At 52.6% G+C, this 108,225-nt stretch carries 129 protein-coding genes, 4 tRNA genes and 1 other RNA gene (2 of these 134 only partly in view); 64 read left to right on the forward strand and 70 right to left on the reverse strand.

What is annotated here, in order from left to right:
- The 4 genes in view from SIB64_RS07245 to SIB64_RS07260 are tightly spaced (each overlapping or abutting the next) and all read left to right on the forward strand, a layout consistent with a single transcriptional unit that may run on beyond the window.
- A protein-coding gene (locus SIB64_RS07245; RefSeq protein WP_413442572.1) for a hypothetical protein crosses the window boundary here: on the forward strand, positions 1 to 370 show its 3' portion. It extends 116 nt beyond the left edge of the window; 370 of the gene's 486 nt are visible here — the last part of the coding sequence; its start codon lies off the left edge, out of view; its stop codon occupies positions 368 to 370.
- On the forward strand, positions 367 to 822 hold the full coding sequence (locus SIB64_RS07250) for a hypothetical protein (RefSeq protein WP_413442574.1): 456 nt from the start codon (positions 367 to 369) through the stop codon (positions 820 to 822). Before SIB64_RS07245 ends, SIB64_RS07250 begins: the two co-directional genes overlap by 4 nt.
- The gene (locus SIB64_RS07255; RefSeq protein ID WP_413442575.1) at positions 819 to 1,337 is read left to right on the forward strand and encodes a Tfp pilus assembly protein FimT/FimU; all 519 of its coding nucleotides are present in this window, start codon (positions 819 to 821) and stop codon (positions 1,335 to 1,337) included. Before SIB64_RS07250 ends, SIB64_RS07255 begins: the two co-directional genes overlap by 4 nt.
- Positions 1,327 to 1,875, forward strand: a complete 549-nt coding sequence (locus SIB64_RS07260) for a prepilin-type cleavage/methylation domain-containing protein (RefSeq protein ID WP_413442576.1) — start codon at positions 1,327 to 1,329, stop codon at positions 1,873 to 1,875. The genes SIB64_RS07255 and SIB64_RS07260 overlap by 11 nt, the downstream gene beginning before the upstream one ends.
- On the opposite strand, the gene SIB64_RS07265 is transcribed toward SIB64_RS07260, so the two are convergent.
- Both SIB64_RS07265 and SIB64_RS07270 read right to left on the reverse strand, forming a co-directional pair.
- Entirely contained in the window at positions 1,845 to 2,201 is a 357-nt protein-coding gene (locus SIB64_RS07265) for a hypothetical protein (protein ID WP_413442577.1), read from the reverse strand. The two genes, SIB64_RS07260 and SIB64_RS07265, sit on opposite strands and share 31 nt — an antisense overlap.
- 259 nt (positions 2,202 to 2,460) lie before the next feature.
- The gene (locus tag SIB64_RS07270) at positions 2,461 to 3,873 is read right to left on the reverse strand and encodes an ATP-binding protein (protein WP_413442578.1); all 1,413 of its coding nucleotides are present in this window, start codon (positions 3,871 to 3,873) and stop codon (positions 2,461 to 2,463) included.
- A gap of 83 nt (positions 3,874 to 3,956) precedes the next feature.
- On the opposite strand from SIB64_RS07270, the gene SIB64_RS07275 reads away from it, so the two are divergent.
- Together SIB64_RS07275 and SIB64_RS07280 are read left to right on the forward strand one after the other, a co-directional pair.
- Positions 3,957 to 4,778: an ABC transporter permease gene (locus SIB64_RS07275; protein WP_413442929.1), complete on the forward strand. Its 822-nt coding sequence runs from the start codon at positions 3,957 to 3,959 to the stop codon at positions 4,776 to 4,778.
- A gap of 23 nt (positions 4,779 to 4,801) precedes the next feature.
- Positions 4,802 to 5,029 (forward strand): hypothetical protein, encoded by a 228-nt coding sequence (locus SIB64_RS07280; protein ID WP_413442579.1) that lies wholly within the window; start codon positions 4,802 to 4,804, stop codon positions 5,027 to 5,029.
- 52 nt (positions 5,030 to 5,081) lie between these two features.
- Here SIB64_RS07280 and SIB64_RS07285 read toward each other — a convergent pair whose 3' ends face one another.
- The 3 genes from SIB64_RS07285 to SIB64_RS07295 all read right to left on the reverse strand — a co-directional run bounded on the left by SIB64_RS07285 (position 5,082) and on the right by SIB64_RS07295 (position 6,960).
- Complete coding sequence (locus SIB64_RS07285) at positions 5,082 to 5,258, reverse strand: hypothetical protein (protein ID WP_413443095.1); 177 nt, start codon at positions 5,256 to 5,258, stop codon at positions 5,082 to 5,084.
- Between the two features lie 61 nt (positions 5,259 to 5,319).
- Positions 5,320 to 6,009, reverse strand: coding sequence for a tRNA (guanosine(18)-2'-O)-methyltransferase TrmH (trmH, locus tag SIB64_RS07290; protein ID WP_413442580.1), 690 nt, complete (start codon positions 6,007 to 6,009; stop codon positions 5,320 to 5,322).
- Positions 6,010 to 6,042: 33 nt separating this feature from the next.
- Positions 6,043 to 6,960: an FKBP-type peptidyl-prolyl cis-trans isomerase gene (locus SIB64_RS07295; RefSeq protein ID WP_413442581.1), complete on the reverse strand. Its 918-nt coding sequence runs from the start codon at positions 6,958 to 6,960 to the stop codon at positions 6,043 to 6,045.
- A 115-nt stretch (positions 6,961 to 7,075) separates the two neighbouring features.
- Here SIB64_RS07295 and SIB64_RS07300 point away from each other — a divergent pair, with 115 nt between their 5' ends.
- The gene (locus SIB64_RS07300) at positions 7,076 to 7,411 is read left to right on the forward strand and encodes an MGMT family protein (protein ID WP_413442930.1); all 336 of its coding nucleotides are present in this window, start codon (positions 7,076 to 7,078) and stop codon (positions 7,409 to 7,411) included.
- Positions 7,412 to 7,424: 13 nt separating this feature from the next.
- On the forward strand, positions 7,425 to 8,753 hold the full coding sequence (locus SIB64_RS07305; protein ID WP_413442582.1) for a 16S rRNA (cytosine(967)-C(5))-methyltransferase: 1,329 nt from the start codon (positions 7,425 to 7,427) through the stop codon (positions 8,751 to 8,753).
- Here SIB64_RS07305 and SIB64_RS07310 read toward each other — a convergent pair whose 3' ends face one another.
- The 3 genes from SIB64_RS07310 to SIB64_RS07320 are packed head-to-tail and all read right to left on the reverse strand — an operon-like array spanning position 8,754 to position 12,024.
- A complete protein-coding gene (locus SIB64_RS07310) occupies positions 8,754 to 10,847 on the reverse strand; it encodes a transglycosylase domain-containing protein (RefSeq protein WP_413442583.1) in 2,094 nt (697 codons plus the stop codon). It abuts the gene before it with no gap.
- Positions 10,844 to 11,797, reverse strand: coding sequence for a chlorophyll synthase ChlG (gene chlG / locus SIB64_RS07315; protein WP_413442584.1), 954 nt, complete (start codon positions 11,795 to 11,797; stop codon positions 10,844 to 10,846). The genes SIB64_RS07310 and chlG overlap by 4 nt, the downstream gene beginning before the upstream one ends.
- 11 nt (positions 11,798 to 11,808) lie before the next feature.
- Positions 11,809 to 12,024 (reverse strand): DUF2862 domain-containing protein, encoded by a 216-nt coding sequence (locus SIB64_RS07320; RefSeq protein ID WP_413442585.1) that lies wholly within the window; start codon positions 12,022 to 12,024, stop codon positions 11,809 to 11,811.
- A gap of 56 nt (positions 12,025 to 12,080) precedes the next feature.
- On the opposite strand from SIB64_RS07320, the gene hisF reads away from it, so the two are divergent.
- From hisF to SIB64_RS07340, 4 genes are all read left to right on the forward strand, one after another.
- On the forward strand, positions 12,081 to 12,851 hold the full coding sequence (gene hisF, locus SIB64_RS07325) for an imidazole glycerol phosphate synthase subunit HisF (RefSeq protein WP_413442586.1): 771 nt from the start codon (positions 12,081 to 12,083) through the stop codon (positions 12,849 to 12,851).
- Between the two features lies 1 nt (position 12,852).
- Positions 12,853 to 13,104: a hypothetical protein gene (locus SIB64_RS07330; protein WP_413442587.1), complete on the forward strand. Its 252-nt coding sequence runs from the start codon at positions 12,853 to 12,855 to the stop codon at positions 13,102 to 13,104.
- Positions 13,101 to 13,802 (forward strand): bifunctional demethylmenaquinone methyltransferase/2-methoxy-6-polyprenyl-1,4-benzoquinol methylase UbiE, encoded by a 702-nt coding sequence (gene ubiE, locus SIB64_RS07335; protein ID WP_413442588.1) that lies wholly within the window; start codon positions 13,101 to 13,103, stop codon positions 13,800 to 13,802. Before SIB64_RS07330 ends, ubiE begins: the two co-directional genes overlap by 4 nt.
- A gap of 86 nt (positions 13,803 to 13,888) precedes the next feature.
- Entirely contained in the window at positions 13,889 to 14,239 is a 351-nt protein-coding gene (locus SIB64_RS07340; protein ID WP_413442589.1) for a hypothetical protein, read from the forward strand.
- A 909-nt stretch (positions 14,240 to 15,148) separates the two neighbouring features.
- Here the strand turns inward: SIB64_RS07340 and SIB64_RS07345 are convergent.
- Entirely contained in the window at positions 15,149 to 15,349 is a 201-nt protein-coding gene (locus tag SIB64_RS07345) for a hypothetical protein (RefSeq protein WP_413442590.1), read from the reverse strand.
- A 40-nt stretch (positions 15,350 to 15,389) separates the two neighbouring features.
- On the opposite strand from SIB64_RS07345, the gene SIB64_RS07350 reads away from it, so the two are divergent.
- The 6 genes from SIB64_RS07350 (at position 15,390) to SIB64_RS07375 (ending at position 20,757) form a co-directional block, all read left to right on the forward strand.
- Complete coding sequence (locus SIB64_RS07350; protein ID WP_413442591.1) at positions 15,390 to 15,581, forward strand: hypothetical protein; 192 nt, start codon at positions 15,390 to 15,392, stop codon at positions 15,579 to 15,581.
- Positions 15,582 to 16,773: 1,192 nt separating this feature from the next.
- Complete coding sequence (locus SIB64_RS07355; RefSeq protein WP_413442592.1) at positions 16,774 to 17,205, forward strand: DUF2237 family protein; 432 nt, start codon at positions 16,774 to 16,776, stop codon at positions 17,203 to 17,205.
- A gap of 511 nt (positions 17,206 to 17,716) precedes the next feature.
- Positions 17,717 to 18,745, forward strand: a complete 1,029-nt coding sequence (locus tag SIB64_RS07360) for an AraC family transcriptional regulator (protein WP_413442593.1) — start codon at positions 17,717 to 17,719, stop codon at positions 18,743 to 18,745.
- A gap of 1 nt (position 18,746) precedes the next feature.
- On the forward strand, positions 18,747 to 19,400 hold the full coding sequence (locus tag SIB64_RS07365; RefSeq protein ID WP_413442594.1) for a hypothetical protein: 654 nt from the start codon (positions 18,747 to 18,749) through the stop codon (positions 19,398 to 19,400).
- A complete protein-coding gene (locus SIB64_RS07370; RefSeq protein ID WP_413442595.1) occupies positions 19,397 to 19,729 on the forward strand; it encodes a helix-turn-helix domain-containing protein in 333 nt (110 codons plus the stop codon). The genes SIB64_RS07365 and SIB64_RS07370 overlap by 4 nt, the downstream gene beginning before the upstream one ends.
- 839 nt (positions 19,730 to 20,568) lie before the next feature.
- Entirely contained in the window at positions 20,569 to 20,757 is a 189-nt protein-coding gene (locus SIB64_RS07375) for a hypothetical protein (protein WP_413442596.1), read from the forward strand.
- Between the two features lie 160 nt (positions 20,758 to 20,917).
- Here the strand turns inward: SIB64_RS07375 and SIB64_RS07380 are convergent, their stop codons facing one another.
- The 4 genes from SIB64_RS07380 to SIB64_RS07395 all read right to left on the reverse strand — a co-directional run bounded on the left by SIB64_RS07380 (position 20,918) and on the right by SIB64_RS07395 (position 23,017).
- Entirely contained in the window at positions 20,918 to 21,217 is a 300-nt protein-coding gene (locus SIB64_RS07380) for a hypothetical protein (protein WP_413442597.1), read from the reverse strand.
- Between the two features lie 385 nt (positions 21,218 to 21,602).
- The gene (locus SIB64_RS07385; RefSeq protein WP_413442598.1) at positions 21,603 to 21,755 is read right to left on the reverse strand and encodes a hypothetical protein; all 153 of its coding nucleotides are present in this window, start codon (positions 21,753 to 21,755) and stop codon (positions 21,603 to 21,605) included.
- Between the two features lie 416 nt (positions 21,756 to 22,171).
- Positions 22,172 to 22,381, reverse strand: coding sequence for a hypothetical protein (locus SIB64_RS07390; protein ID WP_413442599.1), 210 nt, complete (start codon positions 22,379 to 22,381; stop codon positions 22,172 to 22,174).
- A gap of 549 nt (positions 22,382 to 22,930) precedes the next feature.
- A tRNA-Ser gene (locus tag SIB64_RS07395) sits at positions 22,931 to 23,017 on the reverse strand.
- Positions 23,018 to 23,167: 150 nt separating this feature from the next.
- Here SIB64_RS07395 and SIB64_RS07400 point away from each other — a divergent pair.
- Positions 23,168 to 23,323 (forward strand): hypothetical protein, encoded by a 156-nt coding sequence (locus SIB64_RS07400; protein WP_413442600.1) that lies wholly within the window; start codon positions 23,168 to 23,170, stop codon positions 23,321 to 23,323.
- Positions 23,324 to 23,509: 186 nt separating this feature from the next.
- Here the strand turns inward: SIB64_RS07400 and SIB64_RS07405 are convergent, their stop codons facing one another.
- The 3 genes from SIB64_RS07405 to glyQ form a co-directional block, all read right to left on the reverse strand.
- Positions 23,510 to 24,259 carry a hypothetical protein gene (locus SIB64_RS07405; protein WP_413442601.1) on the reverse strand — a complete coding sequence of 250 codons (750 nt, stop codon included), beginning with the start codon at positions 24,257 to 24,259 and terminating at the stop codon, positions 23,510 to 23,512.
- Between the two features lie 970 nt (positions 24,260 to 25,229).
- Entirely contained in the window at positions 25,230 to 27,116 is a 1,887-nt protein-coding gene (locus tag SIB64_RS07410) for a ComEC/Rec2 family competence protein (RefSeq protein ID WP_413442931.1), read from the reverse strand.
- 975 nt (positions 27,117 to 28,091) lie between these two features.
- Positions 28,092 to 28,982 (reverse strand): glycine--tRNA ligase subunit alpha, encoded by an 891-nt coding sequence (gene glyQ, locus SIB64_RS07415; RefSeq protein ID WP_413442602.1) that lies wholly within the window; start codon positions 28,980 to 28,982, stop codon positions 28,092 to 28,094.
- 395 nt (positions 28,983 to 29,377) lie between these two features.
- Between glyQ and SIB64_RS07420 the strand changes: the two genes are divergently transcribed.
- Positions 29,378 to 29,566 (forward strand): hypothetical protein, encoded by a 189-nt coding sequence (locus SIB64_RS07420; RefSeq protein ID WP_413442603.1) that lies wholly within the window; start codon positions 29,378 to 29,380, stop codon positions 29,564 to 29,566.
- A 2,225-nt stretch (positions 29,567 to 31,791) separates the two neighbouring features.
- Here the strand turns inward: SIB64_RS07420 and SIB64_RS07425 are convergent.
- The 3 genes from SIB64_RS07425 to SIB64_RS07435 form a co-directional block, all read right to left on the reverse strand.
- On the reverse strand, positions 31,792 to 32,271 hold the full coding sequence (locus tag SIB64_RS07425; protein ID WP_413442604.1) for a hypothetical protein: 480 nt from the start codon (positions 32,269 to 32,271) through the stop codon (positions 31,792 to 31,794).
- Positions 32,272 to 33,636: 1,365 nt separating this feature from the next.
- Positions 33,637 to 33,825, reverse strand: coding sequence for a hypothetical protein (locus SIB64_RS07430; protein WP_413442606.1), 189 nt, complete (start codon positions 33,823 to 33,825; stop codon positions 33,637 to 33,639).
- Between the two features lie 130 nt (positions 33,826 to 33,955).
- Complete coding sequence (locus tag SIB64_RS07435; protein ID WP_413442607.1) at positions 33,956 to 34,174, reverse strand: hypothetical protein; 219 nt, start codon at positions 34,172 to 34,174, stop codon at positions 33,956 to 33,958.
- A 42-nt stretch (positions 34,175 to 34,216) separates the two neighbouring features.
- Between SIB64_RS07435 and SIB64_RS07440 the strand changes: the two genes are divergently transcribed.
- A complete protein-coding gene (locus SIB64_RS07440; RefSeq protein ID WP_413442608.1) occupies positions 34,217 to 34,372 on the forward strand; it encodes a PCP reductase family protein in 156 nt (51 codons plus the stop codon).
- Positions 34,373 to 34,421: 49 nt separating this feature from the next.
- On the opposite strand, the gene SIB64_RS07445 is transcribed toward SIB64_RS07440, so the two are convergent.
- The 5 genes from SIB64_RS07445 to SIB64_RS07465 form a co-directional block, all read right to left on the reverse strand.
- Positions 34,422 to 35,252, reverse strand: a complete 831-nt coding sequence (locus tag SIB64_RS07445; protein WP_413442609.1) for a PfkB family carbohydrate kinase — start codon at positions 35,250 to 35,252, stop codon at positions 34,422 to 34,424.
- A 112-nt stretch (positions 35,253 to 35,364) separates the two neighbouring features.
- Positions 35,365 to 35,547 (reverse strand): hypothetical protein, encoded by a 183-nt coding sequence (locus SIB64_RS07450; protein WP_413442610.1) that lies wholly within the window; start codon positions 35,545 to 35,547, stop codon positions 35,365 to 35,367.
- A gap of 736 nt (positions 35,548 to 36,283) precedes the next feature.
- Positions 36,284 to 36,886, reverse strand: coding sequence for an ATP-dependent Clp protease proteolytic subunit (locus tag SIB64_RS07455; RefSeq protein WP_413442611.1), 603 nt, complete (start codon positions 36,884 to 36,886; stop codon positions 36,284 to 36,286).
- A 51-nt stretch (positions 36,887 to 36,937) separates the two neighbouring features.
- Positions 36,938 to 37,606: an ATP-dependent Clp protease proteolytic subunit gene (locus tag SIB64_RS07460; protein ID WP_413442612.1), complete on the reverse strand. Its 669-nt coding sequence runs from the start codon at positions 37,604 to 37,606 to the stop codon at positions 36,938 to 36,940.
- 27 nt (positions 37,607 to 37,633) lie between these two features.
- The gene (locus tag SIB64_RS07465) at positions 37,634 to 38,767 is read right to left on the reverse strand and encodes a PIN/TRAM domain-containing protein (RefSeq protein ID WP_413442933.1); all 1,134 of its coding nucleotides are present in this window, start codon (positions 38,765 to 38,767) and stop codon (positions 37,634 to 37,636) included.
- 39 nt (positions 38,768 to 38,806) lie between these two features.
- Between SIB64_RS07465 and hemW the strand changes: the two genes are divergently transcribed.
- Complete coding sequence (gene hemW / locus SIB64_RS07470; protein ID WP_413442613.1) at positions 38,807 to 40,057, forward strand: radical SAM family heme chaperone HemW; 1,251 nt, start codon at positions 38,807 to 38,809, stop codon at positions 40,055 to 40,057.
- Here the strand turns inward: hemW and panB are convergent.
- Complete coding sequence (panB, locus tag SIB64_RS07475; protein ID WP_413442614.1) at positions 39,939 to 40,751, reverse strand: 3-methyl-2-oxobutanoate hydroxymethyltransferase; 813 nt, start codon at positions 40,749 to 40,751, stop codon at positions 39,939 to 39,941. The genes hemW and panB overlap by 119 nt on opposite strands.
- 43 nt (positions 40,752 to 40,794) lie before the next feature.
- Here panB and ffs point away from each other — a divergent pair.
- Positions 40,795 to 40,891: signal recognition particle sRNA small type (ffs, locus tag SIB64_RS07480), an RNA gene on the forward strand.
- Between the two features lie 17 nt (positions 40,892 to 40,908).
- Here ffs and ftsZ read toward each other — a convergent pair.
- The 5 genes from ftsZ to miaB are packed head-to-tail and all read right to left on the reverse strand — an operon-like array spanning position 40,909 to position 45,923.
- Complete coding sequence (gene ftsZ, locus SIB64_RS07485; RefSeq protein WP_413442615.1) at positions 40,909 to 42,060, reverse strand: cell division protein FtsZ; 1,152 nt, start codon at positions 42,058 to 42,060, stop codon at positions 40,909 to 40,911.
- 47 nt (positions 42,061 to 42,107) lie between these two features.
- Positions 42,108 to 42,989 carry an FtsQ-type POTRA domain-containing protein gene (locus SIB64_RS07490; protein ID WP_413442616.1) on the reverse strand — a complete coding sequence of 294 codons (882 nt, stop codon included), beginning with the start codon at positions 42,987 to 42,989 and terminating at the stop codon, positions 42,108 to 42,110.
- Positions 42,977 to 43,387 (reverse strand): hypothetical protein, encoded by a 411-nt coding sequence (locus SIB64_RS07495; protein WP_413442617.1) that lies wholly within the window; start codon positions 43,385 to 43,387, stop codon positions 42,977 to 42,979. The genes SIB64_RS07490 and SIB64_RS07495 overlap by 13 nt, the downstream gene beginning before the upstream one ends.
- A gap of 31 nt (positions 43,388 to 43,418) precedes the next feature.
- Positions 43,419 to 44,480: a D-alanine--D-alanine ligase family protein gene (locus SIB64_RS07500; RefSeq protein ID WP_413442618.1), complete on the reverse strand. Its 1,062-nt coding sequence runs from the start codon at positions 44,478 to 44,480 to the stop codon at positions 43,419 to 43,421.
- 45 nt (positions 44,481 to 44,525) lie between these two features.
- Positions 44,526 to 45,923, reverse strand: a complete 1,398-nt coding sequence (gene miaB / locus SIB64_RS07505; RefSeq protein ID WP_413442934.1) for a tRNA (N6-isopentenyl adenosine(37)-C2)-methylthiotransferase MiaB — start codon at positions 45,921 to 45,923, stop codon at positions 44,526 to 44,528.
- Between the two features lie 93 nt (positions 45,924 to 46,016).
- On the opposite strand from miaB, the gene SIB64_RS07510 reads away from it, so the two are divergent.
- Both SIB64_RS07510 and SIB64_RS07515 read left to right on the forward strand, forming a co-directional pair.
- The gene (locus tag SIB64_RS07510; RefSeq protein ID WP_413442619.1) at positions 46,017 to 47,120 is read left to right on the forward strand and encodes a dipeptide epimerase; all 1,104 of its coding nucleotides are present in this window, start codon (positions 46,017 to 46,019) and stop codon (positions 47,118 to 47,120) included.
- Positions 47,121 to 47,354: 234 nt separating this feature from the next.
- Positions 47,355 to 48,440, forward strand: coding sequence for a DUF1611 domain-containing protein (locus SIB64_RS07515; RefSeq protein WP_413442620.1), 1,086 nt, complete (start codon positions 47,355 to 47,357; stop codon positions 48,438 to 48,440).
- Positions 48,441 to 48,444: 4 nt separating this feature from the next.
- On the opposite strand, the gene SIB64_RS07520 is transcribed toward SIB64_RS07515, so the two are convergent.
- A tRNA-His gene (locus SIB64_RS07520) sits at positions 48,445 to 48,517 on the reverse strand.
- Positions 48,518 to 48,559: 42 nt separating this feature from the next.
- Here SIB64_RS07520 and SIB64_RS07525 point away from each other — a divergent pair.
- Genes SIB64_RS07525 through SIB64_RS07535 form a run of 3 tightly spaced genes read left to right on the forward strand, consistent with a single transcriptional unit; the run spans position 48,560 to position 51,623 of the window.
- The gene (locus SIB64_RS07525; protein ID WP_413442621.1) at positions 48,560 to 48,991 is read left to right on the forward strand and encodes a DUF4359 domain-containing protein; all 432 of its coding nucleotides are present in this window, start codon (positions 48,560 to 48,562) and stop codon (positions 48,989 to 48,991) included.
- Positions 48,988 to 50,238, forward strand: a complete 1,251-nt coding sequence (locus SIB64_RS07530) for an amidohydrolase family protein (protein WP_413442622.1) — start codon at positions 48,988 to 48,990, stop codon at positions 50,236 to 50,238. Before SIB64_RS07525 ends, SIB64_RS07530 begins: the two co-directional genes overlap by 4 nt.
- A 29-nt stretch (positions 50,239 to 50,267) precedes the next feature.
- Positions 50,268 to 51,623 (forward strand): FAD-binding oxidoreductase, encoded by a 1,356-nt coding sequence (locus tag SIB64_RS07535; RefSeq protein ID WP_413442623.1) that lies wholly within the window; start codon positions 50,268 to 50,270, stop codon positions 51,621 to 51,623.
- Here the strand turns inward: SIB64_RS07535 and SIB64_RS07540 are convergent.
- The 5 genes from SIB64_RS07540 to murA all read right to left on the reverse strand — a co-directional run bounded on the left by SIB64_RS07540 (position 51,620) and on the right by murA (position 55,971).
- Positions 51,620 to 52,135: a pentapeptide repeat-containing protein gene (locus SIB64_RS07540; RefSeq protein ID WP_413442935.1), complete on the reverse strand. Its 516-nt coding sequence runs from the start codon at positions 52,133 to 52,135 to the stop codon at positions 51,620 to 51,622. The two genes, SIB64_RS07535 and SIB64_RS07540, sit on opposite strands and share 4 nt — an antisense overlap.
- Positions 52,136 to 52,161: 26 nt before the next feature.
- Positions 52,162 to 53,382, reverse strand: a complete 1,221-nt coding sequence (locus SIB64_RS07545) for a bifunctional folylpolyglutamate synthase/dihydrofolate synthase (protein ID WP_413442624.1) — start codon at positions 53,380 to 53,382, stop codon at positions 52,162 to 52,164.
- Positions 53,358 to 54,545: an aspartate aminotransferase family protein gene (locus tag SIB64_RS07550; protein ID WP_413442625.1), complete on the reverse strand. Its 1,188-nt coding sequence runs from the start codon at positions 54,543 to 54,545 to the stop codon at positions 53,358 to 53,360. The genes SIB64_RS07545 and SIB64_RS07550 overlap by 25 nt, the downstream gene beginning before the upstream one ends.
- Positions 54,546 to 54,553: 8 nt before the next feature.
- Positions 54,554 to 54,635, reverse strand: a tRNA-Leu gene (locus tag SIB64_RS07555).
- 34 nt (positions 54,636 to 54,669) lie between these two features.
- Positions 54,670 to 55,971, reverse strand: coding sequence for a UDP-N-acetylglucosamine 1-carboxyvinyltransferase (gene murA / locus SIB64_RS07560; protein WP_413442626.1), 1,302 nt, complete (start codon positions 55,969 to 55,971; stop codon positions 54,670 to 54,672).
- A gap of 151 nt (positions 55,972 to 56,122) precedes the next feature.
- Between murA and SIB64_RS07565 the strand changes: the two genes are divergently transcribed.
- Positions 56,123 to 56,206 (forward strand) — tRNA-Leu (locus tag SIB64_RS07565).
- A gap of 245 nt (positions 56,207 to 56,451) precedes the next feature.
- Here SIB64_RS07565 and SIB64_RS07570 read toward each other — a convergent pair.
- The 3 genes from SIB64_RS07570 to SIB64_RS07580 form a co-directional block, all read right to left on the reverse strand.
- On the reverse strand, positions 56,452 to 56,757 hold the full coding sequence (locus SIB64_RS07570; RefSeq protein ID WP_413442627.1) for a hypothetical protein: 306 nt from the start codon (positions 56,755 to 56,757) through the stop codon (positions 56,452 to 56,454).
- A gap of 503 nt (positions 56,758 to 57,260) precedes the next feature.
- Positions 57,261 to 57,500, reverse strand: coding sequence for a hypothetical protein (locus tag SIB64_RS07575; RefSeq protein WP_413442628.1), 240 nt, complete (start codon positions 57,498 to 57,500; stop codon positions 57,261 to 57,263).
- 704 nt (positions 57,501 to 58,204) lie between these two features.
- Complete coding sequence (locus SIB64_RS07580; protein ID WP_413442629.1) at positions 58,205 to 58,606, reverse strand: hypothetical protein; 402 nt, start codon at positions 58,604 to 58,606, stop codon at positions 58,205 to 58,207.
- 1,033 nt (positions 58,607 to 59,639) lie between these two features.
- Here SIB64_RS07580 and SIB64_RS07585 point away from each other — a divergent pair.
- From SIB64_RS07585 to SIB64_RS07620, 8 genes are all read left to right on the forward strand, one after another.
- Positions 59,640 to 59,870: a hypothetical protein gene (locus SIB64_RS07585; protein ID WP_413442630.1), complete on the forward strand. Its 231-nt coding sequence runs from the start codon at positions 59,640 to 59,642 to the stop codon at positions 59,868 to 59,870.
- 572 nt (positions 59,871 to 60,442) lie between these two features.
- Positions 60,443 to 60,616: a hypothetical protein gene (locus tag SIB64_RS07590; protein WP_413442631.1), complete on the forward strand. Its 174-nt coding sequence runs from the start codon at positions 60,443 to 60,445 to the stop codon at positions 60,614 to 60,616.
- A 45-nt stretch (positions 60,617 to 60,661) separates the two neighbouring features.
- A complete protein-coding gene (locus SIB64_RS07595; RefSeq protein ID WP_413442632.1) occupies positions 60,662 to 60,871 on the forward strand; it encodes a hypothetical protein in 210 nt (69 codons plus the stop codon).
- Between the two features lie 249 nt (positions 60,872 to 61,120).
- Positions 61,121 to 61,369 carry a hypothetical protein gene (locus SIB64_RS07600; RefSeq protein ID WP_413442633.1) on the forward strand — a complete coding sequence of 83 codons (249 nt, stop codon included), beginning with the start codon at positions 61,121 to 61,123 and terminating at the stop codon, positions 61,367 to 61,369.
- Between the two features lie 33 nt (positions 61,370 to 61,402).
- On the forward strand, positions 61,403 to 62,251 hold the full coding sequence (locus SIB64_RS07605) for a TrmH family RNA methyltransferase (RefSeq protein WP_413442634.1): 849 nt from the start codon (positions 61,403 to 61,405) through the stop codon (positions 62,249 to 62,251).
- The gene (gene lpdA / locus SIB64_RS07610; RefSeq protein WP_413442635.1) at positions 62,248 to 63,690 is read left to right on the forward strand and encodes a dihydrolipoyl dehydrogenase; all 1,443 of its coding nucleotides are present in this window, start codon (positions 62,248 to 62,250) and stop codon (positions 63,688 to 63,690) included. The genes SIB64_RS07605 and lpdA overlap by 4 nt, the downstream gene beginning before the upstream one ends.
- A 49-nt stretch (positions 63,691 to 63,739) precedes the next feature.
- Positions 63,740 to 64,630, forward strand: coding sequence for an indole-3-glycerol phosphate synthase TrpC (trpC, locus tag SIB64_RS07615; protein ID WP_413442636.1), 891 nt, complete (start codon positions 63,740 to 63,742; stop codon positions 64,628 to 64,630).
- A 119-nt stretch (positions 64,631 to 64,749) separates the two neighbouring features.
- Positions 64,750 to 65,418 (forward strand): hydantoin utilization protein A, encoded by a 669-nt coding sequence (locus tag SIB64_RS07620; RefSeq protein ID WP_413442637.1) that lies wholly within the window; start codon positions 64,750 to 64,752, stop codon positions 65,416 to 65,418.
- Here SIB64_RS07620 and sodX read toward each other — a convergent pair.
- From sodX to SIB64_RS07640, 4 genes are read right to left on the reverse strand one after another with little or no spacing between them, the layout of a single operon-like run.
- Positions 65,401 to 65,784, reverse strand: coding sequence for a nickel-type superoxide dismutase maturation protease (gene sodX / locus SIB64_RS07625; protein WP_413442638.1), 384 nt, complete (start codon positions 65,782 to 65,784; stop codon positions 65,401 to 65,403). The genes SIB64_RS07620 and sodX overlap by 18 nt on opposite strands.
- Before the next feature lie 46 nt (positions 65,785 to 65,830).
- On the reverse strand, positions 65,831 to 66,304 hold the full coding sequence (sodN, locus tag SIB64_RS07630; RefSeq protein WP_413442639.1) for a superoxide dismutase, Ni: 474 nt from the start codon (positions 66,302 to 66,304) through the stop codon (positions 65,831 to 65,833).
- Positions 66,305 to 66,346: 42 nt separating this feature from the next.
- On the reverse strand, positions 66,347 to 66,958 hold the full coding sequence (locus tag SIB64_RS07635) for an FKBP-type peptidyl-prolyl cis-trans isomerase (RefSeq protein ID WP_413442640.1): 612 nt from the start codon (positions 66,956 to 66,958) through the stop codon (positions 66,347 to 66,349).
- 8 nt (positions 66,959 to 66,966) lie between these two features.
- Positions 66,967 to 67,299 carry a phasin family protein gene (locus SIB64_RS07640; RefSeq protein ID WP_413442936.1) on the reverse strand — a complete coding sequence of 111 codons (333 nt, stop codon included), beginning with the start codon at positions 67,297 to 67,299 and terminating at the stop codon, positions 66,967 to 66,969.
- A gap of 55 nt (positions 67,300 to 67,354) precedes the next feature.
- Between SIB64_RS07640 and SIB64_RS07645 the strand changes: the two genes are divergently transcribed.
- Positions 67,355 to 68,884, forward strand: a complete 1,530-nt coding sequence (locus tag SIB64_RS07645) for an apolipoprotein N-acyltransferase (RefSeq protein ID WP_413442641.1) — start codon at positions 67,355 to 67,357, stop codon at positions 68,882 to 68,884.
- A gap of 77 nt (positions 68,885 to 68,961) precedes the next feature.
- Here the strand turns inward: SIB64_RS07645 and mnmA are convergent, their stop codons facing one another.
- Positions 68,962 to 70,122, reverse strand: coding sequence for a tRNA 2-thiouridine(34) synthase MnmA (mnmA, locus tag SIB64_RS07650; RefSeq protein ID WP_413442642.1), 1,161 nt, complete (start codon positions 70,120 to 70,122; stop codon positions 68,962 to 68,964).
- Between the two features lie 49 nt (positions 70,123 to 70,171).
- On the opposite strand from mnmA, the gene SIB64_RS07655 reads away from it, so the two are divergent.
- Both SIB64_RS07655 and SIB64_RS07660 read left to right on the forward strand, forming a co-directional pair.
- Entirely contained in the window at positions 70,172 to 71,683 is a 1,512-nt protein-coding gene (locus tag SIB64_RS07655) for an NAD(P)H-hydrate dehydratase (protein ID WP_413442643.1), read from the forward strand.
- Between the two features lie 202 nt (positions 71,684 to 71,885).
- Entirely contained in the window at positions 71,886 to 72,827 is a 942-nt protein-coding gene (locus SIB64_RS07660) for an RNA polymerase sigma factor, RpoD/SigA family (protein WP_413442644.1), read from the forward strand.
- Between the two features lie 6 nt (positions 72,828 to 72,833).
- On the opposite strand, the gene pdhA is transcribed toward SIB64_RS07660, so the two are convergent.
- Entirely contained in the window at positions 72,834 to 73,922 is a 1,089-nt protein-coding gene (gene pdhA, locus SIB64_RS07665) for a pyruvate dehydrogenase (acetyl-transferring) E1 component subunit alpha (protein ID WP_413442645.1), read from the reverse strand.
- A 100-nt stretch (positions 73,923 to 74,022) separates the two neighbouring features.
- On the opposite strand from pdhA, the gene SIB64_RS07670 reads away from it, so the two are divergent.
- The 4 genes from SIB64_RS07670 to SIB64_RS07685 all read left to right on the forward strand — a co-directional run bounded on the left by SIB64_RS07670 (position 74,023) and on the right by SIB64_RS07685 (position 78,982).
- Positions 74,023 to 75,981 carry an IMS domain-containing protein gene (locus tag SIB64_RS07670; RefSeq protein WP_413442646.1) on the forward strand — a complete coding sequence of 653 codons (1,959 nt, stop codon included), beginning with the start codon at positions 74,023 to 74,025 and terminating at the stop codon, positions 75,979 to 75,981.
- Between the two features lie 71 nt (positions 75,982 to 76,052).
- Positions 76,053 to 77,519: a signal recognition particle protein gene (gene ffh / locus SIB64_RS07675; protein ID WP_413442647.1), complete on the forward strand. Its 1,467-nt coding sequence runs from the start codon at positions 76,053 to 76,055 to the stop codon at positions 77,517 to 77,519.
- A gap of 78 nt (positions 77,520 to 77,597) precedes the next feature.
- Positions 77,598 to 77,984, forward strand: a complete 387-nt coding sequence (gene rpsP, locus SIB64_RS07680; protein WP_413442937.1) for a 30S ribosomal protein S16 — start codon at positions 77,598 to 77,600, stop codon at positions 77,982 to 77,984.
- 8 nt (positions 77,985 to 77,992) lie between these two features.
- Positions 77,993 to 78,982 (forward strand): PhoH family protein, encoded by a 990-nt coding sequence (locus SIB64_RS07685; protein WP_413442648.1) that lies wholly within the window; start codon positions 77,993 to 77,995, stop codon positions 78,980 to 78,982.
- An 821-nt stretch (positions 78,983 to 79,803) separates the two neighbouring features.
- On the opposite strand, the gene SIB64_RS07690 is transcribed toward SIB64_RS07685, so the two are convergent.
- On the reverse strand, positions 79,804 to 79,968 hold the full coding sequence (locus tag SIB64_RS07690) for a DUF1651 domain-containing protein (RefSeq protein ID WP_413442649.1): 165 nt from the start codon (positions 79,966 to 79,968) through the stop codon (positions 79,804 to 79,806).
- 607 nt (positions 79,969 to 80,575) lie between these two features.
- On the opposite strand from SIB64_RS07690, the gene SIB64_RS07695 reads away from it, so the two are divergent.
- On the forward strand, positions 80,576 to 81,052 hold the full coding sequence (locus tag SIB64_RS07695; RefSeq protein WP_413442650.1) for a hypothetical protein: 477 nt from the start codon (positions 80,576 to 80,578) through the stop codon (positions 81,050 to 81,052).
- Positions 81,053 to 81,857: 805 nt separating this feature from the next.
- Positions 81,858 to 82,589 (forward strand): Bax inhibitor-1 family protein, encoded by a 732-nt coding sequence (locus tag SIB64_RS07700; protein WP_413442651.1) that lies wholly within the window; start codon positions 81,858 to 81,860, stop codon positions 82,587 to 82,589.
- Between the two features lie 59 nt (positions 82,590 to 82,648).
- Here the strand turns inward: SIB64_RS07700 and SIB64_RS07705 are convergent, their stop codons facing one another.
- Positions 82,649 to 83,167: a hypothetical protein gene (locus tag SIB64_RS07705; RefSeq protein ID WP_413442652.1), complete on the reverse strand. Its 519-nt coding sequence runs from the start codon at positions 83,165 to 83,167 to the stop codon at positions 82,649 to 82,651.
- 143 nt (positions 83,168 to 83,310) lie between these two features.
- Between SIB64_RS07705 and era the strand changes: the two genes are divergently transcribed.
- Entirely contained in the window at positions 83,311 to 84,249 is a 939-nt protein-coding gene (gene era, locus SIB64_RS07710) for a GTPase Era (protein WP_413442653.1), read from the forward strand.
- 596 nt (positions 84,250 to 84,845) lie between these two features.
- Here the strand turns inward: era and SIB64_RS07715 are convergent.
- On the reverse strand, positions 84,846 to 85,013 hold the full coding sequence (locus SIB64_RS07715; protein WP_413442654.1) for a hypothetical protein: 168 nt from the start codon (positions 85,011 to 85,013) through the stop codon (positions 84,846 to 84,848).
- Between the two features lie 452 nt (positions 85,014 to 85,465).
- Between SIB64_RS07715 and SIB64_RS07720 the strand changes: the two genes are divergently transcribed.
- Positions 85,466 to 85,648 (forward strand): hypothetical protein, encoded by a 183-nt coding sequence (locus SIB64_RS07720; protein ID WP_413442655.1) that lies wholly within the window; start codon positions 85,466 to 85,468, stop codon positions 85,646 to 85,648.
- 362 nt (positions 85,649 to 86,010) lie between these two features.
- On the forward strand, positions 86,011 to 86,325 hold the full coding sequence (locus tag SIB64_RS07725; protein ID WP_413442656.1) for a hypothetical protein: 315 nt from the start codon (positions 86,011 to 86,013) through the stop codon (positions 86,323 to 86,325).
- Between the two features lie 186 nt (positions 86,326 to 86,511).
- Here SIB64_RS07725 and SIB64_RS07730 read toward each other — a convergent pair whose 3' ends face one another.
- On the reverse strand, positions 86,512 to 86,796 hold the full coding sequence (locus SIB64_RS07730; RefSeq protein WP_413442657.1) for a 2Fe-2S iron-sulfur cluster-binding protein: 285 nt from the start codon (positions 86,794 to 86,796) through the stop codon (positions 86,512 to 86,514).
- 25 nt (positions 86,797 to 86,821) lie between these two features.
- The gene (locus SIB64_RS07735; RefSeq protein ID WP_413442658.1) at positions 86,822 to 87,436 is read right to left on the reverse strand and encodes a nucleoside kinase; all 615 of its coding nucleotides are present in this window, start codon (positions 87,434 to 87,436) and stop codon (positions 86,822 to 86,824) included.
- 169 nt (positions 87,437 to 87,605) lie between these two features.
- Between SIB64_RS07735 and SIB64_RS07740 the strand changes: the two genes are divergently transcribed.
- Positions 87,606 to 87,851 carry a hypothetical protein gene (locus SIB64_RS07740; RefSeq protein WP_413442659.1) on the forward strand — a complete coding sequence of 82 codons (246 nt, stop codon included), beginning with the start codon at positions 87,606 to 87,608 and terminating at the stop codon, positions 87,849 to 87,851.
- A 360-nt stretch (positions 87,852 to 88,211) separates the two neighbouring features.
- On the forward strand, positions 88,212 to 88,355 hold the full coding sequence (locus tag SIB64_RS07745) for a hypothetical protein (RefSeq protein ID WP_413442660.1): 144 nt from the start codon (positions 88,212 to 88,214) through the stop codon (positions 88,353 to 88,355).
- Between the two features lie 101 nt (positions 88,356 to 88,456).
- Here the strand turns inward: SIB64_RS07745 and SIB64_RS07750 are convergent, their stop codons facing one another.
- The 5 genes from SIB64_RS07750 to SIB64_RS07770 all read right to left on the reverse strand — a co-directional run bounded on the left by SIB64_RS07750 (position 88,457) and on the right by SIB64_RS07770 (position 90,771).
- Positions 88,457 to 88,582: a hypothetical protein gene (locus SIB64_RS07750; protein WP_413442661.1), complete on the reverse strand. Its 126-nt coding sequence runs from the start codon at positions 88,580 to 88,582 to the stop codon at positions 88,457 to 88,459.
- 567 nt (positions 88,583 to 89,149) lie between these two features.
- Entirely contained in the window at positions 89,150 to 89,335 is a 186-nt protein-coding gene (locus SIB64_RS07755) for a hypothetical protein (RefSeq protein ID WP_413442662.1), read from the reverse strand.
- Positions 89,336 to 89,391: 56 nt separating this feature from the next.
- Entirely contained in the window at positions 89,392 to 89,574 is a 183-nt protein-coding gene (locus SIB64_RS07760; RefSeq protein WP_413442663.1) for a hypothetical protein, read from the reverse strand.
- Positions 89,575 to 89,945: 371 nt separating this feature from the next.
- The gene (locus SIB64_RS07765) at positions 89,946 to 90,125 is read right to left on the reverse strand and encodes a hypothetical protein (protein WP_413442664.1); all 180 of its coding nucleotides are present in this window, start codon (positions 90,123 to 90,125) and stop codon (positions 89,946 to 89,948) included.
- A 244-nt stretch (positions 90,126 to 90,369) separates the two neighbouring features.
- Complete coding sequence (locus SIB64_RS07770; protein ID WP_413442665.1) at positions 90,370 to 90,771, reverse strand: hypothetical protein; 402 nt, start codon at positions 90,769 to 90,771, stop codon at positions 90,370 to 90,372.
- A gap of 42 nt (positions 90,772 to 90,813) precedes the next feature.
- Between SIB64_RS07770 and SIB64_RS07775 the strand changes: the two genes are divergently transcribed.
- Positions 90,814 to 92,994 carry a cadherin-like domain-containing protein gene (locus SIB64_RS07775; protein WP_413442666.1) on the forward strand — a complete coding sequence of 727 codons (2,181 nt, stop codon included), beginning with the start codon at positions 90,814 to 90,816 and terminating at the stop codon, positions 92,992 to 92,994.
- Here the strand turns inward: SIB64_RS07775 and SIB64_RS07780 are convergent, their stop codons facing one another.
- Positions 92,995 to 93,315: a hypothetical protein gene (locus SIB64_RS07780; protein WP_413442667.1), complete on the reverse strand. Its 321-nt coding sequence runs from the start codon at positions 93,313 to 93,315 to the stop codon at positions 92,995 to 92,997.
- Between the two features lie 50 nt (positions 93,316 to 93,365).
- On the opposite strand from SIB64_RS07780, the gene SIB64_RS07785 reads away from it, so the two are divergent.
- Positions 93,366 to 93,782 carry a DCC1-like thiol-disulfide oxidoreductase family protein gene (locus tag SIB64_RS07785; RefSeq protein WP_413442668.1) on the forward strand — a complete coding sequence of 139 codons (417 nt, stop codon included), beginning with the start codon at positions 93,366 to 93,368 and terminating at the stop codon, positions 93,780 to 93,782.
- Between the two features lie 9 nt (positions 93,783 to 93,791).
- Positions 93,792 to 94,121, forward strand: coding sequence for a hypothetical protein (locus SIB64_RS07790; RefSeq protein ID WP_413442669.1), 330 nt, complete (start codon positions 93,792 to 93,794; stop codon positions 94,119 to 94,121).
- A 458-nt stretch (positions 94,122 to 94,579) separates the two neighbouring features.
- Here SIB64_RS07790 and SIB64_RS07795 read toward each other — a convergent pair whose 3' ends face one another.
- Complete coding sequence (locus SIB64_RS07795; protein ID WP_413442670.1) at positions 94,580 to 94,801, reverse strand: hypothetical protein; 222 nt, start codon at positions 94,799 to 94,801, stop codon at positions 94,580 to 94,582.
- A gap of 206 nt (positions 94,802 to 95,007) precedes the next feature.
- Between SIB64_RS07795 and SIB64_RS07800 the strand changes: the two genes are divergently transcribed.
- Positions 95,008 to 95,175, forward strand: coding sequence for a hypothetical protein (locus tag SIB64_RS07800; RefSeq protein ID WP_413442671.1), 168 nt, complete (start codon positions 95,008 to 95,010; stop codon positions 95,173 to 95,175).
- Positions 95,176 to 95,410: 235 nt separating this feature from the next.
- On the opposite strand, the gene SIB64_RS07805 is transcribed toward SIB64_RS07800, so the two are convergent.
- From SIB64_RS07805 to SIB64_RS07815, 3 genes are all read right to left on the reverse strand, one after another.
- Positions 95,411 to 95,575: a DUF4278 domain-containing protein gene (locus tag SIB64_RS07805; RefSeq protein WP_413442672.1), complete on the reverse strand. Its 165-nt coding sequence runs from the start codon at positions 95,573 to 95,575 to the stop codon at positions 95,411 to 95,413.
- Positions 95,576 to 96,207: 632 nt separating this feature from the next.
- On the reverse strand, positions 96,208 to 97,089 hold the full coding sequence (locus SIB64_RS07810) for an NAD-dependent epimerase/dehydratase family protein (RefSeq protein ID WP_413442673.1): 882 nt from the start codon (positions 97,087 to 97,089) through the stop codon (positions 96,208 to 96,210).
- A gap of 119 nt (positions 97,090 to 97,208) precedes the next feature.
- Complete coding sequence (locus SIB64_RS07815) at positions 97,209 to 97,562, reverse strand: hypothetical protein (RefSeq protein ID WP_413442674.1); 354 nt, start codon at positions 97,560 to 97,562, stop codon at positions 97,209 to 97,211.
- A 554-nt stretch (positions 97,563 to 98,116) separates the two neighbouring features.
- Here SIB64_RS07815 and SIB64_RS07820 point away from each other — a divergent pair.
- The gene (locus tag SIB64_RS07820; RefSeq protein WP_413442675.1) at positions 98,117 to 98,611 is read left to right on the forward strand and encodes a hypothetical protein; all 495 of its coding nucleotides are present in this window, start codon (positions 98,117 to 98,119) and stop codon (positions 98,609 to 98,611) included.
- The gene (locus tag SIB64_RS07825) at positions 98,611 to 99,186 is read left to right on the forward strand and encodes a DUF924 family protein (RefSeq protein WP_413442676.1); all 576 of its coding nucleotides are present in this window, start codon (positions 98,611 to 98,613) and stop codon (positions 99,184 to 99,186) included. The genes SIB64_RS07820 and SIB64_RS07825 overlap by 1 nt, the downstream gene beginning before the upstream one ends.
- 454 nt (positions 99,187 to 99,640) lie before the next feature.
- On the opposite strand, the gene SIB64_RS07830 is transcribed toward SIB64_RS07825, so the two are convergent.
- The 5 genes from SIB64_RS07830 to SIB64_RS07850 all read right to left on the reverse strand — a co-directional run bounded on the left by SIB64_RS07830 (position 99,641) and on the right by SIB64_RS07850 (position 103,769).
- Positions 99,641 to 99,961 carry a hypothetical protein gene (locus SIB64_RS07830; protein WP_413442677.1) on the reverse strand — a complete coding sequence of 107 codons (321 nt, stop codon included), beginning with the start codon at positions 99,959 to 99,961 and terminating at the stop codon, positions 99,641 to 99,643.
- A gap of 1,421 nt (positions 99,962 to 101,382) precedes the next feature.
- Positions 101,383 to 101,901, reverse strand: a complete 519-nt coding sequence (locus tag SIB64_RS07835; protein WP_413442678.1) for a hypothetical protein — start codon at positions 101,899 to 101,901, stop codon at positions 101,383 to 101,385.
- A 538-nt stretch (positions 101,902 to 102,439) separates the two neighbouring features.
- Positions 102,440 to 103,153: a LuxR C-terminal-related transcriptional regulator gene (locus tag SIB64_RS07840; protein ID WP_413442679.1), complete on the reverse strand. Its 714-nt coding sequence runs from the start codon at positions 103,151 to 103,153 to the stop codon at positions 102,440 to 102,442.
- 24 nt (positions 103,154 to 103,177) lie between these two features.
- Positions 103,178 to 103,384, reverse strand: a complete 207-nt coding sequence (locus tag SIB64_RS07845; RefSeq protein WP_413442680.1) for a hypothetical protein — start codon at positions 103,382 to 103,384, stop codon at positions 103,178 to 103,180.
- Positions 103,385 to 103,520: 136 nt separating this feature from the next.
- Positions 103,521 to 103,769, reverse strand: a complete 249-nt coding sequence (locus tag SIB64_RS07850; protein ID WP_413442681.1) for a hypothetical protein — start codon at positions 103,767 to 103,769, stop codon at positions 103,521 to 103,523.
- 346 nt (positions 103,770 to 104,115) lie between these two features.
- Here SIB64_RS07850 and SIB64_RS07855 point away from each other — a divergent pair, with 346 nt between their 5' ends.
- Complete coding sequence (locus SIB64_RS07855; protein ID WP_413442682.1) at positions 104,116 to 104,349, forward strand: hypothetical protein; 234 nt, start codon at positions 104,116 to 104,118, stop codon at positions 104,347 to 104,349.
- Here the strand turns inward: SIB64_RS07855 and SIB64_RS07860 are convergent.
- Complete coding sequence (locus SIB64_RS07860) at positions 104,346 to 104,564, reverse strand: hypothetical protein (protein ID WP_413442683.1); 219 nt, start codon at positions 104,562 to 104,564, stop codon at positions 104,346 to 104,348. The genes SIB64_RS07855 and SIB64_RS07860 overlap by 4 nt on opposite strands.
- Between SIB64_RS07860 and SIB64_RS07865 the strand changes: the two genes are divergently transcribed.
- The 4 genes from SIB64_RS07865 (at position 104,563) to SIB64_RS07880 (ending at position 106,050) form a co-directional block, all read left to right on the forward strand.
- Positions 104,563 to 104,829: a hypothetical protein gene (locus tag SIB64_RS07865; RefSeq protein ID WP_413442684.1), complete on the forward strand. Its 267-nt coding sequence runs from the start codon at positions 104,563 to 104,565 to the stop codon at positions 104,827 to 104,829. The genes SIB64_RS07860 and SIB64_RS07865 overlap by 2 nt on opposite strands.
- Before the next feature lie 133 nt (positions 104,830 to 104,962).
- Entirely contained in the window at positions 104,963 to 105,268 is a 306-nt protein-coding gene (locus tag SIB64_RS07870; RefSeq protein WP_413442685.1) for a hypothetical protein, read from the forward strand.
- Positions 105,269 to 105,540: 272 nt separating this feature from the next.
- Complete coding sequence (locus tag SIB64_RS07875; protein ID WP_413442686.1) at positions 105,541 to 105,741, forward strand: hypothetical protein; 201 nt, start codon at positions 105,541 to 105,543, stop codon at positions 105,739 to 105,741.
- Positions 105,742 to 105,858: 117 nt separating this feature from the next.
- Entirely contained in the window at positions 105,859 to 106,050 is a 192-nt protein-coding gene (locus SIB64_RS07880) for a hypothetical protein (protein ID WP_413442687.1), read from the forward strand.
- Between the two features lie 152 nt (positions 106,051 to 106,202).
- On the opposite strand, the gene SIB64_RS07885 is transcribed toward SIB64_RS07880, so the two are convergent.
- The 3 genes from SIB64_RS07885 to SIB64_RS07895 all read right to left on the reverse strand — a co-directional run bounded on the left by SIB64_RS07885 (position 106,203) and on the right by SIB64_RS07895 (position 107,481).
- Positions 106,203 to 106,889: a LuxR C-terminal-related transcriptional regulator gene (locus SIB64_RS07885; RefSeq protein WP_413442938.1), complete on the reverse strand. Its 687-nt coding sequence runs from the start codon at positions 106,887 to 106,889 to the stop codon at positions 106,203 to 106,205.
- Positions 106,890 to 106,950: 61 nt separating this feature from the next.
- The gene (locus SIB64_RS07890; protein WP_413442688.1) at positions 106,951 to 107,169 is read right to left on the reverse strand and encodes a CP12 domain-containing protein; all 219 of its coding nucleotides are present in this window, start codon (positions 107,167 to 107,169) and stop codon (positions 106,951 to 106,953) included.
- 189 nt (positions 107,170 to 107,358) lie between these two features.
- Positions 107,359 to 107,481, reverse strand: a complete 123-nt coding sequence (locus SIB64_RS07895) for a hypothetical protein (RefSeq protein ID WP_413442689.1) — start codon at positions 107,479 to 107,481, stop codon at positions 107,359 to 107,361.
- A gap of 183 nt (positions 107,482 to 107,664) precedes the next feature.
- On the opposite strand from SIB64_RS07895, the gene SIB64_RS07900 reads away from it, so the two are divergent.
- Complete coding sequence (locus SIB64_RS07900; RefSeq protein WP_413442690.1) at positions 107,665 to 107,808, forward strand: hypothetical protein; 144 nt, start codon at positions 107,665 to 107,667, stop codon at positions 107,806 to 107,808.
- Here SIB64_RS07900 and SIB64_RS07905 read toward each other — a convergent pair.
- On the reverse strand, positions 107,802 to 108,068 hold the full coding sequence (locus tag SIB64_RS07905) for a hypothetical protein (RefSeq protein ID WP_413442692.1): 267 nt from the start codon (positions 108,066 to 108,068) through the stop codon (positions 107,802 to 107,804). The genes SIB64_RS07900 and SIB64_RS07905 overlap by 7 nt on opposite strands.
- Positions 108,069 to 108,136: 68 nt before the next feature.
- On the opposite strand from SIB64_RS07905, the gene SIB64_RS07910 reads away from it, so the two are divergent.
- Positions 108,137 to 108,225, forward strand: partial view of a hypothetical protein gene (locus SIB64_RS07910; protein ID WP_413442693.1) — the 5' portion only. The gene runs 73 nt beyond the window's last position; 89 of the gene's 162 nt are visible here — the first part of the coding sequence; its start codon is at positions 108,137 to 108,139; its stop codon lies off the right edge, out of view.

A 108,225-nucleotide genomic window follows, 5' to 3' on the forward strand; every position in this document is an offset into this window, starting at 1 on the left:
GTCTCTGCACACCCTGGCCTTGCAGACGCGGCAGCGGGCGCAGCAGCAATGGCATGTCGCCCAGCGCCGTGATGCTCTTCATTCAGCGGTGATGCATTTCGCCCAGCGCAGTCGGGGCCAAGAGGCCTGTCTGCTGGCCTGGCCGTTGGAGCAGTGGTCTGCACAGGCAAAGAGGGTCTGCCCTGAGGCCAATCCCACGCTGTTGCGCTCCGGTGCCGTGGAGGGTGTGCGTTGGCGCCTTAAGCAGTGGACGCCGCAGACGCCATTGGCGCAGCTGCGTCTTGACTTGCCAGACCTGGAGATGGAAGGCAGCGTCGCGCTGCGGTTTTCCGCCGCCGGTGTTGTGCAAGTCGAGCGGTTCCCGTCATGAACCTCGCTGAAGTGCTCGTGTCGGTTCTGATCCTGGGATGGAGCAGTCAGTTGGCCCTGCAGGGCTGGCTGCGGGTGCTGGATCTCCAGCGGGATGCTCGGACCACAGAGCAGGCCCTGCAGTCTTCGGATCGGGTTCTGTTGGCGGCCCGCCGCCTGCTGAGCAGCACGGCGTCCAGAGTTGATCAATCTGTTGATGTCAGCTGCCGACTTGCCTTGCGGGAGGCCCCGGATCTGGTGGGAGCAGAGTTGGTGGAGGCGGAGCGTGCTGAAGGCGTTGCCGGCCATCCCATCGCTCCCGAGCTGTGGCCGAGCTGGCATGCAGCAACGGAGCTTGATGGCCTTTGGTTGCACCTCTCGGTGCGCCCTAGCAGCGGTGGCGATCCGTCCTGGCAACGCAGGGTGTTGTTCACGGCTGCAGGCCTGGGGCGCTGCTCGGAGGCATCGGGATGAGCCGTGGCTTCAGTTTGGTGGAGTTGATGGTCACGATTGCGGTGGCCGCCGTTCTGGCCAGCACGGCGCTGGTGCGGCCGGGGTTGCAGCAGCAACGCCTGGAGTTGGAAACGGCGATGCGACGCCTGCGGGTGGGGCTTGATCGGGCCAGGCTCGCCGCGGAACGGAACCAGCAGCCCTGTGGTCTGAGTCTTGGCGCGCAGGGTTGGCAGAAGCCGCATTCGAGCGCCTTGCCCGTTTGCCCTGGTGCCCTGCTGCCCCTGCGTGAATCCGCGGCTGGTGGATCCCCAGACACGTTGATCAGCCTGCGCACCAACCTGCCCCAGCTGCTGCGGTTCACCGCCAATGGCCTGGTGCTCGATGGCGGTGTAGTGGTGCTGCGCCACGTGCAACTGCCGTTAGAGCGCTGTTTGGTGCTGGGCCTGCCGCTCGGCATCACGCGCACCGGCCGCTACGACGCGGATGCCGACCAACCCCTGTCCAGTGCCCATTGCCGCCCCAGCGATGACGGTTGAACCGGGAATCCGAGGGTTCAGCCTGCTGGAGCTGCTCCTGGCCGCTGCGCTTGGAACGGTTGTTTTCGCTTTGGCGCTGCAGCTGTTGATCGGGGAGTCCGTGCAGAGCGGTTCCCTGGCCCAACGCCTCCAACTGCGGCGTGTGCAACGACGCACCCTTCGCTTGCTTCAGGGTGATTTGTCAGGGGCCATCTCCTGGCAGCTGGCTCCTGATCCAAGCCCCACATGGCCCTGTCCGATGCGTGGCCGCCAGCCCTTGCTGGCCATCACCCCGGATCAGAGCTCCGTCCCTGTGGTGTACAGCCTTGGGCCGGCACCGTCAGCGATCTGGCGTGGATCGGTGCTGATGCGCTGCGGCCCCTCCTTTGACCTGGACGGCCAACCACGCTTGGAAAGCCCCTATCAAAACCGGGTTGTTCTCGATGCGATCGATGCTGTGCGGCTGGAGCAGGATCCAGCCCTGCCGCTGGTGAGGTTGCAGCTGGAGCAGAGCATCCCCGGCAGTGATCAACCGGTGATTTCCTCTGCGGTTGGTTGAGGTTTGAGCAGGAAAAAGGCCACCACGCTCATCTCGGACATGGCCAGCATCACGTGATCGAGCCAGCCGAACTCAACACCCATGCCCATCGCTGTGATCCAACTGTTCACCACCACCAGCATCAGTGCAAAAACCCCCAGCACCAGGCTGGGCAGAGCCTGCAACTGTTGGCGGTCTGTCCAAAGCGTGATCAGCAACGGCAGTAGCAGCAGCGTTGATGCCCCATGCAGGATCCGCATCGACACATCGCTGTGCAGGTGAGGGGTGATCGCGGCCCAAAGGTTCACTGGGATTAGCAGTGAGCAGAACACCAGAAAGCTGATCATTGGGATCGCATTGCATTGTTCCAGCCGTTGGGATGGCGGCTTCTGGATGGGATCTGATCCATCGGTGTTGCTTTGTGCGTCAACGTCTTAATCACCCTTAGATAGGTCGGGTAGCTCATCGAGCAGTCCTTCCATACGGTTATTGACGAAAACGATCACCCCGCTCAGTTAAGCCACCGCAACCGCAACCGCAACCGCAACCGCAACCGCCACCGGCAGCATGACGTGATCCAGCCAGCCTTAGCGGACCCCTAAACAATCATCGGGGCAGCCGCACCGTGAAACAGCTGCCTTCACCCAGGCGGCTGCGCAGTGCGATCGTGCCGCCCATCCCCTCCACCAGCAGCTTCACCACCGACAACCCCAGGCCGGAGCCACTATGTTCCGTTGCGTTGCTGGCCCGGTGGAAACGCTCGAACACCGCCTCCTGTTCCGCCTCCGGAATTCCGATGCCTTGATCGATCACGTCGACGGCGAAGTCATTTGGCTCATCGCGAAGCACCAGTTCGATCGGCCTGTCAGCGGGGGAGTACTTCTCGGCGTTTTCGATCAAATCGAGCAACACCTGCCGCAGCCGGGCCGGATCGGCCTGGGCGATGCCATCCCGTGCCTGGGGATCCAGCGGCAGCGTCAGCAGAAGTGGACGGTTCAAGGTGCTGCGGGCCATGTCGACCACCTGCTCCAGCTGATCGGCCAGTTGCACTGGTTCATTGGCGATCGCTAGGCGGCCTGAATCGCCACGGGAGAGATCCAGCAGATCGTCCATCAGGCGACGCATCCGGATGCTTTCCTCTTCGGCGGTGCGCAGGCCGCGCACCTGTGATTCGGTGAGGTTGTCGCCCCGCTTCACCGTCCGGTTCAGGTAGCCCTGCACAATCGTGAGCGGTGTGCGCAGCTCGTGGCTCACAGCGCTCACGAACTGGCGTTGCTGGCTCCAAGACAAAGACAGCCGTTCCAGCAGGGCGTTGTAGGTACGGCCCAGCTGCTGCACTTCAATCGGGCCGCGGTCCAGGTGCAGCCTGGCCGAGGCCAGGGTTTCGGCCGTGACCTGATCGGTAGCGGTATTCAGCTGCTCAAGCGGTTGGACGATGCGGCGCACCAGCCAGCTCACCGCCAGCAGGGTGACCACCAGGCAGCCACTCCAGATCAGGATCATCAGAGCGAGGTAATCACTGAGGGCCCTCTGGTTCGTGCTCACCTCCTGGCTGATCCAGAGGCTTGCGCCGGACGGGAACCGCTGCACCAGCTCACTGAGGTACAGCCGTTCGCCAAGGCGAATCAGCTCCTGCTGACCCTCCTTTCGGGCCGGGTTCGCCTGCATCGATGCGCGGATCGCGGAATCTGAGATCTCCAGATGATCGCTCTGGGGCAGAACAAGGCTCCGATCCGGGTTTTCGACCCACAGGCTCGTACGCATGCTGGAGTGCAGCAGCAGTTCCTGCTGCACGAAGGCTGGATCAGTGGTGCCTCCCTTGCTCAGGCAGGCCTGGATCGCGGTGGCACTGCGTCGCAGCTCCGTTGCGTTGTTCTGAATCAGATTGCGCTGCCCAATCCAGGGCCCCACCGATGAGGCGCCGGTGAAACCCACGAAGACCGCCAAATAGGTGGCCAGCTGAAGCTGCCCCTGGAGGCTGCCCAGCAGTTCTGTTCTCCAGCTTGGTGGGGCTGCCATGGCGCCCATTCTTGGCGGGGCCAAGGGACAATGCATGCAATTGGGACGGTCCCGCTGCTTTGACTGTCAGCCTTTCCACCCGGATGGCCCGTTGGGGGCTGCTGATTGTGGCGATTTACGGTCTGATCGCTCTGATCACCCCGGCGTTGATCGCTGCTGGGCTGTTGCCCGACGCCAACACCGGTTTGAGCAACCCGATCTACGACGCTCCCAGCTTGAGCCATTTCTGCGGCACCGACCGTCTGGGACGCGACGTCTGTGTGCGGACCATGGCTGGCAGTGGTGTGGCCTTGCAGGTGGTGCTGCTTGCGGTGGGTCTTGCTCTGCTGGTCGGCGTTCCGCTCGGCATGGTGAGCGGCTACTTGGGCGGGGCGGTGGATCGCCTGTTGGTGTTGCTGATGGACACGCTCTACACCCTGCCTGTCTTGCTGCTGTCTGTGGTGCTGGCTTTTCTTCTCGGGAAAGGAATTCCCAATGCCGCCGCAGCGCTCTGTGTGGTGTACGTGCCCCAATACTTCCGGGTGGTGCGCAACCAGACGGCTCAGGTGAAGAGTGAGCTGTTTGTGGAAGCGGCCCAGTCGCTCGGTGCCGGTCCGTTTTGGATTCTGCGTCGTTACTTATTCCGAAATGTGATCACTTCAGTGCCGGTGCTGCTGACGCTGAACGCCGCTGACGCTGTGCTTGTGCTTGGTGGGCTGGGTTTTCTGGGCCTGGGGCTCCCTGAAACCGTGCCGGAATGGGGAGGAGATCTCAACCTTGCTCTGGCGGCGGTGCCCACCGGCGTCTGGTGGACGGCCCTGTTCCCGGGGCTAGCCATGTTCATCCTGGTGCTGGGTCTCTCCTTCCTCGGTGAGGGAATCGAAGCCTGGGTGAGCGGCAGCGGTGCGCGACCGGCATCAGACTGAAACTGTCACAATCCGGTGCCGCCATGCCCTGGTGGACATCTTGCATCCTTCTTGGGGTCTCCCTTCTGCTCTGGTTCAAGGGACGCGGCAATGCCGATGATGTGATCGGATTGCTGGAAAAAATTCTGGGGACTGCAGCCTGCATGGTTGTTCTGCTGTTCGGGCACAACCTGCTGCTTGAGCTGCTGATCTTGATCGCTGCTCTGCGCTTGCCTTCAGCGCTCGAACGCCACGTGATCAAGCAACGTTGAACGCGCCCAAAGCTTTGCCTGCACTTCGGGCGCTTTGAATTTGTCTTGAGTTTCAGCCTGTTGGAGGTTGCTTCACCTCGCGGATCGAGATGCGGCAGGACGAGGGAAACAGGGCGTGGGCCGCTTCGACAGCGTTGCCGAGATCGCTCGACTGGAGCATCTCCTCACCCCATTCATCGCCGCAGTGATAAGTGACGGCGAACTGGTGCATCTGCTTCTGGTCCATCACGGATTCGTCGCTGATTCAAGTTATGGCTCAGCGTTCGCTTGGATACAAGACCTCTCTTCAATCAGCAGCGCAACCGCACGGTGCGCGGTAGCTCTTCCAACAATTCACCACGGTCATTCAGCGCTGGATAGGGCCGGTCTTCGTTGCGGCACCAGGCGGCCACCTCCGGGTAGGCCCACTCGAACAGCAAACGCTTGTAGTGATCGGGTGCTAGGCCCTCACCTGCAGTTGGCGCTACCCCCTTGGCCTCCCGCTGTCGCAGTGCTTCAAACATCAATGTCGCTGTTGCGACGGAAACGTTGAGGGACTGCACCATCCCACGCATCGGGATGTAAAGCGCTTCATCCATCAGGTCGCGCGCCTCGTCGGTCAGGCCCCATTTCTCGGCACCGAGCACAAAGGCTGTTGGCCCGGTGAAATCACACTCGCGGTAGTCGCGGGCATCCACACCGAGATGGGTTCCGAACAGGCGGAACCCCCGGGCTTTGAGATGGGAGATCGCAGTGCAAATCGTGGCGTGATCCTGCAAAGCGACCCATTTCTGGCTGCCCTGGGCCGTGCTGTTGAACGTCCGGGTTCGGCCTTCAAAATTCACGGCGTGCGCTTCAAGGGCACCCACCGCATCGCAACTGCGCAGGATCGCCGAAAGGTTGTGGGGTTTTTCAACATGCTCAAGCAACACGGTGAGATCTGCCATGCGGCGATCCAAAACCGACTTGAGCCGCTCAAACCGGCGAGGCAGCAGCGGCATCAGAACAGCTGACGTTCAGAGAACCAGAGCCGTTCAGAGAACCAGATTCGATCCCTTGAGCGAATCCGTGCCTGGCAACTGGATGGCGAAATCCGCGGATTTGTCTCCGTCGGCATCGACTTGCAACGTCCCTTTCGTGAACCGTACGTCCCCGGCAGTTGCCGTGAATTTGCTGGAACCGATGTACTGCAGATCCTTAGCGAGGCCCTGAAGATTGATCTTGTCTTTCTTGCCGAATTCCAGAATCTTGTCCTGTTCGCCTTTGGCAGCCGGCGAATCATCGACGTCGGTGTAGATGTAGCGGTTTTTGCCCTTGCCGCCAATCAGCACATCAGCTCCTCCTGCACCCATCAGGTGGTCATTGCCGCCCATGCCGATCAGCAGATCAGCAGAGTTGTCGCCATTCAGGCGGTCCTTGCTGCTCAGGCCGATCTTGACCTGATTCATCGCTTCAAGCGTCTCGTCATCAAGGCCGAGTTGTTTGGGCTTCAGACCGATGTCCTGAATGTCGGGGAAGACAGGTTGCTGTTCACCCTCCGGGATTGTGGCCAGCAGTTCCACCGTGAAGCGCAGAGGACTGTTGGGTGGTATCCGCTCTCCAGCGCCTTCTTCGCCATAGGCCAGATTGGCGGGGATGGTGAGCTCAAGAACCTCACCGATGCGGCGACCATTCAGGCCTCTATCCCATCCTTTGATCACCTGGCCCGCTCCGATTACGAAGTCGAAAGGCATTGACTGGGGCTGAAGCAGTGCTGCCCCGTTGGATCGGAAATAGGTGTTCGCCGGAATGGCGGGCGCGAACGTTTTGAAGTTGTAGTTGGCGTCGAAGGGCGTACCGTCCATCAAGGTTCCGGCGTAATTCACCAGAAGGCTGTCGCCATCAGAGACCTCAGCTCCCTTGGAAGACCGCAGCACCTTGGTCTTCAGCTTTTTGACGGCTTCGTCGGACATAGAGGTTCAACTCTTCAACATCACTTTGATCAGGATCTGATGTCTTGCAGCAGCGATGCGGGCGGTTTGCCGATCAGCCCCTGCAGTCGTCGCGTTGTCTTGTCAACGTCTTGTCATGGCAGCAAAGGGTTTTGACCAACGGGTGTGGAGGGCGGTGGCCCGCATTCCTCAGGGGCGGCTGGCCACCTACGGGCAGATTGCCGAATTGATTGGTGCCTGGGGGTGTGCCCGACAGGTGGGCTGGGCGTTGCGGCGCTTGCCGCTTCCCTCGGATGTCCCTTGGCATCGGGTTGTGAATGCCAGGGGGGAGATTTCGATGAGCATTAGTCGTGAGGGCAGCGACTGGATGCAGCGTGAGCTGCTCATCGCCGAGGGAATCCCCGTGGATGGAGAGGGGCGTTTGCCGCTGCAACGCTTTCTCTGGCGGCCGGACGCTAGCTCTGGAGGTTGATGCACCCTGGTTGTTGACCACCTCCCCGATCACCGGCCTCGCACCGCGGCGTCTGGCCTGGCAGGTGTTGCTGGCGGTTTCGGCAGGGGCCTATGCCGATGTGGCCCTGGAACGGACGCTTCGGGAGACACCGCTGCTGGGGCCGGATCGCGCCCTGGCAACCGAGCTTGCCTACGGTGCCATCCGCCGCCGCCGCTGGTTGGATGCCTGGTTGGATCGTCTCGGGCGCGTGCCGGCGCGCAAGCAGCCACCGAAACTGCGCTGGTTGCTGCACGTTGGGTTGTACCAGCTGTTCTGGATGGAGCGCATCCCCGCATCCGCTGCGGTGAACACCAGCGTGGAACTGGCCAAAACCGGCGGGCTGGCCCGACTCTCGTCGGTGGTGAACGGGGTGTTGCGGGCTGCATTGCGGGCCCGAGATGCCGGGGACGAGCTGGTTCTGCCCACTGGGGAGGTGGATCGTCTCGCCCTGCAGCATTCGTTGCCGGACTGGCTCGCTGCGTCGCTGGTTCAATGGCGCGGCCTTGAAGGGGCGGATGCGGTGGCCGCCGCGTGCAACCAGCTTCCGAAGCTGGATCTGCGGGTCAACCGCCTGCGCACCTCCCCGACGGCATTGGCGGCTGCGCTCCTGGCGGAGGGGATCAGCAGTGAGCCGATCCCCGGCTGCCCGGATGGCTTGCAGGTGCTGGAGCACCGCGGTGATCTGAGGGCCTGGCCTGGTTATGAGCAGGGGCACTGGTGTGTGCAGGACAGATCCGCGCAGTGGGTGTCGCCGTTGCTGAGCGTGCAGCCCGGTGATCGGATCCTCGATGCCTGTGCTGCACCCGGAGGAAAAGCCACCCATCTGGCGGAATTGGTCAAGGATCAGGCGGAGATCTGGGCTGTGGATCGTTCGCCTGGCCGGCTTCAGCGTGTGGCGGCCAATGCAGCGCGGCTGGGACTGACCTCTCTTCAGGCCCTAGCTGCCGATGCGACGAAACTCCTCGATGCGAAGCCGGAGTGGCGGGGCTTCTTCAAGAAAATTCTCCTCGATGCTCCCTGCTCCGGCCTTGGCACCCTGGCCCGCCACCCCGATGCCCGCTGGCGTGTGTCCACGGAGGCTGTGGAGGAGTTGAAGCAATTGCAACAGCGGTTGTTGAACGGTCTTCTGCCTTTGCTGGCTCCACAGGGTCGCCTGGTGTACGCCACTTGCACCATTCATCCTGCAGAAAACGGGGAGCAGATCACGGCCCTGCTCGCTTCCGTCCCCGAGCTGACCTTGATCTCGCAACACCAGCGGTGGCCGGATGAGCCGGAGGGTGGCGACGGTTTTTATGCCGCCGTCCTGGAGTACGGCAGCTGATCAGCGCCTCTGAATCTGTGGTTTCAACCAGTCGCGGGGTCCGTCCTGAGCCGGGGCAACCGGTGCAGGAGCAGGGGCCGGGTTTGGAACGGGTGCAGGAGCAGGGGTTGCCGGTGCCGGATCCTGAGGTTCCTCCTGCCAAGGGGGAGGGGCGTAAGGAGAGTCGTCGAAGGTCGGAGTCTCTCCGTCGTTGATCTCCTCCTGGTATTCGTAACCGCGGTAGGGAACGTCCTGGTTGGGGCGCTTGGTCTTCTTCTTCCCTGGCGGAGTGAACTTTCTGGTAAGCACCGGCTTGTTGGGGAAGGCGCGGACGGGAATGTCGTCCTTGATCTGAAGCATGAATTGCTTCCAAGCCCATGCGGCCTCGCCGCTCGTGCTTTTGGTGGGCCGGTCGTCGTCGTATCCGAACCAGACGCCAGTCGTGAGCTGGGGAATTGAGCCGATGAACCAGAGATCACGGGTGTTTTCTGACGTTCCCGTCTTCCCGGCGACCTGTCGATCATCGAGTTTCGCGGCGATGCCTGTGCCGCCTGTCACGACCCGCTGCAGCATCCAGTTCATGGTGTCCGCCACATCACTATCAACAGCCCGTCGTCCTCGCTCACCACTCAATCGCCGACTCCAGAGAATCTCATTGTTGGGTCCCCGGATTTCTTCAAAGGGGCTTGGTTTGAAGAACACACCGCGATTGGCCATGCCTGCATAGGCCGCAGTCATGTCCAGGATGGTTTGCTCGTAGGCCCCAATGGCCATGGGGTAATACTTCCCGAGAGGTCGCTCTGTTCCGATGTTGAGGCTGTTGGCAATCTCAATGACAGCTTCAAATCCAACGATGTCTTGCAGTTGAACAGCCACCGTGTTGAGTGAATTCTTCAGAGCATCCGCAAGGGAGATCTTCCCGTAGTACTTGTTTCCAAAATTTTTAGGGCAGTAGCCCTTCCAACAGCGCTTCGCATCAATGACTTTTGTGTCGGGCTTCAGTCCCCGATCAATCGCTGCTGTGTAGGGAAAGAGCTTGAAGGTTGAACCTGGAGAGCGCAGCGCCAGGATGGCGCGGTTGAACTGACTCTTGGAGAAATCCTTGCCCCCAACCATCACCCTCACCAGGCCGGTGCCGGGCTCGATCGACACAATCGCACCTTCAGTGTCGAATGGTGCATTGGCTCGAACAACCTTCTGAGCTTTCTTCTGCCAGTTGAGATTGAGGCTGGTGCGAATTTTGACACCACCAACTTCCAGTTGTTCGGGAGTTAAGAACTTGGGCAGCTCTTGGGCAATCCAAGTGGTGAAGTAGGGCGCTGCACTGTTGAAGTACTTCGGTGTTGCAGGCTTGAGCCCCAGGGGGCTGTTGCGACCGCTCTCCGCTTCGCTGGAGGAGATGAATCCGGCCTGGGCCATGCGATCGAGAACGATCGAACGCCGTTCCCGCGCCTGATCAGGGTTCACCAGGGGGGAGTAGATGGATGGCGCCGGGGGGAGCCCAGCAATCATCGCTGCTTCAGGAACCGTGAGCTGATCTGGGGCTTTGGAAAAATAGATCCAGGCCGCATCGGCAACGCCATAGGCGCCGGACCCCAGGTAGACATAGTTGAGGTACTGCTCAAGAATCTGCTTCTTGCTCAGCTGACGTTCCAGCTTCATCGCTAGAGCCGCCTCCTTGAGTTTGCGCGTGATCGTGCGGTCTTGGCTGAGGAAGACGGTTCGGGCCAGTTGTTGGGTGATGGTGCTCGCCCCTTCTCGGACAGCGCCCTGGCGGACATTGGTGACGATGGCGCGTGCGATGCCCCAGCCATCAACGCCGGCGTGGTCATAAAAGCGGCGATCTTCAGCGGCGATGAAGGCCCGTTCCACAAGCCTGGGCATCTGGCCCGCTTTCACCTTCTCGCGTGTGGCCGGACCAAGCTTCTGAATGATCTGGCCGTTGCTGGCCAACATGGTGATGGTGCCTGGACGATAGAAGTTGGCAATTCCCCTTGCATCCGGGAGGGATGCATCCATCATTTGGGTGACAGCACGATTCGCCAACGCTGCTCCCATCCCGATGGAAGCAGCTGTTGCTGCAATCAGGGCCCAGCGAAGGCGAGTGCGGTTCACATCACCTGCATGAGTGGGCTGTGGCCAACTGCGAGGGCTGTCACCAACATGCCGAGCACCAGGAAGGGTTGAGCACTGGCCTGATACTTCACGTCGTAGGCAACGGGATCACGCAGCAGCCAGATGTCCTGAAACGTGATTTGAGGCACGATCAGCAGCACCAGAAGCACAGCTGCGAAATGTTGGCCGATGGCAATCAGTACGGCAACCATGGCCAGTTGAAAGACATCGATCATCGCGGCGCTGATCCAGCTCGCCCTCTGGATCCCGAACACAACCGGCAGTGACTGAAGACCGAGGGCGCGATCCCCCTCCACACTCTTGAAATCGTTGACCACGGCAATCCCCAGCCCGGCAAGGCTGTAGGCAAGGGTCAGGAGAGCGGTGGTCCAGGTGAGATGCCCAAACAAAGCCTGGCCTGCCCACCAGGGCAGCGCGATGTAACTGGCACCTAGGGCGTAATTGCCAAGCCAACCGTTCTGTTTGAGCTTGAGAGGCGGTGCTGAATAGATGAAGCTCACAAAGGAGCCGCCCAGGGCCAACAGGAGAAGCACAGGCGTCGTGTGCCCTGCCCAGAGATCAAGCGCCCAGGCCACGCCTAATCCAGCGAGCAGAAGCAGCCAGATCTGAAGCTTCACCTGACCGAGCGGAATGGCACCTGAAGGGATTGGTCGGTAAGGCTCGTTGATCGCATCGATCTCGCGGTCGTAGTAGTCGTTGATGGTTTGGGTGTAACCCGCAAGGAGCGGGCCGCTCATCACCATGCAAGCGATTGCGGCCAGCACGTCAGTCCAGTGCCAGGTGAACTGTCCGCTGGCCGCGGCACCACACACCACACCCCAGATCAGTGGAATCCAGGTGACAGGCTTCATCAGCTGCAGGCGCAGCTTCCAGATGTTTGTGGTGCCTGAGGCACCTTTCATGCCAAGAAGCTGGCGGGCGTCGCTCACGTGGTGCAGCCTCAGGCGGGTTGAATCTCGTCTTCAAAGAACCAGTTGCTCGACCCATCGCTGAGTTCAACAACAACACCGATTCCTTTGCCATCCACTGTGCGGAAATCCGTCACGGTTCCACTCGAATCAGCCTTGAGCAGGTCAATCAGGTTTTGAGGAATGCGATCACGAACACGGCTGATGCGCACTTTTGAACCGATCGTGATCGATGCAGCCTGGGACATGGCCTGCGAGGCTTGGAAAGTGGCGCAACACTAACAGTCGAATTTGCACCGGAACGATGGTTGCGCTGCGTCTGATTCCTTGTCTTGATGTTGCTGATGGCCGGGTGGTCAAGGGCATCAATTTTGTTGGGCTACGCGATGCTGGTGACCCAGTTGAGCTCGCTTGTCGGTACAGCCAGGCCGGGGCAGATGAACTGGTGTTTCTTGATATTGCAGCCAGCCATGAAGGTCGCGCGACGCTCGTTGATCTGGTGCGACGCACGGCCGAATCGGTCACCATTCCCTTCACGGTGGGTGGCGGAATTGGATCGATTGATGGAATCACCGAACTACTTCGGGCAGGGGCTGACAAGGTCAGTCTCAATTCATCGGCGGTCCGCCGACCTGAGTTGGTCCGGGAAGGAGCTGAACGGTTTGGCTGTCAATGCATCGTTGTGGCGATCGATGCCCGTCGTCGTATGGCAGGGGGATGGGATGTGTTCGTCAAGGGCGGCAGGGAGAACACCGGTTTGGATGCCGTGGACTGGGCGAAGCACGTGACTGCTCTCGGTGCCGGGGAGATCCTGCTCACGTCGATGGATGGTGATGGCACCCAGGCTGGTTATGACCTGGAGTTGACGCGGGCCGTGGCGGACGCTGTCGACGTGCCGGTGATTGCCTCCGGTGGAGCGGGTTGCATTGATCATCTTGCGGACGCGCTTGATGCGGGGCCTGCGGGTGGTCATGCTTCAGCAGCGCTTCTGGCGTCCCTGCTTCATGACGGTGTTCTCACCGTGGAGGGAATCAAGCAGGACCTGCTTGAGCGGGGAGTGGCAATGAGGCCCTAGCTTGCGGGACCTCAGTCCACCCCAATCCTTGGAGCCTTTGGTGCATCCACTGCTCAATTCGGCTTGGACGCGTCCGGTGGGTTTGTTCGCACTGTTTGCGATTGTGGCCTTGATCACGTGGGCGATCCGGTTGTTGCAGTCAGCAGCTCGTCAGGACGATTTTTCGCTGACCCTTGCCGGTTGCATGGTTTGCTCTGCAGCGGTTGGCCTTGCAGCGGTGATCTTGGTGACTCTGACTGGCATTCCGTTGTGAAGCCAGGTGATCCCGAGGCAATCGAACAGATGTTCGATGATGTAGCCCCCCGTTATGACCAGCTCAACGATGTACTGAGCTTCGGACTTCACAGGCATTGGAAGCGACATCTGATTCGTTGGTTGCGTCCTGTTCCAGGCGAAACCTGGCTTGATCTGTGCTGCGGCACAGGGGATCTAGCCCTTCAACTCGCGCGCTATGTGCGTCCCTCGGGGAGGGTGATTGGTTTGGACATGGCGTTTGCACCACTTCAGCTTGCACGCTTGCGCCAACAGCGCGAGCCCTGGTTGCAAGTGGAATGGTTTCAGGGTGATGCCTTGGATACGGGGCTTGATGACAGTTGTGTCGACGGTGCACTGATGGCCTATGGATTGCGGAACTTAAAGGACCCAGCAGCCGGGCTGAAGGAACTGAGGCGCTTGGTCAGAGCGGGTGGAAGGGCTGGAATCCTTGATTTCAATCGCCTTCAACCAACCGATCCATTGGGTCAATTTCAGAGGTTTTACTTGCGTCGACTTGTTGTCCCCATTGCCGCCATTAATGGCTTGGCCGACCACTACGCCTATCTAGAGGAAAGCCTTCAGCGTTTTCCGGATGGAGCGATGCAAGAGCAGATGGCTGTGCGAGCTGGATTTGTTGAAGCCAGGCACCGCACGTTGATGGCCGGCCAGATGGGCATATTGCTGCTCGAGGGTTGAAGTACGTAACTCTTCTGATCAGCTGCTTGCGACAGGGCACCGGAATCGTCTAGAAATCTAAAGAGAAAATTAAGAGGTGTTTGCAGGTGGCTTTCCCTCTTCCAAAGCTGCTTTCGACGATTGAGGAGCTGCTTGTTGAGGTGCAGTGGCTTGATGGATTGATTTTGGTAACCGATTCTGAACGTGCCACGTTTGTCTCGTTCTCGCAGGTCGATCCGTTACTGCGGCGTTTGAGGCAACGCCCCAAGGGACCAGAAGTTGCTGAAAAACTCTGCATGTCATTGCTTGAATCTCATGGGAAAGGAACAACCAAACCTGTTCTTGTCTTCCAGGGAGATGGCAGTTTTTGGCTGGGGATGATGGGAACCTGTGGTTCCAATCGACATCGGCATCACGCGATTGCACATCTGCATCGGTGCTTTGAACTGAGCATTTGATCCATGGCAAGCATCAGGCTGTACCTGCTTTCGATTCACACTTTTTTGATGATTAGGCCTTTTTGATCTTGAAGGCTGGCGTAAAAATCATGGCAAATGGATTAATAAGTCCCAGACTTTTTATAGAAGAATTCAAGTTGTCTCATTTTTGAAGAAATATTTGACGATTAAGCTTCTTTTATGAGCTTTAATCAATGAATCAAGGATGCGGATTGAAATCACTGTGGAATGGTTCGTTAAAGGTTGTTGTGTTGATAGCGCGTGATCATCTCTCTTTCTGAACCTCGTCTTGACAGCGTGATCTTTGAATCAGCTGGGAAAGACATCCTTATTTTCTTGTTTTGGTGGATTGTTTCGATTCGCCGCATTGGTCAGTCTCAGATCCATTTGCTTCCCTGGTTTCACCGACCCATGCATGGCGGCCGGGCTTCAGGGCTCCATTGGCCTTGGCTGCCTCCATGTCTAGGGCTCCTTCATGGCGGTGGTAGGGATGAGTTTGGAGGATTGTTATCCAAGCTGAGCACCAAACAAGAACACAACAATCTGCAACTTTGTAAGGGGGTTGAATCAAGCTCAAATAGCACCAACTCCACCATCGGGGATCTCGCCAGATCCCGATGCGAGTCCGCGTGTGGATGGTTTTGGAGCGCCAGATTCAGTGCCTTGCACACTGAGCAAAGCGGCACAAAGCAGTTTTTCCACAGAAAAGTGGAAAAACTGCGGCACAGGGTGCGGCTTGTTCCAGAGGAGATCCATTGCGGTGCCTGCCTTTCTGGGTTAGGTTGTGGATATCCCCATCACCCGGCCGGCATTTTTGCCGGCTTTTTTGTGTCCTGAGATCGGTCCATACCTGTTAAAGCGCTAGATCTAGCGCCCGGATGCAGAGGTCGGTTTAGCGGGTTTGGCGGTTCAGTGGCGTCTCGGTGACTGAGATTGGCAATCGGCCTTGCGCTGCCAAGGAGCTTCCATCCGCTCCCGGTTGTCGAAGCAGAGAGATATCCGATGCTCTTGCGCTTCCAGAGCAGGATCGCTTCTCTTCAGGCGTGTGAGCTTTGCAAGGGAGTCTGAAAGCTCAGCTCTTGTCGCCTCTGGATGCTTTCTGATCGCCAACCTTCACTATGTTATTTTCGAGAAATAAGTTTTTTGAGAAATGGCAAAAGCTTCAGAAAAGCGTGATGAAGTGAAAGCACGTTTGCAGGAGCTTCGCAATATGTGCCGTGATCTGCATGCCACTGTGATGGAAGAAGGTTCGATGCCTGATGCTGCTGACGTCCGCGTGGCAAATGATAAATTGCAAGAACTCCTTGAATTTCTTGATCCAAAGGCTGCCAAGAAGTCATAGGTCTTTTTTTCGGAGAAAAAAGGACCCGGCAATCCAAATTTCCTTATAAGATTTAAATAATTTGGTCAATCTCAGGCCATACTAACTGCGTTTTGAATAAAACTCAGAACATTTTTTTGACATAGCTTGTCAACATAGATTTTTCCAAATGCGTATCCGTCAAGCGCAAAAAAAACCGGAGTCTTGCTCCGGCTCGACGCATTTGCTCTCCCCATCAAGTCATAGCTGACTGTATCGAAATGTACATCCGTATAAATGCCGATCAGTCCTGTTCGGTTTAGCGTTCGAGATGTCGATAATTTGGCATCAAATCAATTCCGGACTTTGTCTATTCAGAGTCATAGGTGGACTGACTAAATGGTTTGATCAATGAATTATCAATCTAAAACAGGAAAGTAGAGTAACTTCCACGCTGGCTGCCTTCAATAGCTTGAGGATTATGCCTAGGTTAGGCTACATGTTGCCATTTTCTTATGCGCTACCGTTCATTATCAAAAAGTAGGATGATCTTAACAGCGAATTCTCTATGATTGACCAATCATTGAAAGCTATGGACTTATCTCTATATCAAGATTCTAGAGCAACCTGATCCTTTTATGATCGCCAAAAAGATGGATGATATTTTGGTTAAGGCGATCATTGAAGATTAATTTGCATCCCAATCTCCATCGCCTTTAGTCCATAGGCTAGCTTTTTGAAGATCTCATTACACTTTTTAGGACGAAGCTTAGGAATGTTGGCTATCCTCCCATCAGGCGGCTACGTGTTGAATGTAATTGATTGAGTTTTGGCTGTTTCTCGACTAGAAACATTAGTGATAACAAAAACCTGGATCTATATTGCAAAAATCAATGGCTCTTATTCTTATGGGTTTGATGTCAATTTAAGATAATTCAGTGCCTTGCATTGGCAAACTTTCAAAGAAGATATTTGCTTACAAAGCAAGGATAAGCAGGTGCTCTTCTTGCCATTGAAACGACGTAGATGATGTACAAAAACGCCGGATGTGATCGCTTTTCAATATTGAGTAGAATAGGGTAAATGATCCAATGAATGTGATAAAAGACTTTTACTATGACAAGCAGTGTTTTGAAAGAGATCAGTAATTGAAGAGGAATTGTACTAAAAATACAATGACGTCATTGCATCAGTACAGCATACTGTAGTCAAAAGTTCTTATTGAAATAAGGGCTTGAAACGGTTTATTTTTGAGTATCGAGTCATTCAACAGGGCATGAGCCCTGTTTTTTCTTGCACAATGCTAACGAATGTCCTGGGAGAACCTCTTCAAGAATGTGGATGCAATCCTATGACGGGTTGGTTTGTTGATGGGTTTTGCAGATCTGATAAATCAGACTTTGGCCAACATATTATGTGTTGTGTGATGACTGAAACTTATTTAAAATACTCATTTGCACAAGGTAACAATCTGATAGATCCAATACCAGAACTTGATTTCCCCGGTTTGATTGCCGGTAATCACTGGTGTCTTTGCTTAACGAGATGGCAACAAGCCTGGCAAGATGGTGTAGCACCTCCAGTCATATTGGAATCGACTGATTGCTCCGCGCTTCAAATTATTTCAGCCGATATTTTGTATAGTTATCAAGATTCAGCCTCTTAGCTCTTAGTCCTTTTTTCCACAACGAAAATCACTTTCTTCTTTTTTTAGTGTGGAAGAACTGCAAGTCGATTGGACATTATGAATATGATCCTTGAGCCCTCAGGTTCTAGGGCAAGGGCAAATTTTTTCAAAACGGCTTATCGACACGTGCTCTGTTGGTAAAGGGATGTGTTTGCGATTCAGACATTGCTATTTAGAGAATAATTTATATCTATGTTGTCAATTGACTAAAGTGAAGAAATTACAATGCTAAATATCCTCGATTTATAATTTTTGAATAGCATTTTATCTGCTTTGCATAAAGCGGAAACCTCCACTCGCATCACCACTGGGCTAGAGCCGGTTTCGACGGCCTGTTACCTTAAGACTCTACCTGGGAGTCTTTGCAGAGCAGTTTATAAAATGTGATATATGTTAGCAAAAAAAATAAATTTACACGATGTAGGTTGTGAAAATCCGTACTAAAATAGTCCATAAATCCAATGATACATTTTATACACGCCAGTTTTAAATGAAGCCGAAAGATGCAAAAGAATATGTTTTTAACGATCTTCTTGGGATGCAATCGTATTGTAAAAATCATTATGAGCAATATTATTCAACTTCAGATTTTTCATGCAATATTACTCAGCTTAGTAAAGGTGAATTGCTGACTAGTTCTATCTGCGCACCAATTAAAAATGTTCATCTCGAAATTTTTAAGTCAAATCAAACCCTTTTGTATGAGGAAGAAGCTAACTGTAATTCAGTTGCTTTTTGTTGGATTGGCAGTCAAGATAAATTATCCGAATCTAAAACAATTATAAGTGGACATAGAATGCAGAATCGCAGCATTGCCGGTTTTAACCGGTTGAATAAGACAGGTGGCAACATTTGGGATGTGGTTGGGGCCAACACTCTTCTTTGTTGCATGAGTTTGAAGTGGGATAAAATGAAAAGCAAAATTAATAAAATGAATGCCTACAATGCCTATGCGAGATTAGAAGAATGTATCGGTATTGACTCGCAAAGTGAAGCATGTTTGCAGCTGAAACGTTTATTTGGACAGCATTTTTCAAAAGGATTAACTTGTAGCGATGAGTTTTACGATTTAGCAATTACAACTTTGGAGGAACCTTGCGTTCAGTCTGCTAAGGTGACTGAAAGATCTGATCAAACAGACCTTGTAGAAGATCTTGTTAAATTGTTGCATGAAGATAGGCAGGGTTTGCCACCTCTGACGATTGGTCAAATAGCTGAATGTTTAAATTCTGAAAAACAATCGTTAGGCGAAGCATGTCAAATGAGTTTTAATATGGGTATCCTTGATTTAATTAAAAGTATCAGGTTAGAGCAAGTTAAAAAGTCATATCTCAACCCCCATGTTCCATGCGGACTAAAACACTTTACTAAAAAGCAGAATGCGCATTATTATGGTTTTAACAATTGGAATTCTTTCAGGCGAATTTACTTCACAACATTCCAACAAAGCCCGGAAGAAACAATTGATAAGTCAAGCAAAATAAGTGTCTTTGTTTCTGATTTGATCAGGGGGAAATGAAATGAAATTATCCTTGTCATATACAGATCCAAATCAGCTTTCTGAAACGCTACAGGAACTTGATCAAGTTACACGGATTACCCAACTTGAATTGGGAGAAGGGACATATGTGATGTCACATCAAAAATCAACTAATATGGCAATTGCAGAAATAAGCGCAACAAAAACTCTTCTTTATGAAGGTTGGGGCACAGATTGGTCCGTAGATTTCAACTGGATTACGCCTCACCATAAGACTAATCATTTCGGTTTTTGTGAGGGATATGAAATGAGGGCTCACAGCATTGCAGGCTTCAATACCTTAAACGCTTCTCCTGGTAGTTCATGGGGTAAGTATTCAGAGGCGTGTTCTTCAACAGCCTGTATGCTCAATCAAAAAATGTTAATCCGATCCTTAGAAGATTGTAATGCACTTGATGCTTTAGAGAAGCTCACTCAACACAAGGGTATTGATACCAACAATCAGGCTTTTTCACAATTAAAGCGTTTAACGCGAAGGGAGTTGGCAACTGAAATAGCCAATCCAACAAAATATTATGATCTGATGATTGCCTGCTTAGAGACAGGCAATCACAGAAAGACAAAAAAAGCGATATCAAAAATCAAAGATTACTGGGAGAAATTGTTGATCTATCACATGATATTCAAAAAATGAGTTCGCCATTAACTCTCTCTGAAGTTTGTCAATATCTTGATGCAAGTCAGGCTTCCCTTTATAGGGTTTGCCAGGATCATTTCGGCATGGGCATTATTGAAATGATGACTCAAGTACGATTAGAAGAGGCAAGACGAGCTCTTCTCTACAAAAAATTCGAACCAACAAATTCTCATCACACCGTGAAGGAAATTGCCCTGAGTTATGGATTCAAGCACCAGGGACGGTTTTCACGGCGCTATTTTATAAACTTTGGTGAGTTACCAAGCCAGACATTAGAACGTGCCAAGATCATTTCTTTTGGAAGCAGCAACAGATTGAGCCAATAATACTTAAAGCGTAATCTCAAACGAACTTGCTTGGATTGCAATAGTTGACCATTTTCATTGGTATATCACGTAATGTTAATTTTCCGGTGAGGCTATCCATTTCTTATCGAATTGAGTAAAATATTAATACAACGCTAGATTCAGACTTTTCCTGAATGAAGAGAATTACATTCGAGCTAAGTGATGATCTCCATCGAAAGCTAAAGTTGCTTTGTTATACAGAATCAGTTTCGATTGGTCATATTTTAAGGCAATGTGTCAATGATTTCTGCATCAAGCATGATGCTCACTTGATTGAAATTATTGATAAGCGTACAAAGTAATTGTCACTTGTTTCTGGATTCATCCATGAAATTTCTGGATGAATAGAGCATATTATTTTTGTTCAATTTGGTGACATTTTTGGCTTTATTGATTATTGCTGTGATTGCGCAGCACTCTTTACGATATGAGCAGCTGTTCACTTGGCTTTGATTACTGCTTGCGTTTATTAGAAAATATTCATTTTATTTCCAATTTTTCTATTTTTTCATTCTCATAGGTCTTGCTTGTAGTTCTGTCTTTTATTTTCTAATTTCTAGATAGAGTTATTTATATCTGATGATTCAATGGCTGAACGTCTCGATATCGTTGTTTGGGGCTTATGTGAAGAGCAGTCTCTTTCCTTGATGTAAGCAGAAACCGGCACGGTTGGAAAGCCCGCTGATCGCTACTTTGCTGCGACCCCGCCAGTACAGAGCGATATGGAGTAACCTTTGCGCCAACCTTTAAAAGCTGTCAAGAATTTAAGTATATCTGAGCTCTCTAACAAGATTACAAGGCGAAGATGTTTTGAGGAATTGGGGCGAAGCAAGGATCAAGCTGCGATCCCTGTTTTCAAGGACGTTCTTCAGAGCACGGCTCAAGAAGCGATCATCAATGCAATTATTGTATTGGCGAAAACAGGTTGGAAGCCAGACATTAGTGAACAGGACTTACTTTTATCGCTTTTCGACCGTGATTTTGATGTTACAACGTGCGAGCCATAATTCATGCACACTCTCGTGTGACGCTTAAATGCACTCAGCTATATATAAAATGCAAAAGTTTTCTGAGCATGAGAGTGCTTTAATTTCTGGTTCCGCAAGGGAATACCTGTCTTTCTTGTTGACCTCACCAAGGGTGAAAGTTTTGTTTGCGCCATTCTGTTCAAAGTAGTTCAGTCATTTTGTCGACACTTGAGCCGATGGGTTCGACGACGAATGACTCCACACCGTTTTCATCATCGCCCCGTTTCAACCTGAAGAGAATCGCATTGACCCAACCTGTCTCCTTGTTGTTGGTTTCATGGCCTCGGTTTACAAATCCATCTTTCTGCATGAAAAGATGCAAAAGGATGCTCACGACATCCTGAGGAGATAGGTTTTCAGGGTCGATAGAAGGGAACAACTCCCTGACATCCATAATGGCGATGGAGGTTGAGTAATCGAAATCGTCTGGCATCACCATGAATTGTTATGCGCGGCTGGCTCCATGATCGTAAAGCTCCTAGGTGCTGCGTCACTTTTTTTGTGTATGAGAGTTGTTTTTCCGTGTATTGATGAAAATCAACTCTGTTCTTGGATTCAGAAATCGGTATTGGCGTTATCTAGGGTCCTTTTGTTTGTTCACGAAATTATAATCTTTGTATTGGTTTTATTTCGGTCTTGGCCTTTAGTATTATCGTCCCCAAGATAACAATGATGTTTTTCTAGGATAATGTGATCAAAGTTCGTACTGGCTTTTGAATTGATCAATCTCCTCCACTTTTTATTTTATTAATCGCTTTTTTCTCGTGTGACGAGGTCTATGTCTGGTTGTATGGTGTGTTGCCTGGGTTTGATTGCGAGTAAGTTCAATCATTTTTATTTTCACTGATCGCTTCATCAGTGCTTATTGCATCCTGTTTCCAATCTTTGGCCCATTCCCTTTGGAATGGGAAACACATGATATTGACAAGATCGCCAGATGGCTTCTTTTTCTTACGGGGGCACCAAAGAGTGTGCATCGAATTCTTGGCGGTGGTTGAATCAATTGTGGTTTAGGTAGGACGTTGTGCCGGTGTGTTGTAAACAATTCCATCGTGTATGATGATTCTGTTTTAAATAGGGCTTGTTCAATAACGGATGGAACTTACGTGTTAATGAATTGGCTGTTGTCATGTTATAAACGCAGTGTCAAGCTCTCTCCGTCCCCTCAGGATTGGGATTGAGGTATTCGTAAAGCCAATCGATAGAAGCTATTAAACTAGTGGTTGATTATTTTTTCCCAGATTCGTTCTCTGGCGGCTGTTTAGGATTCATCGAATGTTGGATTTTCTAAGTTCAGTTGTTCCAGGCCCAACTCTTGCCAGAACCAGCGCTCTAATTGTTGAGAATCTTACTTGACTGTAAAATCTGCTGCAGCTTTCGATTCCGCTCTTATCTAAAAGTTCAAAAAGCTGTATTCGTTATGTATCACGACGACATCAAGGCTCTTAAGGAAAATTTTAAGAAAGCGCTTTTGCGAGATGTTGATCCCTGGATGACCCATCGGGTCATAATGTTGTGGGATCAAGGCTTCCTCGATGAAGCAACTGCCCTTCACTCCGAATTTTTGCGTCGGCACAAACAAAGCTGAGTTGAAGGCATTCATTTCGTTGGCCTCATCTTTTGATTATGGTTATCCCATTGTGCTTTAACGGGGATAGTCCATTGTGTCGCCTCAGGCTTGCAAGTTGAATTGCTGCAGGTTTATGGTTGAAAACGATTTTGGAATCTCTGCAATTTAGGGTTTCAAGGATCTTCTCTGCCAACTTCTTTTAAATATGTTTTGAAATGGTCCAAAATTTAACTTTTTTCCTTCGATTATTGATTTTTTTGGGTTTGGCTTAAGGATTTTCCTCTTTTTGATCAGAATGCCACTCTCGCTAAATTCGAGTTTGACTTGTAATAATGGATCGATAATTAAGTCCTGTTGTAATTCATTTGTCAGGACGCGAATTGTTTGAAATAGTGTATAAATTTTTTTTCATATTGATTATCCTGTGCGAGCCGTTTGATATGAAACTGGATTGGTTGCCGCCTCGAAATGACGAGATCACAACTTTTCTTGCCCGCTTTCTATAGTAAAGGTTTTGTATGTGCTTCTGTTAAGTAAAAACATCACATTTTGCTTTTTTGCTGAAGGGCATTGATCTAAAAACGGAGAGGGTGGGATTCGAACCCACGAGGGTGTTACCCCTACACGATTTCGAGTCGTGCGCGATCAACCGGACTCTGCCACCTCTCCATGCGCCTGTTCGGCACCATTAGATTTTAGAGCCTCGCCCCGCAGTGATCTCGGATTTCTCTGGTTAAACCAGGAGCGCTGTGATCGTGTTGTCCAGAATCCAACCCAAAAGCCCATGGGTGCCTGAAGTCTCGGATTGAAGCCTGGCTTTTGGTCCTGAAGATTCCAGAGGGTCTGTATGGAGGTCAGCAACAGCAGTCGTTGGTTGCCGGCCCTTCATCCCATCGCCCCGTTTGCGTCGCTGGGCAACGCAAGAGACAGACCCGGGCTCAGAAGCGTTTGGCCAGCATGCCACCCATCCTCTAGTCGCACGGCAGAGGTGCTCACAGTTGAACTCCAACAAAAGACAGAACTGCACGTTGAACTGCCTGAATTAAGGAGTTTGCTTAAAACAGATCTGAATGGTGATTCCGCTGAAGCGCGAGCCAAAGCAGTAAGGGAAACACAGTTGGAGCATCATCCTTAAGCCAAACAGCTCAACAAAAACTCGAGCTAAACAATGCGGTGGTGGGCGTGGTCATGACCGGAATGATCGTGGCCAGAGTGGTCGTCACCAGAATGATCATGGTCGGAGTGATCCTCAGTTGGCATCACCATGTCGGCATGATTATTGCAAACCATCCATAAGTCACCCATTTTGTGAGCCCCTTTGCATTCAAAATTCTTGGCGGCTTTTTTGGCTGCTCGTTTGCTCTTGAACATTGTTTGCATGGGGTTCTCATCTCCGCCATCAAGGTCGCTTGCATCAGTTCCTGTTGTTAGTGATTCAAAAAAGTCACTATATTCATAGGCCCCATTCTCACCGCCGCCTGAGACACCTCGACCACCTACCACTTTTGTCGGGAAAGTCATTTCAACGCGATCAATATGTCCATCAATGACAAACACTTCATCGGAGACAAGACCATCCGGCACACGAAGTGGCTTAAACTTCATCTTTCCACGCGCCTTTGCGCTTGTGAACTTATCGGCCAATTTCTCTGCAGAAGACTTTGATTCGCTAAACGGATCAAGTTGAAGCGTGAAACGTGCAAAAGCCTCTTGATGCCCTTCAGCGATGAAGCCGTCTTGATCATGGTCAAAGCCCATGTAGATGGAGCTTTCGTCCTTATTGATAGCAACGTAACCTTCTGAAACTGAACGGTATTTCTTCCCGCTAAGTTTAAACATTGCAACCGTTGTAGCGTCATCATGCGACTTCAGATCGCCTGAAAATAACTTCGCCTTCAGAGCTTTTGCCATGACGCAACAGATGAAATTAATTTAATTGACTAAAAATAGCGCCACGATCTCGCAATTCCCTTCGTCAAAACATTCTCTTAAGAATCCTTCGAGAGAAGCCAATTGCAATGGCTAACAGTTTGCCTCGCAAATCTACGTCCAGTCAAGCCAGCATATTGAATGCAATTGATCATTGCATTCAGGGGCAATGCTAAAGAAAATCAATTTACCGACAACAATTGGCTTTGATCCTGCAAGCGAACAGTGTTGAGTCATCGAAGCTTCTCTTGTCAAACGTCTAAGGCGGGCTTCGTTTTCGACGTGATTGCTGATCGCTAATCACGTCGATCAGCTAAGACAACGTCCTGGATTGCGGTGGTCGCTGCCCGTTCCTCCCCAGTGTTCGTTGCAGCAATGGTCTGTCTGCTTCTGAAATCGTTCCGGCTAAGACATCCCCAGACAGGATAGGCTTGAAAACAACACACCCTGAACGATTGAACGAGAATGGAGTGTTTAATAACTGCCGAAGATCCATGGGCTGTGCGCTTCGGTGACCTTTCTTTCTACAAGGCAACTGGTGCTAACGCGTAGGATTGCCCGCGCTGGCACTGATGTACTGCTACTCGGCTTAATATGAGTTGCTTCTCTCTTGATTGCTTTTTGCTAACTCTGCAGCGAACACAATGAGAGAAGAATCAGAGTATGGAACACCCGAGAATGACAAGCAATTCTTCGCAGACAACGCATCGTTTGCAGGCTGTGGCAACCCTTCAAATGATGCGTAGGCTAAAATCAAATATTGGCTGCATTTAAGAAAGCTATCGAGGGTTGGATTGAGTGCCATCAAACAAGCCTTTCTTCATACTAAAAAAACTGCACAAGAAGTTGCTAAGCCAACACAACTCAAGGTCCAGTGTTTTCTCTTACAAGATTTCGAGTTGTGCGCGATTAACCAGGCTCTGCCCTCTGTCCTTGCACCTGTTCGGCACCACTACTTTTGAGAGCCTCGCCCCGCAGTGATCTCCGATTTCTCTGGTAGCCCGATCACGAAGACGCCTTGCTCCTGCAATGAACTCAACCAGGAGCGCTGTGATCGTGTCGTCCAGAAGCCAACCCAAAGGCCCATGGGTGCCTGAAGCCTCGAACTGAAGTCTCGCTTTTGGTCCTGAAGATTCCAGAGGGTCTGTATGGAGGGGAGCAACAGCAGTCGTTGGTTGCCGGCCCTTAATTCCATCGCTCCGTTCTTGTCGCTGGGCAACGCAAGAGACAGACCCGGGCTCAGAAGCGTTTGGCCAGGATGCACTCGGCGGATGCCAGATTGATTGCTGTGGAGTGATGGTGCCAGTTGTCGCCAACAATCTGATGCATTGTGGGGAATTCGGTTGAGCACGTAGACCCAATCCAGATGGCGATGGCCATGCACATGGGACAAGCGTCGCGCTACGAGGCAACTGCGTTCATCGCCATGACTGCTCACCATCGCTCCTCGTCCGTTGTGACGAGCTAAAAGCCAATGTCGGCCATAGCGATGACCCGCCACCAACTCGTCACTGAATTGATCCGATGTGTGGAATCCAACTGACACCATGGCGCATGGAAGGAGCAGGAATCGCCACCGCCTCGCCTGCGGCAACACCCATGGAAGCAACGCGATCAGGAACAGAAGTGCCACCAATGGATGGGGATGGCCAGTGAGGATCTGCGCAGCTGGAAGCGAGCTGATCAAGTTGGCAAGACCGATCAGCCACCCCGCCAAGTGCTGCACAGGCCATACCAACAACGTCAAAACTGGCAATGGGGCTACCAGGCTGAGTAGGGCGCTGACCATCGCCAACACCGTCAGAGGAGTGAGCAGCGGAGCCGCCAGCACATTCGCGGGCACGGCGTACAGAGGCGTTGACCCGAAATGCAGCAGTTGGAGAGGAAGCGTCCAGGTCAATGCAGCCAAGGGGATGCTGATCGCTGCGGCCAGGCCATTGAGTCTTTTCGGTAGAAGGTGACTGATTCGGTGTTCCAGTGCCGGTGCGCTCAGGATCAATCCTGCTGTTGCTGCGGCACTGAATTGGAACCCTATGGATCGAGCCCAGGCTGGATGGATGGCCAGCATCACGATCAATGTGAAAGTCAGAACACCCACTGCTCGGCTCCTCTCACCTGTTTGACGGATCAGCAGGGTTGTTGAGCCCATCAGCACCGCACGCACCACCGATGCCTGTGCTCCAGCGAGGCAGAGGAAGATGGCTAATGCCGAAACAGCTAACGGATTTTGGAGGTTTTTGGTGCGTCGCCCGACCGACCGCGCAACGCCAAGCAGAACGGATAGATGAAATCCTGAGGCGGCCAGGGTGTGGGACAGTCCTGCAACTCGAAAGGCATCCCGTACAGCAGCAGGAAGCTGAACCTGCGCGCTGCCCACTGTCAATGCCGCCAGCAAGCCTCCCCGTTCTTGTCCAGCCACAGCTTGAAGTCGTCGTGCAATGCGGCGGCGAAGATCCGCGAACGGAGTCCATGGTTGTTGCAACACGACCATCGATTCAGCTCGGATTTGACTCCAGCACTGCTCACGCTGGAGACGATCCCTCGATCCTTCAAGCGTTGGATGGGGAGATGGCGGTGGATGCCGTAGCAAGCCTGAAATTTCGACCTTCCACCCCTGTTCGGGAGCTCTTTCACAGGGACGAAGGAGGAGTTCGATACGCCCATCACTGTGGTGTTGATCGAGCTGATCGATGCTGATCAAGGCTGAACAGGCATCAGTCAATGTCCTGGCATCGGCGACAATGCGGCCTTGCACTCTCACTTCGCTTGGGGGTGAAGTGATTTGATGAACAGGGTCGGAGGGGCCTGGAGTTGGTGACCAGAACAATCCACGCAGCATCAGAAGCAAGAGGATGCTGAAGGCGATGCAGTGAACGGGTGGACGCCTGCTCAGGGTGTTTCAGATCGCTAGTGAAAGTGTTCCCCTGGCGATGACCTCGAAGTGTTCGTCGTTGAATTGGCTTGGACTAAGATATGAACTTCGTTGTTTGTACGGTTGATGGTTGTTGAGGTGACAAAGAACTGGATAAAGGTATGGGGCAATGTTTGGATAAATGATGCATGAGTGTGCGATGCTTAATGCAAATGGCCGTTTGGTGGCAAGCTGTCGGACGCCAATATTCACTCAACGAATGAATCTTGATGTGCATGAAATTTATAATATACAAAGCAATCAGCTTAAGAAAAACTGATATTAAAACACTTAGCTTGGTGAGCAAAGGTTTGACGGAAAAGTATTTACTAAAATGAAAGGTTCAGTATTTTCGCGGATATCTCTGATGCAACATTATAAATTGCTTCAGAAGAATGGGGATAGAACAAGATGGAAGACAAAGGAGAGTGCAATGCCCATGAGCAAGGCTGGAATAGAAAAGCTCAAATTAATTACCTCTATTTTTAGTAGTATAGGGGCGAAATTAAATTCCTGTGTATAGACAAATACATTTATTATTGGTCGAGAGTTATTACTCAGAGTATAAATACTTATCTATTCCTGTTGGTAAGTCGTGTATTTCGGCAGACTGTTAATACTTGGCCCTTGGCTTGTTGGGGTGAATCTAGATATTTTGACGATGATTGCAACCTCGTTTGTCCCTGCGAAGAGGGAGATTTCACCTCTCGAATGTAATTTTGAGGCCGGAATAATTAGAAGGGATACAATATTTAGATTTTAATAATTAATCTCGGCGATTGTTATTTTGTATCGGAAGGAAATCGTTAATAGACGATATTTGATTACGATTAAAGATTGCGTCCGTAAAGAATCCTTTTAGCTGGCTAGTGTTGAGATGCTTTCAATGACGATGCTTCTTGATTAGGCACCAACGTCTGCCATCTCTTTTGTGAGTAGGGGAAACCCTAAGGCTTCTCGTTCTGCAAGCCAGCTTTCAGCCACTTGACGTGCAAGATTTCGAATTCGACCGATCGTTGCCGTTCGCTCGGTTACGGAAATGACACCGCGTGCTTCTAATAAATTAAAGGTATGACTGCATTTTAAAACAAAATCTAGCGCTGGCGCAGGTAATTTCTGTTCAATTAGGTGAGTAGCTTCGGCTTCATAAATCTCAAAAAGTTGTTTGAGACGATCCGGGTTTGATGCTTCAAAGTTAAAATTACACTGTCCTTTTTCGAAGGGCAACCATATGTCTCCATAGCTTCTTTCAGGATTCCAACTTAATTCCCAGATATTTTCAACATCCTGTAAATACATTGCTAGTCGCTCTAATCCATAGGTGATTTCAATCGAAACAGGCTTGCAGTCAAGTCCACCACATTGTTGAAAATAAGTGAATTGTGTCACTTCCATCCCATCCAACCAGACTTCCCAGCCAACACCCCATGCACCGAGAGTTGGAGATTCCCAGTTGTCTTCAACAAAACGAATATCATGCTTTTGGGTTTGAATTCCTAGTGCTTCAAGAGAGGCTAAGTAGGTTTCCTGAATTCCATCAGGTGAAGGCTTAATCAAGACCTGGTATTGAAAGTAATGCTGCGCCCGGTTGGGGTTGTCGCCATACCGTCCATCGGTTGGCCGACGGCATGGTTCTGGATAAGCGACTGCCCAAGGCTCCGGACCAATGGCACGAAGAACTGTGTGAGGACTCATCGTTCCAGCACCCTTCTCGGTGTCATAAGGCTGCAGTAACAAACACCCTTGGTTTGCCCAAAACCGGTTGAGTGTGCTGATGATGTCCTGGAAATGCATATTGCGTAAACCCCCTTTGTATGACTGGTTTTAGGTTGCGCAAACACTGAGAAAACAGTGCTTTAGCTTGCTTATCATCCTAGACCACGACACTGAACTCAACCGCCTGCAGCATACTTGCTGGTCAAATAAGGGACTGTTGAATCATTTATATATCTTTGAAGCAATAGAATTCTACTGGTCACCGCTTTAAAGTTATTCCTTGTCTTAAAGGCAGGCAATCAGAAGCCGTTGACCCAAATTTTGATTATCGCGATAACGAAGCTGCTACAAGACGATGCACTGACCGTCAGTAGACCAAGGTATTAACCCTATAGATATGATTAATAAGTTGTCTTGCACTTGCTTTGATCGAAACCTGTGGCTATTGGTTCAATAGATGCATTGTAACTAACATGAGCAAAGTTCTTTCAGCGGCGAGATGGTCTCTAAGCCTTCTTGCCAAGCGCATTTCCTCTCTCAGGAATCAGTCATTTTATTCTCCTTCTACGATTTACGGCACATCTGCGTACGATGAATCACAAATGAAAGAAAATGATGAATTAAAACGACAACAGAAGGCAATGATTGAATATGATTGTTGATGAAAACCGAATAGCTTATTCGCCACTTGCTGTCATCGCTTTCAGTTTTCTTTGAGATGACAATTGTTTGTCTCGATTTAAACAAAACGCGTTTTATTGTGTCTTTCAGTATCGATGAAGGCGCACTGTGATTGGCTTGATTGATTGCTGTGATGCTGAAATATTCTCAATATTTTTTAAATTAATTTGATCAATTTTCGATGATCATATCACTCGACTTTATGTGCTTTATGCTGTGGATTGCGTGCTAGTTTATTGTAAGAGCAAAACAAATCATGAATGATACGATAAGACTAAACGCAATGGTGCCAAGCCAATCAAGCAAGTTGTTTTCTTTAGGCATCGTTCATCAAGTTTTTAAGGATTCGATTGTCGCTCCTTAATTCTGCCCCATTGAATGCTTCCTTAATGCACGAAGTGATACTTTTAATCTATTCCTGTTAAGAGTGGCTGATGAACATCAATCTAAATGCTAAAAAAACATAAATCCCACCCCGCTCTTGAGAATCAAGGACCCTGTTAATACATCAAAATTATGGATGTGTTCCTATTGATAACAGTTATTGACTGCGCTAGAATACAAAAAACTTTTATCCTATCATTGCATTATTTACGCAGAGAAAGCAGCCTTGTCATGATTAAAATGCTATTGATACATGTCTATAGCTGTTGCAAGCTATAGCTTTTGCGTCTATTTTGCAAAGCAAAGTATTGGACGTCTTTGTGACTATAGATAAATTTTTAACTCATCAATTATATGATGTGTATGAATGAACAGAAGTTAACCACTTTTATTATTCTTTTTTGATTGCATTTATTGATTCATTGATTTTCAATTATTAGATTCTATTTTTTCATGTTTTGAATCCATGTTGCTTCGAGAAGTGTTAGCTGATTTGTGATTCTATCGCATTAGCAATGGCGATATTCTTTTCTTGATTGATGATTATGATTTTCTTGATTTTTGTTTTTCGAAATTTCCTTCTAGTTTTCCTGTGAATTGAGTTTAATGACTTATTTCATTGTTCTTTGTTTGACCTTTTATTGCCTTAATGACGCTTTAATGGTGAATTTTCTTTCTGCCTTAATCTCAGTATGGATGATTCTGATTACATTTGCATAAATGGCAAGGCATGTCGCGATACCGATATAGGAAATAATCATTGATTTAAGTGAAGTTTGAATTAACATTATTTTGGTTCGAAACTTGCCGACCCTTCTGAAGCATTGTGCCGTAAGCGAACAATAAAAGTGTAAAGAGAATCAAAGCTATCACGCATGGACTCCTTCATTTGTTTCATGTGGAGCTACGTTTGCTCCTAATCTGTCTAGTATCGTTTGAACCTTTTGTGTTTAAATCCCCCGAATGGGAGATTTAAACTGTGTGATTCTTCCGTATTGACTGATGGATTTGCGAATTTAAGTTGGGGATCATTGTATAGTTTTTGTGATGGAGACCATTGACTATAAATTGACCTAAATACTTTTGTGAGTTGAATTATTTGTTTTTCGGCAATGAGTTCTTCTCTGTTTCCCTTGATCGTTGAAGGCGGAACCATCACATTGCGAAGGAAAGGGCTCCCTCTGCAAATGCCGTGGTAGTCCCCCATCAATGCCACTTCAGTTTTGGTACCCACGTGCTGGACTGGCAAGATTCAGTATTTTGTTGATTGAAGTTAAGACTTGGCCTGAGGTATCGAGGGCAACCCCTTTTGTTGAGTGCTTTTAATGAAATTACGTCAAGAGAGCCGTGCGATGATTGAAAAGATTAACCCTTCTAAATGTTGGGTCTACAGATTTCTTTTGGATTCTTTGGTGCGCTGCTCGTGGGCTCTGCCCTGCTTCCGATGGCACAACATCGAAAGGAACTTGCTTTACTTGGCGGAACATTTTTGTTCGGCTTGGGTGCCTTGGAAATCTTCCTTCGTTTCAGTGGCTTTTGAGGTTAAAAGCTTTTTATGGTCTTTTTCTCTATAGCCCGTTGATACCTATCCGCCTTGATTGGCTTTTCAAGTCTGTATCGAGCTGTCAGCTTATCGTTGTTGCTACGGGAGAGAAGAGAGTTTGATTGCACCAATAAAATTAGCCAATTTCCCACTTAGCAGCTTTTTTGTTGCTTACACCTTTAAACCTAATCTGTATGTAATATTTAGGTGAACTCCCAAGCTCTGAAAACCTGAATGCTCTTCCCCTACGTTTTCACAATGGGAAGAGCCTGATCAGGATTACATCTGGCCATCAAGGAGAGTGTCGATCAGTGCTTCATATGGATATGTTCCACCGATCAGCTGTCCGTTAAACATTTCTGCGACAGGGCTTAATTTATCTTTGTTAATACTCGATTCGAATGCAACGATGTCGTCTAGGACTTTGCGTTTGAACATAATCTTACCTTTTGCTTTGGGATTTGAGAATTTATCAACCAGCTTATCTGTTGTTGTTTTTGTCTCGAAAGGATTGATCTGGACTGTAAACCTGGCAAAAGCCTCCTCCCTTACGCTAATTATACCGTCGTTGTTGTAATCGAATCCCATGTATATTGCATTGGCCGCTGGCTCAATTGCGAAAAAGCCTCTTGGAGCTGATCGAAACTTTTTTCCTGAGGTTTTAAAGGAACCCATCACAAACTCTGAATTGAATGGATTGAATCTTCCAATGTCTCCTGCTCTGACTTTTGCGGAAATCTTTTTAGGCTGAAAACTCATCGAAAATTTATTTAGCACACCATAACACACATTTTCTGTTTGGCTGCGTCTTTAGAAAAGTACTTGCCTTGAAATTAATATCTTTTGCATGTGGTCGTTATTTCGTTATTTCGTTATTTCGGTTGCCCCCCTTCTGTTGAGTTAGTGTACCCAATGACTTGATCTTTATTGAACTTTTGTCCAAGCTTTGATTGGTTTTTCACTGTTTTTCTTTTTTGTTTTTTGATCACAGACGACTTTGCAGAGATAAAATTCATTTGCGTCTCCATGTGCTTTCAGTGACAGTTTTAATGCTCCATTCCTGATCTAATGAAAGGCACATGTATTTTCGCCGATGGAAAAAGATTACGAAAAAGAGCTTATTGCCGGTTCCTTTATAATTGGAGTGTTTTTCGGCTTCTTTCTCTTGAATTTGCTCGGTTATAATTCAGAAAATTGCTTTAGATAAGTGTATCCTTGATCGCCTCGGTTTGGATTCAATTTATGCTTTGAGCCGTACGATTTTCTTTGAATAAATTACCTTAAATGCTGGCATGCCTTATAAATGTCTTGCCAATTTCTGCATTTCTTTCGCTTCATTTTTATTTGCCGAATATTTTGTTAATAATTAAAGCCAAAGCCCCAATCCTTGACTATTAAAAAGTTTCGGAAGCTCAATCAGAATCTAGTTACACATTGAATCATTCGTATTCAATATGAAAATCACCATTGGGTCTTTGCTTTGAATTATTTGCCTGCAGCAGTTTCGCGATTGATCAAATCAAATTCTTTTTTAGCTCGCCTCTAAATCGTGAAAACAATTATTGATAAGCTTCTTCAAGAGCTCATCCGAGACATTTTCCTGTTTTGTGCGAGGCCTGAGTTTCCGATTGAGTTCTTGTTTGTGCAACTCCGATAATTTGCTGACTTCTGCCCACTTGCGCTCCAGCAATTGTTCCAAGTTCCTGCGTTGCGCTTGATACATAATCGGTTTCCTTTTTGTATTCTACTTAAGCGACCTTCGGTTCGTTGGTAAAGCCTTGACTCGTAATTCACTGATTTTTTTAACTTATACTTAGTTTTTATTTTATGGCATTGCTGATTCAATTTTCGTCAACATTTAACGCTCGGTGTGTTGCCTTTGGATGTTATGGAGCATTGAAATTTTTTTGATTGTTGTTGAAGTTGCGAATTAATGCGCATTTGGGCCACCTCTATCTGCATCAACTCTCGTCTGCCTGTTGTCAATTTGACCCATTTCATTCAAGCTGTCGTATTGACATGCAGTTCGATATTTTGATTAGAAATATGATTTTTAATGGCTGATATTACGAGAGAAGTCTCCTTTTTTAATGGCCATTCGTTCTAATATCCCTGAGTGGCTTGTTAGCCTTTCTTGATAAAATCAACAACCTGAGGGCCAAGATTGCTCAATAAACGTTCTTGTTTCAGGGCCTGCAGAATCAACTGTCCTGATAATTCACTATCGCCGTTCTTTTCGGCTTGCACCTGCGCTTGCCGATAGAACTTCTCCGCATTGTCCTGATGGATCTGTGCTGTTTGCTTGTCCTTCATTGCATTGTTCCTGGAGCGTCTGTTAGTGGCAGTATGCCTAATCCCGGCATGGTTATCACATCTTGTTTTGGTTGGTGACCTTTTCCTGATGCCTTTTTCATGACATAGCATGCCAAGAATCTATCAATCGTCAACTCCGCATCCGTTGCTGTCTTCCATTGACATCTTCAGATTCAGACTGGGCTTCGAAACTTGCTTGCATAGTCATCCGTGAGATCAGGCCAGCTCCGTCTTCCAGGCAGACGTTGAAGGCGTCATCGCCGATTCGTGGCATCGTTTCCCTGTCATTAAATCCTGATGCGCGACTGCGTGGTCGGGTATTTCTTCGTGCTGTAGTCTCATCGGTCACGAACGTTGTTCGTTCATCTCCCTGGAATGAATCGTGATTTGGGTGCCAGAAGCACTGAGCGCTCTTAAAAAAGATGTTCCGTTTATTGTACGTCCTGCTGTGAGGCGCAAAGTGGAAGCCATGGCGAGCGCCGCAGGAGAGAATGAAGTCACGCTTGCTTTTTATCTCATGGCAAAATCCAGTATGGCTCCGAAGTAGGTCACAGAACGTGGATCCGCGTTTGACGTTGAACAAATCATTTTTTTTATCAATACGGTCCAAATCGTGTAACGCAGTCTGCTCCGCATCGCGCGCCGAGCTCGATCGACTCTTTAATTGGCCAGCCTGCGGACAGCCCACAAGTAACACCTGCGGCAAAACTGTCGCCGCATCCATACGATTCAATGCGTTGGCCTGTCGGTTCCACTGCCTGATATCTCCCGCCTGGTTGAACGATGCCGCCTCTCGCGCCTTCGGTGGCGATGATCACCCTTGGTGTTGGGGTCCATGCATCCTTTTCAATTTGTTCGCTTGGATCAAGTCGGCTTCCAATCAGTGCGTCCAGTTCTACTCCCGCAGTCTTGAAGACGTGCAAGCCCAGACGTGGAGTGGCCGTTAATACTTTTGCCTGTCGGGCCAGTCGTAACCCATTTGAATTTGTTGCAGAGACAAACACCCCGTCGCAGAGTGTCAAGTGTTCCCAGGGCAACGGATCGTCTGGATGTGGTGTGTGACGTTCGCCAATAACGGTGATCGCTCGATCCCCTCCTTGATCGACAAGGCTGAGTCCGCGGCGGCTTGGACCGTCCCGCCAGGCAACATGACATTCCACTCCCAGTTGTCGCAATCGTGCAACGCTCCGTTGACCAATCTCATCTCGTCCGAGCGCTGTGTAGAAGGGAACAATCGTTTTCGTGAGTCGTGCCAGTTGGGCCGCAACCACCGCACCAGCACCGGCCGGCTCCTCGAGTGTGCGTTCGGCTCGGCTGATCATGCCTGGCTTCGGCAAGGTGTCCACCTTCAAGAAGTTGACCCATTCCTGATGACCGATCACGGCCAGTTTGAGTCCTGAAAGGCTTTTATTCATTGCTGTCTGCATGGGGATTGTTTCTGCGATCTCTTTTTAATTATTTTGCAGCAGTCGCGACTTGTGGTGTCCATCGTTCTCCAGGCGTGCTTGCGATGGAGATGCATTCTTGATGCAGCTGTACTCAAAGCATTTCACAGATCCCTGGTTCCAGAAACTCGTCACAGATCCATTCAACAACCTCTTGGCTCTCGGCAAGCTCTGTCTGTTGCCCAACCCTTGAATCAGGTTCTGCCCCAACGGAGACGAGGAGGACCAAGGCTGTGGAATATGTCAGTGCTGTCAGGGTGGCTTGTAGGTTATCCATGGCTTGATCAGTAAAAGGTGGTGCTCTATTGGATATCCATACGATCAATGTTCATCTGGTGAAGTCAGGTCTTTGAGTCTGGTTAAACATCTTCAATTCTTTGGTGATGTTCTGGTGATTCCACCCCCCTTGCCCCTTGGTCCGAATCAGCCCCGACTTGGTCGATTTCAACTGGTCGTTGGTTCACCGCGTTCAGCGGCGATTTGCTCTCGATGTGCTGTCCTAGGCCGCTCTGGAATTCTGCATGATTCCATCACACAATGGATTTTATCTCTAGTCTTGGAATGTTTATATCAGGGCTCTTATTCATCCATTCACAAGATAGTTTATGCTCGTATGGAGCAATATTGCTTTTCCGGATTTTTTTAGATAAATTTCTTGTTTTGTTAAAGTTTTTTGCGTTGTTTTATGCCCAAGCACAAGAAATTATTAAGTGATCTTGCGTCGGAAAGTGTGTGCCAAATTGAACGCCTAGGAGCTGAGCTGCTGTGGAAGATTTCTTGCCGTTGAGTTCAGCCGCTGTCAGGATATTGGATATTGGATATTGGATATTGGTTCGAATCTTGTCGAGACAAGTTCAGCGTAAAAATTTATTATGCGTAAAGAAGATTGAATTTTGTATGTATCGCTTTGCTGGTGGCGCTACTTCTGCTTGATGGCTGGTTTTTTTATCAACGAAGCCTGATTCCTCAGGCTCCAGAGCAGTGTGGTTTGTCCGTGTTGGTGTCGTTCCGGCTTATGCCTCGGTGGGATGGGTGATCACCCGGTCAATCAATCCGTAATCTTTTGCTTCCTGAGCGCTCAGGAAGTAATCACGGTCGGTATCTTTTTCTATTTTTTCAAAACTCTGTCCACTCATATCAGATAAAGAGCGATTGAGCATGTCCTTCATCCGAAGGATTTCACGCGCTTCGATTTCAATGTCACTGGCCTGGCGGCGGCTTGTGCCCCCCAGAGGTTGGTGGATCATGATTCGGCTATGGGGAAGAGCAACACGCTTTCCCTTCGTCCCGGCTGCGAGCAAAAAAGCTCCCATTGATGCAGCAAGGCCAACACAGATGGTGACGACTTCACTTTTCACATACTGGATAGTGTCGTAGATCGCCAAGCCGGCGGTCACTGACCCTCCGGGTGAGTTGATGTAGAGATAGATCGGTTTGCTGCTGTCTTCTGAATCGAGATACAGCATCTGTGCAACCAGACTATTGGCGATTCCGTCATTCACTTCCGAGCCGAGAAACAGGATGCGTTCGACACCTAGCCGGGTGTAAATATCCACCCAACGTTCCATTTGGCTGCCAGGAAGACGGTAGGGGACGCTTGGAGTTCCAATTGGCATGGGTCAGATCCTTTTGAACGGTGTTTGAAAAAAATGAAATGAACTTCGGCCCTAAACGGCGTTGTTCCCAGGAAGATCTTTGCGGCTGCTGAGTACACGATCAATCAAGCCGTACTCCACGGCCTCCTGCGGAGTGAGGTAGCTCATTCGATCGGAATCCTTGCTCAGGTCTTCAACGGAACGTCCGGTGTTGTTTGAAAGGATTTCGAGCATGGCCTGTTTGTTGTGCAACACCTCTTTGGCCCGGATCTGGATATCTGTCGCCTGACCTTGTGCGCCGCTTCTTGGTTGATGCAGAACGATTGATGAGTGTGGAAGTGCTGCACGCTGTCCCTTCGTTCCCGCTGAAAGGATCACTGCTGCAGTGCCCATGGCCTGACCGATGCAGATGGTGTGCACCGGAGGTTTGACGTAGCGGAGCGTGTCGCAGATTGCGAAAGCCTCCGTTTCAAACCCAATGGCATCGCCGGAATACCAGCTGGTACCTGTGGAGTTGATGTAGAAATAAATTGGCTTTTCGGAATTATCAAACTCGAGATACAGCAGCTGGGCGATGATCAGTTCGGTGACATCAATACCCATCTGACGCTTGGCATCGTTATCAGAAAATAATGGGAGGCCCAGATAAACGATGCGCTCCTTGAGGAGCAGCGACGGCAGATCCGGAGGCGGGGTGCGCATTACGGCGCTGTCGCCGTAATAGGGAGCCGATACCGTCATTCTGCGCTGGAATTTGTTGGGGGGAGCCTAGCGGTGGTCAGCAGCTCGGCGCTCCGTTGATTTTGAGGAGCGTCCAGTTGATTTGCTGCGTACCTTGTCTTTTTCCAGGCGGGCAAACACCATGCGCCCTGTAGGGGTTTGCAGCGCTCCGGTGACCACGACTGGATGGCGCTGTCCGATCAGCGACTTGGCCTCGTTGACCACAACCATCGTTCCGTCTTCGAGGTATCCGACCCCCTGGCTTTCTTCCTTGCCCTCCCTGACGATTTTCAGGTTGAGTTCATCTCCCGGTTGTACCTCTGGACGCAGAGCAATCACTAGTTCGCTCAAATTCATCACGTTCAGCTCTTTCACTTCAGCCACTTGAGCGAGATTGAAGTCGGCAGTGACCAGAGTTCCGCCGGTATCCGAGGTGAGTTGTAGGAGCCGATCATCGGTGCCCGCACCGTCATACCGGGTGCTGTTGATCACCAGGCGTCTGCCGTAGGTCTCGCGAAGATCTTTGAGCAATTTCAGGCCGCGTCTCCCTTTGGCTCGTTTCTCGACATTGCTTGAATCGGCCAGTTGCTGCATCTCGTCGATCACGGTCTGAGCCACGATCACTTTCCCTTCGAGCAAACCGCAGGCGAGCATGCCGCGGATGCGCCCATCGATGATCACGCTCGTATCGAGGATCTTGGCTGTTGCCGGTGTCAGCACTCCATCTGCCACCAGAAGCGCTTCAGTGCTGCTGGGATTGAACAGCCGCAGAAGCGTTCGGCCATGCACTTCCGCCAGGTTTGTGCCCAGCACCCCGAAGAACACGTTGCTCAGAACGGCAATCAGGGGTTTCGCTAGAACAACACCGCCGGGGAGAGGCAGCAGCAGCACTGGTGCTAGCAGCAGGTTGGCCACCAGCAAGCCAAGGATGAGCCCCACAGCCCGACTGATCAGCAGGTCGGTGGGCATGGTGCGCACCTGACGCATCAGACCTTCCCGCAGGCGCTGGAAGACGAGGCCAGCAATGAGTCCGAAGAAAGTTCCGAATCCGGTCAGGACCCAGCGCACACCCTCAGCATTGGTGGTCTCATCGATGAGTTCCGCCGGGAGCAGGTGCACACCCATCCATCCAGCCGCCGAACCGGAGGCCATGAACAGCACGAGGATGAGGAGATCCACCATGGGGTCCGGACGAGGCAGATCAAGCACAGTCTGAGCAGCATGCCCTATCCCTCACCACCGCGCAGCGCCTATCTCCATATTCCCTTCTGCCATCGGCGTTGTTATTACTGCGATTTCGCGGTGGTTCCGCTCGGAGATCGTGCCCGTGCCGATGCTGGGCCAGGCTCGGCATCGATCCGCGACTACCTCGGCCTTCTGCACCGTGAGATCAGCTCAGCAGCAGCGGGCCCTCCCCTGTCGACGATCTACATCGGAGGCGGCACACCATCGTTGCTTTCGGCATCACAGATCGCAGCGCTTCTTGAAGCGCTGCGGAGTCGTTTCGGCATCCAGCAGGGTGCTGAAGTCACCATGGAGATGGACCCGGCCAGCTTTGATCAAGGCAAGCTCCTTGCGGTGCTTGAGGCTGGCGTCAACCGGATCAGCCTGGGCGGCCAGAGTTTTGATGATGCTGTTCTGGCGCAGTTGGGGCGTCGCCACCAGGGCCGTGATCTGATTGAGGCCTGCGCTTGGCTGGATGAACTGTGGCGTTCCGGCGACCTGTGTTCCTGGAGTCTTGATCTGATTCAGAACCTGCCGGATCAATCGCTCGACGATTGGCAGGATCAGCTGGCCCGAGCCATGGCCAGTCGGGCCCCTCATTTGTCGATCTACGACCTCTCGATTGAACCCGGAACTGTTTTTGCCAAACTGCAGAGGCAGGGGATGCTCCAGCTCCCGGAGGATGACCTCGCGGTGCAGTTGATGGCTCACACCAGCAGACAGCTGGCTGAAGGGGGATACAGGCGATATGAGATTTCCAACCATGCCAAGCCTGGGCATGCTTCCCGCCATAACCGCGTGTACTGGAGTGGTGCCGCCTGGTGGGGGTTCGGGATGGGAGCTACGGGGGCTCCATGGGGCGAACGACTGGCCAGGCCGCGGACCCGAGAGGGCTATCGCTCCTGGCTTGACTCGCAGGCGCCTGAGGACAACAAATCTTCCCCACGGCCTCTGCCGCTGGATGATCTTCTCCTGGTCGGATTACGGCGCCGCGAAGGGGTTGATCTCCAGGCCCTGGAGTGTCCTGATCAGGAGGGGTTGCTGAAACGCTGGCAACCATTTCGTCGCCGCGGACTGTTGAACCTGGAAGCCGGTCGATGGTGCCTATCGGATCCGCAGGGCATGGCTCTTAGCAATCAGGTTCTTGTCGAAGTTCTTCTCTGGTGGGAGGAACTGATTTCTGCTGGGTCACCCATGTCTTCAGAGCATCGGAAAACAAGTGATGGCCTGCTACCAGCGCAGGACTGAAGGGTGGCTGCTGAGGGGTGAGGCCCAGCAGATCAGCCGTGACGCGCACTTGGCCATCACAATCATCTCCGGCGCCGATCCCGATCACAGGAATGTTCAGCGTCCGGCGTAATTCCCCAGACAGCTCGGCTGGGACATGTTCAAGAACCACAGCGAAACACCCGGCCTGTTCCAGTTCCAGGCCTTTGCGCAACAGACGTTCCTGGCTGGGACGATCTTGCGCCTGACGTCGGTAACCGAAGCGATGGACCGCCTGAGGCGTCAGACCCAGATGCCCCATCACCGGAATCCCCATGCGCACCAGTCGATCAATCACCGCCACGATTTCGGGTTCTGCGCCTTCCAGCTTCACGGCGGCAGCACTGGATTCCTTCAGGAGGCGACCCGCCGCTGCAACGGCGAGATCTTCGCCGCACTGATAGCTCAGAAACGGCAGGTCGCAGATCAGCAGCGGCTGACGCGATGGCATGCCCTGAAACCCGCGCGATACGGCTTGTGTGTGGTGCAGCATCCCATCGAGGCTGATCGGAAGCGTCGTGGCATGGCCAAGGGCCACCATGGCGAGGGAATCACCAACGAGAACGGCATCAGCACCTGCAGCTTGAACCCATGCCGCTGACAAGCTGTCCCAGGCTGTGAGCATGGTGATGGATTGCCCGGTCTGCTTGAACCGGATCAGATCGGCGGGGCGCATCGGCTGTCCGAAGCCCAGGTGGGCTCATTGCTAGCATCCGACCGACTCGGACCCATGCGGCTCGGACGCCCAAATCTGGTCAGGACCGGAAGGTAGCAGCCACACGGGATGCTCAGGGCAGGCGTGGAATCCGGGTCACCACAAGGATTGATCCCGATCAGCTCTCGTTGTTTGCTTGCTGCTGTCGCTGGCGGAGAAATTCGGGAATTTTTGCACCGTTTTCGTTGACCAGTCGCTGGGGATCGGCGGCCGTCGGTGAGGCTGCCGGCCGAGAGACGCTGCGCTCACTGCGGTACTGCTGGCCATTCTCGAATCCGGTGGCGATCACAGTCACGTGAATCTCACCCTCGAGAGCCTCATCGACAACGGCACCAACAATGATGTTGGCTTCCGGGTCGACCACGTCGTAGATGACCTCGGAGGCTGTGGTCATGTCTTCCAGTGTCATGTCCTTGCCTCCGCTGATGTTGATCACACAGCCCTTCGCTCCATCGATTCGCTCGGCTTCTAGCAGCGGGCTGCTGATCGCGGCCTGAGCTGCCTCCACAGCACGCGAACGACCCGATCCGATGCCAATTCCGAGCAGGGCCGTTCCCGCTTCAGTCATCACTGAGCGGACATCAGCAAAGTCGACATTTACCAGACCTGGGCAGGTGATGATGTCACTGATCCCTTTCACGCCCATTCGCAGCACGTCGTCGGCACTGCGGAAGGCCTCCTGCAGGGGAGCTCCAGAGATGGCGTCCTTGAGCCGATCGTTCGGGATGACGATCAGAGTGTCAACGTGATCAGCAAGCCTGGAAATCCCTTCATCGGCCTGACGCATGCGTCGACGGCCCTCGAAGCTGAAGGGCTTGGTGACAATGCCGACAGTGAGCGCGCCCACTTCGCGGGCGACCTCAGCCACCACAGGGGCTGCTCCCGTCCCGGTGCCACCACCCATGCCAGCGGCGATAAACACTAGATCGGCACCCTGCAGAGACTCATGCAGATCCGTGCGTGATTCCTCGGCCGCCTTTTGACCGATGGTTGGATTCCCTCCGGCGCCAAGTCCCCGCGTCAACGTCTGACCAAGCTGCAGTCGATGGTCTGCTTGGGACTGGATCAGAGCTTGGGCATCGGTGTTGAGGACCCGATAGGCCACACCTTCTAAATCGCTCATGATCATGCGGTTCACCGCATTGCTTCCTCCGCCACCGACGCCGATCACCTCAATCCGCGCCGACTGGCTCAATTGGATTCCGGAGGCCTCCATGGACGTTGGCACCATTTCCATCGTTGAGGCCGAGCCGTTGTGCTGTGGCTGCATTATGTCCCTCAAGACAGGAATGTTCTTGGTGCGATTACATTCATCCCTCAATCACGGTTTCGCAACATTCGGTCAGGGATTCCTGCCTGCTGGCCTTTAGGGGCCGGTTTGACGGGCAATTCCAATTCAGGACGGGCAGGGTTACTCAGGTCGATTGTTGCTTTTCCTTTGCTGATCAAGTGTTTGGGCATGGTTTTGCTGAGCTGATCAATCGCTGCGATCTGGTCCTGAAGCTGATCGATGTCACTGCCGAGGTTGATCAAGCCGAGGTGGTTGGTGTCCAGACTGATCGCACCGTCCGGATGGAGAACAATCGTTTTCAGGTTGTCTCCAAATGCATTGCGGCGGCTGAGAAGTTCGGCAATGGTGTCTCGGCTGTTTAAGGTCCAACCCTCTACGGTTATGCCACTAGAGGGAACGCGGTTGGGTGCGTCTGGATTGGGTTGAATCCACTGCCCGCGGTCATCGACCATTCCTTTCTCCCAGCGCGTGTTGCGTTGTCGGGTGGCATGGGCGACGGGCAACTGACCGATCAGCTCGACCTGAAGGCGGGCCGGAAAAGCCCAGCGTTCCACGCTCACCGCGCTGACGGGGAGATTGCGGCGAATCCGATCTTCCAGCTCGGTGGGACTGAGATTGAGCAAGGGTTGCGGAAAACGGATCTTTGCCACCTTTGCCACGAGTTCAGGACTGATCCCCGTGTCACCGGCGACGTCGATCTGCCTGCTTCCCGCCAGGGTCCATCCATGGCGGAGCAGCAGCCAACCCAGCGCTGTACTGCAGAACACAAGCGCGAACAAACGCCAGACCTGCACCAGGAATTCATGCCTCTTCTCCTTTCGGATCGCGCGCCGCCGCTCGAGCTGCGGCGAAAGTTTGACCGTTCCGCGGGGCCGCCTTGCTGGCGTGTCCGATTTCACAGGTCGCACCTGGCCCGGGACATCAATTGATCGCCCCAGCGTCGGGCTCGGTCGGCATCTGCAAAGGGAACATCCATCTGCCTGCCTTTGCCGATGAGCCGAAGGCGACAGCGCCCTTGGGATTCATCGGTGAGGGGAGCATCGCCCGAGGAAAGTGCCATCAGCTCGACCAGTTCCAGGCTGCAGATATCAAAACTGCCCTGGTCCTGAAATCGTCCTGCTTCAAAACGGCTCCAGATCAGTTCGCCCTCCTTGAGCAGGGCCGCGCCGGACCCATCGAGCTTGGCGAGTTCCGAGTTCTCTGCCCAGCTGCGGAAGAGGTTCTGACGGCGTCGCTCAAGCCAGCCAAGAGAAGCCAGCAGAACGAAGGCCAGCAGAAGCGGTAACCAGAGCAAGCCTTGGCTCATAAATCAGGCGGTGTGAAGGCGTTTCGATAGTTCATTCTCCAGCGGATGTAACGAGTTCGTGCACAAGCTGTTCGAGAGTTAACCCACTGGATTTCCAGAGCATTGGATACATGCTCTGTGCAGTAAAGCCCGGCAGCGTGTTGATCTCATTCAGCCAGAGCTGATCGGCGATTTGGTCGTAGAAAAAATCAACGCGCGCCATGCCGCGCACGCCGACAGCGGCGCAGGCCAGCAGGGAGAGCGTGCGGATCCGTTCGCTGATGGCCTCCGGTAACGGCGCAGGGATCATGGTTGAGCTGCAACCTGCTGTGTACTTCGTGTCGTAGTCGTACCAGTCGGCATCAAAACGGATTTCACCGACCACGGATGCACGCAATCTCGCCTTGCCGAGGACTGCACACTCCAGCTCCCTGGCCTGCACCCCCTGTTCGACCACCAGTCTCGGATCGAGTGCAGCCGCTTGGCGCAAGCCGTCCTCCAGTTCCACCTTTGTGCGGACTTTGCTGATCCCAACGGATGAACCCAGATTGGCCGGTTTGACAAAGCATGGATAGCCCAGTTCGCCTTCGATCCGATTCACAAGTGCGTTGCGATCCGTCTCGGCATCAAGGTCCGATGCCTGCACGCAGACATATGGCACCTGAGGCAGGTTGGCAGCTGCAAAGGCCGCCTTCATGGCTTGCTTGTCCATGCCGACGGCCGATCCCAGCACATCAGCTCCGACGAACGGCTTCCCCATCAGACGGAACAACCCTTGAACCGTTCCGTCCTCACCGTTCGGTCCGTGAAGCACCGGATACCAGACCGTGACCTCAGCTGCTTCATCAGGAAGACCGCGGAATCCTGCGTCGGGGAGAGGCGTGGGGAAGTCGGTCTCTTTGGGTGGCTGACCCTCCTTTAGAACCATTTCGGCAATGGACCGACCCCACCAGCGACCCATCCGATCGATGTAGATCGGCGTGACCTGATAACGGTGCTGATTTTCGCCGCTGCTCAGGCCTTTTAAAACTGTCGTGGCCGATCGGATTGAAACCGCGTGTTCTCCCGATTTCCCCCCAAACACCAGGCCGACGTGGGTGGGAGTGGAAGTCATCGGCGCGCGCCCGGTCTGCAAAGCGCGCCAAACGTATCAGTGCATCTACCGGCAGGGGAGGGGGGTGCCGCTCAGTGAGAACGAGCGGACAGCCTCAATCCGCACCTGCACCAGATCCCCTGGTTTGTAGTGCGTTCCATCTGCTCCTTTGGTAGAGAAGAAGGTCAGGCGGTTGGTGCGGGTGCGCCCCATCAGCTGGGATGGGTCCTTGGGATTCCCAGCCTCGGCCAGAACCTCTTCGATACGACCGGCGTAGCGGGTGTTGCGCTGTCGAGCGCAGCGCTCAACAAGAGCGTTAATCCCCCGCAGTCGCTCCACCTTCACCGCTTCAGGCAGCTGATTGTCCCAGTCGGCTGCAGGAGTGTTGGGGCGGGGCGAATAGGCGGCGGTGTTCACTTGATCGAAGCCAATTTCTTCGATCAGATCCAGGGTTCGCCGGTACTGGGCGTCGGTTTCTCCAGGGAAGGCAACGATCACATCCGCACTCAGCGAGGCATCGGGCATGCGATCACGAATGTGGTCGATGATCCGCCGGTACCGCTCCACGGTGTAGCCGCGGGCCATGGCCTGGAGCACGTCGTTGTCACCACTCTGAAAGGGGATGTGGAAGTGCTCGCAGAGTTTGGGTAGGTCGGCGCAGGCGTCGATCAGGCGCTTCGTGAAGTAGCGCGGATGGCTTGTCGCGAAGCGGATCCGTTCAATGCCCTCCACGTCGTGGACGTGGTGCAGCAGATCGGTGAGGGTGTTCTGGCGCCGCCCTTCTGGTGTGATGCCAGGCAGATCTCTTCCATAGGCGTCGATGTTCTGCCCCAAGAGGGTGATCTCCCGATACCCCTGAGCAGCCAGACCCTCCATCTCCAGCTTGATCGCCTCCGGCAGCCTGGACTGTTCTTTGCCCCGAACGGAGGGAACAACGCAATAGGTGCAGCGTTCGTTGCAGCCGTAGATCACATTCACCCAGCCGCAGATGCTGCTGTCTCGGCGTGCCGTGGTGATGTCTTCAAGGATGTGATGGTCCTCAGTGGCAACCACCTGTTGGCCGCTGTCCACTTGCTGCAACAGGGTTTCAAGCCGGTTGGCATGTTGTGGGCCCATCACCAGATCCAGTTCGGGCACGCGGCGGAGCAAGGACTCGCCTTCCTGCTGTGCCACGCATCCGGCCACCACCAGCGTGAGATTTGGGTTGCGGCGTTTGCGCTGCGCCTGGCGACCGAGATAGCTGTAAACCTTTTGCTCTGCGTTGTCCCGAATGGTGCAGGTGTTGTAAAGGACCAGATCCGCTTCGAGTTCGGCACTGGCTTCCTGGTAACCCATCGCTTCGAGGATTCCGGCCATGCGTTCGGAGTCGGCCTTGTTCATCTGGCAACCGAAGGTTGTGATCCAGTAACTGCCCCGTTCGGTGGCGGAGACGGGAACCGTTGCGGGTGAGACGGAGACGACCAAAGTATTGTCCGAAGCCTTCACAGTCTGATCGACGGTGGTGTCATGTCACCGGCCGCGTTGTTGTGTCAGTTTGGTCATTGGAGCTGATGATTGATGGGGTGGAGGCTGCGGCAGTTCAACCTCACCAAGGCAGTTCCCCTTGCCATTAGTCGGGGAATAACGGCGTCGGTGGTGCGGTTGGAACTCAGTCTTCAGCACCTCGGGATCACAGGACGTGGCGAAACCGGTGGCTTTGAAACAGGCCATCGCGCCTATTCCACAGATGCGGTGACCCGGGAATTGCGTGATTCGCTCGACCGTCTCACTGGTCTTGACCCCTGCAGACCCCAGGATTTCGAGTCGTTGTTGGAGTCCTTGACTCCGCCTGCCCGGTGTGCGGTGGACCTGGCTCTCTGGGATTGGTATGGGCAGTGGCTGGGGCATCCGCTCTGGCGGATCTGGGGGCTGGATGGGGAGCACGGCGTGGCCACCAGCGTCACCCTTGGTTTGGGCCCGGTCTCTGCCGTGCTGGATCGACTCAACCGCTGGTGGGAACTCCTCCCAGCATCGCGGGTGAAGCTGAAACTCGGTAGTCCAGAAGGCTTGGATCACGACCGAGTGCTGCTGGCGGCTGTTGCCGAAGCAATCGATCGGCATTCACAGGATCTCGGTGCATCGATTGAGTTGCAGGTGGATGCCAATGGGGGCTGGAGTCTTGACCAGGCTCGGCTGATGTTGCATTCGCTGCAGCAGAGCCTGGTGGTGCTGCTGGAGCAACCTTTGGCGCCGGATGCTGATCCAGACAAGGATCGGGAGGGATTTGCGGCGCTTCAGCCGGATTGTCCGATGCCCTTGGTGGCGGATGAAAGCTGTTGGGATCTGGAGGATCTGCTGCGGCTTGCTCCTGTGGTTGATGGTGTGAATCTGAAATTGCTCAAGACCGGTGGCCTGAGCCAGGCCCTGCTCATGGCGCGGATCGCCCGGTGTCATGGCCTTGATCTGATGGTGGGGTGTTATTCCGACAGTCGGCTTCTCAACGGCGCGGCAGCCCAGCTGTTGCCCTTGATCCGTTGGCCTGATCTGGACAGTCATCTCAATCTCGTGGATGACCCCTACATCGGTTTACCCCTGGATGCTGATGTGTTGCGGCCCTCGCCGGATCCTGGGCTTGGTATTCGGCCTCGGATGGAGACGATCGAATCAATCACCACCGAATGATCTGGCACCGAATGGTGTCCAACTGCGGGGTAAGGATCAGACCAGACCAGCAACCAGAAACCAGACACCCCGGGACCAGACGTTTACGTTTTTGCCGCCTGAGGACGAGGTCAGATGCGCAGATCGGCAGTCATGGCCCCCTTGCACCGATGCTTTGAATTGCTATCGGTGTGGGCAATCTTCCATGGCCATGGCGGACACCGACGTCCAGTCTTTTGAACCGATCCGGTTGTCATGACCGTCATGCACGCTCCGCAGGGGTTTCGGGAGATGAAAGCGGTGCTGCTACAGCACGGGGGCCTCGCCAGCCTCACAGGAAAGACTGGGTTGGCCATGTTGCGACATCGGCCAGGGCCGATTGTCGCTGTGATTGATCCAGACCATGTTGGTCAGCCACTCGTCTCTGTCACTGGCATCGATCGGGATGTGCCCGTTGTCTCTGAGCTGGCCGAAGCGCTGCCCTTCAGCCCGGAGGTAGCCGTTGTGGGGCTTGCGCCATCGGGTGGGATGCTCCCCGACGCTGTGCGGCGAGATGCTCTGGCAGCTCTGAAAGCAGGTTTACATCTCGCCAGTGGTCTTCACACCCGGCTTGGGGAGGATCCAGAGCTGAAGGCTGCGCGACGGGCCGATCGTTGGATCTGGGATCTGCGCCAGGAGCCTCAGCAGCTGCAGGTGGGTCGGGCGCGTGCCTCGGCTCTCCACTGTCACAGGGTGCTTGCGGTGGGGACGGATATGGCCGTCGGCAAGATGAGTGCCTGTCTTGAGCTGTTGGCGGCAGCGGAGCGCCGTTCCCTGCCTGCCCGCTTCGTCGGCACCGGTCAGGCCGGCATCCTGATCAGTGGTGAGGGGGTGGCTCTCGATGCCGTACGCGTTGATTACGCCACGGGTGCGGTGGAAGCTGCCGTTCTGAGTGCCTCCAGGGATCTTCCGCCCGAGGGGGTTGTGCTGGTTGAGGGGCAGGGTTCCCTCTGCCATCCAGGCTCGAGCGCCACGTTGCCGTTGTTGCGGGGCAGTCAGCCATCTGCACTCCTGTTGGTGCATCGTGCCGGGCAGGTGAGCATCGACCGATTGCCTCAGATTCCCCTGCCACCTATGAAGGATCTCATCCTGCAGATGGAGGCATTGGCAAGCTGGGCCCGTCCAGCGGGGGCACCGGAGCAACCGCATGTACGAGGCATTGCCCTGAACACGGCAAGGCTTGACGAGACCAACGCCCGCATTGCTGTTGAGGCCATCCAGGAGGATCTGAATCTCCCCTGCACAGACCCGATCCGCTGGGGTGCTGAAACACTCCTGGATGCGGTGACGCGCAATGATTGATGAGGGCGAGCGAGGGGATTCGAACCCCCGAATAGCGGCGCCACAAGCCGCTGCCTTAACCACTTGGCGACGCCCGCCGCGTCTTGGAGAATCTAACAATCCATCCAGTTTCTAGCCCGTTGCAGCCAAGAGCCCCCCGCCGGCGGGTGCCCGTCGCTGCTGTCCTCGCCGTTTTGATCGGGGCTGGCAGCGCTGCAGTCCTGGCCTGGACGAATCCCAATCGGGACGACTTCCAGGAGCACGCCGGGGAGCAGTTGGTGACGCTCACCACCGAGGAACTGTGCGAGAAGCAGTCGCTTCCCATGGTGCTGCGTCTCTGGATCCGCGACTGTCCGGCGCTGGTTGCGTCCCAGAGAGAGACCCTGGCTCAGTTGGCAGGTCGGTTAACCACCCGCTGGGACCTTGTGATCGCGAGTGTCTATGTCACAAGACTTGGTCGCCAGGAACTGTTGCCTGGACTGAGGCTGCCTGGCGCTGAGGTGATCACCGTGGGAGTTGCAGGGCGCTTCGTGCTTGTCTCTTCGGAAACTTTCGCTGGTGGCCGGGAGTGAGCCAGCCTTCTCAGTCACTGGAGGCCTGGGTTCCACGCAGCCTGGTGGAGATTCCAGCCGGGAGTCCTCTGCCTCAGGTCAATGGAGACGGGCTTACGCCCATGACTCTCCGATGGAGCGACGGCCACTTGCATGCGCCAGAACCACTCCCGGAGCACGCATCGTCTCCCAAGACGCTGGTCATGCCAAGGCTTGCCGATCCCCATGTTCACCTCGACAAGGCCTTCAGCTGGGCTGATCACCCCAACCGGATAGGCACTTACGACGGTGCCATGGCAGCCAACCTCCGAGAGCATCAAACGCGAACGCATCAAGCCGTGCTGCAACGGGGGCAGCGGGCACTGGAGCAGGCCTGCAGCAGCGGTTTACGTGCCCTGCGCAGCCATGTCGACAGCCTCGGTGATGGTGCGGAGTGCAGCTGGAATGCGCTGCTTGAACTGCGGGACCGCTGGCAGAACCGCATCGAGCTCCAACTGGTGGCGTTGCTTCCTCTCGATTACTGGAGCACGTCTGAGGGGTGCCAGTTTGCTCGATGGGTGGCATCGGTTGGCGGTTTGTTGGGCGGGGTGCCCGTGTCCCATCGCGCTGGGCCGAGGTTGCGCGACCAGTTGCGGGCGTTGATCGCGCTTGCCGAGGATCTGGGTTGCGGAATTGATCTTCACCTCGATGAAAGCGATCGTGACCCTGCTGCAGGACTCGTGCAGCTGCTGGCTGCGCTCCAAGATCAGTCGGTATCGATTCCGATCACCTGCAGTCACCTCAGCAGTGTCGGGCTGCTTCCTGTTCCCGATCGCCAAAGGCTTGGTGAACGGATGGCGGGTCAAGGGCTCTGCGTCGTCGCTTTGCCCCTAACCAATGCCTGGCTGTTGGCACGCCAGCCTGGAGTTACGCCAACGACCCGACCGTTGGCCCCGATCCGTTGCCTCCAGCGCTCTGGAGTCTGCGTTGCCGTTGGATGCGACAACGTCGCTGACCCCTGGTATCCAGCGGGTGGGTTCGATCCGATCACATTGATGGCTCAAAGCTTGCCGCTGGCACAGCTGGCTCCCTGGCAGCGGCTTGGTTTGGCTCCCTTCACCACAGCTGCGGCAGAGTTGATGGGCCTTCGCTGGGACGGGTTACTTCGCAAAGGTGCTCCCGCTGATCTGATGATTCTTGAGGCGAGCAGCTGGAGTGAAGCTCTGATGCTCCCAACAAACCGCAGCATCCTGATCGCAGGTCACAGTTGGACCACGCCAACCCGCTAGACCGTCTGCCAGAGCAGCATTGAGTCTCCATGAGCAGCCGTGCGGATTCCCTGGCAGCATTAAGGCAGGACTTGGCCTGCATTCCGGGCCTGGAACTGTTCGGGGAGTCTGCCGATCTGAAACGGTTGTCCAGGGATTCCTACGACTATTCCCCTGTGCTGGAGAAGCGTCTGGAGTCATGTCGTGCGGATCTTGTCGTTCGTCCTGCCGACGCATCCGTCGTCCAACTTCTGGCGGCCGCCTGTGCCAAGCACGGGATCCCTCTCACCATTCGTGGTGCCGGCACCGGCAATTACGGCCAGTGCGTACCGCTTGACGGCGGAGTTGTGATGCTCACCGGCTCTCTCCAACGCATTCGCGGTATCGATCCGAGCACCGGTGTGGTGACGGTGGAGCCCGGTTGCCTGATGCGGGACCTTGATGCGGAACTGCGACGTCATGGCCGACAGCTGCGTTTGCTCCCGAGCACCTGGCGGAGTGCGTCGATCGGTGGGTTTGTCTCTGGTGGATCGGGTGGAATCGGTTCAATCCGCTGGGGCTTTCTTCGGGATCCAGGCCATTTGCTGGGTTTAGAGGTGATTTCAGTTGAACTTGAACCCAAACGAGAGACGCTCTGCGCCAGCGAAGCAGAGGCGTTGAATCACGCCTATGGCACCAATGGAATCATTACAGCCCTCCAGCTGGCGACAGCGCCTGCGGAGGATTGGCATCAGTTGAGCATTGACTGCATCAGCTGGCCGGCGGCTGTGGACTTGTTGCTCAGGCTTGGCCGCTCCGCTCTTTCCCTGCACCTGGCAACTCTGCTTGAGCGTCCAATGCTGAGCCATTTGCCCCCATGGAGTGGGCCTCCCGCTGACTGCCATCGCCTTCTCCTGCTCGTCGCACCGGATGCCGTCAGCAGCGTGCAACGGCTCGCTGATGCCGCTGATGCCGTGCTGCATGATCTTGGTCCGGAGCAGCTCCAGAGCGGCCGCAGTTTGCGGGAATTGAGCTGGAATCACACCACGCTTCACCTGCGTTCAGCAGATCCAGGCTGGACCTATCTCCAGATGCTCCTGCCGCAACCGGAGCTGCCAGCAATGGAGAAGCTGCGTCAACGTTGGACGGATGGGTTGTTGTGGCACCTCGAAGCCGTTTCCCAGCAGGGCGCACTCCGTTTGGCAGCCCTGCCATTGGTTCGGTGGGATGGTCCTGAGCGTTTGGAGCAGCTGATGGCGGATTGCCGTGAGGCGGGTGCTGTGCTTTTCAATCCCCATGTCCTCACGGTCGAAGATGGCGGACTTGGAATCGTGGATGGTGATCAAGTGGCGGCTAAAACCCGTTTTGACCCCCGCGGTCTTCTCAATCCCGGCAAGCTTCGCGGCTGGTCTGAACGCTCTGCTTAACAGCCAAGACTGTCCCGGGTGGCGACGCCTGTGGTGGGGTTGATGCCATCGGCGTCCCGGCAGAGTCGACGCTGATCATCTCTATCAAGGAGGGCATCGCTGAAGTCAGCCCCTTCGATCAGGGCGTCTGTGAAGCTGCTCCCCGAGGCAATGATTCCCGTGAGAATGGTATTGCGAAGGTCGGTTTTAACGAAATCAGCACGATCCATTAGGGCATCGGAAAGATCGGCATCATGGAAGTCCGCTTCTGAAAAAGCACCCTGGGTCATGATCGCGCCATGCAGGTTGGCGCCATGGAAATCCGCCTGACGGCCAACGGCTCCAGCGAAGGATGTGCTTTGCAGTTGTTGACCATGGAAATCCGTCCCGGTCTGATTGGTGAGGGTGTAATCGACCTTTTCTTGAAATAGAGCCCGATCCTGCAGTCCAAATCCCTCTGAGGTATCGAGGGCAAAGGCAGGGCTCACCAGGCAAACAATGGCCAGCAGCACGGAGAACAACAGATGCTGCATGGGCATGGTGTGGGGAACGATCCGCATCACTCTGCCGTCACAAGGCAGCGACTGAATAGATCACCGATCAGATAAAGCGATCCCGCAAGGATGGGAAAGGGATCAGGCCATGGTCCCTGTGCGCGGATTGTCTCCAGAGCGGCTTCGCTGCTAGAGCTTTGGTGCATTTGCTCGCCCCAGGATTCCTCCTGCTCAACAAGCATGGCGCGATCCCAGCTGCTGTGGCCCGGCACAGGCACGATCCAGATCTGATCCGCTGGTTTGATCAGGCTTTGAAGCATGGTGATCGCCTGTTTGTGGGCCTGAATTCCAAGGATCCAGCACACACCTAGCTGTTCGCCCGGCCAGCTCTGCCGTTCTAGGGCCAGCTGCACGGCCGCGGCTGGATTGTGGGCGCCGTCAATTCGCAGCGGCAGGCTTTTCCAGTGAACAGTCTGAAGTCGCCCGCACCATCGGGTTTCAGCAAAGCCTGTTCGGATTGCGGCTTCCGGCACCGGCCACCCGAGGCCATCGAGAGCATGGAGAGCTCCAAGGGCAACGGCGGCGTTGCTGCGTTGCATCACGCCTTTCAAACCCAGATTCCATTCGCACCCCAATGGTTCAACCCAGGCAAGACGGGCCTGTTGCTGCCGGCAGGCTGCCTCGAGAACCTCGGCCACCGCAGGATCTTGGTAGGCGCTGACCACTGTGGCTCCTGGGGAGATCACGGCGGCTTTTTCCGTTGCAATCGCCTGCAGGGTGTGGCCCAGATGCTCACAGTGATCCATGCCGATCGACGCCATGGCGATCACCGGACGCTTGGGGTGAGCGGTGGTGGCATCCAGGCGTCCACCCAGACCAACCTCCAGCACCAGCACATCCACCTGATTGGAGGCGAAGTATTCAAAGGCGACGGCAAGAAGCTGCTCAAAGGGGGTGAGCTTGTTCCGCTCGCAGATCTTTCGCTGTGCAACGAGCCGAGAGCGCAGTTCTGCTTCAGCAATCATCCCCCCGTCGACGCGAATGCGCTCGCACCAATTCACCAGATGGGGTGACGTGGTGAGCCCCGTTTTGATGCCTGCCCGCTGCAGTGCACTGGAGAGAAAAGCCGCGATCGAGCCTTTGCCGTTGGTGCCGGCGACCTGAATCGCTGGTACATCTGCACAGGGGAAACCGAGCTCATCCAGGGCATGCCGCATGCGATCCAGCTGCAGATCCATGCCCCGCAGATCGAAACGGGGAATCAGATCTGAAAAGTCGTCCGGCATGTGGCCTCAAGACGCCGCAGCAGCTGGCGAATCTCGCGGGCGCTGATTGACAGGGGGGGCACCATGCGCAAAACCGTCGGCCCCGCCGCCACCAACAGCAACCGATCGTTCAGCGCTGCAGCGGCCAGTTGTGGTGCGGTGATGTTGCAATCCGGCTGCATCACCACGCCCTGCAGCAGTCCCCAGCCACGAACGCATTGAAATTGCCCTGGGAAAGCTTCCACCAGTTTTTCGAGTCCTTCACGGAGCTGGTCACCCCGTTTCTGCACGTTGCGCATCAGGTTTCGCCGGTCGATTTCCTGTGCCACGGTCAGACCGGCACGGCAGGCAAATGGGTTCCCTCCAAACGTGCTGGCGTGATCACCTGGCTCAAAGACATCGGCATGATCCTGAACCACCAGGGCTCCGATCGCATGCCCCCCACCCAGACCTTTCGCCAGAGTGAAGGCATCCGGCTCGATCCCCAGCTGTTCATAACCCCATCGCATTCCGCTGCGACCCATACCTACCTGCACTTCGTCAAGAATCAGGAGGATGTTCCGTTCCGAGCAGAGGGAGCGGAGTCGTTGAAAAAAGCTCGGGTCTCCAGGATTGACCCCTCCCTCGCCCTGTAAGGGTTCAATCAGAACTGCGGCGACTGCCGGTCCTTGGCTTTCGTGGCGATTCAGCAGTGCTTCGAAGGCGTCAGCTTCGTTGAACGGAAAATAATCAAAGCCCTCAACAACGGGCTCAAAACCTGAGTGATATTTCGGCTGACCAGTTGCCGTCACTGCTGCAAGGGTGCGCCCGTGAAAACTTGCTGCAGCCGAAAGGATCACGGGCCGTTCAATTCCCCGTCGCCGGTGGCCATGTTTGCGGGCCAGCTTGATGGCCGCCTCGTTGGCCTCGGCACCTGAATTACAGAAGAAAACACTGTGTCCACAACTGTGATCAACAATCCACCGGGCCAGCGCTTCCTGCTCTGGGATGCGATACAGGTTTGAGACATGCTGCAGACGACTGAGCTGCTGCTTCAACGCGCGTCGCATCGCTGGGTCGCTGTGGCCAAGGGTGCAAGTGGCGATGCCGGCGACTGCGTCGAGGTATTGCTTTCCTGATTGGTCCCAAACCCAGCAACCTTTTCCGCGCACCAATGTGAGCGGAAAACGGTTGTAGGTGTTCATGACTGCAGTGGGAGCGGTGGGACTTGAACCCACATGCCCGAAGGCGCTCGATTTTGAGTCGAGTCCGTCTACCAATTCCGGCACGCTCCCATGATCGGGATTCTAGGAACCCGAGGGTCAGTGTTCAGCTTTGCTGTCGACGGACGCTTGCGCCAACCTGATTGAGCTTGGCCTCGATATCTGCATAGCCGCGATCGAGATGTTCAAGACCGGAGACCTGCGTTGTCCCGTCGGCAGCAAGGGCTGCTAGCACCATGGCAGCAGAGGCTCTGAGATCACTCCCGGTGACTGGTGCACCACTGAGACGAGGCACCCCTTCAACGATGCCGGTGCTGCCTTCGATACGAATCGACGCACCCATGCGTTGAAGCTCGGCTACGTGTTGCATTCGGTTTTCATAGATCTTTTCAGCAATCACACTTGTTCCCTGCGCGGTTGCCATCAAGGCCATGAATGGGGCCTGGAGGTCCGTTGGAAAACCAGGAAAAGGCTGGGTGATCACATCGACTGCCTTGATTTCACCGGGCCTGATTGTGATGCCCACGCTGTCGATCTCAAGTTGACAGCCGCAGTCACGAAGCTTCTGGAGAACGGAATTGAGGTGCTCCGGCACGACGGGCTCAACTCTCAACGTTGATCGGGTGATCGCGGCGGCCATCAGAAAAGTGCCGGCTTCGATGCGATCGGGGATGACCGAATAGGCGGAACATCCATGCAGGCGCTCCACTCCTTCAACAGTGATGACGGGACCACCGGCACCACTCACCTTTGCTCCCATGCAATTCAGCAGGTTGGCGAGGTCCTGAACTTCAGGTTCTTTGGCCGCGTTTTCGATGGTTGATGTTCCATCAGCCAAAACTGCTGCCATCAAGAGGGTTTCGGTGGCACCAACACTCGGGCAATCCAGAACGATTGAGGCTCCCTTAAGGCGCTTCAGACCACCGGGGAGTGCGGCTGTTACGAGACCGTGGTTGACATTGACGACGGCACCCATGGCCTTGAGTCCACGGATGTGTTCCACAACAGGACGGGCCCCGATGCGGCATCCACCGGGTAACGGCACCCTGGCGTGGCCCAAACGGCCAAGAAGCGAACCAATGCTGAAGAAGCTGGCCCGAAGACAGTTGACTAACTCGTATGGAGGCTCAGAGGATTTGAGATGTGTTGCTGTCAGTTTCAGACTGTTTGGGGAACGGACAACTGAAACACCAAGTGCTTCGAGGATCGCGCCCATCCCCTGAATATCAGTTAGGTCGGGAACGTTGCACAGTTCAACTGGTTCATTGGTTAAGAGAGCAGCTGTCATCAGCACAAGAGCTGAATTTTTAGCTCCACTCACGGTCATTACACCGCTTAAACCGACACCACCATCTATTGAGAGATGCGACTTGAGACCCCCCTGAGACGCAGTGGCCGTAACCATCATTTCTAGCTACTTCCGCTTTTCGACAGCATCTTGACAAGTCAGGATGAGACCGTCTAGACGGCCGGCGTTCAAACTGGCTTGACAAAAGCCTTTCAAGAAGGCCTTGACGGTGATGCCGTAATGTTCCCGGGTCGTTTGACGACCAACGCCAGCGGATGTGGCGGAATTGGTAGACGCGCTAGTTTCAGGTACTAGTGGTGGCAACATCGTGGGAGTTCAAGTCTCCCCATCCGCATCAATTGACAGCAATCATGCTCATTAATTTATTGAGAATGATTCGATGAACTTGTGGTTCAAAGCTTGGTACATAGTCTACAAACACTAGAGTTTACTTTTCATTTGTCTAGCAGTAAGGGCAGCAAGCAGCAGTTTTCTTTGATGACTGTGACTAATTAGATGTAAGCATTTTTACCAAATGAAAATTGAAAACGTAATTTCTTGCCGATTAGATTCTTAAGATTCAATCTTGTTTGATTGCAGTTAGGCCACAATTAATGGGTCTTCTGAAGTGAGGTTCCAACGCGAGAACTCATCAATCAAATCGCTGAGCTTCAAGCTCGCGTAGATCATCCCCAGCATTGGAGCTCCGGTGAGCACACTCAAAATGTTGAGAAGTTGAGACAGCTTTACTACGAGATCAGAAGGAGAACTGAAGAAGAAGAAAACGTTTAGCTTTGCCACGCCCTGATGGGTCAGGCGAAACTGCTTTTGACTGAAATCACTCTCAGATTTGACCGCAAAAACGTCATTTGTATTTTTGGTGGTTGAGAGTGAATCGAGCCACATCGTTTGAATGATTGATTTCCAACTCTCACCGCAAGAACTCGAAACTATTTCTGGTTCAAAAGAGTTTGACCCAAGGGTCCTAATGACGCCTGTTCCGCCTGATCAAATGGGACCATTTGGCCGTTTAGGCCCACTCCCCATCAATACGAATCGAGATAAGCAAATCAAACGACTGAGAAAGATTATTCGTCGACTCAGGAAACGGAACAAAGATTGAATACACTATCCAAGCACAAAGCTCTTAAAAAATTGTATATTCATTTTACTTGTGGTCATTAGGTTGATTAGTGTTTTCACAGGATTGACTTGTCCTATATCGCTTGTCAAACCCCCGTAACAATACAGTTGTCTCAATTGTCGCTTTAGTTGTGAAAGAGCAAGATTTCGCTCATTATCGAGCTATTCGCCAGAGAAAGAATCAAGCGAGAAAGTATACTCCTTGTCTACTGATATATGGTCTCTTGTAGATAATGCTGTTAATGGCAGATTACTCTGAAACGGATTCAATAGCGAAGCAGTGGGCAGTCTTTGAACACTTCTATTTCCCCAAAGTTTTTGGCTGCTTGCCTTATATTTTCGGGATTGGACACGGAATTCTCATAATTCTTCTGAAACGCTTGGACAATGTCCGTTGAAATTACGTCATTCAGATGTAGGTCGCACAACGTTGCACGAACGCCTTTCGCATAGGCGAGCTTGATTTCTTCAGAAGGTTCGTCATGAGCTTTGCCGTTCTGGGGCAAAGCGATCGAGAAGACTGTTGGCGCTCCTATAATAGCAAAAAACTTTGACTTTCATTGTTCTCTTGCTTAATTCCAATGATTGGTACTGTTGGTAATGGTTCAATCTTTGGAATTTTAGGGGTTGCAGCAACTAATTCAAGCCAACAGTTGATTTAAACGTTTAGTGCTCATCCAAACGGATGCAGCAAAATATCAACCAAACAAACATCTGTTGATTTGTTAATGACAGCAGAAGAGGTTTGTCGATTTAGCTTAAATGTGAAGCTGAGGGTTATGAGAATGTTTTAAGACGAATTGGACATGCAACACAATACAACAAGACGTTCAACTGTGGTGGCTCTAGTTCTTACACTATCAAGATGAAAGGATAGCTAACTGCTAATGCATTAGGCATGCTCCAAGCACAGGATGAACGTGGCTTATATAAGCGCAGTAACGACCCCACAGAGGCTCTCAGGAAGTTTTTGAGTTAGGTCGTCAAATCGTAATAAGTGTGATGAGAGGCCCATGAGACGTGATTTCTTTGTCATTAGAAAGGCCGTCGAAATTGTAATTCACATAACCTTTCGTTACCCATAAGAAGCATTGCCAAGCAACACAAATAATATCCTTTTCAATAAAAGGGGTGAATCATTTGTTCGATCGGAGTACTCAGAATGCCCTTTCCACTTGCCAATAACCATTTCTCTTCAACAGCATCTACTTCATCTATAATCAAGTTTTGCACCTAGACTCTGATTGCACGCAGCAATAGCCATATTCAAGCCAAGCCTCTGATATTCAAACAAGTAATTATTATTTTCAAGACCCAATTTTGAAATCATTTTACTAGAAAGTTCATTCAGAAATCTAGTAGTCATTGGACCTTCGCCTGGCAAAGTAACACCTTCCTCAGCCATAAGGCAAAACGACGAAAATAAGCCATTCGTTATTCCCAACTGCATACCCTGGCGAAAGTCACCCTTTGGCATTAAACGTTCTACATCCTCTTGAATCTCTTTTGGCAGCACAAGATCAGCCGAAACCTTAGAAGCTGCAAAGGTCACAACGGTGGTCACAAGAAGCCCGTTGAAAAGAATCGCCCACCTCATGATCGCAGAAAGCATTATTTCCTCTCAAAATAGCTCAACAAATGCCTGTAGGTAACGCGACAGCACTCCTGTCGTTCCGTTGTTTGCTTCAATTCAGTTGATGTGCTCATTTTACTTATTGAGATCTCCGAATATCTCGACGATCATTATAATGGATCTAAGATTTTTCCATTTGGGTGATGTCGTAAATTCAAATGGATTCATAGTAAATCGGTCAGTTGGGGTTATTACTTTTCCTGCTAACTGCTCGGTAGTTGTGACCCGAGTATCACAAGGTGGATTCAGGGGGCAGTGACGCGCTGATCCCTATTGTTTATTAAGTGAGTTCAGGAATAAGCCGCGAACCCTGAGTCCTTACAGAAGCAATCAGATCTGTGGCTGATCTTTATTTTTATTTATTTTTTGATCTCAATGTCAGGAAAAAAGAATCTATTTTAAGAGAAAGTCTATATTCTTTTTTCGCCTAGGATTGAAAAGGAACCTTTTGGATAATGTTGTCAGTCCATTGAATGTTCCAAAATGGATCAAAGGTTGTTGGGTTTGAGGATTTCCTGATCACAATTGTAAGTCTATTGCCCTCTTTTAAGATGCGTATTTTATGATGTTGTTTCGGAAATCATCGGGTGTTTGGTATCGGATATGACGCTTTTGCCTTTTTGCTTGGTTTAACCTTTAGATAATGATGTCGTGTAGTGTTTGGCCTGCGATGACAAGTTTCTGGAGTTTAGAGCGGTGCGTATCAATATTTACCATAAGTTGTTGGATGTTTGCGCGAAAAAAGCCTGTCTGCATTAAGTTGATCAAAAATCAATTATGAGCTTAAATTTATCTAGATATTATTATCTTAAGAATTTGGCGCGGCAAGCCTCCGATCCCCGTGTGAGTGATTTTTTGCTGTGCAAAGCTCAAGAGCTTCTTGACTTGGATTATTCCTCTCTGAAAAATCAGGTTCCCATAACCAATAAGTTCATCGGTCATGTCCAAAGAGGGACTTTGTAATTAGGGCTGTTTTGGCTCGGGGGTTGATCCCCACAGTCGAGCTGTAATCGTGATTGTTGGAGATCAAGTGTCTAGTAATTGGTGGATGGCTCAGGTTGTTGTGTGTAAAGGTAGTGCGAGCAACACGAAACCCCCATTCCACCTGCTGGTGACTGATCTTGATTCCGGGTTCACCCGTTGGATCAAGATCGATGAGGTCTCGGATGTGATGTGGTCGATGGATGCATGGCCTTCAACAGCCTTATTAGAAAGGCATGAGCACTATCGAGATGGCGTCTAGTCGGTCATCCAATTGAAGGAACTGTTTGGGTTGGTTGGTGGGCTGACAAGACAATCAACGTTTCAGGATGGAAAGAGATGGTGGCTAACACATATAAAAGTTTTTTAAATAACAAGTTTTCACTATGAATTTAAATCGAATCATTTGTTGATGTGTCCCTGAGGCGAGCTGCTTGTTGTTGGTTTGAAAGTGGGTTGGTCGGTGGTGGTGTGAAGGTGGTGTCGTTCGTCAAAATGATCAAGATAATTCGTTAAGAAGGCTGATCTCTTTCTCGGAGGCATCGGTCGGATTTGCATCTTGACCCTCTTTGGTGGCTGTTCGTTATTGTTCATGCTGCTTAATTTGATTTGCTCTTGCTCTTATCAGTATGACTGAATAATGGGGCATCAATCGTTGAAGCCAATCTTTGCTTTTTCTTGATTCATAAGTAACGACCATGCTTTGGATTGTCTAGATTTTGAGCCCTGTTACAAACCCTACAACCACCCATGATTCAGATCATCGGCTGGAGCAATGATTCCGGAGATGGTGTGTACATTGGGTGAAAACACTTCTCTCTCGCGTTTTCACCCATGACCAATCACTTTGAACTTGATGTCGTACAGCTTGAAACCATCTCTGGTGGCGCGGCTGAACACAATGGCGTCTGCATTGACCCCCTGGTGCTGATGTGGAAGTTACAAAATCCTGGCAGAGTACTTCAAAAATGGCTTGCTGGGATGACTGATTCGTCTTCAAAGTTCTGAACCTTTCCTTCATCACATTCACACATACATATACACAAACAACCAATGAACAACTCTGAACTCTCCACCGAACAACTTGAAACCTGCACCGGTGGAGCTACCTGGATGATTCCTGCCGGCTATATCATTGCCAAGGAGGGAACGAAGGCGATCTGCTTCTACAAGGAACTCGCTAAGAATCTCTCAGATGGCAAATGTGTAGGTGCTGCAGTTGTTGCGGCTGGCCATAGCTCAGGAACGATCGAAAAAGACTGAATCGGCCAGTTGCTCAAGAGAACTCCAGTCGTTTTTGGCGGAGTTCTCCGTTTGCTCTTTGATATTGATCATGCCGTGAATTGATCAACAGATGTCTATGTCATTCAGGCAACTGTTGAGTTTTAGGGGCCCTTTGTCTTCATGGGCACAGTTTGACTTCGTATCTTTATCGGCCATGGAGTCGTTGTCATGGGAGTTCAGCTCTCCCCATCCGCACTATCTTATGGGTTGTGAGTCAGCCACAAGCGCATGATTGTTCTGAAGATCACGAATGCTTCCGAGGTGGTGGCGTCTAAGGTCGGAAAGTTTATTGAGCGCCTTACACCTGATTCGATGGATGATGCCGCGGTTGAGGATCAGGTGATAAAAAAATTGGTTGAAAATCTTGCGACTGAGGGGCTGAAAGGTGAAATTGCCGCAATTCGCGGAATCGACCTCCATCCTGATGAGCTGCTGATCAACGAGGGCATGAAGGTTCGGCGTCACGAGAGCTTCTGACTTTTATTTCCCAGCAATGAGTTGTAGGACAGTGTGATCCCACCACTGATTACGAGCCGCCGTAACCCCCTGGTGAAGCGGCTGAAACGACTTGGGACTCGCGAAGGCCGCGTTCAAGAAGGATTGTTGATCCTGGAAGGCACCCATTTGCTTCAGGAGGTGCTAACCCATCGATCCGCAGTTGTTGAACTGATCGCTACCCCGGCCTGGGTTGATCGCCATGGCGAGCTGTTTGGGCAGCTTCCCGATCCCCTGCCCATTCACTTGGTCTCCCAAGACGTTCTGGCCGCATCACTCAGCACCGTCACACCTGATGGGGTGGCCTGTCTTGTTCCATTGGCAGCGCTTCCGAAGCCGCCGTCGAGTTGTGATTTCCTCCTGGTCCTGGATCGGATTCAGGACCCCGGCAATCTCGGCACACTTCTGCGCACCGCTCTGGCCGCTGATGTGCAGAGCGTTTGGTTGGGATCCGGAGCGGACCCCCTTGCCTCCAAGGTGCTTCGGGCCTCAGCGGGTGCACTGTTGCAGCTCCACCACAGACGGTTTGGACCGGAGGAAAGGTCCGCTGTCGTTCAGCTGGAGGCAAAGATGAAGGAGATGGCCGTTGCAGGGATGCAGGTGGTCGCCAGCCTGGTTCCGGATGCTGATCGTCAACTGCAAGCCATTCCCTACTGGGAGCTCGACTGGACAAAGCCGACGGCGCTTGTGCTTGGAACAGAGGGCGCTGGTCTTCATCCCACCCTTCAGCATTGCTGCACGACTGCAGTCACCCTTCCGCACAGTTCCAGGATCGAGTCGCTGAATGTCGCTGCTGCGGCCGTGCCACTGCTTCTGGAACGACGAAGGGCGACAATGACCGCCACATCGCAGCAGTCCGGGTGAGCGACGCCAGTTTCGACTTCGACGTCATCGTCATCGGCGCCGGCTACGGCGGTTTTGATGCCGCTAAGCACGCTGCTGAGCATGGCTTGAAGACGGCGATCATCGAGTCGCGCGATATGGGCGGGACCTGTGTGAATCGCGGCTGCGTGCCCTCCAAAGCCCTTTTGGCTGCCAGCGGAAAGGTGCGCGAGCTTGCTGACGACAAGCATCTGTCCAGTTTTGGAATTCATGCAGCACCGGTGCGGTTTGAGCGGCAGAAGATCGCCGATCATGCGAATCAACTGGTGCAGACGATTCGATCCAATCTCACCAAAACGCTGGAACGGGCTGGCGTGACCATCCTCCGTGGCCATGGACGGCTCGAGGGAAGCCAGCGCGTTGGCTTGCGTGAGTCGAGCGGTGTGGATCGCGTGATGAAAGCAAGGGACGTGATCATCGCCACAGGCTCCGATCCTTTTGTGCCACCGGGCATTGAAACCGATGGCCGCACCGTGTTCACGAGCGATGAGGCAATCAATCTGGAGTGGCTGCCTCGATGGATCGCGATTATCGGCAGCGGTTACATCGGTCTGGAGTTCGCAGATGTCTACACCGCACTCGGTTGTGAGGTGACGATGATCGAGGCGCTGGATCGGGTCATGCCCACCTTTGATCAAGACATCACAAAGATTGCTCGCCGCAATCTGATTGATGGGCGGGATATCGATGCTCGAGCCGGGGTTCTCGCTCGAAAGGTCACCCCTGGCTGCCCAGTGCAGATCGAGTTGGCGGATTTCAGCAGTCGTGAATTTGTGGAAACCCTTGAGGTGGATGCCGTACTCGTGGCCACAGGCCGCGTGCCAAGCAGCAAAGGGCTGAATTTGGAAGCTTTGAACGTTGAAACCAACCGCGGCTTCGTGCCGATTGACGATGGCATGCGGGTGCTGGTTGATGGGAACCCCGTGCCTCATCTCTGGGCTGTCGGCGATGTGACCGGCAAATTGATGCTGGCCCATACCGCTGCAGCACAAGGATCTGTCGCCGTTGACAACATCCTTGGCCATGAACGACAGATCGACTACCGCAGCATCCCCGCTGCCACCTTCACTCATCCTGAAATTAGCTCCGTGGGGCTGACCGAGGCCGATGCCAAGGAGCTCGCCTCCAGGGAGGGTTTCCAGCTTGGATCCGTACGCAGTTATTTCAAAGCCAACTCCAAGGCTCTTGCTGAGCTTGAGAGTGATGGCCTCATGAAGCTCCTGTTCAACAAGGCCAGTGGTGAAGTGCTCGGTGCCCATATCTATGGCCTGCATGCTGCCGATCTGATTCAGGAGGTGGCCAATGCTGTGGCGCGCCGGCAGAGCGTGCGCGAGCTCTCCACTGAAGTCCACACCCATCCGACCCTCAGCGAAGTCGTCGAGGTTGCCTACAAGCAGGCCGCATCCCAGCTGGCGGCCTAACTGAATTCACCGCTGCCTTTCCTCGTCCCCCCCCCCACCATCAGCTCCCATGGAGATCCGCCGTCGTCCCCCGAATCCAAAGGTGCGCGTCGCCCATCTGGAATATGCCGTTCCCCACGACGATGAGGAGCCCCGTCACATTCTCGAGAAGATTGTCTGGGTGAAGGATCGTGAGGTTGAGGCGGCCCGGTCGAAGGTGCCGCTTGAAACGCTGAAAAAACAGATTGCCAATCTTCCCCCCACCCGGGACTTTCGAACGGCCCTCACGGCAGCTCAACGAAAGCCCGCGGTGATTGCTGAGGTCAAGAAGGCCAGTCCCAGCAAGGGTGTGATCCGAGAGGATTTCGATCCGGTGACGATCGCTGAGGCTTACGCGGCCGGTGGAGCCAGTTGTCTCTCCGTGTTGACCGACAGAACTTTTTTTCAAGGGGGATTTGAGGTTCTCGTAGAGGTGCGTAAGGCGGTTGATCTGCCCCTGCTTTGCAAGGAATTCATCCTGAGCCCGTACCAGCTCTATCAGGCGCGCGCTGCGGGAGCAGATGCTGTTCTGTTGATTGCAGCGATCCTGAGCGATCAGGATCTTCGTTATCTGAACAAAGCCGCGGCCACGCTTGGTCTTCATGTTCTCGTTGAAGTCCATGATGCAGAGGAGATGAAACGGGTTCTCACCGTTGGAGGATTTCCTCTGATCGGAATTAACAACCGTGACCTCACAACCTTCGAAACCGATCTCTCCACCACCGAGCGGTTGATGGCCGATTTTGCCGATCAACTTCGGACCGAAAACGTTGTGCTGGTGAGTGAATCAGGATTGTTCTCCCGGCCTGATTTGGATCGGGTTGGAGAGGCTGGTGCGGCTGCAGTTCTGGTCGGCGAAGCCTTGATGCGTCAGGACGATGTGGAGGAGGGACTCAAGGTCCTGATCTCCGGTTCCCCTTAGATGACAATCAGCACATCGGTCTGCATTGTTGAGTATCCTCAATAGTCCGTATGCTTCGCACCGGCGCTTGCCCGGACTGTCAAGTGGTCGTCCACAATTGTCGTCTGCACTGAAATAAAATGCTGATCAGCGTTCTTACAGGCTTTGCAGCCGGTGCGGTGCACGTTGTTTCGGGCGCTGATCATCTTGTCGCAATTGCGCCGCTGTCGCTTCAGCGCCCATTGACTGCTATGAGATCTGGCCTGGCCTGGGGTGGCGGTCACTCAGCCGGGGTCGTGGTGTTGGGTCTTGCAGGTGTTCTGTTCAAGGACATGGTGCATTTAGAGAACATGTCCGCCTGGGCGGAGTTCATTGTGGGTGTCACGTTGCTTGTGGTGGGTTCCCTCGCCATTCGCACCGCCTTCGGCCTGGAGTTGCACACCCATGAGCACCGGCATCCCGACCGTGCGATCCATCGCCACCTGCACCTGCATGTGCGTGGGCAGAGCGAGCATCGCCGTCATGCCCATGCCGCATCGGGCCTGGGTCTCCTGCATGGACTGGCTGGAGCCAGCCACCTGTTGGCAGTCATTCCCGCTCTCGCCCTGCCCACCCATGGCGCCGTTCTGTATCTGATCGCTTACCTGTGTGGTTCAGTCGCAGCAATGCTTGCGGTCGTCTGTCTGATCTCACTTCTCACGATTCGCAGCGGTGCGCGCCTGCTCCCTTGGCTGGTGGGACTGACCGGAGGACTGTCCATCGTCACCGGAGCGATCTGGCTGCATCGAACCTCAGCCGCTGTGTTCTGAACGGCTGTGATGCGAACAGCCTTGTGCGGACCTCTCCTCCAGCTGCGGTTGACGAATCACTTTGGTTACCGCGCCGATCAGAAAGCCTCTGGCAATCGGTCCCAGCTGGCGGCTGTCCGTGCTGTGGTCTGGTTGGTCGCCAAGTAGAACCATCGATCCATGGTCATCAACGTCGACCAACCTCTTGATCAGGCGTTGGCCGGGTCGGTGGGGGTGTTGTGCGACGACAATGGATCCTTGTTCCGGTAGAGCTGTGCTGGTCTGGTGTGGCCTCAGCAGCACGCGGTCACCGGGAGACAAAGTTGGCCACATCGAGCGACCTTCGACGCGCATCAGCCGCAGTCGACCACAAAAAATCAGCAGCAAGTCGTTAAAACCTGCTGCTGGAAGGGGTGGATGAGTGGGGAGGTTTTCAGGATGCGGTGACCCAGGAGTCGGAGCGACCCTTCGACTGCCAGAACATCCCATGAATCTTTTCAACGGCGGCCATGAGCTCTTCAGCCTTGCCTTGATCGATGTTGACCTTGCAGGCCGAGCAGAGTTTGGTTGCTTTCCAAAAGGTTTCGTGGAGATCAGGGAAGGTTGCCAGATGTTCTGGCTTGAAATAATCCGTCCAGAGGATCAGAAGTTCCTTCTTGGTCTTCTGAGCCTCTTCTTCCTTGATCGCGACAAAGCGGCCAAAGGTGTTGTTGTAGGTAGCAAGTGCGGCTGCATCACCAGCAGCAGGAGCTTCCAGAGCCTTCAGTTTTTTGGTCATTGAGAGAACCGCTTCAGCCGCTACACGGGCGGAAGCGGGGTCATAAACGCCACAGGGTCCATCGCAGTGAGCCTCTACCACTTGGGCGGGCAGGGTGCGGAACAGGGCTGAGAGTGCCGAGCGCAGCATCGGGAAGCGATCAATAAAGCGTGATATGAGCCTAACTGCGGATCACTTCCGCACGTCGAGCAGCTCGACCTCAAAAATCAGGGTGGCGTTTGGAGGGATCACGCCTCCGGCACCACGGCTTCCATAGGCCAGATCAGGGGGGATCACGAGTTTGCGTTTCCCTCCCACCTTCATGCCGGCCACGCCTTCGTCCCACCCTTTGATCACGCGGCCTGCGCCGAGCGGAAAGCTGAAGGGACCGCGTCCATAGCTGCTGTCAAATTCCCGTCCGTCCTCAAGGGTTCCGCGGTAGTTCACGACAACAACCTGCCCGGAACTGGCGACGGCTCCATCACCGATCTCAAGTTCGGTGATCCGAAGACCACTGGCGGTGAGCTCAGTCTCAGAGGATTCGATCGGACCGCCCAGGCCAGATGCATCGGCGATTTTGTCGTTGGGAGCCATGGCAAAGAGTGTTGGATTGGGATCGTCGGGATCCAGTTCCAGAGTGCTGGGAACGCGGGAGACCGGTGCGGGTTGTTCAAGAGCTGCAGGTGCAGCCTGCTGTGCCAGGGCTGGTTCAGCCAGGACGGTTGATGGGGCGATCAGCTGGCTAACCAAGGCCAGAAGCAGGCAGGCCACGCAGACCGCGGAGCTGATCAAGATGTCGCGCACGGCGTGGATCACAACTCGCGTGATTCTGACCGCCGAAGTTGCTGCTCGAGCCGATCGATCCGTCCGCGGAGTTCATCAACCTCCTTCTGACTGGCTAGGCCGAGATCCTGGAGGAGATGGTCGCGATTCCGAGCAATGTTTCGTTCCATCTGTTCCTCCAGCCCAGGTGTCTCTCCACGCAGTGCCTTGAGCACGTCATCGACCAGGGCAGAGGCCTGATTCGGATCAAGACGACCACTGCTGACCCAGTCCTGGGTGACGCCGCGCAGGCGATCGGCAACGAGGGTCGTGGTGCCGAGACCGCGCAGTAAAAGCTGCTGAAGGGGATTGCCGGCGTCCATCGGGAAGATGCTGGTGGCTGGGCATTCAGGATGCCCCTGCATCCATCTGCTGGCCATGGGTGATCGTCGATCTCAACCGTTGCTGCGAGCGGCCATTGGTGGCCTGCTTGCGGGGTTTGCCCCCGCTGCCGCCGGACCGTGGTTGATGCTGCCGGCGCTTGCCCTGCTCTGGTCTGTGGTCGATCGACAGCGCCTGGCGGCTGGATGGGGACTGATTGCTGTACTAATCAGCCATCGCTGGCTCCTGGCCTTGCATCCGCTCACCTGGATGGGAGTTCCTGCCCCCTTGAGCTTGCCGATTGCAATTGCAATCTGGTTGTTCTGTGGAGTGTGCGCCGCGCTGCTTCTTTGCTGTTGGTCGTTTTTGGCGAAGCGTCTGCTGCGTTGGCGCCCGATCAGACTCAACCATGGCGGTGCCTTCTGGTGCGTGTCCGTTTTGGCCTGCCTCTGGGGGTTGGTGGAAGTCTGGCTATCAGCTGGACCGCTGTTCTGGATTGGTGTGGGAGGGAGTGCGATGCCGGCTGATCCTGCCTTGGCTGGGCTCGCTGGTTGGATCGGTGCAGGCGGCCTTGCCGCCGTTCAGTTGATCCTTGGCTGGGGACTGTGGGCGGCAGTCACAGGACGCCGGTTCCTCCCATGGGCGGGGGTGACCGTCACGAGCCTTGTCCTTTTGCATGGACTCGGAGCCGCGTCACTTCTTTCGATGCGGGAGTCCAGCGACTCGTTGGCTTTGGCGGCCTGGCAATCGGCCATCCCGACACGTGAAAAGTTCAACCCTGAACGACAGCGGCGATTGCCAGCTTTGATCAGGGATGCCCTGCTGCAAGCGGAGGCCATGGACGCGGAGGCGCTCGTGGTCCCGGAGGGAACCCTGCCGTCCCAGGGTGGCTTGGACATGCCTGCGCATGGCATTCCTCTGCTGGGTGGCGGTTTTCGCTGGGTCAGGGGTGAGCAGCGAAGCAGCCTGCTGCTGCGCGCTTCAACGGGAGGCGGTGACGCCGTGCTTCTTGATAAACACCGGCTGGTTCCTCTTGGAGAAGCGCTACCAACACTGCCGCTGGGCATGTTCTCGGGCCTTTCTGCTGTTGGTGGTCTTCACCCGGGTCTGCCCTCACGCTTCTTTGATGGGTTTGATCCACCCGGAGGCGCGGCGATCTGTTATGAGATCAGTGATGGAAGCGCTCTGGCTGCAGCGACCGCTTCAGGTGCCCGCTGGCTGCTGGCGATTGCCAATCTCGATCCCTATCCCATCCTGCTTCAGGATCAGTTCCTCGCCCTTGCCCAGCTCCGAGCGATCGAAACAGGGCGGGATCTTCTGAGTGTGGCCAATACAGGTCCTACGGCCATGATCCGGGGTGATTCCCGTGTGGAGCTTCTTCTGGCACCTGAGCTGGGCGGGGTGGCCCGTGCCGAGGTTCAACTGCGCTCGGAACAGACCTTTTACGTGCGATGGCGGGAGGGTCCCTTACTGGCTGCGCTCCTGATCGCGTTGATCGGCTGGAGTCGCCCGTTCTTGAGCTACGGAACGAATTCCAGTGCAGCCGAGGGCGGTGCGGGGAAATATCCAACAGGTGGAGATGGATGACGGGCCGATTAAAGAGTCTTGTCAGGTCTGCCGACGATCACCACCGTGTGATCCTGTCTTCAGGATCCGCCTGGATGTCACGGTCTGTCTGAGCGGCTGATCAGGCCGCCTCCGAGAACGACGTCACCTCGATAAAACACGGCTGCTTGCCCCGGTGTGATCGAGAACTGTTCCTCAGCAAAGTCGAGACGACAGCGATAGGGACGACCACGTTGACTGTCGTCATCCTGCGCTGTCTGCGGTGTCAGACGAGCGGCCACCGGCAGACTTCGATAACGCACTTGAACCTCCACGTCGACGGCGTGTGCGGGTGGATCAACGGAGACCCAGTTCACTGCTCCCACTTCACAACTGGAACGACCGGCATCGGCACGGGGCGCGACGACGACTCTGTTCATCGCCGCATCCAGCCGGATTACGTGCAGCGGTTCTCTCCAGGCCACACCAAGCCCGCGACGCTGGCCGATGGTGAAATGTTCGATCCCATCGTGCTCTCCAAGCACCGTTCCATCGGCGAGGACGATTTCTCCCTGTCGAGGTGGCAGATAGGTGTCGAGGAAGGCGCGCATGGAGCCGTGATGCTCGGCGAGGCAGAGATCCTGACTTTCAGGTTTGCTTGCCGTTCGCAATCCATGGCGTGCGGCTTCCTTGCGGGTGTCCGGTTTGGTCAGTTCTCCCAGGGGAAAGACGATGCGGCCGAGCACTTGCTGCGGCAGGTCATACAAGAAATAACTCTGGTCCTTGTGGGTATCAAGACCTCGCAGCAGCTGGTGCCGGCCGTCGCTCCCGCCGTGGCGGATCCGTGCGTAGTGCCCTGTGGCGATCCGCGGCAGATCTCGTTCATGCATGGCCCAATCGAGCATTGGTCCGAACTTCACGGATCGATTGCACTGGGAGCAGGGCAGTGGCGTGATGCCATGGCGATACCCCTCTACCAGTCGCTGAACAATTTCTTTCTGAAATGTCTCACGGGTGTCCACCACGTGGTGGGCGATGCCGAGTTGCTCGCAGATTGCTGCTGCGTCAACCAGGCCTTCCGCACAGCAGGACCCTTTCCCACTCATCAACCAGAGGGTCAGCCCTTCCACCCTCCAGCCGGCCTCCACCAGCAGGGCGGCTGTCAGGGAGCTGTCCACGCCTCCGGACAGACCGACGGCGACGCTGTGTTCTCCGGGCCACTGCCGAAGCCGCTCAAGCGCTGCATTGCCGGCAGGTGTGACGGTCAGGCCCGGATCCATTGGCACTGGGGGTTGACCTTTCCATAGTGAGGTTCCGTGGAGCGTTCTGTTGGGTTGGCCCTCTGCTGATCCCGATCACCTGCTGGTGAAGGCAGCGCAGATCCAGGCTCTCGAGGAGGGCCTGTTCAGGAGTGGACTGCCTCAAGCAGCCCTGATGGAGAAGGTCGGTCTGGCTATGGCCGATCGGCTTTTGGCTAGGCCTGAGTTGTTGCGTCCTGGGGTGGTGGTGCTGGTTGGACCCGGCCACAACGGAGGGGATGGTCTTGTGGTGGCTCGAACCCTCCATGCCGCAGGTGTGTCTGTTGCGATCTGGTGCCCGTTGCCGGTGCGCAAGGAGCTCACGCAGGCCCATCTTCGTCACGTCCTCTGGCTTGGGGTCCCGCAGTTGCAGGAGAGCCCGGATCCGTCAGTTGAGGATCTGTGGGTGGATGCACTCTTCGGCCTGGGGCAGAGGCGTCCGCTTCCTGATGCTCTGGCTGCGCTTTTCGAGGCCAGAGATGCGGCTCAACCGGGACGTCTGGTGAGCCTCGATGTCCCGTCAGGGCTCTGTTCTGATACTGGCCGCCCCCTTGCTGGACGTGCGGCCCGTGCGGTCTTGACCCTGTGTGTGGGGCTGCTGAAGCGAGGTCTGTTGCTGGATCCTGCCCTCCCCCACATCGGACATCTGGAACGCATTGATCTCGGATTGGCACACCATCAGCTTCGAGATCTGCCTCGCGAGCAACCCCTTTGTGTCGGCCCGGATGATCTGGCCAGCCTTCCGAGTCCAGCGCTGTCCGTCATATCCATGAAATATGAACGCGGCCGGACCTTGATCGTGGCCGGCAGTGATCGTTATCGAGGAGCGGCTGCCCTGGCACTTCGCGGTGCCCTGGCTTCCGGCTGCGGCAGTCTGAAGGCGGTGGTGCCTCAGGTCATCGAGCAGAGCCTCTGGCAACAGATGCCCGAGGTGGTCTGCATCGAGGGATCCGCAGACCTGGGTTTTCAACGCTTGGATTCAGTCCTTTTCGGTCCTGGCCTCGGCAGGGACCCAGCGATCTGGGATCAGTGGTCAGATCCCTTGCAGCAGTTCGATGGTCTGCTGGTGATCGATGCCGATGGGCTCAATCTGCTGGCTGCCAGCCCCGACAGCCGGGCCTGGTTGCTGTCGCGTTCAGGACCAACTTGGTTGACGCCCCATCGTGCTGAATTCAGGCGTTTGTTCGGCGAAGGGGGAGCTGATGCCCTGAATGAAGCGCAAACTGCTGCCCGTTCAAGCGGATGCACGGTTCTGTTGAAGGGTGCTCACACCGTCGTGGCCGATTCGCAGACCGGACCGCTCTTGCTGCGCGGAACCTGCAGCTATGCGGCACGAACGGGCTTCGGTGATCTACTGGCCGGATTTGCAACTGGTTGGGGCGCTATGGCTCGGGCCGCTGGTCAGGCTGCAAGCGGTGAAACGTTGGCAGCGGCTGCCCTGCTCCATGCGGTTTCGGCTTGCCGGAGCCCCTCAAGCTCGGCAGGTGCAATCGCCAAATGTCTTGAAGAGCTGGCTTTGCAGTGTCAAAAAAATCAATCTTGATGAGTAAATCAACATGAGCGATCGAAAGATTTGCCTCATGTTTCCGTGAATTTGTATGTCTTGGCCCTCATCGGGACGCGGTTTTCGAATCAACGGAAATCGCAAATGTTTCGATTTGCTCGTTGGAATCTGAAAGGTTGTTGAAGTCACTCCGCTTTTCTTTCTGTTCGTAAGAAAGTCCTCTCACAAAACGAGCGTTTCCATGGTCTCCACCGCTCCGAAACCTCTGGATGCCCAGCGCAGGCGAAGTAGCGACCCTGTTAGCTGGTATCTGGCCACCATTGGTCGCATTCCTCTTCTCACTCCGGCTGAGGAGATCGAACTTGGGAATCAGGTTCAGGCGATGATGCAGCTGACCGAAGACGGTTCGCGCACCTTCGACGACACCGAATTGACCGGCAAGAATCGTCGCATCATTCGAATCGGGCGTCGGGCGAAAGAACGGATGATGAAGGCAAATCTCAGATTGGTTGTCAGTGTCGCGAAGAAATACCAGGGCAAAGGACTTGAACTGCTTGACCTGATTCAGGAAGGTTCACTAGGCCTCGAACGGGCGGTCGAAAAATTTGATCCAACACGGGGTTACAAATTCTCCACTTATGCCTTCTGGTGGATTCGTCAAAGCATGACCCGTGCCATCGCCTGTCAGTCGAGAACCATTCGCCTTCCGGTCCACCTCAGCGAACGGCTGACAACAATCCGCAAAGTGAGCCTTGACTTGGCCCACAAGCTTGGTGCGATGCCCAGCAGGGTTGAGATTGCCGAGGCGATGGATATTCCCCTTGACGAGCTGGATTCATTGTTGCGCCAGGCTCTGACGACCAGCAGTCTCGATGCTCCTGTCAATGGGGAAGAGGGCCGAAGCTTCCTGGGTGATCTGATCGCCGATTCCTCCCTCGAAGAGCCTCTCGACATCGTCGAACAACGGATTCACCATGAGCAACTTGGTCGTTGGCTTAGCCATCTGAGCGATCAGGAACAACATGTCCTAAGGCTCCGTTTCGGCCTCGAGGGCAATGAGCGCCATACTCTTGCTGAAATCGGTCGCCTGATGGAGGTGTCCAGGGAGCGTGTCCGTCAGGTTGAGCTGAAGGCGCTCCGCAAATTACGGAATCTCACGCGGAGACTGCCCAGTGGAATCTGAGCTTTCTTAGTCCTCGGCCCAGATGTAGCGGGTCAGCTCCTCTGGGTCTGGCTCGGGTGCTGAGAGAGCGAAGTCAACACAATCTCCGACTTCGGCATCGATTTCCTTTTCGATCGCCCGTAACTCATCTGCTGACACCAGTCCGGCCGTCGTGAGATCGCGCTCGAATGCCTTGAGGGGATCCCTCTCTGCCCAGAACTGCTTTTCCTGTTCAGCACGCAGTTCATCGGGATCGGCCAGGGAATGCCCTCTGAACCGGTAGGTGAGGCATTCCAGCAGGGTGGGTCCTTCGCCAGCTCGCGCTCTTTCAATCGCCCGTTCTGCTGCTGCACGAACGGCAAGAACATCCATCCCGTCAACTTCTTCACCTGCCATACCGAAGCTTCCGGCCTTCCGCCAGATTTCCGGGTCACTCGTCGCCCGGTCATGGGCCATTCCGATCGCCCACTTGTTGTTTTCCACAACGAAAATGATTGGAAGCTTCCAGAGCTGTGCCATGTTCAGGCACTCGAAAAACTGACCGTTATTGCAGGTTCCATCGCCGAAGAAAGCTGCCGTGACCGCATCACTTGAGTCGTCTCCCAATGCATCTCGCTTGTAACGACTGGTGAAGGCGGAGCCCAGAGCAACCGGTATTCCCTCAGCGATAAAGGCGAAGCCACCGAGAAGGTGATGCTCCTTCGAGAACAGGTGCATCGAGCCGCCTCTTCCTTTACTGCAGCCCGTTTCTTTTCCGAACAGTTCGCTCATGACCTGCCGGGCCGGTACACCGGCGCTCAATGCATGAACGTGGTCGCGGTATGTGCTGCAGAACCAGTCGTGCTGGCGTTTCATCGCCCCGATCACTCCGGTGCTGACAGCCTCCTGACCGTTGTAAAGGTGGACGAACCCAAACATCTTGCCTCGGTAATACATCTCGGCGCATTTGTCCTCAAAGCGCCGACCGAGGGTCATGTCCCGGTAAAGGGCCAGTCCTGTTTCGCGATCAACCGTGGCCCTCGCAGTTGTCACTAGGGATGACAGACGTTCGGCATGGGCACCGCCGCCGGCCGCTGTTGTGACAGGAGCGGACTCGACTGCGAGGTCTTGACCCATAACCGTCTCAAAACATGGGCTGACTGTAAGGGGCAGCGGATTGATATTGGGCAAAATCCCAGACACTGACTAAAGTCCGTCGACTTGAAGCCAGCTTCCGGTGGACCTGCCCATCGATCACTTCCGCCTGCTGGGTGTCAGTCCATCCGCTGAAGCAGACACGGTTCTCAGAAAACTCCAGAGCCGATGCGATAGCCCACCTGATCAGGGTTTCACCCATGAGGTGCTGCTGCAGCGCGCCGAGTTGCTGCGTCGGTCCGCTGACCTACTCACCGACCCGGTTCGGCGGGCCGATTACGAAGCGGCTCTTCTCGATCTCAGTTCGAACAATCCCAACGACACGGTTGGTCTCGAACTGGCTGCAAGCAGTGAAGCGGCAGGTCTGATCCTGCTTTGGGAGGCCAATTCAGCCCTTGAAGCTTTCCAGATGGCGCGGCAGGGTCTTCAGCCACCGCAAGCACCGGCTCTTGGAAGCGGTCGAGAGGCGGATCTGACCCTTCTGGCAGCTTTGGCCTGCCGTGATGCGGCAGTCGAGGAACAGGACCAGAGGCGCTACGAGTCTGCGGCGCAGCTCCTGCGGGATGGCATCGAACTGCAGCAACGAATGGGAAAACTGCCTGACCAGCAGCGCAATCTCGAGCGGGAATTGGAGCGCTTGCTCCCCTACAGGATCCTTGATCTGCTCAGCAGGGACCTCGGTGATCAGACGTCCCACCAGCAGGGTCTGCAACTGCTCAAGCAGTTGGTGGACAACCGGGGTGGTCTTGAGGGAAGTGGCGACCCCATGGCCAGTGCCGGTGGCCTGGTTCAGGAAGATTTCGAACCTTTTTTCAAGCAGATCAGACGTTTTCTCACGGTTCAGGAGCAGGTTGATCTGTTTTCGAGCTGGCACGACCAAGGATCGGTTGAAGCCGGTTGCCTGGCTGTTTTCGCCCTAGCCGCTGTTGGTTTTTCACGGCGCAAACCTGAACATCTGGAGCAGGCCCGCGACAAGCTCAACGGACTGACCAACCCCGATCTCGACCCAATGCCCTTGCTGGGCTGTCTGGATCTGCTGCTGGGCAATGTCGCCGCTGCCTCGGCACACTTCCTCGCTACCCGCGATTCTGAGTTGAAGACCTGGTTTGCGGAGCATCCCGGCGATCAACTTGCGGCGGAGTGTGAATACTGCCGCGCCTGGCTTGAAAGGGACGTTCTCCCGGGTTACCGGGATGTGGAAGCCAGTGATGTCGACCTCGATGCCTGGTTCGCCGATCGTGATGTTCAGGCTTATGTGGATCGTCTCGATCGCCAGTCAGGGCGGCGATCTCTGGTTTCAGAGCCGTCTCCCGGCGAGTGGTCGGAATCTTGGAGCCTCGATCCCGTGGAGCTATCCAGTTCCGGAGCAGAAAAGGCTCAGGAGCTGGAGATCTCTGATTCCGATGAAGAGGAGCGTCCCCACATCGACGTTCCCCGCAACGTTGTGGTTGGCGCAGCGGCTGGTGTGGTGGTGCTCGGTGCCCTTGCTTTTGCTTTGATGAACTGGCGTTCCAGGGCTCCTGTTCCTGCGACCGCAGTGAAAGAGGTTGAGATCGAGGCGATCGCAACACAGAGCCCTGTTGATGAATCACAACCTCAGGCCAAGCTGAAACCGGAGCCCGGTCGTGAGCTCGCGCTCAAGCCGTTGACGGCCGACCAGCCCAGTGATGTACAGCTTCAGGCGTTGATCCAGGCCTGGCTCGACCGCAAGGCTGCGGTGTTGGCAGGGGATCCGTTGCAAACCGCTGATTTGCCCTCAGTGGCTCGGCAGCGGCTGGTGAACCGGGTGCTGGATGAACGGACGCTGGATGCCTCGTTTGATCACAGCAAGGTGATCAATGCATCGGTGACGGCGGTGGAGACCGTGAGCACCAAGCCGCAGCGGATTGAGGTTCGAGCACAAGTTGCCTATTCAGACCAGACGAACGATGCATCGGGACAAACCGTGCGCAGCACGGCGCCTGAGAGCCTCACGATTCGCTACATCTTTGGTCGCGATGGTGCCCAATGGAAATTGCACGAATACATCCCTGAGAGCTGAAACGGGCTTCAAGGGGTAACCGGAGCGTTGCTTTTTACGATCCTTGCATTGATCCGTTTGGTGCGTCGCCGATGTTCGATGAGCTGTCAGCCCGCTTTGAAGATGCGGTCAAGGGGCTGAGAGGCCAGGACAAGATCAGCGAGACCAATGTGGAGGGAGCGCTAAAAGAGGTCCGTCGGGCCCTTCTCGAGGCGGACGTCAGCCTTTCTGTTGTCAAGGATTTCGTCGCCGATGTCCGAGACAAGGCTGTGGGCGCCGAGGTGGTGCGGGGCGTCAACCCCGATCAGAAATTCATCCAGGTGGTGCATGAGCAGCTCGTGGAGGTGATGGGGGGTGACAACGCCCCTTTGGCCAAGGCGGATGAAGCTCCCACTGTTGTGCTGATGGCTGGGTTGCAGGGTGCCGGTAAGACCACGGCCACGGCAAAGCTGGGGTTGCACCTCAAGGACCAGGGACGTCGGGCTCTGATGGTGGGAGCGGACGTTTACCGGCCAGCGGCGATCGAGCAGCTCAAGACCCTTGGAGCTCAGATCGATGTAGACGTGTTCAGTCTCGGTGCCGAGGCCAAGCCCGAGGACATTGCCGCCGCAGGACTTGCGAAGGCGAAACAGGAGGGGTTCGACACGCTTCTGGTGGACACCGCCGGACGCCTCCAGATCGATACGGAGATGATGGATGAGATGGTGCGGATCCGCACCGCTGTGCAGCCGGATGAGGTGCTGCTGGTGGTGGATTCGATGATCGGCCAGGAAGCAGCCGAGCTCACCCGGGCCTTTCACGATCAGGTGGGGATCACCGGGGCCGTGCTCACCAAGCTTGACGGCGATTCTCGTGGTGGTGCGGCCCTCTCGATCCGCAAGGTGAGTGGTCAGCCGATCAAGTTCATCGGTACGGGCGAAAAAGTGGAGGCGTTGCAGCCGTTCCACCCTGAGCGGATGGCAAGCCGCATCCTCGGGATGGGGGACGTGCTGACGCTGGTGGAGAAGGCCCAGAAGGAGGTCGAACTGGCCGATGTCGAAAAGATGCAGAAGAAGCTGCAGGAAGCGACGTTTGATTTCTCAGATTTCGTGCAGCAGATGCGTCTGATCAAGCGCATGGGATCGCTTGGGGGCCTGATGAAAATGATCCCCGGCATGAACAAGATTGATGACGGCATGCTCAAACAAGGCGAACAGCAGCTCAAGAAGATTGAGGCGATGATCGGGTCGATGACGGAACAGGAGCGGCAGAATCCCGATCTGCTCGCCAGTCAGCCCTCCCGGCGACGGCGCATTGCCTCCGGCAGTGGTCATCAACCTGCGGATGTGGACAAAGTGCTGGCCGACTTTCAGAAGATGCGCGGTTTTATGCAGCAGATGACCAAGGGTGGGATGCCCGGAATGCCTGGCATGGGAGGAATGCCTGGCATGGGAGGGATGCCTGGAATGGGAGGAATGCCTGGCATGGGAGGGATGCCCGGAATGGGTGCCCTAGGTCGGGGTGGCTCTCCCAAACGCCAGAGGCCAGCCAAAAAAAGGAAGGGTTTTGGTGAGCTGTGATGGCGGAACGTTATGGTGGGCCATTGGCGTGCCCTGGCGCTGCCTGAATCCTCAACCTCAACTACACCAAAGGCCACGATGATCAAGCTCCGCCTGAAGCGGTTCGGCAAGAAGCGGGAAGCGAGCTTCCGCCTCGTGGCCTGCAACAGCACCTCCCGCAGGGATGGTCGTCCGCTTCAGGAGCTCGGCTTCTACAACCCCCGCACAAAGGAAACCCGCCTCGACACCGAGGCGATTCGTGAGCGCCTCGGTCAGGGTGCCCAACCCACTGATGTCGTCCGCACCTTGCTTGAACGCGGCGGCTTGATCGAGAAAACAACCCGTTCGGCCGAGACGGTTGGAAAGGCCAAACAAGCCGCTGAACGCGAGACTGCTGCCAAGAAGGCGGCAAAAGAAGCCGCTGAAGCCAAGGCTGCCGCTGACGCGGCGCCCTCTGAAGGAGACGCTGCATCTCCTGAAGGCTGAACACACCCGTGACCGACGCCGGCGATCACGGCCGCTTCGTTCTTGATCTCCCCAATCCTGACGCGGCTCTGGCCCTGGCCGGAGAGGCCGAATCAAATCTGCATCGCTTGGAAGCACTGACGGGTTCCTCCCTGGTGATGAGGGGTCTTCAGCTTGTGATCACTGGTCGGTCGGCCCAGATTGAGCGTGCGGCGGCTGTCGTTGAACTGGTGCGGCCGATCTGGCAAGAGGGGCAATCCGTCTCTCCAGTGGATCTTCAGTCAGCACTTGGGGCTCTGAATACAGGACGTGGGGATGACCACGCCGCCATGGGTGAGCAGGTCCTGGCCCGCAGCCAGAAGGGAAATCTTTTGCGACCACGCACGCTGCGTCAGAAGAAATATGTGGACGCGATGGAACGTCATGACCTCACTTTTGCCCTTGGGCCTGCCGGCACCGGTAAGACCTTCCTGGCCACTGTTTTGGCCGTTCGAATGCTGACTGAGCGGAAGGTGGAGCGCCTGATCCTCACCCGACCTGCCGTGGAGGCTGGTGAGCGTCTCGGTTTCCTGCCCGGCGACCTGCAACAGAAGGTGGATCCCTATCTGCGCCCTCTCTATGACGCACTGCACTCCCTCCTGGGGCCTGAGAAAACCACGGTGTTGCTTGAAAAGGGGGTGATTGAAGTGGCGCCTCTGGCCTACATGCGAGGCCGGACACTTAGCGATGCTTTTGTGATCCTGGATGAGGCCCAGAACACCACACCGGCCCAGATGCGGATGGTTCTCACCCGTCTTGGAGAACGGTCGCGAATGGTGGTGACTGGTGACACCACACAGGTGGATCTGGCTCCCGGCCAGCTCAGCGGCCTTATCGAAGCCTCTGAAGTTCTCGATGGGGTGGATGGTGTCGCTGTTTGCCGGTTGACGTCTGCTGATGTGGTGCGTCATCCGTTGGTGCAAAGGGTTGTCGAGGCGTATGCGAAACGGGATGAACGCAGCAAGCCAAGACGGCGTTGATGGCTCCCTCAGGCGTCTGGTTTGCCTTGGAGTGGATTGTCAGGGGTTGCATGGAAGCCGAGTGACGTCACCATTTGGTGCAGCTCGATTTTGTTGACGAAGGTTTTATTTTAAAAGATCGATCGTGGACGATCAGGCTTACAGGCAACGTCTAAAGGGATTGAGAAGAATTACCGATCAATGCAAGTTCTACCATTGGCAGTAGTGAAGCAACATGTCGCTAAATCAACTGTTGTTGCTCTGTTTATCTTGCCATTGGATGGATTAAACACTGTTTCAGCATTGAAGTTGTCGCGGGTGCCTTAACTGTCGGTCACTCAATTTACCGACCGTTATCCCCAGCCCAACGAGCCAAGTCAGTCTCACACTTCAGCAACTGCAACTCAGTACAGCGGTTCATTCGTTATTCGGTTTATCCTCAAGACCTTCGGTTGGATCTGATCTGAGAGGAATCAGAGCAGTTCAGACTGCTTCAGAGTTCATCTCTTAAGACGGCTTCTTCTATGCTTTTTCTGGCTATTTCGATCTGGGGTTACTTGATTTCTTGTTGAATATTTTTGTGTGATTTCATTTTGTGATCTCTCAGCCACATCACAGGATTTAATCCAAAAAAAGACTGAAAATCTGTTTTCAAGCATGCCCATGGCATGCTTTGACAAAGTTAGGCATTAAGCAGATCATTTTGTTATCCCCCTTCGTGATCGATTCTGCAGCTTGCGTTGGATCCCGTTGAGAAGATAAGAGAAGACATGCAAAAACAGGAATTGATTTGAACCTGGCCATGCCCCTAACCGTTCTTCTTCCAATGTCTCTACCCCCTTTCACACCTCAGTATGAGCTCTCAAGAACGGTTGACAAGGCCTCCAATCACTGCGCTTCATCGACTTCCAAAGTTCAACTGCCTCGGGTTTTCGTAGATGACGTCTGCTTTTGAGGAGTGCTGGTTGACCATCTGTCATCTCCTTCCCATAGTCCAAGAAAAGCATCGGATCACGCCGTCAAGATTTTTCGTCTGGGTGAAAGCGGGCGATCAAGCCTTCTTTATGGATCAACCAAGCTTCCGCCACGACGAACTGAGATCCAGTGCAAATGTACTGCCATAGAGGTGGAGGTGTGAATTGGCTGATGTTCGGGTGTGGCAGGAGTTCCGAGGCGGTTATGGCGGTTGTGCTTCAAAAGAAGATGCACTCATTGCAATCAGCGGATCAATGGAAACTCTTTAAAGCAATCACTTCTGCTCTCTCTGCCGGACTATCAATTCTTGTCGCCATCGTCAGTTGCGTTTTCGTCATGCCGTTTTGATGCTGCTGCAAAAAGTGCCTATCAATGTGATCTGTGATTGAGAAAATCAAGATCTATCTGTATGCAAATTTGTGTATGCATCAAAAAGGTTGGTTGACTTTACTGTTGTATGAAAATTTAAGAGGTTCAAGATATTTGATTGATCGTTAAGTATGGAAAAATGAGTCGATAGATTTCTTTTTCAAGCTCGAATAAAAACCAGCCATCGTGCATTCATCTTCGAGCTTTTTATTTTTTTAATTAGACAATCGATTGGGCTGCTATTGTCGAACAAATATTGTTTTCAAGACAGTGGCAATTTCCCCGCAAATGCAGGCCAGGCTTGATCGGATTGATGCGTTGATTAATAGTGGCTATACACTTGAACGGAAGTGGGGCTACTACCCAGATTTGAAGAAATCCTCTGGGGAGTCGGTAAACATCTTTGGTGGTCTTTTCTCTTGGTCAGGTCCAGCGGGATTTTCCTGGATCGCGTTCTTCTTTCCCTGGGCGGTCTGTGCTCAAATCAAAGAGTGGTCATTTTTTTATTTTGTTGCAGTATTCAGCTTTTTTTCGACAGCGTTAAGCATTGGGTTGGGAACTAATTCGAACTTTGCATCATTTTTGACCTGCATCTTTTACGCCAGTATGTATCCATATCTTCGCTATCTGGCGGCAAAAAGAAACGTGAAAGAGTACTCCAAAGCTGCTTCTATAGTGATTGGCATGTTGTTGTGGATACTCGCTATTGTTCCGTCATTGATCCTTGCCTTCCTTTCTGCCGCTTGATTTTAAGATTATGATCTATGTCTTATTTTGTGACGGTTTTGGGGTGGCGTAGTGCAGGTATTAAAGGGGTTAACTCTTGAGAATCAATGCAAGGACTTCTCTCTATTCTTGTCGCTTTAGAGGGGGGTGAATTGTTCTTAGAGAAAACCAGTAAAGATCAATAGAAAGAGTTATTTGTTTAAAGCAACACCGGAGATCTTGGAGGGTTATTGCAACTTCCTGGAGCGAAACTTTTTATAGGGGTATGCTTTTGCTTGAATAATTAATCGCCTTTGGTGAGTGCTGGTATGTATTGCAAACACATTGCTGATCAACGAAGCAAATGATTCCACTGAAGGGCGGACATCGTGCTGGGACAGACTCTATGGGCACTATCAATCATGTGATGCATTGATCTGGGTTGAGGGGACGGAGATCTTTGCTGATCACAAGCTCGCAGCAAATTTGATGTCTGCCTGCAGTTCACACAGCAGGCTTCAACAAGGCAGGTCAGCTGATTACAGAGCGACTTTGAAATGTCAAAATATCCGACTTATGTCTTTACGTTTGTGATCCTATTCATCAAGGGTCAGCACATAGAATCACAGCTGGTAGGTTGTATAGAGACTCTGTCAAACCGAGCCTCGTCAAGCCCTCCAACATTATTTCAGCAAATCACCAGCCCGATAGAGCTTGTTGATTTTCATGATCATTGTCATAGCAACGGCTCCTGGCCGTTGGATCAACCTCGTAGGGATTGAATAGGGAGATCCGCACACCGATGCCTTGCCATCGCTGGCAAAGTGAATGGAGCATTTTGCCGGTCATGCCAGCCAGCAGTAATTTCCAGGAGGCCATTCGCGAGGCGCAGTCCAGCGCTTTGGTGGGCCCCAACGTTGTCAATAAAGCCCTGCCAGTCGTCGGCGGTGGCATGGTGCTCACATCGGTGGGTGTGATCGGTGGCCTGTCGATGATGGCCACACCTCTGTTCATGCCCCTTTTCTGGGCGGCTGTGATCGGCAATTTGGTTCTCTTCTTCGTTGCCCAGAACGTGGCGATGAAGGGAAACAACTCAATAGCCCTTCCACTTCTCGCCGTTTACAGCCTGATTACCGGCTTTACGTTGAGCGGTCTTGTCGCACTCGCGGGGGCCGTCGCTGGAATCGGTGCCGTTGGAACCGCTGCCCTTGCAACAGGAATCACCTTTGTGATCGCCTCCATCGTTGGACGCCGTATGAGCGACAGCGTTGGGCAGGCTCTTTCAGGGGTCGTGGGTCTTGGACTGATTGGTCTGATCCTCGCAATGGTTGTTCAGTTCATCGGAGGCCTCTTTGCTCCCGCCATGTTCCATGGCACCTCATTTGAATTGATCATCGCCGGCTTCGGAACCGTTCTATTTGTCGGGGCGGCCTTCGTTGATTTCTACACGATGCCCCGTGCTTATCGGGATGATCAGTACTTGGCAGGCGCATTGAGCATGTACCTCACTTACATCAATCTCTTCATCTTCATCCTGCGCCTGATCATTGTTCTCAATGGTGGTGGCCGGCGCGACTGATCTTTTTTATCTTTTTGCATTAAAAATCCCGCCCCGGCTTAGCCGGGGCTCTTTTGTTTTCAGGCGTCTGCCACTGCGAGCACACTGAGGCTGATCGCATGTTTTTGATCGGTGTCGTAGCCCCATCGCTTCAGGAAGGCCACGTCGTCGCCTCGGTTGTCGCACGCCTCCAGCAGTTGTTCCAGCCGTTGCTTCACCAGCTCAGGATCCAGAAGTCTCAATAGCTCCGTGCAGCGAGCGGTGACGCGTTCAGAACCAGCTTGCTGGTTTGAATCGCCAGTGCGCCGGTGTTGCACTGCCATCGCACTGCTCATCGCGAGATTGCGGGCCGTGAGATCCACAACAGAAGCGCCAGCCTCGCGTAATTGACCCACCACCGCATCCGGTAAACGGTCCATCAGCGCGCTGTCTCCGGCGAGGCTAACGACAAAAAATCCTCGGGCCCCATCGCGGCTGGCCACCATTTCCCCAATGCGGTCGGCCAGCACCTCATCGCTGATCTCCTCGCTCTCCCATTGTTGAATCCAACTGGCTGTGATCTCAATGGCCTGTTGGAAGGTGGGCTGCTGATCAGCCATGGCCCCGCCGAAATTGCTGAGCTCAGGCTATGGGCAGAGCGCTTTGACGTGATGCTGCAATCAAGCAAAAACGCAAACGACGACGTGCCTGTCGTCGCATCGTTCAGATGCTCAGTCGTTCCATCAGGGCGCAGACTGAAGGGATGGTTTCTACTCCCTTGCCGGAGGACTACCGCTCCGGCTTCATCGCCTTGATCGGTCGGCCCAATGTCGGAAAATCAACCCTGGTGAACCAGCTGGTGGGAGAGAAGGTGGCGATTACGTCACCTGTTGCACAGACCACCCGCAATCGACTCAGGGCGATCCTGACCACCGACCTGGCCCAGATGGTTCTGGTGGACACCCCTGGTATTCACAAGCCCCATCATCTGCTTGGACAACGGCTGGTCAGGAGTGCTCGAAGTGCCATCGGTGAAGTGGATCTGGTGCTCCTGTTGCTTGAGGGTTGTGAGCGACCTGGTCGTGGCGATGCATTCATTGTCAATCTTTTGAAACAGCAACCGTTGCCGGTTCTTGTTGCTCTCAACAAATGGGACAAGGTGCCCCTTGAACAACAGGATGCGGCGGAGGCGGCTTACGGAGAACTCCTCGCTGAGACAAGCTGGTCCATGCATCGTTGCAGTGCACTGTCCGGAGAGGGGTGCGGGGATCTCACAGCCGTGATGGCGGCGAAGTTGCCGCCTGGTCCACAGCTCTATCCACCGGAGATGGTGAGCGATCAGCCGGAACGGGTTCTACTGGGGGAGTTGATTCGCGAGCAGGTTCTGCTGCAAACCCGTGAAGAGGTCCCTCATAGCGTGGCGGTGAGCATTGACCGCGTGGAGGAGATGCCGGCCAAAGGAAAAGGTGCTGGCCGAACCGCTGTGCTGGCCACAGTGTTGGTTGAGCGGAAGAGTCAGAAGGGGATTCTGATCGGTAAAGGTGGTCAGATGCTCAAGACTATTGGTCAGGGAGCGCGTTTGCAGATGCAGGTTCTGATTGATGGTCCTGTGTACCTTGAGCTATTTGTGAAGGTGGTGCCAGATTGGCGCAGCAAACCACAGCGATTGAATGAATTGGGCTATAGCGAACGTGAGATTTAGCTTGAAACAATCTTTTCTGACTGAATGTTGCGATCAAAAATATGGCTTGGCTCAGGCAGTCATCGCTCTGTAAAGCTCTCTGTACTAGCAATAGTTTGCACGATTCTTTTATGGATCATTGATGGGCAATGAACTGACTCAGACATTGTGATTTTTCCTGAATCCTTGAAGCTAGAGTTTTTGTTGAACGTTGCAAAACTCAAGCGACCAATCATGGATTCTCACTCAACTTCAGAATGTAGGAGACTGGGATGTCGATACATCTCTACATAGGGTGCCTTTCGAGAGATCTAATCCTATCGATGAAGTATCTTGTATCTCCCTTGCAATGAAGACAATCAAAGTTTTGACATCTGATTCAAATGGCAATATTCGTTATAAAAAAGATAAAATTAACGACCGATATAGTATCGCGTTGATTGACTCTCGAAAAATTGAAATTTGAAAATCTCATCTCAGCCTCTTGGCTTTCCTCTTTTCTTTAAGAGGCCATTGTTATGGATTGACTAGTGGCAAAGAGCTTTAATTTTTCACTCTCGTTGCATTGCAATAGCTCTGAACATAGATATTTTTAGTTTTTGAAGTATGGGCGGCAACTAGTATTCATCTTGGATGCCAATTTCGCGTTCTCTAATATATTCTTCAGCTTCCCATAAACCAGAAACTTCACGGCAGTGATGGTCACGATCGCATACCCAATAATGGCCATTGTCCATGGCATCAATAGTGTGACCGAGTGGCGTATGCGCGATGCGTGATGCCATGAGCCTTCACCATTACAGATTGATAGGCAACTCTCGGAGATCAAGAGGGGCGTGAGCTGAATCAACGAATACCTTCGTACAAAGCTAAATACACAAACTTTCAATGATTTTAGTAACAGGATGAAAGTGGTTGAATTGATTTTTGCCAGACATGCCTCAATTATTACTTGCCAGAAAGTTACTGCCCGGTGGTAATGATGGCTGCTCCAAATATATAATTCAGTGAATGATCTCGAAGATGGATGAATTTTTTCTTGGGGATTGTCATCCTCCCCCAATACTTGATCAGATGCATGGTGCCCTCTGCCTCAATGAATAGATGCAAGTAAAATCAAGACAAATAGCTTAAAGCTGCAAAGGTAAGCAATCCTTTACAGCTTTGTAAACTGGTATAGAAGTATACAGCAGGATTTTTATATTTTTGATAAAAATAATTAAGTTCAGGAGTTTAAATGATGGTATCGAAGCGTTATCGTGAAATGATGGATTTGGCTAACCAAGCCCATGATCGCCAAACTTATTTCTACTACCTGAAAAAAGCTGAACAGCTTCTGCGTAGTGAATCTCCAGAGCAATACGGAATTTCGGCAGCATGTTCTTTCATTAATGATCAATTCAAAACGGAAGCCGCTTAGATTTTATTGGCACTTAGGCTCGTTAAAGCCTGCGCCTTTGTGAATGATTTAGCGTGTGATTTATTGATTTAATTAATGTAATAGTCGATTAAACACTATCAATTTCAATTCTTTCGAAATTAAGAAGCAGATTCCATTTAAAATCCAGATCACTGCCATACATAATTAGATTCCTCCAATCTCCAGTGGAGGGTGGTTTTATGAATAATGGGTTGTTCTTGTTCAAAATCTTAGGCTATGTGATTGAGGATCAGGGCGTAGCATTCCTGGCTTTGAGGCGACTCGAGGTTCTCAGATAGGTGTACGTGATCACAATTTTGAAGCTGATTAGATTTTCCACATTTTATCAATTGTAATGACGAATGCTGATTTCATGCCAAACTAAAGACGTTGCTTTTCTGAGAATGAGCCGCTGTTTTCTTCTTGTCACTGTTTTGTCTGTGCTGATGCCAATCGAAGTCCAAGCAAGTCGTAATGATTTTGGCATGGGCGTAGCGGCAACTGCATGTGCGATGCTGGATTCGGGGATGAGGCAACGAAAGGTAGAAAAGGTACTGGATCTTTTGGAGCGCCAGATCATTGCAAGTGGAATTTCAACGCGTCAGCAGAATGAAATGGCGAGAGGATTTAATTTTCAAGCTTCTCGCAACAACTGCCGGTTGAGATACCGTAATTAAATAGCACGTTGAAATTCCTTGATCTGTTGCTGCGAAAAATATATTTTTTTGCAATTGATATATATATGCGATAATAAATAGATCATCTAATTAGGTTGATGTATGGTTAGGTTGCTAAACGATGGTGCTTTAAGCAAAGCAACTGATTTTCAGTCGGTACATTTCGTTAGCCTCTTTTGATGAGAGTCAGGCTAGATCATCTTCAGCATTTTCTTTGATTGTGCAGTCTGCGGTTGGGTAGCTCACGCAAAGTAATGCAAAGCCCTGGGCCATTTGGTCGTCATCGAGAAAGCTCTGGTCTGTCTGATCCACTGAGCCACTGGTCAGTTTGCCAGCACAGGTAGAGCATGCGCCTGCGCGGCAAGAATAGGGAAGATCAACGCCGGCTTCCTCCGCTGCATCAAGAATGTAAACATCGTCAGCGCAATCGAATGTTGCTCCGCTTTCGAGGCTGATCTTGTAGCTGGCCATGGGTCGGAATGATTTGTCCCATGTCTTAGCCACAAATGATCCTCAGCGCATCCTCAATGCGCTTCAACAGCAATTCCACACCACCATCCCTGACTCTGAGAACAAGATCGGCTTGTTCACGCAGGGGATGGATGAACGTGCGTTCGCCTGGGAGCATTTCCCAGAACATTTGATGAAGCACATAGAACGGAGTTCGATCACGTTCCCTGACATCACGCTGGTAACGCCGGATCAAGCGAAGCAGTATCGATTCTTCTAGATAAACGAATGCTGCGAAATTGAAATGCCCCAACAGGTGCTGCGGACCATAAGAGCCTTCCAGCAGGATCAAGTCATAATCTTGTGGGATCAACCTTTGGCTGACCTGGCGCCGACGCATGTCGTAATGACGCAACTGTGTGATCCGCTTGTTGGCGGCTCCTTGTAGGTCGAGTCGAAGTTGACTGTCGTCAATTGCATCAATCGTGTCGAAGCCGAAAACAGGATGAGGAACCCAGTCACTTTTGTAGTAGTCATCACAGGTGATCAGGAGTGAACGAAATCCCCGTTCTTGCAGCTGATCCGAAATGGCTGCTGCAAAGGTTGATTTGCCGGCTGCGGACGCACCACAGATGCAAAACACAGGGACGTCAAGGGCCATGGGCGGGTCACGCTTCGACGCTGATGGGACAGTGAAGCGACCTCACTCTCAAAAAAGTAGCGGTTGCTACAGAAAAGGTCTATGCTTCCAGGACGTTGAGCTCCAGCATGTGAGCTGCAGTCAGACCCATGCCAGGCAACGGGGGTATGGGCACTGAACCAGGAGAGTCATGAACACGCTCCAATTGATCAAAGCCCGCGCCACCAAAAGTCGGGCAGTTGAGCTGGCAAGAAAGAAGATGGCAATGGCCTTCTCCGATGTTGCTCATGTTGATGCCACCCATACAGAGACAACTGTTTCCAAGCCCAGCCAGTTGACCTACAGGGGTGTCCCCTACACACCACGGGACGGCAATCAGGTCTCACGCTCTGCTAGGGATCTTCGTTACCGCGGTATTCGTTACGGCGTTTATTGATTGCTGAGATCGCAATTTGATGAAACAACTCAACCACTGACCAGAATTATTCTGATCAGTGGTTTTTGTCAAAATCGAGGGAATGTGATCTCTTCGCCTCAGCCTATTTTCTCCTCAGGATTGGAGGCCTACGACCTCTGGAACTGGTCTCAACGCCTGGTTCAGCTGAGATTGCCTTTCATTTGTTGAATGCTACTAACGCCTAAAGGGGTCTTTTTATCATTAGACATTAATAATTAAGTTTTGAGTTAGCTTTTTTGATGGATAAAATTTTAAATACTGGCTGACCTTGGTATCGGTAAGGTCTACAATTTATAAAAATTGGGGACGGATTTGGTTTAAGAATTGGTAATCTTTGTTGTGGCCAGACTGTATTTCCTGTTTAAAGCCGTTGGCTTTGAGGTAGGGGCTTTTAGTGATTTGGCTCATAAAGGGTTGATGGATGCAAGAGTTTCAACCATCATCATTGTTGGAATTTCAACCAATGCTTTGCTGAGCAAATGATGGTTGAGATCCTTGATACTTTAGGGTTTGCGCTAAATTTGTAAGCAATAAATATCGTATCTATTCTATATTGTTTGAAAATCTTGCCGATTTGGATTCACTTAATCGTTTTCATCGCTTTTCGGCACGAAGGCTTGAGATGCGGCGATCAGGATCCCGGTAATCAACAGTGCAGGAAGGACAACCGCAGCGCCTCCGGGGGCTGTCTGAGAAGCGAACAACAGCATGAATGAGATGGTGAAAGCTACAGGTTGCCAGATTATGCGTCTCTTAGACGAGGCTGCAAAAAACTGGCATGAAACTCGTCAGCAGCCCGTCAGGCTTTCAGGAGAGGGGCCTGTCGGGTGCGTTTTCTTCGCAGGCTGGTCCAGTGCTCCTTCGCGTTCGGGAAGCATGCAGGCGGGCTTTGTTCGTTTTGGGGAGAGGTACTCATGGGGAACTCATGTCCTCGGCCACCAGGAGTGATGGGGTCTCTGTGCAAAGGCTTAGCCAGCACGTCTCTGTGAAAAGTGGCAGCGAACTCAACTGATTTTGATCAACAACTTTTGAATCGCTCGTGATCTTGTCGGTGCTTTTCTTTTTTTGCTGGGGGGTTGCGCTCGAGATCGATCCAACTGTGCTGAATCTGATGTTCTGAAAATGGAGTACCAGTTGGCATTTCAAGCAGGGGTGAAAGGCCACGGCTGTTGAGCGCTTTCATCCAACTGAGACCGTGTTGAAGGTGAAGTCGCTGACATGTCAACGGGTGGTACGCCTTTTCAACTGCGTAGTCGCCTTAGCGCTCTGGGTTCGTATTAGGAGGCAACAATGATCGGGAACAGGAACAGTTGGCCTTGGATAGTGGTCGACCTTTTGGGGCCCTGAGCCCTTTGCTTCTTTGGCTCCGCATCAGGGCGTGCCAGTTGCTCCCTGGGCTGAATGGACGATTCGCGCATCCAGGCATCGGCACGAAACTGGGCGTAAGGAGAGCAAGGTGCCATCCGTTCTTCGCTAGTACGCTTGTTCTAGTTCTTGGATTGATGGCTGTCAAGGCTGCTCAGATCCCGCAGCCCCCTTCAAACAGGTCCTCATCGTCTCTTCTGATGTCGCTGATCCGACGCAGCAGATCTGGATTCCCGACAATGACCCGCCGTTGGCCGTCCTGTCCCATGTAGGTCAGTCGGCCGTCGTCATCGATCACAAGAGCAGTCATCGGTGTGATCAGAGGCTCTGAATCCATCCGGTTCTGTCCTAGCAGTTTGAACTTATGACAGAACTCAAGGCAATGTTGTTGCCGATGTGAGTTTTTACTCTTGTGATTGCTGTTCAGAAGGATGGCACTGGTCAAAGATTCACGGCCATGCACTCATCCGATTTTGAGCTCTGGGTTCATCACGCTTATCAGCTCGACAGCAGACCCCATTTCTCGCGTTGATGCCTGATTTTTCACAGGTTACTAGTGAATCAAGGCCGTTTCTCTGCAACAGCAATGTTGTTTGGGCATCAGTTTGGAAGTGTTGATCAGGGGCCGCAAAATCCAGCTACCCCTGGATGTGCTGCGTTGACTCAGACTTTTTGACTGAGCGACTGACTCGGCTGGTTGTCTCGGCCTCAAGGAGGGCCGAGGCATGGCATGGTCTTTGCTGCGCTACAGGACTGCCCTGTTAATGGACCCCATCCTCCCCATCCCTTGAACAACGCCTGCAGCTTGTCGAAGAGCAACGCAATGCCATTCGTTTTGTTTCCTGGGGTGCGAGTTCCGTCTGTGGTGAGACCTCTGATTTTGAGCACAAACCATGCCTCCGCACGTCAGCAGGCGGTTGGGTCGTGGTTGATTCTGAAAACGGAGCATCACTAGCGGAGTCAACCTGATCGGACAGCTCCTGAAATGGCTGCGCTTAAAACAGTGGTTTTTTGAGCTGCTTTTTGATGTTTTTCACAGCTTTTCCACAGCTATGAAATGGTTGGGCCAGCTGAGAGCAGGCGATCCGAGCTGAACCGTGGAAAAAGGACTTAAGCGGTTGTCACCCGTTTGTCACGACTTCTGAACGTCCAAGGGAATCGTCGCAAATGCAAACGGTGACTGCGATGTAGCCAAACCGACAGTTCGAGGTAACAAGGTTTGGATTTCGCTTGCTTCCTCCGGGAATGCTGCTAAGAATTTTTTTCTTGGCCGCCAACGAAAGCCTTGAGTTGAGGCTCCCAGGGTGGGTGGAGTCATTGGATGTGGAAAACAGTAAAAGCGCTTGAGGGGGGTGTTCTGCTGTTGGCGACCACCCGGTCGAATCGGGATCAGAGCGAGCTGTTTTGCCGCTGCTGAGCCGTTTGAAGCACCCCCCTGCCCCAGGCCGATTTGTCTAGGGACACAACCGAGAAAAACTGGGTCAACCTGGAGATTGCTGACCAGCTCAGTCCGCCGGCCGTAGATTGAAACCAAGTTCTTTGAGCAGGTCGTTGTCATGCGACTCTGCATTGCTTAATGCCACTCACGACAAGGGAGATTACCGACAACAATCTTTTGCCGCTGATTAAAAAATATGTAGAAGATAACAACAACACCCTTACTTACTACCTTGATCGTGCTGGTCAGGCTACGACGTATGCGGGTGACCGCGAAGCGGACGCTCTGCCAATCTCCGCAGAGGGTGCAAATTTTCTTGAGACTGCGATCTACAACTTGGATCAGAAGCTCAACCTTAATTTAGTAGCAGCCACAAGTCTTGATTCGGCAGACATACGGATCATGAACCATAATTTTAGCTTGTTGGGTGATAATACTGCTGGAGCTAATAGTAAAGCCTGGTCATACTTCGGTGACGCTAAATCGCCTACAAAAGTAGACTTTAAGTACAACGACGTCACGATTAATGTCTCTTATGGTGATGAAAGTACAAATTCCTGGAAAAGTACTGCCCTTCACGAACTTGGCCACGCCCTTGGGCTTGAACATCCCTTTGATGGCGATGACGGTGATGTATTTGGAACACGCACCAGCACGAGTGTCGACGACACGTTGATGGCCTACGGGCGTCCCGCCAGCGGAGTGGAACCCACGGCATACAAGGTTATTGATATTGCTGCATTGCAAGGAATCTGGGGGGAGGAGGTGAATGACAGCCCTGTGCTCTTTGGCCCTAAGGCGGAGCTTCCCGATGGCCTGGAAGATACTCCGTATTCGATTGCTGTTGATGATCTGCTGTCGGGCTTCAGAGATTCCGATGGTGATGTATTGGTTGTTGAAAACCTGACATCTCCAAATGGATTGTTTTCAAACGATGAACAAAGTTTTGGAGATTATATCTTTACCCCTACTCAAGATTTTAATGGCTTGGTTGCGATTAATTATCAAGTAAGTGATCGATTGGGTGGCACTGTAGAAGCCAGCAATACTTTTAATCTGGCACCCGTTAATGACCCTCCTTTGAAAACGGGCGCTGCAGATCTTCTTCCGCCCGGTGTTGAAGACGTCGTTTATACACTCACGACCCCCCAGTTGACTCGCGGTTTTTCGGATCCAGATGGTAATCGGCTGATGGTCAGCCAGCTCACGGCATCGGAAGGCCTGGTCCAAGTTCAACCGAATGGTGTTTTCAAAGTTGCTCCCAGAGTTCACTATAACGGTGTCGTGAATTTGTCCTATTCAATCGTTGACGGCCAAGGTGGAGTCCTTCCTGCCGCTACATCATTTCGTCTAACTCCACGCAATGATGCGCCAGTTCTTTCAGGCACTCAGGCTGCTCTATCACCAGGGAGTGAAGATCGACCTTACCGATTCTCTGCTGCGCAGCTTCTGCAGGGATTCACTGACCCTGATAATACGACCCCCACCCTTGGAAAAGTTATATCGTCAGTTGGAGAAATCAAAGTGGATGGCAATACCTTTAGCTTGACAACACCAAAGGATTTTAATGGAATTGTTGACTTGAATTACAACGTGATCGATGGATCGGGTGGGCAATTGATGGTCACAAGCGCTTTTGATCTTTTGCCGAGAAATGATCGGCCTCAGAAAATTGGCTTACTACATTCATTCCCTGATGGCGAGCAAAATAAGCCTTATTTATTTTCGCTGGAGGATCTCACTAAAGGATTCAGGGATGTTGATGGGGATTCCTTCACTGTCGCAAATCTCAGCTCAAAACGAGGTTCTTTTCGTCAACTTAGGAAAGGTTGGAAATTTATTGCAAAGCCAAATTTTTCCGGAGAAGTGAAGTTCTCCTATGTCTTGCTAGATAATAATGGTGGTCGTATCAAGGCCAGGAATAGCTTTCTTCTTGAAACTGTTCCCGAGCCTCCAATCTTTGGGTCCGCACGCTCTGAACGTTTGATGGGAACGCAGGGAGATGATGTGATTTATGGTCGTGGTGGTCGAGATGTTCTCATCGGAAAAAAGGGAGACGACCTTCTTGATCCTGGCCTTCCAGGTCGTCGTCCAGATGTTCTCAAAGGTGGGCCAGGCCAAGATACTTTTGTTGTGAGTAGGCGTTCTAATGTGATGATTAATGATTTTGATGTAAAAACTGATCGCCTAGATCTTACCGGTCTTAAGTCATGGGAATGGTACAAAAAAGGTGGTAAAAGTTTTATTTATGATAATGATGGTTATATCCTGGCGACATTCAAAGGAGTTCCAAATTTAGCTGCTGCTGAATTAATTTAGCTAGGGAATTAATTCACAGCTGTAGTTGACTATGCTGCCGCGTCGTTGTTTGAATTCAGGCTGTTCCAGGTTTTGAGCTCGCCACCACCATCGGCCGTCGGTGTAGCTGGGTACTCCAGCGTTATTGGTTCGTGGCAGTTGAAGAGTCAACCCGCGCCACCGCAGCAGGATTCCATCACCTGGATTGGTTCCATCCGAGCTGTTGGGAATGCCCCCGTTCAATCCCTGAATGTCTACGGCACCCTGAATTGTTTCCACGCTCAGCCGATCGCCATCGCACAACCAATCAGCCATCACAGGCGTCGCCGTAAGGAGCAACAAACACCAACTCAACCAAGCAGCTAGAAGGACCCGCACGCCAGAATTCGCAAATGACATTGACTCTCGTCTACGACGGTGGCTGTCCCTTCTGCAGCCAATTCGCTTTGCGCAGTGAATTGTTGGGTGGTATTTCCGGCATGCAGATTCTTGATGGACGCCAGGAGCACGCGTTGCGTCAGACCCTCGCTGCCAAGGGGATGAACCTTGCTAACGGCGCCGTCTTGTTGGATGAAGACGATGCTTGGCACGGAAGTGCCGCCATCGCAGAGCTGTCTCGGCGAATGGAGCCGAGCGATGCACTCCTCCGTGTCCTTGTTGGCCTGTTTGGCCGCCCGGAGCGGGCTGCATTTCTGTATCCAGGCCTGCTTCTGGCCCGACGCCTTTTGCTGGTTTGCAAAGGCTTGCCGGAGGATCCTGATGCGTTTGATGCAAAGCGAGCTAAAAAAGTGGCGAATGAGGTCCGTTAGGGCCTACGGTTGGATCACTCCCTTCAGATTTTCTTAAGTATCGAGTTCGATCCCTCTGTTCCCGACGCCCTAAGCCAGCATCAACTCAAAGCTTTCCTCAAAGCTGCTGCTGAGGATGCGCATGCCAGGGCCGACAAGCTTGATGAAGACGACCTTCTTCGAGCTGCACTGTCTGCGTGGGCTGATCAGACGCGAGAACTTTTGCTTTGGTTGGAGAGCCAGGGTGATTCCGTTGGCAGAACGCGGACCCCCAAACAGGTAATGGCTTTAGGTAGTTTGCGCACGCACATGCTGATGGGGTTAAAGGCACTGAAGTATGCCGAGGGTTATACCCCTTGAATCACTTGTGGCGTGTGACTCGATTGATGTAACTGAATTTGATCTGTTGGCTTGAAACTCTTGCGGCAACTTGTGATCAATCAGCTAGAGATTCTTCTGAAGGGATGGTCGCTCATTGAGATGGCCTAAATGGTTTGGAATGAGTGTTTCAACATTTACTGTTGTGTATTCGAATTCGCAAAGTTCTGCATGTAGCTCAAGTAACATTACAGCCAGGCCACGACCTAAATCCAAACAAGAATCGTGTTTCAAAGTCAGATGTAAGTCCCTAAGCAATGTCTAATCATCTCAACTGGTTGACCGTGGAATGCAACTTTCTTCTTTACAATATTCGTTCTTGCGAATCGTTGAATCTTCGAATGTGAAGTTTGATTTGGGTTATTGTAACGGTTGGTCAATGGCCTGAAGAAGCCGTAGAATCTCAGCTAGGAATATCAACTTTGGCGGGCTTGAATTTATCAGGAATGGGTTACGGCCTCGGACTCAACGGCGAGCCCCGCTGAACGGGCATCGTCTAGAAGCAGGTTGAGGCAGTCGGGTCCGAAGCTTGCCTGGTTTTCCATCAGAAGGTCCCACTCGCTTTCAGGGAAATGCGTTTGAAGCCAGAGGGTTCCAAAAATACTGGTTGAACTGAGCCGGTAAAGGCCGATCACATCACTGGGAGTCGCGATTAGATCCATCTGTTTCCGATGTATGGAACCATTAGGCCTCAACCCCTTGCGCTTCAACGTTCCAGATGATACAGATTTGTTGATTCAGCCCTCAGGACGTTGCCTTTTAAACCGTTTTGGCTGGTGTAATCAGCGTCCCGCCAGAAGCTTCGCAGGGTTCATAACGATGGATGCACGAGTCACCCACGTCCATCAAATTGATTGGCTGAACGAGGTTGTCCCAACTTTTTGATCCAGCGCACATGAGCTTCGATCGGGTGGTGTCTGCTCTGATGTTGCAGCCGCTGCTGACTTGCCCGCCAATCACTGCCAACCTCAACAGAGCAGTCGGCTCATTGCAGACAGCCCATCGCAGACAGCCCATCAATGAAGGGTTCACATGAGGACACGCTCTAACCATGCCACCTTTATTTACCTGCCGAACATGCGGGATGCAGATTGAGCGATCCGTAGAGGCTTACAGAAAACACAGAGGTCGTTTGGTGTGTTCTACCTGTCTTGATCGACAACCAAAAGTCGCAGTGGGTTTGAGCGAAAAATCCAACGATTCAGATGGTCCAGATCACTTGAAGGAAATCTGATCATGCATCAAAACGTTGATCGGAATCAGCGCGAGCTTCAGCGCTTATAGGGAACACCACGATAGGTGAAGCGTTTTGACGCAGTTGTTTCGGCGTCCTGATTGGCGGTGTGAATGTTCCGGCGATACATGAGCTGAATGACTGGCTTGACGTCCACCGTTTCTTTCCTGATGTAAGTGTTGCCCATGTAGGTGAGTTGCATGATGCGCTCCTAGAAAACCACCACACTCCCCACCCATGCTCTCGATGCAACGGGAGTGATGGAGGCGGGATGGGAGGTGGTTCGTGTTATTCGCTACGAAAAATAAATGACAGGTTGCGGCGACGCAAGGTTCCTGCTGAACATTTCTGGCTGTGTTTGGCGTGATTTATGCGCGGGTTCTCGGCCAACACGGTGCTCCAGGTTCAACCCCTTGAGCTTGGCTCAAGATTATGTTCGTACTGATACGTTCTATCGGTGATTCGTGTAGCCAGGCCTGCTGAGTGGTCTATAAAAAAGATCAATCACGTGATCTGCCACCGTTGGATTCACCACTGGTAATCGGCCCGATCCACTTCGTTTGAGGTGGTGAGGCGCCTTGGAAATACGCAGCTGGGCAGTGGAATAGTGCTGATCAACTGACGAGAAAAGACACAATGGGTAAGGGTTGGGTTTCAGTGGCTCATTGAGAAAAGCTGCTGTAACGTCAAAGTTTGTCTTTAAAAAATATGAATTTGAAGGTGATTATTTAGACTCAACTTTTTTGGGCTATAATGCTGGCGGGGACTGTCGATCGGAAAGAATTTCCTGATTCAAGATGGAAAGTTTTATCAGCGGTGGTGTGTTGATCTTTTTCAGGCGGGCACTGGAGACAGCATCGAAGGAACCATTAATTTGAAGCCAAGATTTTTTAGACGTTGGTTGCTCACACGGGCGTTGAAAATCCTTGCTCCATCACGGTTATGATTCTCCCAAATCACAGGGGCAAGCCCTTCGATGTCACAAAGCTGATTGGATAATTCACGTCGTGTTAGCTGAAGATCATCAACCAGGTTGTAGATGCCACTGAGTTGATTGTCGTAGGCAAAGAAGATACCTCTCACGATATCTGTCAGGTGAACCCAAGCATTGACGTGATTGCCATTTTTGGGAACCTGATGGCCTGAAGCCGACTTGATGTAGCTAGGAATGTCTTGTCCAGGTCCATAAATGCCGCCAAGCCTCAGTACACAGGTCTGAACTGCTGCACTGTTCAGTTCAAGAACAGTGTCCTCTGCTTGGGCCAGAAGAGCGTTGGTGGGATCTGTGCGGTCAGGGGGAGTCTGTTCCCCCGTGACTTGGCCAGCCTTGTCGCCGTAGATGCCAGCGCTGCTGAGGTACGTAACGTGCAAGGAGGAGTCCGCCTTCCGTTGCCGAATCGCATCGATCAAGCAGGGAACGGCATCTCCAAAAACATTTTCGTAGTTGCTTTGCTCGGACATGCTTGATGGCGCCATTGCGATCAGAAGTCCGTCCAGATCATCGAGAAAGTCGTAATCCGCATGGGGATCACCGGCCTGACAAATACGTGGATGGTCAACCAACTCGCAGAGCTCAGAGAGCCTTGATGGGCTTGTTGTTGTGCCTGTCACCTGGAAACCCCGTGCTCTTGCCTGAAGGGCAACTCCCGCTCCGACATAGCCGCAACCCACTATTCCAAACCGTTGCATGGCCATTAAGAAGCTTCGTTCACACAAGTTAATGATCCTGTCGGCTCAGTGGCGTATCTGTTGCAGCCGTTCGAGGCCAAGTATCCGTTCGGCTACCCCCACCCACCCCCGGTCACAGCACGCGGAGTCGAGCTGGATTTAAACGTTCAAAACAGCACCGTCATCAGCCAGATCATCAGTGTGGAGATCAGACCGACGGCCCCAATCGTCAATGCGATCAGAAACACTCCTGCCACCACTCCGATTCGGGTAATGCTTTTTGGAAACAAGAGGTAAAGCGTGAGGGCCAGGGCCAGTGGCCAGAGGGGGGGCAACAGGATGCAGACACCTGTAAGCACCATCAAGCGAAGCCTTATCGATTCGGCACGTTCGCTGGCAAGAGCCTTCAAACGATCTTGTTCATCCAATTGTGCAATCTCGTCTTCACCCAGCCACCGCCCATGCACTTGGGCTGCGTTCAGATCACGCTCGATCTGATCCGGTGAGGTTGGACGTGCCATGCGTTGATCTTACGTCGCTTGAATGATTTCGGAATGCATCCGCGTCGTTTTCAAGTACATGGCACGTCATTCACACTCTTATTCAAGACATCGAGCCATGCCAGTGGGCATCTCAACCGACTGAGACATCTTTACCAATCCAACAATAATTGTTGTACAGAGATCGAAGTTGCTTCAGATGGCCGATGCTCGACTTGAGCCCAACTTTTAAAGCGTACTGACCCAAGGCCCCTGCTCAAACAATTTCCACCCAAATGAGGGCATGCGTCCGGTATGACACTTTGGGATTTTACGACGACCCTTCTCCTTAGCATTGATTGAGGTGTCCTAAAAAAGCATGTCTACCACTTGGACCGATGGCTCCAGGCATGCCGTATCAGCCACTTTTTTCTTTCAGTTGGGTTCACGACCCTAAGCAACTTGTTTTCTTGTTTTTTTGTTCGCAACATCCAATTTGATGATGGTCCAGCGATGAAGATGGTCCAGGCAGCGATAATGGCCAGTACCTCTTTGGTGATGAGATGGTCTGACTGCAACGTCTGATCGGATTCGCCATGGAAAACCAGAGTCAGCCCGAACTGATTCTGGTTTCTGTTTTTTTTGACCAGATTGACTGTCAACAGACTAACGCCGTTCTATCGATCAAGATTGATGTGTTTGGATTGTTGATCACTGTTCAAGGATTCATGATGTTTGCGCTCTCTTACTCATTCAATACTCTGTACATTCAGCTTGCTCTGTTGCTGGTCATCAAGGCAGTCGCTCCTTCGCCCAGCTTTGCTGATTCCCCTCTGCGGTGTCCTGGTCAAAATACGCTTGAAATGCAGGCATGTGCGGCAAAGGAGCGGGATGAGCTGCAGCAAGTATTGGCAGCCCGGTTGTCCGTTGAGCAACTGGAGCTCTGGCTGCGCTCAACGCGTGAAGTGTGCCGATCGGCTTCAGCTGCTTACCGAGATGGTTCGATTTATGGCCAGCTTGTCATCCACTGTGAAGCGAGCTTGCACCAAGCCTTGTTGACGCAATTCAAGGGATTGGATCAACCACGTTGATGGAAGCACAGCGGTTCTCTGGGAAGAACAGTCGTTTCGAATCCGAAATCTCTTTATGGAGCCAATCCGTCCTTTCATTCTGGTTTGAGGAAACAAGTCCCCGCCAATGGTTTCGCCAATCCAATCAGTTCGATTGGCTGGTCACACGACGTTTTGCTGAGCTTTCTGTCGAGGCACAGAGAGGTGGATTGTTCAACTGGGAGAAGGATTCATCCAGCTGTTTGGCGCTGGTGTTGATCCTTGATCAGTTCAGTCGTCAGATTTGGCGTGATTCGGTCTTGGCCTATGAGGGCGATGCGCGTGCCTTGCGTCTAAGTCAGTGGGCTTTGAAACAAGGTTGGATTGCTTCCGAACCTGAGCGTGCCCGACGCCAGTTCTGGCTGATGCCGATGCTGCACAGTGAGTCCGTAGCAGTTGTGACGAAGGCCATTCCATTGTTGGAACGTTTTGCCGACTCTGATACGGCGGATCTTGCCCGTCGCAATCGCATTACTTTGAATCGCAATGGATATTATCCTTGGCGTGACGCCGTTAGAAGGTGTTGGCTGATGTCTACTCTTGAAGGATTGAATTGACTTCTGATTTATTCTCCGTTTTATTTCAGGAGCTTATGGTGAAGAGATAAGATATCATGTTTGATATTTTGCTTGTCCTTATGTCTTGCCTTTTTCTTCGATCCAGAATTGGATTTGGTGATCAAAATTTTCGATTAATAAATAGAGATATGTTTTTTTAGGTACACAATGCTTTTTTGAATTCTGAATAATGGAGCCCCTTGGCTTGGATCTTAAAGGGGCTGTTCTCCTGTCGTTAAGACTCGAAATTCAGGCTAAAATTTTAATGGGACTGGGTGGTAGAACCTGACCATTGTTCATGATTGGTTAATGTAAAATTGAACTTGGCGCTGACTTTGAAAAATATCAATTTTGTGATTAATTGCAGCGAAATTTACTTGAAACATGAGCCTATTTAAGGCGCTACATGAGTATCAGTTTCGCTTGATTTCTCTTGACAATCGAGCGTTTTCAATCAAAATCTGAATGGACATAGGTTGTTGGGAAAGGCTTGATTGAATTGCTGTACCTCGAAATTGTATCCCTGGCTGAAATGATTGAAGTTGACGGTCTGTTGTTGGTTGATCCATCGCCTGTAACTTTCCAGGATCTCGTTCCCTTGAGCCAGGCTGAGCTTCGACTTCAGGGCTTCGAAGCACATGTAATTGGCCACACCTGCTCCATAGCCTAAAGAAAATACCTGGATTTTTTTGGTGGGTGCTTGGATCAGATTTTTGGGGATGGGCTGAACGATTTGGGCTGAAGCAACATCAAAGAAAGGAAGCGTGAAAATCAAAAGAAGCCATCTCTTTGTGCAACCTGATGACATGAATTTGTTTGGAATTCTAATTAAATTAGCTCGCTCACACTTTTTTGGCCATTCTTCTTCGTATCATGTTGTCTTAGGCAATCAAGGCTGCATAATGCACGGCGGGTCCTTGAGTATGTGTTGAGAATCATTCACCAAAAGGATGGATGATTGGCAATCCAATCGTTGTATAATATTGATTGATCAGTAAGCGGATGCTCATTGTTCTGAACGCGATGAAGAGCTTACAGTTTGATCATCAATCAATCACTTAGTCAGTCAGTTAGTCAGTTAGTCAGTCAGTCAGTCAACGAACGAAGAGTAAAAATTGATCCTTGTTGTCGCATCCTGAGGCCCTCTCTCTTGTTTTGCCGTTACCTTGCAAGGATGGTAATTGCCGCAGTTCGTAAACAATTTCATGCTCTTCAACGATTGCGTCTCCCGTCTCAACCGCCTCTGCCGGGAGCGGGTAGGTGTGGCTTGCACTCTTGAAAAGACGTGTCGCCTGTAACAGCTCGTTCTGGCTCTCGACGGTTAAATTGCAATAAATAATTTTGAAGGATGCTGATCCAATTGTTTAAAGTAGTTTTTACAGTGAGTATTGGTCTTTTGTTCGCGATTCTGATTGTGAAATCGATGGCAGAGGAAAATGTTAATTGATTGTGGTGGGTTGTTACAGATTCATTTTGTTGATGTTTAGGAGTGTTGAGAATCCTCCCTTAAACTTTTTTAGATGGATTAAAGCAAGGATCAATGAGGTTTTGATTTTGGGTCCAGCTTGTTGCTGCTTGGTTACATATTTTCAGAAATCTGGCTTTAATTTTTTAATTCTATTGATTTAGATTTGATTAATCTATCGTTAATCATGCGTGGCTTTTAACGATTTTGATCGATCTGCTGGAGAATCCCAGCGGCATTAATATGACAAATAGATTTGCAATGAGAAATGACGTCTCAATACAGTTTCTTGGCTTGGAATTGGAGGGCCAAATCTTGATTATTTGTTTGATCTTTTGGATTTAAGCGTGTAATCTTCAAATTCAAGATACAACGATTTCGCGTCCTCGGGGCGTTCGGATTCAATTAGTTCCTCAACTCGTTCCTTCCACCAAAGGCTGACGACACTACTGATCTTCTTGCTGGGAAGCGAGTCATGCCTGTCGCTCGTTGTTCTTTTTTCGGAATTTTAATTTAAAGTGATTCGGCATGACTGCAAACCAGGCTTTGCAATGCGTAAGTACTAATCGCGACAAAAATCAAATCGTTCTTGGAGGGCTTTTAGCCTTCCAGCCCGCGTTGTTCAGATCGGGCCCAGGCATTGTTGTTTCTGGTTGTCCGATCCCCTCAATCGAATTCGCCGTTGAGGTCTTTGGCCAGGTCGAACTGCTTCTTGGAGAGGGCTTGGTCAATCATTGGCGTTCACGCTGATCCAATCGTTCTTTGAGTTCCGCGATCTCTCGGCGAAGCACCTCATCACCATTTCCCTGATCAGCCTCGGTTTGCCTGAAGGAGCGCCCGTCGTGATCCATGGATCTCATGCCTCGAAACATCAGCCCGCCGCCGGAGGCGATCATCACGATGTAAACCCCCAGTTGCCAAAGGGTTGTCGGCCTGAAGGTGATGCGAACACTGTTCAGGACCCCGACGAGTAGAGCTGCCAGTGATGCCCAGACAAGCAAATTGGCCCAGCGTCGGTAGCGGCCGGCAAAAAGCATGCAGACGCCAATCCCTAGGGGGATCATCAGCAGGCCCATGCCAGGCGTTCCCCATGGCAGAACGAAGCCCCCACCGAACAGTCCTGCTCCTGTATGGGTCCAATTTGATTGCACCATCACTTGATTGGCCAGGAGAAAACCTCCAGAACCAAACAGGCAGCCACCAATCAGGAACTGCAGAAAATCACCGGTTTCTGAATGCTGGTTCATCATGCCCCCTGCGTTTCATCCAAGGGTCGACCTGACATCACGCTGGCGCAACCACTGGTTTCCAGTGAGCAGGCTGGTGCAACGCCTGCATCTGCAGTATGGATCCATTGATTCGAGTGTTGTCTGGGACGAGAGAACAAGGGTTTTGCGATCAAATTTGGTGATCTTGGTTGGGGTGGTAATCGGAATGGAATGCACTGCATGATCCATCAAATCACCGGTTTGTATTTGTTGAATTCGCAGAAAAGATCTGGAAGTGAATTCAAATTTTTAGTTTTTACTTTGCTCTTGTCTTGAGCTTCTGTGCTTGTTGCCTGGTTTTAATGATTGTTGGAGAATGATTGTTTTCGGCGGTCATTTTGAGCAAAGTTTGCCAATCAGCATGGTCATTTCTTCAGACTGTTTTATGGCGTTACTCATGATCACTCGGCTTCTGGCGAGGCAATTGGTTCAAGCGCGGTGCTGTTTCAATCGGTTCAATCAAGTCCATGAGGTTCTCGCATCGCTGCGACAAGGCCTCCGAGCCATTGCCGTGAAGCACTTAATCCGTTGCCGGGTTGATCAGGCCGTGGAGAAGTGCCATCACCGCCATCTGGGTTCGGTCCCGGGCATTCAACTTATCCATTGCGTTACCAACGTGGGTCTTGACCGTTTCCATCGACACACCGAGTTGTTGGGCGATGGCATTGTTTTTCAAGCCGCGGGCCACGGCTGTGACCACCTCAAGTTCACGCGGAGTGAGCTCTTCGATCAACGGCGGCAGAGGCGGACTGGGCCTCGATGCTGAGGCTAAGCGACGGATCTCCTCCGGGAAATAGACACCACCATCAGCAATGGTGTGAAGTGCAGAGATCAAGTCACCTCGCCCGGTGCCCAGGCTGGATTTGAAGATCACTCCATCTGCGTAGGCCTGCATCGCCTCACAGACAACAGCTTCGGTTTCCCGCACCAGCACAATCAGAAGCTGACAGCTGGGGAGCTCCGATCGCACGCTCTTCAGCAGGTTGATTCCGTAGCCCGTTTCAAGATCGGAACTGCAGATCAACAGATCCGGTTCAGTGCGGCGTACCAGAGCAAGCCCTTCCTCTTCAGTGGTTGCCGCCCCAACCAGGCTGGAATGAATGGGTTCGGCAAGACAGAACGAGCAGAGGGTCAGTCGGTCTCCGAAGACCACCACGAGTCGACGACGATGCAGCAGTCGCCGTGCCTGGTGTATCGCCTCCCGGTTGGAATGGGAATCGAGCCTTAGCTCCATGACTTAGCTCACCCTGGCAGGGTTTTAGCGCTCCATATCAGAGGATGTTTGTTTGACGTCGCGGCAAACCACGCCACGGAGCGGATCCGGGTAAAGCTTTCTGCCAAGCCGCCAGGCTTCTTGAGCGTCCCCCACCAGAACGGTTTGGGTGGTCAGGGCCTTGTCCTGCTCGAGAATCAGGGCGTAGGCCGAGGGCATCGCACGGAACATGCTCTTGCTCCATTCAGGCAACGCTCATCCGATTGCACATCCCCCATGTGAGGGAGGTCCATGAAAGGCGCCGTCGGAGCAGAGCCGCCTTTATTACCGCTATTGAGAATCACTTGCATAAACTTCGTGACCATGCTTTGTTGAGACCAGTTCTCAATCAATCCTGTCGTGATTCGTCTGTTCGGTGACCGCTCAACGCTGCTGGAGGCGCTGACGCAGGAATGGGCCAATCGTCAGCTCCAGCTGCCTTCAACGCGTTGGGTTGCTGCCACGAATCAACCATCTCGGGCTCCTGCGAGGCGCTGATCGCCGGGTTCCAGTCGGTCCGATCTGGGCGTCGAGGAGCGTGTTTGGCTTGTGTTGGACTCCACTCGCAAAGGTCTGAATCGATGTCAGCAAGCCGCACTGATTCGTTGGCCAGGTTTTCTCGCAAGCCCATTAAAAATTCGATTACTGTTGTCAAAGATGCGGTGATTTTGAGGTTTTCGTTATTGTCTTGGTAGCTTACAGATGCTTCAAATGGGATGGGAATTTGGCTGAGCTTTTTTCGAATTTATAGATACTCGTTTCCTTTCTTTTGTCTGAGTATCCTCTCGGAATTGCCCTGATCCTTGGCTCTGTTTTTGATTGCTTTGTCTGTATCAGCTCATCTTTTTTGGTGCAGTTCCGCTCAGCATCGTTCTGAAAAAATCCAAACGTTCTTAGCAGCTGGCTGTTCCTCGATTTTTAGGCTGCGTCTCAATGTCCAAGGCTTGGTTTCAACCTGGAGCCCCTGTTATTTGCGAAGCAGGGTGCGGTTCGCAGGGCTGTTCATCTTTCGCCAGGTTGTTGTCAGGGTTGTTGTGATCGCAGCCCCAGCCTTGAGCGTCTGCTCTGATCTCGGGTTGAGATTGTTCGCGTTTAGTCAGGGGCGCTCGGGTGATCAGTCGTGGCTTGAGAAGCTTGATCTGAAGACCATTTGTCTTCTGGCCGTTGCTGTGAATTAGCGCAGTGTCTGCAGTTTGTAGTGTTGGATTTGATCCGGATCGAAGGCTTTCAGTGGTGTCTGATGATCAGGTCGTCCAAATCTGGCTAGTGATGCATCAGCAGCAAAAACTGGAATCCCCAGATCATCTTTTGCTATCACCAGGCTGGCTGGTGTATCGCTGGCCTGTCTGACTGTGTTGCCTGCTGCCGTGGCGCAGTGTTCAAAAGCGAACATGAGAGCTGTAAATACAGCCCGGATCCGCGTGGAACGCATTGATGGTGGATTGAATAATTACCGAGCTGCAAAGTGTATGTATGCCAGGGCAGATGGTGGTGGTTCTTGCCTGAAAAGCACGACAGACGGTTTTCTGTTTGTGTTTGATGCTGGGAAACCAGGATGGCAGGAGTATGGTCAGCCTCCGCTGGTGGAGACGGAAATTCTGACCTCCAGTGATGGACGAACGGTGGTGGAAGAGATTGACAACGGCGAACCCCGCTGATTCACCCTTGAAGTCGATGGTTTCTAACTTTCGGGGGCGATGCATTGTCGGCTCCTCTGCAGACAAACCCGATCTCACAGCCAACCCGATCTCACAGCCAATTCGTCAGGATGCAGGTCGCTGTTGCTGACCGATGCATCAACCCAATCGAGATGAGGTTCTGGCTGTTTCCGCCGGCTGGGTGGCCGTGATGTTGAACGTGGTGCCGGGCCTCGGGGCTGGCTATCTCTATCAGCGACGCTGGCGTGCCTACTGGGTGACGTCAGGAGTTGCTGTTGCATGGTTCGTCGCTGGCGCATTTCTGGCTCAGGGCGCTGATCAAGCCGCAGAAGCTCAAAATCAGTTGATCGGGTTGGTTGGTTTGTTGCTCCTGGCTGCCGTCACCGCCACCGAGGCAGGACTGGCAGTGAAGCGAGTTCGTCAAGACCAAACTGGGTGAGAGCCATCGAAGCCTTGAGTGATACCGATGGAAGTGGTGTTTTTGGCTTGATGTTGTGTCTGGATCCAAACAATGGCTTCGTCGATAAGAGGTTTTACTGATGCTGTTGAGTCTGGTTTGATGCAACCTGAACATAGCTGTCATGTCCCGGTGGCTGAACTCCTGCTGCGGTTGTCGTCCTGGATTCAAAGGGTTGTTTTCAAGATTGCTCTTGATCTCACTCTCTGGCCATTGAAGTTTTTGTACAGGCAGCCTGAGCCAACCTGGCAAGCGTGGTTTGCAAACCAGAAGATGTGTCAGCTGGATCGGCGTTATTGCTGATTCTTTTTGATTGTGTTGGCCTATCTTTAGCCATCAGCTTTGGCTTGGCTCCAGACCGAGTGACCTCCAGGCAGCGGGCCTCGTCTCCAGTTGGTTTTAGTTTCACGGTGATCAGCTGGGTGTTGTTACGCGCCTGCATCAATGCCCGCTGAGTACTTACCTCCTGCGTTGCGATCTACTGCGTTAATGCCTAGGTACTTAACCGATATTTACCGCAATTTGTCTGAACAATCATTCCGTTGTAAGCCTTTCCCTATGGCGATGGAAAAATGCAACAGCTGAAAAATGTCTTTGATTGTCAATCGATTGAAGTGCTCTGGGACCTTGTCAGCAGCTACCAGGCCTGCCTGGTTGAGTGTGATGAAGAGGATGGCACCTGCGTTGTGGCATGCATGACAACGCATCTTGAACCAGGACATCCCGATATCATTTTTAATCAACAGGCCTCCATTGATCGTTGAATGTGTTCCCTCTGGTCATACCTGTTTGATGGGAGTTTGACTGGTGATTGATTGATGTTTGTCGTTATTCTTTCTGATGCTGACGTTGCCAAAGTATCCCTCTTCCGGATTTCTCCTCGATCAACATCAGCCCGGGCTTCTGTTGTTGCTGTTTAAATCTGAACCATGCCGCAACGCATCCCCTTCAGAACCGCCTGCACGCGGTTGTTGACCTCCAGTGTGCGCAGCAATCGTTTGGTGTAAGTGCGTGCAGTTTGTTCGCTCACCACAAGATCTTCTGAAATTTCTTTGTCAGACATGCCACGGGCCAGACGATCGAGAACTTCATATTCCCTTGGCGTCAATCGCGGGCAGCTCAGGTAAGGCAGCTCATCTGATCGCAACGATGGGCTGCGATAGGAGTGATTCCCCATCACTGCCATCACTGCAGCTTCAAGGGGTTTGCGATCTTCAATAATGTCTGCTTCTGCAACGACAGCCTCAAGCCAGGGCGCATTGCTGTGCTCAACGGGAATGGCATCGCTCAGGGCAAGCATCACCACTTTGAGATCCGATTGATGCTTCCGTGCTTTGCGGGCTAGTTCGAATCCATTTCCCTTCTCGAGGAGGTCGGTGCAGAGAAGCAAGTCGAAGCGGTTCCTCTGGATGTAGTTCAGACAGGATTGTTCATCTGTTACGGCACAACCAATGCGGGTGTTTTCGCTGAAACTTTCGCAGAAACATCTCAGGAAGAACCGGCCTTTCATGGCCAGAGCAATGCGTCCAGTAAAGGCAACTGAGAGGAGAGGCTCTTCACCGCCGGATCTTGTCTGGCCTTGAAGGTACGGCGTCAGATCGATGGTGCTTTTCGCCCCTTTCAACATCCTCGCCAGAGGCTGCAGGCGATCGCGGACCCCGTTATCAGTCGTCATAGACGAGGCATTCCGGTGCCTCGGGGTTCAAATTGCAATGCACCTCCAGTGTGGTCGGGTCCTTGTGTTCACCAGGGTGTTGGCTGCGGTAGGTCTCCAGCGCTTCCAGCTCGCTGCTGTAGTGGCGCACCTTGGCCTGGTCTCCTGATGCCTCCGCTTTCGCCAGCTCCTCACGATCCTTGGCGATGTGAGCTTCGATGTTTTGCATCGGAGATTGAAAAGACTGACGGGATCAAAATTCAAAGACCCTTTGGGCCACTACCCCCATTCGGGGACAGCGACGGGCTCTGTGGTGAGGAGGTGAGTCCTGCAGCCCTTTTTTGGACAGCGTCCGTCGGTGTGATTCCGGTGCACCAACCCATGAAATTGTTGGGTGTGTCTATCTGCAGTGGCCCGATCAACGGCGTCCGATGCGCACCTGGGAAGGCCGTAAAGCGCATGCAAGGGCACGAAAGGGTTGATGGTTTCCCTCAACAATCAGACTTCCCATCGGTTGGGCATTGGCAAGCTGAAGCTTCATGTTGAATGCGTCTGTATGTTTCATGTTGGCTTGATCAGCATGATGCTTCTACCCCTATTTGGGGACAGGTTCACTGCTCCTTCATGTTCTTCATGCTGTGGTTCAGTGCCTGATTGTGGTTAAGTACCTAGTTACAGATGCTGTGTTCAGCAGTAAGACAGAGGTAAGACCACAGGAGGAACAATGAAAGTTCTGTTCAAATGGTTCGGTGATGCTTTTGCCCATGCCATGGGGGCCGTGGATGTTGAGGAAAAACGCCATGTTCCACCTCCGATAGGCATGCAGCCCTATCGGGATGTCCCGCTGAAGCGCATCCATGATTACTGATGCCTTGCATTGATGGCTGGTTGAATATTTTTTGTTCCATCATCCAGGGTGCTCAAGCTCTCTGGAAATGATGTCTCTTTTTTAAGCCTAATTGAAGAGGGAAGCTGTTCCTTTCTGGGTGGCTTCACCTCTTTTTTGAATGTCTTTGTTTTGTGGACAACCTTGATGATTTGATCTTGGCGGGTTGAGACGTCTTGTTTGGTCAGATGCATAAGGCAGGCGACCAGGATGAGGCTTATTCGTTTCAGCAGGGAAAACAATGCGCCTTAACACCGATTGCATTCGTGTTGCCAGACAACAAGAGTGAGGGAATCATCACGGAGTGGGCATGGCGTTCAGAAGCAGGATTTATGCAACGTCCCGAGGTTCAAGCATTGATGCTGTCGGCAACGGTCGTTACCTGGTCTGCAACGCGTC

Origin of the sequence: Synechococcus sp. MIT S1220, assembly GCF_047303025.1 — a bacterium.
Lineage (GTDB): Bacteria > Cyanobacteriota > Cyanobacteriia > PCC-6307 > Cyanobiaceae > Parasynechococcus.

Coding starts and splice junctions, on each gene's coding strand:
- SIB64_RS07250 (WP_413442574.1), top strand. CDS start 367: ATGAACCTCGCTGAAGTGCTCGTGTCGGTTCTGATCCTGGGATGGAGC.
- SIB64_RS07255 (WP_413442575.1), top strand. CDS start 819: ATGAGCCGTGGCTTCAGTTTGGTGGAGTTGATGGTCACGATTGCGGTG.
- SIB64_RS07260 (WP_413442576.1), top strand. CDS start 1,327: ATGACGGTTGAACCGGGAATCCGAGGGTTCAGCCTGCTGGAGCTGCTC.
- SIB64_RS07265 (WP_413442577.1), bottom strand. CDS start 2,201: ATGATCAGCTTTCTGGTGTTCTGCTCACTGCTAATCCCAGTGAACCTT.
- SIB64_RS07270 (WP_413442578.1), bottom strand. CDS start 3,873: ATGGCAGCCCCACCAAGCTGGAGAACAGAACTGCTGGGCAGCCTCCAG.
- SIB64_RS07275 (WP_413442929.1), top strand. CDS start 3,957: ATGGCCCGTTGGGGGCTGCTGATTGTGGCGATTTACGGTCTGATCGCT.
- SIB64_RS07280 (WP_413442579.1), top strand. CDS start 4,802: ATGCCCTGGTGGACATCTTGCATCCTTCTTGGGGTCTCCCTTCTGCTC.
- trmH (WP_413442580.1), bottom strand. CDS start 6,009: ATGCCGCTGCTGCCTCGCCGGTTTGAGCGGCTCAAGTCGGTTTTGGAT.
- SIB64_RS07295 (WP_413442581.1), bottom strand. CDS start 6,960: ATGTCCGACGAAGCCGTCAAAAAGCTGAAGACCAAGGTGCTGCGGTCT.
- SIB64_RS07300 (WP_413442930.1), top strand. CDS start 7,076: ATGGCAGCAAAGGGTTTTGACCAACGGGTGTGGAGGGCGGTGGCCCGC.
- SIB64_RS07320 (WP_413442585.1), bottom strand. CDS start 12,024: ATGTCCCAGGCTGCATCGATCACGATCGGTTCAAAAGTGCGCATCAGC.
- hisF (WP_413442586.1), top strand. CDS start 12,081: ATGGTTGCGCTGCGTCTGATTCCTTGTCTTGATGTTGCTGATGGCCGG.
- SIB64_RS07350 (WP_413442591.1), top strand. CDS start 15,390: ATGGCAAAAGCTTCAGAAAAGCGTGATGAAGTGAAAGCACGTTTGCAG.
- SIB64_RS07360 (WP_413442593.1), top strand. CDS start 17,717: ATGAAGCCGAAAGATGCAAAAGAATATGTTTTTAACGATCTTCTTGGG.
- SIB64_RS07365 (WP_413442594.1), top strand. CDS start 18,747: ATGAAATTATCCTTGTCATATACAGATCCAAATCAGCTTTCTGAAACG.
- SIB64_RS07370 (WP_413442595.1), top strand. CDS start 19,397: ATGAGTTCGCCATTAACTCTCTCTGAAGTTTGTCAATATCTTGATGCA.
- SIB64_RS07380 (WP_413442597.1), bottom strand. CDS start 21,217: ATGGTGATGCCAGACGATTTCGATTACTCAACCTCCATCGCCATTATG.
- SIB64_RS07385 (WP_413442598.1), bottom strand. CDS start 21,755: ATGCACACTCTTTGGTGCCCCCGTAAGAAAAAGAAGCCATCTGGCGAT.
- SIB64_RS07390 (WP_413442599.1), bottom strand. CDS start 22,381: ATGAATGCCTTCAACTCAGCTTTGTTTGTGCCGACGCAAAAATTCGGA.
- SIB64_RS07405 (WP_413442601.1), bottom strand. CDS start 24,259: ATGGCAAAAGCTCTGAAGGCGAAGTTATTTTCAGGCGATCTGAAGTCG.
- SIB64_RS07410 (WP_413442931.1), bottom strand. CDS start 27,116: ATGCTGCGTGGATTGTTCTGGTCACCAACTCCAGGCCCCTCCGACCCT.
- glyQ (WP_413442602.1), bottom strand. CDS start 28,982: ATGCATTTCCAGGACATCATCAGCACACTCAACCGGTTTTGGGCAAAC.
- SIB64_RS07420 (WP_413442603.1), top strand. CDS start 29,378: ATGAGCAAAGTTCTTTCAGCGGCGAGATGGTCTCTAAGCCTTCTTGCC.
- SIB64_RS07425 (WP_413442604.1), bottom strand. CDS start 32,271: ATGAGTTTTCAGCCTAAAAAGATTTCCGCAAAAGTCAGAGCAGGAGAC.
- SIB64_RS07430 (WP_413442606.1), bottom strand. CDS start 33,825: ATGAAGGACAAGCAAACAGCACAGATCCATCAGGACAATGCGGAGAAG.
- SIB64_RS07445 (WP_413442609.1), bottom strand. CDS start 35,252: ATGCAGACAGCAATGAATAAAAGCCTTTCAGGACTCAAACTGGCCGTG.
- SIB64_RS07450 (WP_413442610.1), bottom strand. CDS start 35,547: ATGGATAACCTACAAGCCACCCTGACAGCACTGACATATTCCACAGCC.
- SIB64_RS07455 (WP_413442611.1), bottom strand. CDS start 36,886: ATGCCAATTGGAACTCCAAGCGTCCCCTACCGTCTTCCTGGCAGCCAA.
- SIB64_RS07460 (WP_413442612.1), bottom strand. CDS start 37,606: ATGACGGTATCGGCTCCCTATTACGGCGACAGCGCCGTAATGCGCACC.
- SIB64_RS07465 (WP_413442933.1), bottom strand. CDS start 38,767: ATGGTGGATCTCCTCATCCTCGTGCTGTTCATGGCCTCCGGTTCGGCG.
- hemW (WP_413442613.1), top strand. CDS start 38,807: ATGCCCTATCCCTCACCACCGCGCAGCGCCTATCTCCATATTCCCTTC.
- panB (WP_413442614.1), bottom strand. CDS start 40,751: ATGCGCCCCGCCGATCTGATCCGGTTCAAGCAGACCGGGCAATCCATC.
- ftsZ (WP_413442615.1), bottom strand. CDS start 42,060: ATGCAGCCACAGCACAACGGCTCGGCCTCAACGATGGAAATGGTGCCA.
- SIB64_RS07495 (WP_413442617.1), bottom strand. CDS start 43,387: ATGAGCCAAGGCTTGCTCTGGTTACCGCTTCTGCTGGCCTTCGTTCTG.
- SIB64_RS07500 (WP_413442618.1), bottom strand. CDS start 44,480: ATGACTTCCACTCCCACCCACGTCGGCCTGGTGTTTGGGGGGAAATCG.
- SIB64_RS07510 (WP_413442619.1), top strand. CDS start 46,017: ATGGGGTGGAGGCTGCGGCAGTTCAACCTCACCAAGGCAGTTCCCCTT.
- SIB64_RS07515 (WP_413442620.1), top strand. CDS start 47,355: ATGACCGTCATGCACGCTCCGCAGGGGTTTCGGGAGATGAAAGCGGTG.
- SIB64_RS07535 (WP_413442623.1), top strand. CDS start 50,268: ATGAGCAGCCGTGCGGATTCCCTGGCAGCATTAAGGCAGGACTTGGCC.
- SIB64_RS07540 (WP_413442935.1), bottom strand. CDS start 52,135: ATGCAGCATCTGTTGTTCTCCGTGCTGCTGGCCATTGTTTGCCTGGTG.
- SIB64_RS07545 (WP_413442624.1), bottom strand. CDS start 53,382: ATGCCGGACGACTTTTCAGATCTGATTCCCCGTTTCGATCTGCGGGGC.
- SIB64_RS07550 (WP_413442625.1), bottom strand. CDS start 54,545: ATGAACACCTACAACCGTTTTCCGCTCACATTGGTGCGCGGAAAAGGT.
- murA (WP_413442626.1), bottom strand. CDS start 55,971: ATGATGGTTACGGCCACTGCGTCTCAGGGGGGTCTCAAGTCGCATCTC.
- SIB64_RS07570 (WP_413442627.1), bottom strand. CDS start 56,757: ATGTGGCTCGATTCACTCTCAACCACCAAAAATACAAATGACGTTTTT.
- SIB64_RS07580 (WP_413442629.1), bottom strand. CDS start 58,606: ATGCTTTCTGCGATCATGAGGTGGGCGATTCTTTTCAACGGGCTTCTT.
- SIB64_RS07590 (WP_413442631.1), top strand. CDS start 60,443: ATGACCAATCACTTTGAACTTGATGTCGTACAGCTTGAAACCATCTCT.
- SIB64_RS07595 (WP_413442632.1), top strand. CDS start 60,662: ATGAACAACTCTGAACTCTCCACCGAACAACTTGAAACCTGCACCGGT.
- SIB64_RS07600 (WP_413442633.1), top strand. CDS start 61,121: ATGATTGTTCTGAAGATCACGAATGCTTCCGAGGTGGTGGCGTCTAAG.
- trpC (WP_413442636.1), top strand. CDS start 63,740: ATGGAGATCCGCCGTCGTCCCCCGAATCCAAAGGTGCGCGTCGCCCAT.
- SIB64_RS07620 (WP_413442637.1), top strand. CDS start 64,750: ATGCTGATCAGCGTTCTTACAGGCTTTGCAGCCGGTGCGGTGCACGTT.
- sodN (WP_413442639.1), bottom strand. CDS start 66,304: ATGCTGCGCTCGGCACTCTCAGCCCTGTTCCGCACCCTGCCCGCCCAA.
- SIB64_RS07640 (WP_413442936.1), bottom strand. CDS start 67,299: ATGGACGCCGGCAATCCCCTTCAGCAGCTTTTACTGCGCGGTCTCGGC.
- SIB64_RS07645 (WP_413442641.1), top strand. CDS start 67,355: ATGGGTGATCGTCGATCTCAACCGTTGCTGCGAGCGGCCATTGGTGGC.
- mnmA (WP_413442642.1), bottom strand. CDS start 70,122: ATGGATCCGGGCCTGACCGTCACACCTGCCGGCAATGCAGCGCTTGAG.
- SIB64_RS07660 (WP_413442644.1), top strand. CDS start 71,886: ATGGTCTCCACCGCTCCGAAACCTCTGGATGCCCAGCGCAGGCGAAGT.
- pdhA (WP_413442645.1), bottom strand. CDS start 73,922: ATGGGTCAAGACCTCGCAGTCGAGTCCGCTCCTGTCACAACAGCGGCC.
- ffh (WP_413442647.1), top strand. CDS start 76,053: ATGTTCGATGAGCTGTCAGCCCGCTTTGAAGATGCGGTCAAGGGGCTG.
- rpsP (WP_413442937.1), top strand. CDS start 77,598: ATGATCAAGCTCCGCCTGAAGCGGTTCGGCAAGAAGCGGGAAGCGAGC.
- SIB64_RS07690 (WP_413442649.1), bottom strand. CDS start 79,968: ATGCTTTTCTTGGACTATGGGAAGGAGATGACAGATGGTCAACCAGCA.
- SIB64_RS07700 (WP_413442651.1), top strand. CDS start 81,858: ATGCCAGCCAGCAGTAATTTCCAGGAGGCCATTCGCGAGGCGCAGTCC.
- SIB64_RS07705 (WP_413442652.1), bottom strand. CDS start 83,167: ATGGCTGATCAGCAGCCCACCTTCCAACAGGCCATTGAGATCACAGCC.
- era (WP_413442653.1), top strand. CDS start 83,311: ATGGTTTCTACTCCCTTGCCGGAGGACTACCGCTCCGGCTTCATCGCC.
- SIB64_RS07715 (WP_413442654.1), bottom strand. CDS start 85,013: ATGGCATCACGCATCGCGCATACGCCACTCGGTCACACTATTGATGCC.
- SIB64_RS07720 (WP_413442655.1), top strand. CDS start 85,466: ATGATGGTATCGAAGCGTTATCGTGAAATGATGGATTTGGCTAACCAA.
- SIB64_RS07725 (WP_413442656.1), top strand. CDS start 86,011: ATGCTGATTTCATGCCAAACTAAAGACGTTGCTTTTCTGAGAATGAGC.
- SIB64_RS07730 (WP_413442657.1), bottom strand. CDS start 86,796: ATGGCCAGCTACAAGATCAGCCTCGAAAGCGGAGCAACATTCGATTGC.
- SIB64_RS07735 (WP_413442658.1), bottom strand. CDS start 87,436: ATGGCCCTTGACGTCCCTGTGTTTTGCATCTGTGGTGCGTCCGCAGCC.
- SIB64_RS07740 (WP_413442659.1), top strand. CDS start 87,606: ATGAACACGCTCCAATTGATCAAAGCCCGCGCCACCAAAAGTCGGGCA.
- SIB64_RS07750 (WP_413442661.1), bottom strand. CDS start 88,582: ATGCTGTTGTTCGCTTCTCAGACAGCCCCCGGAGGCGCTGCGGTTGTC.
- SIB64_RS07755 (WP_413442662.1), bottom strand. CDS start 89,335: ATGGCACCTTGCTCTCCTTACGCCCAGTTTCGTGCCGATGCCTGGATG.
- SIB64_RS07760 (WP_413442663.1), bottom strand. CDS start 89,574: ATGGATTCAGAGCCTCTGATCACACCGATGACTGCTCTTGTGATCGAT.
- SIB64_RS07775 (WP_413442666.1), top strand. CDS start 90,814: ATGCCACTCACGACAAGGGAGATTACCGACAACAATCTTTTGCCGCTG.
- SIB64_RS07785 (WP_413442668.1), top strand. CDS start 93,366: ATGACATTGACTCTCGTCTACGACGGTGGCTGTCCCTTCTGCAGCCAA.
- SIB64_RS07795 (WP_413442670.1), bottom strand. CDS start 94,801: ATGGATCTAATCGCGACTCCCAGTGATGTGATCGGCCTTTACCGGCTC.
- SIB64_RS07805 (WP_413442672.1), bottom strand. CDS start 95,575: ATGCAACTCACCTACATGGGCAACACTTACATCAGGAAAGAAACGGTG.
- SIB64_RS07815 (WP_413442674.1), bottom strand. CDS start 97,562: ATGGCACGTCCAACCTCACCGGATCAGATCGAGCGTGATCTGAACGCA.
- SIB64_RS07820 (WP_413442675.1), top strand. CDS start 98,117: ATGGAAAACCAGAGTCAGCCCGAACTGATTCTGGTTTCTGTTTTTTTT.
- SIB64_RS07825 (WP_413442676.1), top strand. CDS start 98,611: ATGGAAGCACAGCGGTTCTCTGGGAAGAACAGTCGTTTCGAATCCGAA.
- SIB64_RS07835 (WP_413442678.1), bottom strand. CDS start 101,901: ATGATGAACCAGCATTCAGAAACCGGTGATTTTCTGCAGTTCCTGATT.
- SIB64_RS07840 (WP_413442679.1), bottom strand. CDS start 103,153: ATGGAGCTAAGGCTCGATTCCCATTCCAACCGGGAGGCGATACACCAG.
- SIB64_RS07865 (WP_413442684.1), top strand. CDS start 104,563: ATGAGAGCTGTAAATACAGCCCGGATCCGCGTGGAACGCATTGATGGT.
- SIB64_RS07860 (WP_413442683.1), bottom strand. CDS start 104,564: ATGTTCGCTTTTGAACACTGCGCCACGGCAGCAGGCAACACAGTCAGA.
- SIB64_RS07870 (WP_413442685.1), top strand. CDS start 104,963: ATGCATCAACCCAATCGAGATGAGGTTCTGGCTGTTTCCGCCGGCTGG.
- SIB64_RS07880 (WP_413442687.1), top strand. CDS start 105,859: ATGCAACAGCTGAAAAATGTCTTTGATTGTCAATCGATTGAAGTGCTC.
- SIB64_RS07890 (WP_413442688.1), bottom strand. CDS start 107,169: ATGCAAAACATCGAAGCTCACATCGCCAAGGATCGTGAGGAGCTGGCG.
- SIB64_RS07895 (WP_413442689.1), bottom strand. CDS start 107,481: ATGAAGCTTCAGCTTGCCAATGCCCAACCGATGGGAAGTCTGATTGTT.
- SIB64_RS07900 (WP_413442690.1), top strand. CDS start 107,665: ATGAAAGTTCTGTTCAAATGGTTCGGTGATGCTTTTGCCCATGCCATG.